Origin of the sequence: Kitasatospora cheerisanensis KCTC 2395 (genome assembly GCF_000696185.1) — a bacterium.
Classification (GTDB): Bacteria; Actinomycetota; Actinomycetes; order Streptomycetales; family Streptomycetaceae; genus Kitasatospora; species Kitasatospora cheerisanensis.
The window spans coordinates 1690841-1795342 of sequence record NZ_KK853997.1; the positions used below are offsets into that span (position 1 = coordinate 1690841).

The window sequence follows — 104502 nt, forward strand, 5'->3', positions numbered from 1 at the left end:
GCGTCGGCGGCGTGCAGGGCGGCGCGGGCCGGGTCGGGTTCGGCGCCGGAGTCGTCGATCCAGCCGGCTTCGACGGCGGCGGCGGTCTCCTGCTCGACCTCGGTGAGCCGCTGGCGGAGGTGTTCGGCCTCGGAGCGGGCCTTCTGCGCGGCGGTCGCGGCGGCGGTGGCCTCGGCCTGGGCGGCGGAGCCGTCCTGCTGCAACTCGCCTGCGCGCAGCTCTTCCTGGTCGGCGCGGGTCTCGGCGCTCAGCGCGGCGGATTCGAGGGCGCGGGCGAGCGCGCCGGCGGCCCGGTCGCGGGCGGCGAGGGCGGGGGCGGCGTCGAGTTCGGCCTCCCGGATGGCGGCGGCGACGCGGCTGGCCCGGTCGGCGGCGGCGCGGTGCCTGAGCACCGCCTCGGCGGCCTGCCAGGCGGCGAACTGGGCGCGGGCGTCGGCGAGTTCGCGGCGCAGTCGGGCGGCTTCGGTGGTCGCGGCGTCGAGTCCGAGGGTGGCGTGCCGGTAGGTCAGTTCGGAGACGATCCGGGAGTGCCGGGTGCGGTCGGTCTCGGCGGCGGTGACGGCGCTCGCCGCGGCGGCGACCTCGACGGCGAGGTCGTGGACCCGGTCGCGTTCGACGGCGGAGCGGGCGGACAGCGACAACGCGAGCCTGCGGGTGCGGCGTTCGGCGGCGCGGTGGCCCTCGCGGACGGTCTCCCGGCCGGCGGTGGCGTCGACGATGCGCTGCAGCAGGTCGACGGAGCCGGCGGTGAAGTCGCGTTCGGCGGTGAGTTCGGCGCGCCGGCCGAGCTTGGCGGCGAAGCCGTGGACCAGGTCGGCGAGGCCGTCGGTGTCGCGGGTGTCGGTGACGGCGCGCAGCAGCAGGTCGGTGAAGTCGGCGTCGTTGCGGACCGCGAACAGGCCGGCGGCCTCGCCCTCGTCGGCGTTCATCTCGCGCTGGTAGCGGAACAGTTCGGGGTCGAGGCCGAGCGCGCCGAGGTGCTCGTTCCAGCGGTCGTGGATCTCCTCGAAGGTGACGTCGAGGTAGGGGTGGGCCTTGGCGGCCTCGGTGAGGGCGTCGCGGAAGCCCTTCATGGTGCGGCGGCGGCCGCGGGCCTTCTGGTCGCCGGTCAGGGCGGGCCGTTCGGCGACCGGCAGGCCGTCCAGGGTGAGGCCGGGGCCGGGGCGGAAGGAGTACCAGAGTTCGGCGAACTTCCGCGGGTCGGAGGAGACCTGGCGGCCGCGCCACTCGCTGACCTTGCCGACCACGATGAGTTCGCCGGTGACGGTGTGCTGCCATTCGAGGGCGACGTGGCCGCAGTCGTCGGCCAGCAGGAACTTGCGCAGCACGCCGGAGGACGCGCCGCCGAGGGTGTTGCGGTGGCCGGGCAGCATCACCGAGAAGATCAGCTTGAGCAGGACGGACTTGCCGCCGCCGTTCTCCAGGAAGAGCACGCCGGCGGGCGCGGGGCGGCGCTGCGGGCCCTCGGGCTCCTCGCCGAACAGGCCGATCTGCTGGGGCTGCGGTTCGGGGACCGGCTCGCCGACGCCGCGCAGGTCGAGCACCGTGTCGGCGTAGCGGGCGCCCGCCGGTCCGATCGAGTACAGGCGGACCCGGTTCAGCTCGTACATGTGCGGTGGTTCTCCTGGAGCGGTCAGTTCAGAACGTGGTGACGGGGGGTCAGAGCGAGTGGAACGGGAGTCCGGCGTCGGCGACGAGTTCCTCGCTGTCGTCGGGCGGCAGCAGGGTGGCGGTGCCGTCGCTGACCGGGACGACGCCGAGGTCCAGCAGTTCGCCCATGGCGGCACTGCCGGCCAGGTCGCGGACCTGCAACTGGTAGCGGGCGGTGGTGCGGTAGGTGCCGCCGGCGTCGTCGGAGGTCTTCTGCAGGAAGCCGGAGTCCAGCAGGAAGGACACCGCCTTGGAGACGATGCCGGTGGTGGAGCCGGACAGCCGGCGGGCGTCCTTGGTGGCGCCGGTCGCGGAGCGGCGCGCCCACACCCGCCAGGCGGCCTCCAGGCCGGGGGCGGCGCTGGCCGGGTCGGTGTTGCTGCCCTCGGCGGCGGCGCGCTCCTCCAGGCGGCGGCAGGCCTGCCGGACGAAGGCGTCCACGCCGTTGACGGTGACCCGGCCGAGGTAGCCGTCGTCGGCGAGGTCCTCGGGGCGGGGGAAGGCGAGTGCGGCGACCGCGAGGTGGGCCAGGCCGTGCAGGAAGCGGTCGGTGGACTCGGAGGCGGCGCGGCGCGAGTAGTCGCCCATCCGGACGGCGAACACCGAGTCCTCGGCGGCGGCGACCGCCATGCCGGCGCGGGCCGAGACCTCCAGCACCACCAGGCCCATGCCGGTGGCGACGGCGTCGGCCAGCCGTCCGAACGGCGGGTCGTCGCGGTAGCGGCGGACCAGTTCGGCGTACTCGGCGTCACGGGACGGCAGCAGCTTGGCCTGCAGGCCGAAGGAGACCAGGCGGGCGGCCTCGGCGACGTCGGCCGGGCTGATCGGCGCGTGCGCGGCGGCCGGTTCGGCGTCCTGCGGCGCCCACGCCTCGGTGCTGGTGGTCATGCGGGTGCTCCTTCGGTGCGGGCGGTGCAGGTGCTGCCAGTGCTGCGGGCGGTGCGGGTGCCACGGGCGGTGAGGGCGGCGCGCGTGCCGCGGGCGGCGGGGCGGGCCGACGGGCCGTCAGGTGCGGGGCCGGTCACACCGCGTCCTTGCGGTCGGCGGCCATGCCGGCGGCGTCCAGCAGGGCGCTGCCGACGATCAGGTCCGCGCCGCCGAAGCCCGGGTCGTCCAGGCGGGTGCCGTCGTCGACGGCGAACAGCAGGCGTTCCTCGCCCTGCCGGTAGGCGGTGCCGACCGGCGGGCTGGCGGCGTGCACGGCCAGCAGGGCGACCAGGTAGGCGAGTTCCTCGCCGTCCTCGTCGAGGTCGGTGCCGCGGGCGCGGGCGTCGGCGAGCAGGCCGGACAGGCGGCGGGGCGCGTCGGCGGGCAGGTCCAGCAGGTCGAGGGCGGCTTCCAGTTGGGCTTCGGAGAACCGGCTGTCGTCGGGGGTGGCGACCAGGTCGGGTTCGGGGAGTTCGGCGCCGAGGTGCTCGCGTTCGACGGGCGGGGTGAGCAGCAGGTCGACCAGGTCGCTGACTCGGACCGAGACGGGGGTGCGCAGTCCGGTGCCGCGGGCGAAGAACGCGTCGGTGGGCCGGGTGGCGTCCGCGAGCGGGAGGGTGAGGACCGGTGCGAGGAGTTGACCGTACAGGTCGATGCCGGTGCGGGCGGTGGGTGCGGAGAACGCCTGCCGGTCCTGTTCGGCGCGGAACAGCGGGCCGGCTTCCAGCAGTCGGGTCTGCAGCTGGGTGTGGCGGCGGATGCAGTCCTTGACGATGTCGACGAGTTCGGCGGCGCGCCGCTTGTGCTCGGCGTCGACGCTCTCGTCGCGGGCCTTGCGGATGTTCGTGAGGATGGCGTTCTCGTGCCGGTACCGGTCGGCGATGTGGTCGAGCGCCTCGTCGATCAGGTCGGGGACGGTCTCCATCCAGTCGACCGCGCGGACGTTGCGGCGGGTCGCCTCCAGGGCGCGGCGCAGCGTCTCCGCGTACTGGACGGTGCGGTAGCGGGCCTGTTCGGCGGCGAGTTGGGCGTCGGCGAGGCGGCCGCGGCGGATCAGCACCTCCAGCTTGACCTCGGCGGCGATCTGAGCGCTCGTCACATCGGTGTCCAGCGCGCCGACCAGGACGTTGACCGCCTCGTCGGTGGTGCGCAGGTACACCCCGCCGTCCTGGCCGGGGACTTCCTCGATCAGTTTGAAGTCGTAGTCGCGGCGGGTGTATTCGCCGTCCGGGCCGAAGGTGCCGTAGACGGCGCGGAAGCCGCGGTCCACGCTGCCGACGTTGATCAGCGACTCCAGCACCCAGCGGGCCACCCGCTCGTGCTCGGTGGCGGCCCGCCCGGGGTTCTGGGCGGCGATCCGGGGCTGCAGCCGGCTCAGCACTATGTCGCGGTCGGCCCCGGTGTCGAAGTCCATGTTCAGGGTGACCAGGTCGATGGCGGCGAGGCCGATCTCGGCCATCGTGTAGGAGGCGTACTCGCCGGCCAGGTTGACCTTGCGGCTGTCCAGGTCGTGCAGCGGCGCGGTGCACGCCAGCGCCTTGAGCCGACGGGCGAGTCCCTCGTCGGCGGCCGGTCCGGGGGCGGGCCTGGTGGGCTGGTCTGCGATGGCGGTCACGGGGGACAAGATTAGGGCTTTCCGCGGACAGGTCCGAAACGTCCCCTTTGGGACAGCCTGTTCCAGCGTGTTGAACGCGTTCAAATTCAGGTCTAGAGTCCTTCTCGCGACACCGCGTGCCGTCTCCGGCACCCGCGCATGGAGGGGGAGTCCCCATGTCCGACATCGCCACCGCCCCGACCGGTTCCACCACCGCCGGCCCCGGCCCCGTATCCACCGCCGACACCGCGCTCGTCCGACGCCGGATCAGGCGCTGGCTGTGGCTGTTCATCGTCTGTCTCGCGCTCAGCGGGCTGACCGCGTTCCCCTTGCAGACCGAGACCGCCCTGCTGGTCCGGGCGATGAACCGGAGCGGCCTCGGCGACGCCCTCCCCGCGCTCGACGCCTGGGTGAGCCGGGTCGGCGACGGCGTCGCCGACGGCTACGGCCGCCACCCGTTCCTCGCCTACGGCACCGACTGGCTGGCCTTCGCGCACCTGGTCATCGCGGTCGCGTTCTGGGGCCCGCTGCGCGACCCGGTCCGCAACGTGTGGGTGATCCGCTGGGCGATGATCGCCTGCGGCGGCGTCATCCCGCTGGCGCTGATCTGCGGCCCGCTGCGCGGCATCCCGCTGTTCTGGCAATTCGTCGACATGTCGTTCGGCGTCTTCGGCGTCGTTCCGCTGCTGATCGTGCACCGGCTGATCCGCGCCCTGGAGTGGGACCAGGCCGTCCGCACCCACCACGACTTCGCCCGGGTCGTCCCCAGCCCCTGAGCCTCCGCCAGGTCACCGGCGGCGACCCCGACCGCCGGCGGCCCCGCGCCGTTCCGGCCGCGGCGGCGCTCCGCCGCCCGCCTTCGTGTACCGGTCAAATCCCTTGCCCCCCTTGGCGATCCGGGGTGAGCCTGCTCGTTCCTGCTCCGTCCCAACCCGGTTCGCGCAAAACCCTTCCCCTTCCTGCCCGACTCTGACAAAGTCGTCCGCTATCCGGTACAGGACGACCGGAACGGGGGGTTGGGACATCATGCTCGGCGCTGTCCTGCGCCGGCTGCGCGGCCGCCCGCCGCTGGCCGCCGCGGTGCTCTTCACGATGCCGCCAGGCGCCGGCCGCCCCACTGCCGCCCGGCTCCGGTTCGTGGAGGAGACATGAGCACCCCGGCCCCCTGGGTCCGCACCCGACTGCGCACCGCTCCGCTGGCCGCCCTGCTCACCGCGGTCCTCGCGCTGACCGTGGTGTTCCTGGCCGCCGCCCTGCCCCGCGCCCAGGACCGCAGCGCGGACCGCGCCCTGCGCAGCTACCTGAGCTCCCAGGGCCAGCTGGCCACCGGCGTGCGGGCCTACGCCTCCGACCCGGTGGCCGGCGACCCGGCGAAGGCCCTGGACGACACGGCGGCCCTGCTCGCCGACGCCGCGGGCACGGTCCTCCCGCTCGCCCCGGGCGGACCGGTCTACGGCAGCCGGGCCGTCAAGACCCGCTTCCTGAGCAACCCGTGGCTGTCCCGCCCGGAGGGCGTCTCCCCCGAGTTCGCGCTCAGCTACCTGCACGGCCTCCCCGAGCACGCCCGGCTGACGGCCGGTCAGTGGCCCGGCGCCTCGGCCGACGGGGAGCCGATCCCGGTCGCGCTGTCGGCGGACGCCGCCGCCGCCGTCAAGGCGGACGTCGGCTCGGTGGTCGACGCCACCGGCGGGGCGCCGCACCCGCAGCTCCGGGTGGTCGGCCTGTACACCGTCGACGACCGGTCGGCCCAGCTCTGGGCGGACCAGGTGTGCGCGGTCAAGGTGTGCCGGGCGATGACCGACCCCGGGCCCGGGGAGATCCCGAAGCTGTACTGGTACGCCACCGCACTGGCCGGCCCGGAGAGCATCTCCCGACTGGCCGCCTGGGGCGGCAGCCAGGAGGACTTCTGGCGGGTGCCCGTCCAGGTCGACGCCCTGCGGGCCGACCGGCTCCGGCAGACCTCCTTCGACCTGGCCACGGTCACCGACGGGCCGGTCTCGGTCCGGGTGATCGCGGGCAGCGGACGGCCCCGGATGACGATCGTCTCGGACCTGCGGCGGCTGATCGACGGCGCCCGGCAGCGGCAGAGCGCCATCGACTCTGTCACCGCGATCGGCCCCGCCGGGGCCGCCGGCGTCGGCGCCGTGGTGCTCTGCCTCGCCGCCGCGCTCACCGCCGAGCGGCGCACCACCGAACTGCGGCTGCTCCGCGCGCGCGGCGGCTCGATCGGCGGCAGCGGCGGAATCGTCCGACTGCTGCTCGGCGAGGGCGCGTTGACGGTGCTTCCGGCCGCCGCGCTCGGCGCGCTGCTCGCCTTCACCCTGCTGCCGACGCCGCGCTGGCAGCCCGCTGCCCTCGCCGCCGGCTCGGTCACCCTGCTCGCGCTGCTGGCCTTCCCGCTCCGGGCCGCGCTGCTGCTGCGCGACCGGGCCGGCCGGGGCTGGTACGGCCGCCGGCGCGTGATGGCCGAACTCGCCGTGCTGGCGGCCACGGTGGCCGCTGCCACCCAGGTGCTGCGGCGCGGCGTCGCCCCGCAGGGCGAGGGCGTCGACCCGCTGCTGGTCACCGCTCCGCTGCTGCTCGCCCTCACCGGCGCGCTGCTGCTGGCCCGCCTCCAGCCGTTCCTGATCGGGCTGTCGGCGCGCTGGGCCGGCGCCGCCCCGGAGCGATCGGCTTCCTCGGCCTGGCCCGCGCCGCCCGCGGCAGCGGCCGCGCTCCCGCCCTCGGTGCTGCCGCTGCTCGCCCTGGTCCTCGCCGTCGCCTGCGGCGCGATCGGCGCCGCCGTGCTCAGTTCGGTGAAGGCCGACCGGGGCGACGTCGCCCGCTACCTCATCGGCGGCGACGCCATGGTCCGCGCGAAGGCCCACGGCGCGCTGCCGGACGCCTTCGTCACCGCCGCCGAGAAGCTGCCCGGCGTGGACGTCTCGCTGCCGGTGTGGATCGACGACGACGTCAGCATGCCGCTCCCCAACGGCAGTTCGGTCCTGGTCAACGTGGTGCTGGTCGACCCCGTCAGGTACGCGAAGGTCGCCGAGGTCGCCGGACGCGGCCGGTTCGACCCGGCGCTGCTCACCGCCCGGCCGGGCGAGCCGCTACCCGCCCTGGTCACCAGCGACCTGCCGAACGGCGAGTTCACCCTCCGGCTGTCCACCGGCGAGGGGATCCCGATCCGGACCGTCGGCACCGCCGACGGCACCCCCGCCCGCAGCGAGACGGCGGGCATCACCGTGCTGCTCCCGGCCGGACCCGCCTCCGCACTGATGCCCCGGCTCGGCCGCCCGGTCGAGTGGCTCGCCACCGGCAACCTGGACGACGCCCAAGTGCACGCGCTCGCCCAGCAGTTCCTCGGACCGGCGGCCACCGACTCCGCCGCCGGCCACCTCGCGAAGACCCGCACCGGCGTGGTCGCGGTGCTCGGCAGCGACCCGCTGCAGACCGCCGCCGAGCGGATGTTCTGGGTCTCCGTCGGCATCACCGCGCTGTTCGCGGTGCTGTCCGTGCTGCTGACGCTCCTTCGGGCCGGGCCCGAGCGCGCCGCCACGCTGGCCCGGCTGCGCACCATGGGCCTGCGGCCCCGGCAGGGCCTGGCGCTGATCCTCGCCGAGGCGCTCCCCCAGGCGCTGGTGGCCGCGCTCGGCGGCGCACTGGCCGCGGCCGGCTGCGTGCTGCTGATCGGCCCGGCCGTCGACGTCGCGCCCCTGGTCGGCGCGGCGGACCGGGTCGGCCTGCGGCTCATCGCCCTGCCGATCGTCCAACAGGCTCTCGGGCTGGCCGTGTTGGCGGCCCTCGCGGTGGTGGCCGAGGCCGCCGTCAGCGCCCGTCGGCAGATCACCACCGAACTGCGAGCAGGAGACACCCGATGAGTACTCCGCCCCCGAGCCTGGACGAACTCCGCGCCCGGGCCCTGGCCGCCACCGCCCCCCGCGCCACCCGCACCGACCTCGCCATCAGTTGCGAACGCCTGGTCCGCATCTTCAGCACCGACGGCATCGAGGTCCAGGCCCTCCAAGGACTCGACCTCACCGTCGACCGCGGCGACCTCGTCGCCCTCGTCGGCGCCTCCGGCAGCGGCAAATCCACCCTCCTCAACATCCTCGCCGGCCTCGACACCCCCACCGCCGGCACCGCCACCGTCGCCGGCAGCGACCTCCTCACCATGACCCCCAAGGACCGCCTCCGCTACCGCCGCGACACCGTCGGCTTCATCCGGCAGCAGACCGCCCGCAACCTCCTCCCCTTCCTCACCGCCGCCCAGAACATCGCCCTGCCCATGCAACTGCGCTCCGGCCACCGCGCCGCCAGACACCGCCGCACCCGCGTCACCGAACTCCTCGACGCCCTCGACATCACCCCCCTCGCCGACCGCCGCCCCACCGAACTCTCCGGCGGACAACAGCAACGCGTCGCCATCGCCGTCGCCCTCGCCAACGACCCCGCCGTCCTCCTCGGCGACGAACCCACCGGCGAACTCGACTCCGACACCGCCACCGGCATCTTCGAAGCCTTCCGCACCGTCAACCGCGAACTCGGCACCACCGTCGTCCTCGTCACCCACGACCCCATGGTCGCCGGCGAAGTCCGCCGCACCGTCGCCATCCGCGACGGCCGCACCAGCAGCGAAGTCCTCCGCCGCACCGTCACCGACGAACACGGCCACGAAACCGTCACCGAACGCGAATACGTCATGCTCGACCGCACCGGCCGCATCCAACTCCCCGCCAAATTCCTCACCGCACTCGGCATGGAACACCGCGTCGCCGCCGACCTCGCCACCGACCACATCGCCCTCCACCCCGACAACACCGACTGAACACCCCAGCCGCTAAGTCCTGGGCCGGGCAGCGGAGTTCGGCGGCGCCAGCAGGCGGCGCAGCGCGCTCGGGGTGTGGCCGAGGTGGCGGCGGGCGGTGCGGGTCAGGTGGGCCTGGTCGGCGTAGCCGAGGTCGGCGGCGAGGGCGCCGAGGCTGCTCTCCCCCGCCTCCAGGCGGTCCAGCGCGCGGGCCAGCCGGACCCGGTGGCGGTAGTGGGTGACGGAGACGCCGAGTTCGCGCGGGAAGGCCCGGCTGAGCCGGTACGGGGACGCGCCGAGGAGTTCGGCCAGCGCGAGCAGGGTGCCGGAGGCCGGGTGGTCGGCGGCGATCGCCTCCCGGGCGGCGGCGACCAGTTGACGGTCCTTCACGGCGGACGGCCCGTCCGCGCACGGCGTCGGCCCGTCCGCCGTCCGGGCGACGGCCCTCGCCAGCAGGGTCAGCAGCTCTTCGGTGGCCGCGTAGTCGACGTCGCCGGCACCGGCGGCGCGCAGCAGGCGGCGGTGGGCGAGGTCGAGCGGCGGATCGACGTAGACGGCGGACGGGCGGTGCTTCGCCGCGTCCCCCGCGAGGGTCCGCCACAGCGCCGGCCCGACGGTGATCGCCGTGCAGTGGTCGCCGCCCGCCGGGTGCGCGAAGGACTCCTCCTCGCCGGGCACCGCGAGGTAGCCGAGGCTCGGGTCGAGATCCGCGGCCGTCCGGTCGGCGCGGCGGCGGAAGCGGCCCCGGCGGACCAGCACCACCCGGTGGAAGCCGTGGACTTCGAGCGGCGACCACCGGGTGTGGTCGCTGCGGCAGGCGACGGAGCTGATGTCGAAGTCGGGCCGGGCAGCGAGGCTTTGGACGGAGAGCACGGCCCGAACCGTATACGTCCGGTCGGACAGTGCCGGGCCCCCGCCTGCCCGCAAGGATGTTCAAGACCCGGGCGGCGCGTCCGGGCGAGGCTGCTCCCCGGAGCCGGTTCGGCTTCCGCCAACAGCCCTATCCCTTCGAGGAGTTCGCCCGTGTCCGCCCTCTCCAGGCTCACCGCCGTCCACGTCGACTGCGCCGATCCGATCAAGCTCGCCGCCTTCTACCAGCAGGCCACCGGCTGGCAACTGACCGACAGCGGCGAGGAGTTCGCCGCCCTCGACGCCGGCGCCGGCGGGCCCGCGCTGGGCTTCGTCCGCGTCCCGGACCACCGCGCCCCGCAGTGGCCGGACGGCGCCAAGCGCCTCCACCTCGACTTCGCCGTCGCCGACCTGGACCGCGCCGTCGCGGACCTGCTCCGACTCGGCGCCGTCAAGCCCGCGTTCCAGCCCGGCGCGGGCGCCTGGGTGGTCCTCCTCGACCCCGAGGGCCACCCGTTCTGCCTCGCGCCCGCCACCACCGACTGACCGCCCACCCCGACCTCCCGGAGCACCCGTTCATGGCAACGATCCACCGCGAGACCCTGATCGACACCGCACCCGACAGCGCCTGGGCCGCGATCCGCGACTGGGGCTCCGTCCACCGCCGGCTCGCGCCCGGCTTCGTCACCGACACCCGGGTCGACGGCGACGTCCGGGTGGTGACCTTCGAGGACGGCACGGTCGTCCACGAGCTCGTGGTCTCGCTGGACGACGAAACCCGCCGCATCGCCTACACGCTGGTCGGCGGCTCGTTCTCGACCGTCCACCACCACGCCTCGATGCAGGTGTTCGCCGAACCCGACGGCCGCGCCCGCTTCGCCTGGACCACCGACGTCCGGCCCGCCGACCTGGCGGGGCCCATCGCCGCGATGGTCGACCGGGGCATCGAGGTGATCCGCCGCACCCTGGCGGACGCGACCTGACGCGACGTCAACCAGTGGCACGGCAGCGCGGATCGGCGGACCGGGCCGGCCACTGGACGGCTCCGGGGGCGGCGCGGCGGCCCGCCCCCGGAGCCGGCCGCGCGTCGGCCGCGCGCCGGCCGTCAGCGCTCCGGGTCCCACTCCACCAGCTGGTCGAAGACGCTCCGGTCGCCGCCGAGCTCCAGGTCGTCCAGCGGGATGCGGCCGTAGAACGCGAGCACCAGGTCGCTCGCCGTGCCGTGCGCGGTGGCCACGGCGTCCGTCCGCTCGCCGGGCAGCACGACGAAACTCGCGCCGGCGGCGGAGAGTTCGTTGCGCCAGGACCGTCCCTCGGTGACGTGGTAGTCGACGGCGCCGGGCTCGTGCGGCCAGGCCTCCGTGGTGGTGCAGAAGGTGGACAGGAACTCCTCCACGCCGTCGATCGCCACCTCGACCGGCACCGGCTCGGCCGCGCCCGCGGCGAGCTGCGCGTCATAGGTGTGCACCGCGACCTCGTGCAGCTGCCGCCGGGCCACGCCGGCGGCCGTCAGCGGGGTCTGCGACTTGCCCCACCAGCCCCAGCAGGCGCGGTCCGGGCCGGCCTCGCGCAGCGCGTCGAGCAGCAGGCCCGTCGACTCGGCCAGCCAGCCGAGCAGCGCCTCGCGCTCCTCGGGCGCGACGGCCCCCTCCCCCGGGTCGGCCTTGGCGGTGGCCTCCGGACCGGCCGCGACGGTCGCCGCCCACGCCCGGCGGCCCTCGCCCACGTGCTGCGCCAGGTCGCGCAGCGTCCACTCCGGGCAGCTCGGCACCCGGACGTCCGGGCCGGGCGCGGCGGCGATCGCGGCGCGGAAGGCCGCCGAGCGGTCGTCGATCAGTCGCAGCAGGTCGGCGAACTCAAGATCCTTTTTCACGCGTGGATGTCTACCACCGCTGTCCGCCCACCGGACAGCGGTTTTCCGCGCCCGCCACCGCCGCAGCTCGCCCGCCCGTCGCCGCCGTAGGGCGAGAAGGCCGGCCTGCGGGGCTCACCAGCGCATCCGCACGTCCTCCGCCCAGCCCAACAGCCCGTCCACGGCGACCTTTTCGCCGTCGTCCGTGCGGATCGTGCCCCGGTAGTGGCCGAAGCACTGGTCGGTGCGGTTCGCGAGCAGGCCGGCCTCGGTGCGGGTGCGGCGGTCGTGGAAGGGGGTGAAGGTCAGGTCGACCTGGTCGTCGCCGGGGGTGGTGATCCGCCAGGGGGCGAGCGGGTCGGCGGGGTCGTAGTGCCAGTCGAGTTCGGCGCCGAGCTTGCTGAGGCGGCCGTCCACGCAGAGCGCGTTCTCGGTGGCGCCCGTCCCGGCCGTCCACTGGCCGCCGAACTGGAGGCCGACCACCCGGCCGTCGGTGCGGCCGGACGCGGCACCCCAGTTCCAGCCGAGCGAGCGCGGCCAGCGGCCCCGGCCGTGGTCGAGGACGCCCCACGCGTCGGCGCCGAACCCGTAGCTGCGGTCGCCGAGTCGGACGGTGCCGGTGGCGGGGAGGGCGGTGTGCTTGGAGGTGTACTGAAAGCGCTTTCCGTCCCAGGGGACGACCACCGACAGCGTCTCGTGGCCGGCGGGCCGGGCCACCAGCAGGTCGACTTCGAGCGGCCGAAGGTCGGCGGTGAGCGCGCGGGCCCGCAGCCGGGTGCCGGCGGGCTCCTGACGGATCGTCACCCGGACCTGCCGACGGCTGGGGCGCTCGGGCCCGACGGCGAGGTCCGCGCCGTGCGGGCCACCGGAGCCGGCGATGCCCTCGGGGAGGGCGGTGCGGCGGTGCGGCAGGCCGGGGGCGATCGCGGTCCGCTCGTGGTCCTCCAGGACGCCGTGCTCGTCCCAGGCGAGGAAGTACACGGCGTCGAGGGTGAGGAAGTCGAGGTCGCTGACGGTCAGCGCGAGCAGGTGGGTGGGCGTGGTGACGCACCAGTACTCCCACCGCTTGGTGCGTCCCCAGCCGCGCAGGTTGGCCCGGTGCAGCGGGGTGCGGGACCAGCCGACCGCGTCGGGGTTGAGCTGCCCGTCCGGGCCGCACAGGTCGACGGGTTCGGTGATCTCACGCTCATGGGTCGCCATTCGCGCACCCTACTGCCGCGGCCCGGGCGAAAGCCACGGGCCGTCCGCACCCCGGAGTGGAGTGCGGACGGCCCCTCGGAAAGCAGTGGCGGACGGCTACTTGACGGCCGCGCCCTCGGCCGCGCCCTTGCCGGCGGCGGTCCCGTCCCCGCCGTCCACGACGGTCAGCACGGGAGCCGCGGCGGCCTTCGCGGCGGCGGCCCGGCGGACGCCGGGGATCGCCAGCGTGACCAGGGCGGCCAGCACCGCCGCGCCCGCGCCGATCACGAAGGCGGTGCGGAAACCGCTTTCCGACGGCAGCGTGCGGCCGTGGAAGTCGATGGTCAGGTGCGCCAGCACGACGCCGATGACGGCGGAGGAGGTGGAGGTGCCGATGGACCGCATCAGGGCGTTCAGCCCGTTCGCGGCGGCCGTCTCGGAGGCCGGGACGGCGCCCATGATCAGCGCGGGCATGGCCGCGTAGGCGAACGCGATGCCGCCGCTGATCAGGCAGGAGAACACCAGGACGCCCCAGGCGTGGCCCATCAGGGCGAGGGCGGCGAGGTAGCCGCCGGTGATGATGACGGCGCCGACGAACAGCGAGACCTTGGGGCCCTTGGCCCGGGACAGCTTGGCGGAGATCGGCGAGAGCAGCATCATCACCAGGCCCGCGGGGGCCATCCACAGACCGGCCTGGACCATCGACTGGCCGAGGCCGTAGCCGGTGGAGGTGGGCATCTGGAGCAGCTGCGGGGAGACCAGGCTCATCGCGTACATCGCGAAGCCGACCACCACGGAGGCCGCGTTGGTCATCAGCACCTGGCGGCGGGCGCTGGTGCGCAGGTCGACCAGCGGCTGGTCGGTGCGCAGCTCCCACCAGCCCCAGATCGGGAACACGACCACCGCGACGGCGAACATGCCGAGCGTGGAGCCGGAGGCCCAGCCCCAGTCGCCGCCCTTGGAGACGGCGAGCAGCAGGGCGACCAGGCCGATGGTGAGGCCGACCGTGCCGACCACGTCGAAGCGTCCGCCGGAGCGGACCGGCGACTCGGGGACGAACGCGACGACGGCGCCGGCGATCAGCGCGCCGAGCGCGGCCGAGATCCAGAACAGGGCGTGCCAGCTGGTGTTCTCGGCGATGACGGCGGACAGCGGCAGGCCGAACGCGCCGCCGATGCCGAGCGAGGAGCTCATCAGCGCCATCGAGGAGCCGAGCTTCTGCGGCGGCAGCTCGTCGCGCATGATGCTGATGCCGAGCGGGATGACGCCGGCGCCGACGCCCTGAAGGGCGCGGCCGACCACCATCGGTGCCAGCGAGCTGCTGAAGCCGCAGATCAGCGAGCCGATGACGAGCAGGGCGAGGCTGATCAGCAGCACCTTGCGCTTGCCGTACATGTCGCCGAGCCGGCCGAGCACCGGGGTGGCGACCGCGCCGGCCAGCAGGGTGGCGGTGATCGCCCAGGACGCGTTGGCGGCGGAGGTGTGGAGCAGGTCCGGCAGTTGGGGGATCAGCGGGACGACCAGGGTCTGCATCAGCGAGACCACGATGCCCGCGCCGGCGAGCACTCCGACGACGGGGCCGGTGCGTGCCTGACTCATGGGGTTCTTCTCATCTCTCGACAGCCAGATCGGTAGCCGGGTTCGGCTCGGCTTGGCTCGGTGTACGACTCGTCATTGAATATGCATGATGCACATAATGTGTACCATACACATACCGCGCTCGCGGGATATGCTGCCGAAAAGTGACGCAAGGGACGGAGGAGCATGCGGCACCCCAAGGAACTCGCGCTGATCGAGCGGGAGATGATGCTGCTCAGCCGGCACCAGGTGCTCGCCACCACCCGCACCTCCGGCGGCGCCGACAGCCAGGAGCGGCTGGAGCGCAGCGCGTACACCCTGCTCAGCCGGATCGAGACCGAAGGCCCGCTCACCATCGGCCAGCTCGCCGAGGCCTTCGGCCTGGACACCTCCACCGTCAACCGGCAGACCGCCGCCATGCTGCGGGCCGGCCTGGTCGACCGGATCCCCGACCCGGACGGCGGGGTGGCCCGCAAGCTGCGCATCACCGACGAGGGCATGCGCCGCCTCCACCACGACCGCGAGTGGTCGATCCAGGGCCTGGCCAAGGTGGTCGGCGACTGGACGACCGAGGACCTCGCCGAGTTCGCCGACATACTGGAACGCTTCAACCGCGACATCGAGAAGCTCCAGGGCCGGCCCTGGCCGCGCGCCTGAGGCGCTGCCCCGCTTCCGACGGGCCGCTCCTGACGCTCCGTCCGGCCCCCTGCTCGCTGCCGGGGCCGCTCTTCCGACCCCGCGTCAATTCGCGCCGCCCGCCGCGCCGCACCCGAGCGGGTGGCCCCCGCGCCGGCGGTTCGGGAGCTGACGGGTAAAACCTGTCGCCCGGGGTCCGGCAGCCGCCCCCGGCGAAACGATCAGGCCCTACGATCACCCCCAGGAGCGGGCGCCCGGGCCCCGGGTCGGTCCGCGCGCGGAAGGGCGGACGAGACGAAGTGGCCGACACGGTGATCGACCTCAATGCGGATCTCGGCGAGGGCTTCGGCCGCTGGAGCCTCACCGACGACGAGGCCCTGCTGTCGGTGGTCACCAGCGCCAACGTCGCCTGCGGCTTCCACGCCGGCGACCCGTCCACCATGCGCCGGGTCTGCGCGCTGGCCGCCGAGCGCGGGGTGCGGATCGGCGCCCAGGTCTCCTACCGCGACCTCGCCGGGTTCGGCCGCCGCGCGATGGACGTCCCGCCGGACGAGCTCGCCGACGAGATCGCGTACCAGATCGGCGCCCTCCAGGTGTTCGCCCGCGCTGCCGGCTCCCGGGTCTCCTACGTCAAGCCGCACGGCGCGCTCTACAACCGGGTGGTGCACGACAACGAGCAGGCGGAGGCAGTGGTTTCGGGCGTCCTGCGGTCCGGCGCGATCTGCGACGGCCCGCTGCCGCTGCTCGGCCTGCCCGGCTCCCGCCTGCTGGCCGTCGCGGAGGGCGTCGGACTCCCCGTCGTCACCGAGGCGTTCGCCGACCGGGCCTACACCTGGGCCGGCACCCTCGTCCCGCGACGCGACCCGGACGCCGTCGTCCACGACCCCGAGGCGGTCATCGCGCGCGCCGTCGGGATCGCCCGCGACGCCACCGTCACCGCCGTCGGCGGCGAGCCGATCGCCGTCCACGCCCGCTCGCTCTGCGTCCACGGCGACACCCCCGGCGCCGCCCAACTCGCCTGGCGGGTCAGGGGCGCGCTCGCCTCCGCGGGCGTCCGGGTGGAGGCCTTCAGCTGACGGCTCGTCGGCACCCGGCGCCGGCCCGGAGAATTTCTCGGATTCGCGCCGCCGCAGCCGTCCGGAATCACCCCGTGCGGGCCCTCCGCGAGGCCCGCACGCCCCTCCCGCCCCCACCCGCGACCGTGGCAGCGGACCCCCTCCGAAACCCCCCGCCGCGCGCCCCACACAGCCTCGCCACACCGCCTCTGACCTGGTGTTTTCCCGAATTTCCCCTAGGGTTGGGCGCACTGCCGGAGACGTCGGAGGGGACAGTGCGGTGACGGAGTACGACGCCACCTCGATCGTGGTGCTGACGGGCGTGGAAGCGGTCCGGAAACGGCCCGGGATGTACATCGGATCGACCGGGGAGCGGGGCCTGCACCACCTGCTGTACGAGGTCATGGAGAAGGCGGCGGCCGAGGTCCTGCACGGGCGCGCCCGCACCGTGGAGGTGACCCTGCTGGCCGACGGGAGCGCCCGGGTCGCCCACGACGGCGTCCACCGGCACTGCCTGGCCGACGAGTTGACGACCATGCCGACCTCGTGGCGGACCGGGCGGCAGATCATTGGCTGGTACGCGCTCGGCCTGTTCGTGGTCAACGCGCTCACCGACCGGCTGGTCGCGGAGGAGCGACGCGACGGCGTCACGAGCCGTCAGGAGTACGCTCGCGGCGAGCCGGTGGGCCCCGGCGGCACCGGTCCTGATCCTGGTACCGGTACCGGTACCGGTACCGGTACCGGTACCGGCAGTGGCACTGGCACGACGATCACCTTCCGGCCCGACCCGGAGATCTTCCCGGCCGTGTCGTTCGACCGGAACGCCCTGGCCGCCCGGTTCCGCGAACTCGCCGTGCTGAACCGGACCTTGGACCTGACCCTGACCGACGAACGCGGCCCGGTCCCGTACTCCGAGCGCTTCCACGCGCCGGGCGGCGTCCGGGAGTACCTCGCCCTGCTCGGCGCCGACCCGGCCGGCGCGATCCTCGTCGAACGCGAGGACCCCCGGATGGGCGGCTCGATGGAGATCGCCGTCGACCCGTCGGGCCGGGGCGGCCCGCAGGTCGCGGAGTTCGCCAACTCCCTCCCCACCCGCGGTGGCAGCCACGTCGCGGGCTTCCAGGACGGCGTGACGGCGGCACTCGGCCCGGACACTCGGCTGACGGCGGTCGTCTCGGTGAAGCTGGACGACCCCGAGTTCGAGGGTTCCTGCCGCGACGTCCTCGGCAACGGCCCGGTCCGGGCCTGCGTCGCGGAAGCCGTCCAGCAGGCACTGGAGGCGTGGCGGGAGCGGACGCCGGTGAACTGAGGCAGCCTCAGACCTCGGCCCGGGGCCGCTCCGGGTCGAGGTACCGCACCGCGACCGCCGCACTGTGCGGACCCAGCAGGTCGGCCAACTCCCCTGCCGCCGCGACCAGCTGCTCCTCGTCCGGGCGCAGCGTCTCCAGCACGAACAGCGCGTCGGTCGAGTGCTCGGTGACCCTGGTGCGGTGCGCGTCGCGGTGGTTCCAGTGGCGGGTGAGCACTCCCGCCGCGTCCTGGTAGACCACCTCCCCGGCCTTGGGCTGCTCCACCACGTCCGGCTCCCCGAGCGGCGTGAACTCCTCGTCGCCGTCGGCGAACCGGATCACCACCTCGCCCCGCACCGCCGCCAGGTCGAACGCCCCGGCGGGCAGCCCGTGCCGGACCGAGACCGCGTTGTACGAGTCCACCGCCGGGTTGATCCGGGGCAACCCGCCCTGCTTGGCGAGACGCCGCCCGAGAGCGTCCACGCTCGGACGGATCCGGCGCGGATTGGTCCCGAACGCCCGGTACGCGGCGTGCCACACGGCGATCCGCTCATCCTGTTCGTCGGCCGGCTGCCAGTCCCCGCCCGCGAGTTGGCGCTCCAGCAGGTCCAGCGCGGCAGCGGTGGCGGGCCAGGGCTCGCTGCCGCGAACGCCGTGGGCGGTGACCAGGGCGATCCGGGCAGTCGGAAAGGCCTCGGCGACGGCGGGGTGCAGGTGCACGGACGTCATGGGGGTGGTGCTCCGTTCAACAGGCGTTCGGGGTACGGGGGTTGGGCCCGGGCCGGCAGGTCACGGGGCCAGCAGGTCGGGGGCGGCAGTCCGGACGGCGGCGAACGCCTGCCCGACGGCCGGGTGCTCGGAGGTCGTTGGCCGGGTGCTCCCTTCAACAAGCGCTCGCAAAACGGCGGTTGGGCCGGGAGGGCGGCGGGGTCAGGCGAGGGCCAGCAGTCCGACCGCGACGGCGGCTGCGCCCAGGCCGGCCAGTTGGCCGCGGTGGATGCGTTCGGCGAGGACGGCGCGGGCCAGCAGGACGGTGCCGGCCGGGTACAGGGCGGTGATCACGGCGACCACCGTGAGGTCACCGCTCCGGGCGGCCAGCAGGAACAGCACGCTGGCCATCGAATCCAGCACTCCCGCCGCGGCCGCCAGCCGGTACGCGGGGCGCTCGGGCCCGAGACGGCGGCGCAGCAGCGCGGCGGCGGTCAGGGTGAGCGCGGAGGTGACGGCGCGACCGACGATCAGCGGGGCGATGCCGCTGCCGGCCGGGGCCTGGTGCAGGCAGACCAGTTGCACGGCGATCGCGCCGCCCGCGCCGAAGGCCAGCAGCAGCGCGAGCCGCGTCACCCGGGCCCGGCCGTTCGCCGAGCCCGCGCTCACCAGCACCACGGCGAGCAACGCCAGCGGCAGGCCCACCAGCCCGGCGGCGCCCAGTTGTTCGCCCTGCAGCAGGCCGACGGCGACCGGCAGCGCGGCCGACACCAGTGCCGTCACCGGCGACAGCACGTTCATCGGACCGATCGCCAACGTCCGGTACAGCAGCGCGAACGCACCCGCGGAGGCGGCGCCGGACGCCGCACCCCAGCCGATCGCACCCGCACTGAACTCCGCGCCGAGCACCGGCCACATCACCAACTCGACCGCCAGGCTCGCCGGAGCGGCGATCAGCACCGTGCGCAGCACGTGCGCGCGGCGCGCGCCCAGGCCGCCGAGAAAGTCGGCGCAGCCGTAGGCGAGCGAACTGCCGAGGGCCAGTAGCAGAGCGATCATGACGCTTCCCCAACCATGGATCGGAACCACCCGAACGGTACAACAGGCTGAACGAAGCAGGCCAACACAGTGACCGCCGATTCTGTTCCCCGCGCACGCAGGACCACCTCCCGACCCGGCCGCTTCGGGCTCACCGCTCGCGGAACTCCATGTCGCGCGGCGCCCGTTGGGCGACCGGCACACGGTGCAGCGAGCGGAGCGCTTGCCCGGGCCGCCCGGAAGGCGCATGCCGCCCCCACCCGGAAAGCGCTTGCCGCGCGCCCCCGCCGAGTGTTCAGCTCACCCCATGGACGTCCGCCTGCGCACCGACCGGCTCACCTTGCGCCGCCTCTCCTCCGCCGACCTCCCTGCCGTCACCGAGCTGTGCGGCAGCCCCGAGGTGATGCGGTACCTGGACGACGGCCGCCCGATGACTCCGACCCGGGTCGCCGAGGAGGTGCTTCCGGCACTGCTGGGCGAGTACGACCGACTGCCGGAGGGGCTCGGCTGCTGGGCGCTCGCGACGGACGGGGCAGACTTCCTCGGCTGGGCCGCGCTGCGTCCGGCGCACTCGGTGGGCCTGGAGACCGGGCCGACCGCCGGCCTGGAGGTCGGCTACCGCCTGCTGCCCGCCGCCTGGGGCCGGGGGTACGCCACCGAGGCGGCGCTCGCCCTGGTGCGTGCCGCATTCGCCGAACTGCGGGCGGATCGGGTGGTGGCCACCACGATGGCGGTGAACTCCGGCTCCCGCCGAGTACTGGAGCGGGCCGGCCTGCGCCACGTCCGGACGTTCTTCGAGGACTGGCCGGACCCGATCCCCGGCAGCGAGCACGGCGACGTGGTGTACGAGCTGACCCGCTCCGAGTGGTCGGCAGGCCGCGCGAACTGACGGCTCATCGGCCACGCCGAGCGGGCGACTGCCAGGGGTCGACGTCGCTTTGATGACGATATGAGCGGCCATGCCCGATTACGACGTCCGCGACACCTGGAGCCCCTATCATGCGGCCACACCGGACCGCGCCCCGAGCCGCCGCCGGGCCACCCCACGAGCGAACAGGACCAACGCCATGCTGAACCACCGGGAGATATCCGCGGGGGTAGTCCGATGATCGACTGGCTCCACGGGGCCGTGCTCGGCCTGGTCCAGGGCCTGACCGAGTTCCTGCCGGTCTCCTCCAGCGCCCACCTGCGGGTGTTCTCCGCCCTCGCCGGCTGGGACGATCCGGGTGCGGCGTTCACGGCGGTGACGCAGCTCGGCACCGAGTCCGCGGTGCTGATCTACTTCCGGCGCGACATCGCCGCGATCATCAAGGCCTGGACGCTTTCGCTGTTCCGCGCGGAGTGGCGCCGCGACCAGAACGCCAAGCTCGGCTGGTACGTCATCGTCGGCACGCTGCCGATCGGCATCATCGGCAAGCTGTTCCAGGACACCATCGAGACCACGCTGCGCGACCTGCGGCTGATCGGCACCACGCTGATCGTGTTCGGCCTGATCCTCGCCGTCGCCGACCGCTCGCGCGCGGTCCGCAACGCCCGGCCGATCAGTTCGCTGACCTTCCCGCACGCGCTGATGTACGGCGCGGCGCAGTCGCTGGCGCTGATCCCGGGCGTCTCCCGCTCCGGCGGCACTATCAGCGCCGGCCTGTTCCTCGGCTACAGCCGCGAGGCGGCCGCCCGGTACTCGTTCCTGCTGGCCATCCCGGCGGTGCTCGCCTCCGGCACGCTCGAACTCTTCAAGATCGGCGAGGGTCCGGCGCCCGCCTGGGGTCCGACCGTCCTGGCCACCGTGATCGCCTTCGCGGTCGGGTACGCGGCCATCGCCTGGTTCCTGAAGTACATCTCGCACAACAGCTTCATGCCGTTCGTGATCTACCGCGTCCTGCTCGGCATCACCATCATCGCCCTGGTCACCGCGGGCACCCTCGCCCCGGACGCGGGCGCGGTGCACTGACGCTCCCCCAGGGGCGGGCACCGGGTGCTCCCGGCGGCCCGCCCCTTCTCGCGCGCCCACCGGAGCGGTGAACCCCGAGCGGCACACCCCGACCGACACACCCGAGCGTCACACCCGCGCGCCGCCGAACCTCGTTGCTTGTCGATCTCATGTGCGATTGGATGCGGTGCCATGACTCTCGCTTGGAAACTGGTCGTGGACAGCGCCGATGCCTCCGCCATCGCCGAGTTCTGGGGCGCCGCCCTCGAGTACGAGGTCGAGGACCCGACCGCGCTGATCGACTCCCTGCTCGCCGGCGGCCGCCTGCCCGCCGCCGCGGTCCGTGAACTCCCGGACGGGCGCAAGCAGTTCCGCGGCTACTCGGCCGTCCGCCACCCCGAGGACCCGTACGACCCCACGAGCGGCGTCGGCAAGGGTCGCCGCATCCTGTTCCAGGACGTGCCCGAACCCAAGTCCGGCAAGAACCGCCTGCACCTCGACGTCCACTCCGACGGCCGCCTCGAAGCCACGGTCGCCCGCCTGGAGTCCCTCGGCGCCACCCGCGTCAAGGAGCACGACCAGGGCCCCATCGGCCACTGGTGGGTCATGCTCGATCCCGAGGGCAACGAGTTCTGCGTCGCCTGACGGGCCGTCGACTGCCCCGGCGTGTCCGGGTGACGTCGCCTGACGGGCCGCCGACTGCCCCGGCATGTTCGGCTGACGTCGTCTCAGGCGCCCGGCCTGCCGTCGGCGAGGTGGTCGCCGAGAGGGGTGCGGTGGTAGAGGACCCGGCGGCCGAGCCGGGTGCGGTCAACCAGGCCGGCGTCGCGCAGGACGGCCAGGTGGCCGCCGACCGTGCCGACGGACTGGTCGAGCAGGGCGGCGAGTTCGCTGGTGGTGGCGGGGGTGTCGAGGTGGCGGAGGATCACCGCGCGGCCGGTGCCGATCAGCCGGGCGAGCGCCCGGTCGCCGTCCGGCGCGGCTTCCCGGGCACCCGTCCCGCGGGCGGGGTAGACCAGCGCGTACGGGCGGCCCGGAGCCTGGCAGAGCCAGGAGCTGCGGTGCGCGCTGATCGGGACGAACAGCATGCCGTCCGCCCCCACCGTCCGGTCGGGGCCGGGGCGGTCGCTGAACCGGATCGCGTCGCTGCCGACCCACGCGCTGCGACGGTTCATCAGGTGCAGGGCGCGCGGCCAGCCGTGCGCGGCCAGCAGCCCGGCCCGGTGGGTGACGTCGCGCAGCAGGACGGCCCGGCGGGCCGGCCAGTCGGCGGCGACGTGGGTGTCCCAGGCCACGCGGAACAGTTCGGCGGCCCGGGCACCGTGATCGCGGCCGGTGAACCAGTCCAGCTGCCGCTCCTCCCAGCTGTGCGCCAGCGACATCCGCACGCCTTCCGCCACCACCTCGTCCGGCACCCCTGCCACCTCGGCGAGTTCGGACTCGATGGTGGTGTCCATCCCGCCGCCCGGCGGCACCACCAGGTGGTCCGGCAGCCACTTGGTGGCGGAGATCAGCGCGACCAGCCCCCGCGCGTACGGGTCCGCCCGCAGCCGGGCGTGGAACTCCCCACGGTGCCGGGCGTGCCACTCCGGGTTCCACGACTCGGCGGCGGGACGGGCGAGTTGAACGATCGCGGCGAGGGTCTCGGCGAACGGCGACAGGGCGAACCGGGAGCGCGACAGCGCCAGCGAGTCCAGCCTCAGCATCACCATGGCGAGCTCTGCCCTTCCCCCAGGTTTCGGTGAACGGCGAAACAATAGAGGCCCGGCGGCCCGGCCTCGCACACTCTGCGGGTGCTTCCACCACTCCTTCACCACTCCGGCTTCCGCTGGTTCTTCACCGGCCGGGCGATCTCCCTGCTCGGCAGCGCGATGGCGCCGGTGGCCCTGGCGTTCGCGGTGCTCGACGGCTCCGGCCGGGCCGCCGACCTGGGCGTCGTGCTCGCCGTGCGCACGGTTCCCATGCTGGCCTTCCTGCTGCTCGGCGGCGCGGTCGCCGACCGCCTGCCGCGCCGCACCGTCCTGCTCGCCACCCACCTGGGCGCGGGCCTCACCCAGGGCCTGGTCGCGGCCCTGCTGCTGACCGGCCACTACGCGCTCGGGCCGATCGCCGCCCTCGAGTTCCTGAACGGCCTGCTGACGGCGTTCACCTCGCCCGCGCTGGTGGGCCTGCTGCCCGAACTCGTCCCGCGCGAGCAACTGCGCCCCGCGAACGCCCTGTTGGGCATCGCCTCGAACGGCAGCAAGGTGTTCGGCCCGGCGCTGGCCGGGCTGCTGGTGGCGAGCGCCGGCCCCGGCTGGGCGGTGGCGGGCGACGCGTTCAGCTACCTGCCCGCCGCGCTCTGCCTCGCCCGCCTCCCGGCCGGTCGGATCCACAGCCGACGCGCCTCGCTGCTACCGGAGTTGCGAGACGGCTGGGCGGCGTTCCGGCGCACCCGCTGGGTGTGGTGGACGACCTGGTCCTACTGCGCGACCAACCTGCTGCTCACCGGCCCCTGGCAGATCCTCGGCCCGCAGCTCTCCGGGCCCGCCCTCTGGGGCACCCTGCTCGCCACCCGCGGCGCCGGCCTGCTGCTGGCGGGCGCGGCCCTCTACCGACTGGCCCTCCCCCGCCTGCTCGCCGCCGGCCAACTCGCGGGCCTGACGCTGCCGTTGCCGCTGCTGGCGCTCGGCCTGCACGCCCCTGCGCCCTGGCTGCTGGCCGCCGCCCTCACCGCCGGCCTCGGCAGCGCCCTCGCCGCCACCGCCTGGGACACCTCGCTCCAGGAGCACCTGCCGACCGACGTCCTGTCCCGCGTCTCCTCGCACGCCGACGTGTTCTCCTACCTCGCCATCCCCCTGGGCCAGTTGGCCTGCGGCCCGCTCGCCGCCCAGTACGGCGCCCACTCCCTCGCCACCGCCGCCGCCCTTACCCAGGCCGCACTGACCCTGCTCCCGCTGCTCTCGGCCTCCGTCCGCACCCTCCCGCACGGGAGGCTCGCCTGACCTCCGGTCAGAATCCCCGGGCCGCGGCCACCCGGACGGCTACGACGAAGCCCGTGCCGCAGTCCGGGCACGCCGACTCCCCGAACAGCCGCCGCACCGCCCGCGCCACCGCCGGCCACCCGTCCGCCGTGGCCCGCCGGAACAACCGGGCTCCCACACCGTCGAGTTGACCGAGCGCGGCGGGCCGGATCGGCGCCCGCACCGGTTCGCCGGGCAGCGAGTACTCGGCGTCGACGCAGTGCGACCGCTCGGTGCCGAGCTCGACCTCCAGCAGCAGGCCGCACCAGGGGCAGCACGCCTCGAACTCGCCGGTGTGCAGGCCGTCCAGCGCGCGGTCCCAGCACACGGCGCCCTCGAAGGACAGCAGGCACTGGAGCAGCAGCACGTACTCCTCCCGGTCGGCCGCCCGCCGCAGCGCCCCGTCGGTGAGCCGGTGCAACTCGCCCACCGGGCCGGCGAGTTCCTGCAACGGTCCGTCGGTGTCGGGGGCGCAGGAGGCGATCGCGGCGGCGGCCGACAGCACCGGGGTGAGCCGGTCCGTCCCGTCGCAGGCGGCCGCGATCTCCGCCAGCCGGGGCAGCGCCGCCCAGCTCGCCGGGTGGACGGTGTCGAGCTGCGGGCACAGGTGGTCCATCAACTCCGGCCAGTGGCGCGCCGGTTCGGCGGCGAACCGGTCCAGCAGGGCCGACAGGTGGCCGGCCGGGCCGGCCGCGCCGGTGAGGGCCGACCGGGCTGCGGCCATCCCCTCCTGGTGCCCGCCGGTCATGCGTACCGCACCAGCAGGCCGTGCCGGTAGCGGGCGGTGCGGTCGAGGAAGGCGCGCAGGGCGGCGTACTCGGCGGCGAGGTGCTCGAAGGCGTGCGGGTCCGTCCACAGGGAGGCGGGGCCGAGGCCGGCGGCGGCCAGGTCGGCGGGGGTGCGGTCCGCCGCCAGCGCGTCGAACGGGAGGTCTGCCAACCGGCTTGCGACGGCAGCGACTTGCTCGGGGGTGAGCAGCCGGGGCGGCCCGTAGCCGCCGTCCTCGTCGTCGGGGAGCGGCCGCTCGCCGTGGACGAGGTCGGCGGGGAGGTCGTGGCGGGCGAGCAGGTGGGCCAGGCCGGGCCAGGCCGTCCCGGTGCGGTGGCAGCGCCGTTCGGCGGGCGCGCACCGTTCGTCCTGCTCGGCCCGGTCCGCGCCGAACCGGGCGGCCCAGCCGGGCTGTTGGAGGGCGCGGTCGATTTCGGCGGGCGAGAGCCGGAGGTAGCTGCCGAGGATGCTCATGCGCGGCATCCTGGCAGCCGTCGGCGACAGCGGGCCGAACGGCCCGGGCTCAGCGGCCCGGGCGGGAGGAGCGGCGGCGCACCGCGAGCACGATCAGCCCGCCGAGCACCACGACCGCGCCGAGACCGCCGAGGACGATCGCGGTGGTGCTCTCGCCGGAGTCGTCGGACTTCTCGCCGGTCGCGCCGGCCGCCGGCGACGGCGAGGGGGTGACCGTCACGGTGAGGGTGGCGGCGACGCTCGGCGTGGGCGCGGCGGAGGTGGCGGCGCCCGTCGGCGCCGCGGCGGGCAACGGGGTCGCGCCGGCCGCGGCGGGGCGCAGCGCGAGGACGGGGCGGGGTGCTCGGGCTTGCTGTCGCCCTGCGGGATCTCGATCCACCGGTCGGTGTGGCCGTCCGAGTAGTCGACCAGGGTCTTGAACACCACCGAGGTGGTGGCGGGGAGTTGACGGAGCTTCACGGAGTACTCGGCGGCGGCGCCGGGCGCGAGGGCCGGTCCGGCGACCGTCCAGCCGTCGGCGGTGGCGGTGTACGTCCAGCCGTCGGGGGTCTTCACCGGCGTGACGTCGGCGGGGGTGAGTCCGGTGGGCAGCGTGACCTTGACGTCCTTGATGCCCGCGGTGGAGGACTCGCCCTCGGCGGAGAAGGTGACGGTGGCATCGACGGCGAGCGCCTGCGCCGTCGAGGAGTTGACCTCGACGTGGGCGGCGGCGGTGCCGGCCGTCCGAGGGCCAGGCCCAGGGTGAGGAGGGCCGTCAGGACGTGGCGGGGCGCTCGCGGTCGCTGCATGGAGGGGACTCTACCGGTCTCGGGCGGTCAGGCGGCCTCGAACGGCGGCATGGACCTCGGCTTCCTCGGCGGGGTCGGCGGCCAGTCGGCGCAGGCGTTCCAGGACCCGGGCGTCGCCGGTGGTGGTGACGTGCGTGGCGGCGAGCTCCCGGGTGGTCTCCTCGCAGTCCCAGAGGCATTCGACGGCCGGGCCCTCCCCGAAGTACGGGTCGGTGACGGCGAGCGCCTGGGCGGCGCGGCCGCGCAGTTCGGAGGAGGCGGCTTCGCCGTAGACGTGCCGCAGGGCGGGCACGGCGGCGTGGGCGCGGAGCCGGCCGATGCCGTCGACGAGACTGCCGAGGGCGGTGCCGGTGACGCCGTTGAGGGAGATCCACTGGTGGAGTGCGGCAACCACGAGCGGGGCGTCGCAGGGTTCGCCGGCGTCCGCGAGGAGGCGGACGGCGGCCTGGCCGAGGGCGCTGTCGGCACTGCCGGTGGCCGGGTCGGCCCAGCGGCGGGCGTGCGCGAGCGCCTCGGGACCTCGCATCCGGCCGAGCAGTTCCAGCGCGGTGGCGACGATCCGGTGGTCCAGGTCGGCGGCGGCGGCCTCGATGTGCTCGGCGGCGGCCGGGTCGCGCTGCTCGACCAGGTGCCGGAGGGCGGCGCAGCGGGCGCCGGCCGGGCCGCCGGCGGCGGCGGCGCGCAGCAGCGGCGCGTCCTCGGGGCGGACCACGGCGGTGAGGCAGCGGGCGGCCGCGGCGGCGCGCCGGGCGAGGGCTCCGGGTTCGGCGCCTTCGCCCTGGTCGGCCCAGGCGAGGACGTCGGTGGTGGACCAGCCCGGGGTGACGCCGGGGCGGTTGAGCTGCCGCTGCCACAGGTCGAACGGCGACTGCTCGCTCGCGGTGGCGACCCGGGGGTGGTGGACGGCCCACAGCCGCCACACCCTGGGCTCGTACGCGGCGCGGATCGCCTCGCGCAGTTCGGCGTCGCCCTCCGGTCCGGTCGGGAAGCGGCTCAGGACGGCGGGAGCGAGGCCGAGCAGGGCGTCGTCGGTGTCGCGCAGGGCGAGTTCGTCGAGGGCCCAGGCCCAGTTGGTCCCGGTGGTGGTGTAGGCGCGCAGCAGGTCGAGGCGTCGCGGCGGCCGTAGCCGGCGAGGTGGCCGAGCACGGCCAGGGCGAGGCCGGTGCGGGCCTCGTCGGTGTCGGTGGCGTCCTCGGGAGCGGTGAGGTGGAGTTCGAGGCCGGTGAGGGGGGCCTCCAACTCCATGTAGAGCCGCGCGTAGTACAGGGAGCGGTTCTCGACCTGCCAGTCGGCGCGGGGGTCGTTGGTCACGCAGCTCTCGACGGCGGCGATCGCCTCGTCGCGGTCTGCGGCCAACGCATGCAGCTGCCCGTCTCCGCGGCCTCTCTGGAGGAGGCCGAGGAGGCTGGCGCTGGGCGCTATCACTGGCTCGAACATGAGGTCAGCATCCGTTGCGGCGGTCGTCGTGGCAACGGGATTTCCGTCGCCGGGGTCGGTTGGCACAGCTCAGGCGCCCGGGCGCCGGAATCACCGAAGGTTACCGCCTGGGGGGCCGATCCGCACACAGGGCAACGGATTTCCGCAGGTGCGGCCAGGTCGAGCCGGGTCCGTCCGTACCGGATCGACCGGTTCCGGACGTCGCGCGGGGCGCCGCGGCGGGCACCGGCCGGCCCACCGCGGCGGGCGCCCGCCGGGCGGCCTCAGATCGGCCGGGCCGCGCCGGGGGCGGGGAGCGCCTCGCGGATCCGGTCGCGCAGTTCGGCGACGGCGGGCAGGCCCTGGTGGCGGGCGGAGAGCCGGTGCATCTCGCGCAGCCGGTCCCAGGTGCGCTTGGAGGAGGTCTGGTGGATCGAGCCGAGCGCGCGCCCGGCCTGGGCGAGGGCGGCGTCGGGGTCGCCGGCGATCCAGTGGACGGAGGCGAGGGTGATCCGGTCGAGCAGCGCGGAGCGCTCCCGGCCGGTGCGCTGCCGGAGCCGGATCGCCTCCGTGGCGTGGTGCACGGCGGACGGGGCGGCGCGGGCGTCGTGTTCGGCGAGGGTGCGGTACACCAGCGCCTGCATGCCGTGCAGTTCGGCCTCGTTGAACAGCTGCATCCAGCTGGGGACGGGCCGGTCGGTGTCCTCGGCGAACAGTTCCTCGGCCTCGCCGAGGGCTCGGCGGGTGGCCTCGGAGCGGCCGAGCGAGGCCAGCGCCCAGGCTTCGACGGTGCTCAGCATGGCGCGGGTGCGGGGCAGCGCGCCGTCGGCGGGGCGGGTGCCGGCCCGGGCCAGCTGCATGAGTTCGAGGGCTTCGTCGGCGCGGCCGAGGTGGAGCATCTGGCGGGCGGCGCGGGAGACGGCCTCGCCGGCCCGGGGCGGTCGTCGGCCTCCCGGGCGGCCTGCGCGGCGATCACGAAGTAGCGCTGGGCGGTGGGTTCGAGGCCGACGTCGTGGGACATCCAGCCGGCCAGCACGGCGAGGTTGGCGGCGACCGTCCAGAGCCGGCGTTCCAGGGCGGCGGGGTGGTGGTGGGTGAGGAGGCCGCCGACCTCGTTGAGCTGGCCGACCACGGCCTTGCGCTGGAGCCCGCCGCCGCGGGAGGCGTCCCAGGCGCGGAACACCTCGACCGAGCGTTCGAGGGCGGCGACTTCGTCGGGTCCGACCGGGCCGGGGTCGTAGGCCTCGACCAGCGGGCGGGGGCCGCCGCGGGTGAGGACGTGGCGGGGCCGGGCCGGGCGGCGGCTTCGGCGACCGCGCCGCCGGTGAGCCAGTCGTGCAGGTTGTCGGCGATCATCGCGCCGGCCGCGAGGGCGGCGGAGGCGCCGACCAGTCCGCGTCTGTTCAGCATGAGGTCCATTCCCGTGAACTCGGTGAGGACCGCGGCCGTCCGATCCGGTGCCCCTGGCTCCGTCGGCGGTGCCGCCGTGCTGCCGGACCTGGTGGGCCGGTGTCGTTCGAGACCTAAGTCCTCGGTGGTGACGACACGGCCGAGCCGCTCGGTGAACACGGCGGCCAGCACCCTCGGCACCGGGTCGCGCGGGATTTCGCCCTGCTCGATCCAGCGCCGGACCCGGGAGGTGTCGGTGGACAGTTGCTGCTCGCCCAGTGCCGCTCCCCGCCGGTTGACCAGCCTCGCCAGCTCGCCCTTCGACCATCCGGTCAGGGCGAAGTGGTCGGCCAGTCTGGTGTTCGGCCCCCTGCTCAACTGAAGCCCCCAGGTTCCTCGGCTGGCAAAAACCCTAGTGGCTCTGTCACATGCCAGAAGCCCATTCGCCATGGTTCGCCAGGGTCCGCCAGATGGTGTGCCAGTGCCGATCGGGTGTCAGGTAGATATGCGCCACCCCGACTTCGCTTCGGGACGGCCCCCGACCGGCCCGGATGTCCACCCGACGGCCCGTCAGGAGCCGTTCCGGCAGGAGCGGTTCGGGGGGTGGCGCGACCGGGTGGCGCGGCGGCACCGGGCATGGCACGACGGTCGGATCGGACGCATTTCCCCAGGGTGCGGACGGTCCGGCGGTTCGGCTCCGTGCCCGGCGCCCGCGCTCCACCCGGCGGCCCGACCCCAGATCGTCCGGGCCCCGTGAAGCTTTGCCGCCGGTCAAGGAAGGACCCTCACCCGCCCATGTACTCCACAGCCAGCACCGGTACCCGCCCGACAGCCCCGACCGGGGTGGACGGCGCGGCCGCGCGCCCGTCACGCCCCGGTCTGCGCCCCCCGACCGCCGGCGCGGGACGGCCCGCTCCGCGCGGGACGGAGGTGCGCGACCCGCGCGGGCGCACCACTCTGGTGACCCGTCCGCTGCCGGAGCAGCTCGGCCGGCTCGGGCGTCCGATGCCGGGCCGGGGCGGGGAGGCGTTCGTGGACCGGGTGGATCCGGCCGCGCTGCAGACGCCGGCGGTGCGTGCGGTGCTCGCCAACGTCGCGCGGATATGTCCCGCGTTCCTGCCGCGCCAGGTGCTGCGGGAGGGCAGTCGGCACATCCTGGTCGCGGGCACCATCGGCCGGGCCCCGGTGGTGGCCAAGTGCCTGGCGCCGGGGGCGCTGCGCGGTCCGGGGGCGGAGCTGCTGGTGGAGCGGTTCCACCACGAGGTGGCGGTGTACCGGGCGTTCGTGCGGCACCGTCCGCCGGTGCGGCTGCCGCGGCTGGTGGCGGCGGACCACGACCGCTGCGTGCTGGTGCTGGAGCGGGTGCCGGGCCGTCCGGCGGCCCGGGAGCGGCACCCGGTGAACGCGCCGACGCCGGGCGAGGTGCGGGCGGTGCTCGGCGCGGTGCGCACGCTGAACCTGTGGCGGCCACCGACGGACGTGTTCGGCAAGCCGATGGACTACCAGACGGAGATCACCCGGTTCCACTCGCTGGGCCTGCTGACCGACCGGGACGCGGGCGACATGCGCGGCCTGCTGCACGGCCTGTCCTCGGTGCCGTGGCAGCTGTGCCACGGTGACGCGCTGCTGGGCAACATGCTGCTGGCGCCCTCGGGTCCGGTGCTGGTGGACTGGGAGCAGGCCGGCTGGTACCTGCCGGGCTACGACCTGGCGGTGCTGTGGAGCGTGCTGTCCGGCGACACCGCGGCCCGTCGGCAGATCAGCCAACTCGCCCAGTCCGGCGGCACCTTGGCGCGGGACGCGTTCCTGGTGAACCTGACCCTGGTGCTGATGCGCGAGCTGCGGCTGCACGACCTCCCGGGCGCGGGCGAGGAGCAGCGGATCATGATCCGCCGGCTGTTCGACGACGCGGCGCTGGCCCGCCGCGCGGTCCGCGCGGCGGTCGGCACCCGCTGACGGCCGGTCAGTCCCCCAGCAGTGCTTCGCCGAGGGCGTCCAGGACGGCGTCCTCGGCGGGCAGTTGGGCGCGCAGGCTGAGGGTGTCGCGCAGGTGGCGCTCCAGCGGGTGGCGGCGGTCGAGGCCGGCGCTGCCGGTGAGGGTGAGGGCCTGCTGGACGGTGTCGGCGGCGGTGCGGGCCGCCAGCAGCTGGACGGCGGGCGCGCGCTCGGCGGCGGCCGGGTCGGTGTCGGTCCGGGCGGCGAGGCCGTGCACGAGTTCCTCGGCACCGGTGAGCCGGACGTCCAGCTCGCCGATCGGCCGGCGGTGCGCGGTGCTGCCGCGCAGGCGGCCGGCGGACCAGTCGAGAGCGGCCCGGGCGGTGCCCAGCAGGACGGCGGTGAGGGCGAGTTGACGCCAGGCCGCGGCGAGCGGCCGGCCGGCCGGGGCGGTGCCGCGGGGCAGCAGGGCGGCGTCGGTGCCGACCCGGGCGGCGTCCAGCAGGACGTCGTGGCCGGCGGCGGCGCGCAGGCCGAGCTGGTCGGCGGCGGGGTCGATCTCGAGTCCGGGGCTGTCGGCGCGGACCAGGAACACGCCGGTGCGGGGCTGCTGTTCCTCGGTGCGGGCCTCGACGGCGAGCCAGGCGAGCGCCTCGGCGCCGGGACAGTGCGCGGCGCGGCCGGTGAGCCGCCAGGCGTCGCCGTGCCAGTGGGCGGTGACGGCGGGCGGGCGGCCGGGCTGGGCGCGCAGGGTGCCGACCAGGGCGGGTCCGCGGCGGGATTCGGTGAGCAGCCGCCGGTAGAGCGCGGCGGGCCAGGGCGCGGTCCTGGCCTGTTCCGCGTGGTGCAGCAGGGTGTGGGCGGTGAGCAGGGCGACGGAGGCGTCGCCGCGGCCGAGCCGGGCCAGCACCCGGACGGTGTCGGCAAGTCCGGCGCCGGGTCCGCCGTAGCGCTGACCGACCGTCAGGGTGAGCAGTCCGGCGTCGTGGACGGCTTCGACGCCCTGGTACGGGAAGGTGCCGTCGCGGTCGTGTTCGGCGGCGCGGGCGGCGAGCAGGTCGACCACGCGGGGCAGCCGGTCGAGGGCGGTCGCGACCCCCGGTCCGTCGGCGGCGGGCACGGTGGCGGTGGCGGGTTCGACGGCAGGGGTGTGCGCGGGGGTGCGGGGCATGGCGGCGGGCCTCCGGGCTGGCGTGGTGGTCGGGCGGTCCTGGTCTCCGGGGAAGTTCAGGACGCCGGACAGGCCGCGCCGGCGGTGCGCCGGAGGTCCACGTGCAGGCGGCGGGTGAGCAACAGCGGCCGGGGCATCGGGCGCCTAGTCCTGCTGGAACATCTCCGCCGGAAGCGGCTTGAGAAGCTGGTAGAGGTCGTCCGAAATCGGTCGGTCCCAGGAGGCGATGGTGACCTGGACGTCGTCGCTGCGCCCGAACTGGGAGCAGTACAGGCGGCCTTCGCTGACCTTGACCTTCCGGACGATCAGCAGGTCGTCGCCGAGCATGACCGGGAAGTCCTCGGCGGAGACGAACTCCACCGGCTCGTCGTTCTCCAGCGCGGCGAGCAGTTGGCGGACCTCGAACGGCACGCCGTCCTCGCTGTCGCGGGCGGGTGAGCCCTGCGGGACGTTGCCGATCAGCATGGCCGGGCCGCGGCCGCCGAGCAGGTCGTAGCGCAGGAAAATGCCTTGGCAGGAGCCGTCCGTGCCGGCCATGATCATGGCCCCGAACAGGCCGGGCCAGTCGCCCGGGTCCATCGCCAGGACGTCGAAGTCCGGGCCGGCGGGCTGTCCGGAGCGACGGCGGAGAAATGACATGGGCCCATCGTACGTGCCCGGTGGGCCGGGGCCGGTGAGCGGGTCCGCGATCAGGCCGGGATCTACGCTCAGGGACCAATGTTGACTCTGAGCAACCGTCCGGGCTACGTTCGGTTCAGCACGACGGCCGCTCCGGGCGAGATCCACGGGGTGCGGTTTGTCGCAGCGTGCCTTGCGCGCATTCCCTCACTGCGCACGCGGTCGTGTGAACTGTCGTGTGAACTCACGAGCACCATTTGCTGATTCAATGGGTCTTCGCCGTTGCGGGAGCCTGCGGTCGACGCGGCAGCGCCCGAGCGGTCGGAGTCCCGGTCGAAGCGGCACACAAAGCCATATGGAATACCGAGCCAGGTCCGCGGGGCCCTCATGCCGTCGCGTTCGCGGACCTTGCCCGGATCACCGCCGCGTGGGGGCGTGCGGAATCCGGGTCTCGGCCCTGTCGGGAGGTAGCTCTTCCCGGTCGGGCCCGCTCCCGTCGCGACGGCTGCCGCACTCCGTGCGGTCCAGGGTGGGAGGGCCCGTCATCGGCGCCGGTGACGGGCAGCACAAGCGGGCGCCGTGCCAGACCGCGTGGGGGCGGTCGGCACGGCGTCTGCCTGCTCTTACTCTCTGGCAGGCTTGTCGAGCAGTCAACAAGTTTCGGCCCATCAGAACTCTTTCGTAACCTCGGCGTATGCCCGCCCGTCACCTTCCCGAACGGTTTCGACGGGTGCGGACCAGGGCAGTCCGGGCGTACCGGTCACCTCGACAACGGCCGAAATCCGGCTCCGTGCGGCCGATTTCGGCACCGGGGGGGCCGATTCGGCCCGGGTGGTACCGATTTCGGCCCCCGCTGTGCGGGTTTCAGCCCGCCGGCTGCCGGTACGGGTCGAATTCGCCGTCGCGGGCGCCGAGGACGAAGGCCCGCCATTCGGCGGGGGTGAAGATCAGCGCCGGGCCGTCCGGCTCCGCGCCGTTGCGCATCGCGATGTACCCGTCGACGAAGGCGATCTGCACGCCGTCCGGGTCGTCGCCCGCGGACTGCCACTCGGCGCCGCTCACGTCCAGTTCGATCTTGCGCCGGTCCGCCGCCTGTGCCGCCATCCTGCCGCTCCGTCCGCTGCCGGTGTGTTTTTCCGAGTGGCCAGCGTAGCGACGGCGGGCGGCCGGGTCGGCGGTTCGCGGCGGGTCTGCCCCGCGGGTGGTGGAGATGGTCCGATCCGGCCGTGTCCGGCCGACACCTGTGCTAAAGGCAGGCCGCCGGGGCCCGTTCGGGGTAGGGATGGGTGACGAGCAGTCAGCCACGCACCGGGAGCAGCCGATGGACCAGCGGGACGGCAGCCGCGCCGACGTCATCCCGATCACCACCGCGCCGTCCGCCCCGCCGGTGGGCGCCGCCACGGGCACGCTTCCCGCGCCGACGGTGCCGCGGCCGTCCCGGCCGACCGGGCACGGGCGGGTGGGCGTGGTGCTGGTCTCGCACAGCCACGAGGTGGCGGACGCGGTGCGGGCGCTGGCCCTGGCGGTGGCGGAGTCGGACGATCCGGCTCCGGTCGCGTCGACCGGCGGCTCGATCGCGGACGGCCTGGGCACCAGCGCGGTGCTGGTGGCGACGGCCGCCCGCCGGGTCGACCAGGGCCACGGCGTGGTGGTGCTGTGCGACCTGAACGGCGCGGTCGAGACGGTGCTCGCGCTGCTGACCGACGCCGACGAGCACGGCCTGCCGTTCCCGGTGCGGTTCGCCGACGCCCCGTTCGTGGAGGGCGCGGCCGCGGCGGTGGCGACCGCGACGGCCGGCGGCGACCTGGCGGCGGTGCTGGACGCGGCGGAGGAGACCGCGCGTCGGCCGAAGCGCTGAGGCGCGCATCGACCGGTCGTCGTAGCGGAACCGGCCGATGGGCCGGTTCGGGGCCCGCCGGGCGGGTTTTCGGCCCGGCGGGGCGGGGCCGCGGCTAGAGTCTGGCCATCGGCCCGGTGGGGGGATCCCCGGCCCGGCGAAGGGGTGGTGGGCGGCGGTGCGAGTGGTGATCACCGGCGGGGCCGGGTTCATCGGGGCCAATCTGGCCCGGGAGTTGACGGCCCGTCCGGAGGTGGCGGAGGTCCGCGTGGTGGACGACCTGTCCACCGGCAGCAAGGCCAACCTCGCGGGGGTGGACGTCACCCTGTTCGAGGGCACGATCCTCGACCCGGCGCTGCTGGACGCGGCGTTCACGGGCGCGGACGCGGTGGTGCACCTCGCGGCGCTGCCGTCGGTGCCGCGCTCGGTGGCCGCGCCGCTGGCCAGCCACCACGCGAACGCCACCGGCACCCTGGAGGTCCTGGAGGCGGCCGCCGGGCCGGCGGCCTGTACGTGGCGGCGGCGTCCTCCTCCTCGGTGTACGGCGCCAACCGCGAGCTGCCGAAGCGGGAGTCGATGCGCACCGCGCCGATGAGCCCGTACGCGGTGTCCAAGCTCGCCACCGAGGCCTACCTCGGCGCGTACCACCACTGCTACGGCCTGGGCGTGCTCCCGCTGCGCTTCTTCAACGTCTTCGGCCCGCTCCAGCCGGCCGGCCACGCCTACGCCGCCGTGGTGCCGGCCTTCCTCGACGCGGCGCTGCACGGCCGGCCCGTGACGGTGCACGGGGACGGGCTGCAGAGCCGCGACTTCACCTATGTCGGGACGGTCGCGCAGGTGCTCGCCGAGGCCGTGCTCCGGCGGGTGGTCAGCGCCGAGCCGGTGAACCTGGCGTTCGGCACCCGCACCACGCTGCTGGAGCTGATCGCGCTGCTGGGCGAGGCGCTGGGCGAGCCGGTCGCCGCCGAGCACGTCGACCCGCGGCCGGGGGACGTCCGGGATTCGCAGGCCGACAACTCCCGCCTGCGCGAGCTGTTCCCGGAGGTCCGGCCGGTCCCGCTGGCGGAGGGGCTGCGGCGCACCGCGGCCTGGTTCCGCTCGCTCTGAGGCGCACCGCGGCCTGAATCGGCTCGCTCTGCGGCGCCCTGATGCGCTGTCGGCGCGAACTGCCGTTCCGGGGCGCGCCGTTGCGCGCCCCGGGGTCGCCGGTCACGGCCGGGGCGGCTCGAAGTACGTCGTGCTGCTTCCGGCCAGCGCCAGCTTGATCCGTTCCTGCACGGACGCGTCGACCTCCGGCAGCGCGTCCGGGTGGAACCAGCCGACCTCCAGCGACTCGTCGTCGTTCACCCGCGCCTCGCCCGCCAACGGGCGGCAGCGGAAGGTCAGTTCGAGGTACTGGGCGCGGTCGCCGTTCGGGTAGTCGATCACCGGCGAGACGGTCACCGCGGCCAGCGCCTCCGGCCGCACCGTCACCCCGGTCTCCTCCAGGCACTCCCGGACCGCCGCGTCGGCCGGCTGCTCGCCGGGATCGATGATGCCCCCGATCAGCGCCCACTTGCCGTTGTCCGCCCGCCGGCCGAGCAGCACCCGCCCGTCCTCGTCCACCACCACCAGGGTGACGGCGGACAGCCACAGCGGCCGATGGCCCACCAGCTCGCGCAACTCGGCGAGAAACACAGGAATACCCATGCCGCCGAGCCTATGCGGCCGGCCGCTCCCCCGGCGTCGGCGCATCGGGCCGGCGCATCGGGCGTCAGCGCATCGTCGGGCCTCAGCGCATCGGGCGGGCCTCAGCGCATCGGGCGGGCCGGGGCGCCGATGACGGTGGTGCGCGCCGGGACATCGCGGGTGACCACGGCGCCGGCGCCGACGAAGGCCGCGGGGCCGACGGTGCGGCCCTGGAGGACGACCGCGTTGGAGCCGACGGTGGCGTCGTCGTGCAGCAGCACCGCGCCGGAGACGTTCGCGCCGGGGTAGACGGTGACGCGGGCGCCGAGGCGCGCGTCGTGGCCGACGGTGGCGTTGTAGTGGACCTGGCTGTGCGGGCCGAGGGTGACGCTGCTGGAGAGGTGCGCGCCGCCCATCACCAGGCAGCCGGCGGCGAGTTCGGTCTCGGGCGCGACGATCGCCCGCGGATGGACCAGGGTGGCCGGCAGGCCACCGGCCGCATCCAGCACCCGGGCGAGCCGGGCCCGCACCGCCGGGTCCGCGATGCCGATCAAGTAGGGCGCGCCGTGGGGCAGTTCGGCCGGTGTGCGGACCGGCAGTCCGCGGACCTGCTCGCCGGCGAGCCGCTCGTCCAGGAACCCGGCGACCGGCACGCCCGCCGCGATCGCCACGTCCAGGGCCTCCCGGCCGACTCCCCCGGCGCCCGCGATCCACAGCATCCGTTCCGCTCCCGTTCGCTCGCCGACGCACCGTCAGGCGGCCGTCGTCGCCGCCCCGTTCCGGACCTTACGGCAGCCCGGGCGGCCGCGGGACGCCCCGCGCCGCCCGGGCGAATCGTTCCGTCAGCCGCGCAGCTCCTCCCGGGCCAGCCGGGGTGCGGTCGCGGTGGCCTGCCGGGGCAGCACGATCCGCGCGGCGGGCACGGCCGGAACCGCGGCCGGGGCCGGCGTCTCGGCGGGGGCCGGCGTCTCGGCGGGGACCGGGAAGCCGGGGTTCACCCCGCCCGCGGCGGTGATGCCGGTGGGGCGCAGCAGCATCCGGGCGGTGCCGACCAGGATCCGCAGGTCGAGCAGCAGGCTGCGGTGCTCGATGTACCAGAGGTCGAGTTCGATCCGTTCGGGCCAGGTGATGGAGTTGCGGCCGCGGATCTGCGCCCAGCCGGTGAGGCCGGGGCGCAGGGCGAGGCGGCCGCGCTGCCGGGGCGAGTAGTGGACGACCTGTTCGGGCAGTGTGGGGCGGGGGCCGATGACGGCCATCTCGCCGCGGACGACGTTCCACAACTGCGGGAGTTCGTCGAGGCTGGTGCGGCGCAGCAGCGCGCCGAGGCGGGTGATGCGCGGGGCGTCGGGTTCGTCCTCGTAGCGCTTGTCGCGCATGGTGCGGAACTTGAGGATGCTGAACTCCTGGCCGTGGCGGCCGGAGCGGGTCTGCCGGAAGATCACCGGTCCGCCCATGGTGGCGCGGATCAGCAGGGCGATCACCAGACCGAGCGGGACGGCGATGATCCCGGCCAGTGCGGCGACCGCGAGGTCCCCCCCTCGCTTCATTTCTCCCCCAACTGGATGTGCTGCGTCGTGGTGGTGTGGTGGGCCCCTGCCGGGGCGGGTGGCGGGCACGCCGGCGGGCCGGCGTGACGACCGTGCTGCTGCTGAGCGGTGCGGCGGTGCGGCGGTGCACGTGCTTCGGTGCAGGTGGCGCTGTGCCGTTGCTGCCGAGCGGTGACGGTGGCGCTGTGCCGTTGCTGCGGTGACGGTGGTGCTGCGGTGACGGTGGTGCGGGTGGCGCCGGGTCAGTCGGTGGTCCAGGGCAGTCCGCGTCGGCGGGCGACGGCGGCGTAGGTCTCCAGGGAGGTCCGGGCGACGGTGCGCTGGTCGAACCGGTCGAGGGCGCGGCGGCGGGCCGCCGCGCCCAGGCGTATCCGCAGGGGTGGTTCGGTGAGGAGCCGGTCGAGCGCGGCGGTCAGGGCCGCGGCGTCGGCGGCGGGGGCGAGCAGCAGGTCCCGGTCGTGGACGCCGATCTCGCGGCAGCCGCGGATGTCGCTGAGCACCATGGGCAGGCCGCTGGCGGCGGCCTCCATGCCGGAGCGGGAGAAGCCCTCCCGGTAGGAGGGCAGCACGAAGACGTCGAGCGCGGCGTACACGGCGGGCATGTCGTCGCGGCTGCCGAGGAATTCGAGTCCGGCCTCGGCGGCGCGCAGCGCGTCGGGCTTGTCGGGGTCGTCGGGTCCGATCCACACGAACCGGGCCTTGCCGGCCAGGGCGCGGGCGGCTTCGGCGTACTCGCGGATGCCCTTCTCGGCGACCCGTCGGCCGACTCCGCCGACCAGCAGTTCGCCGTCCCGCACGCCGAGCCGGTTCCGGAGCCGGGTGCGAAGCTCGTCCCGGGCGGGGCCGGGGGCGGGGAAGCGGTCGAGGTCGACACCGTTGCCGACGACCCGGGCGCGGTGCGCGGGGACGCCCCAGCGGGCGAGGGTGCGGTGGTCCTCGGCGTTCTGGTACAGCTCGGCGTGCGAGAACCGGGCGGCGAAGGCTTCGGCGCCGAGCACCAACAGGCGCTTGGCGAGCGGGTCGTGGGCCTGCGCCCAGAGTCCGTGGCAGGTGTTGACGACGACCGGGACGCGGGCGAGCCGACCGAGGATCCGGCCGAGGACGCCGGTCTTCGGGTTGTGGGTGTGCAGCACGTCGGGCCGGATCTCGCGCAGCGCGGCGAGCAGTTCGCGGGCGGCGGCGAGGTCGGCGGCGGGCTGCCAGGCCCGGGTGAGCGAGGGCAACGGCCGGTGCTGGACGCCGAGTTGCTCGATCCGCTGCCGGTACGGGCCGGGGGCGCTGAGACCGTACGTCTCCAGGCCGTGCTCGACGTCGACGGCGAGTTCGGTGGCCAGCAGCAGGTGCAGCGACATGTCGACGGTGGTGAGGTGGGCGACCCGCAGGGGGCGTCCGTCCTCGCCGCGCAGCCGCAGGGGCAGCCGGTCAGGCACGGGCGCCCACCGCCTTCGCACCGGCCACGATCCGGGCGTAGGCGCGTTCCGGGATCAGCCGGCCGTACAGCTTGGCGCGGAAGAAGTCGATCGGGTCGGTGCGGCGGACCGGGACGCGGTGGAACCGGACCCGGTCGAAGCCCGGCAGGTTGCGGCCGACCCGTCCGGTGGCGCTGGTGCGGAAGCGGGCCCGCAGCGCGGCGTCCATGTGCGGGACGGGCGTTCCCCAGGTGTAGGCGAAGTGGCGCGGCCGGGTGCCGAGGTGTTCCTCGACGTCGTCGCCACAGGCGTCGAGTTCGCTGGTGGTGAGCAGCGCGGGCCGGGCGTGGCTGCGCGTGTGGTTGGCGACGGTGCACAGCCCGGAGGCGGTCATCTCGCGCAGCTGGTCCCAGTCGAGCCCGGTGGCGGGGGCGCCCTTCGCGGTGGAGCCCTCCCAGCGCATCGGGCCGCCGACCATGCCGCTGGCCAGGTAGACGGTGAACGGCAGGCCGCGTTCGCGGAGGATCGGCCAGGCGGTGTCGTAGGTGTCGGCGAAGCCGTCGTCGAAGGTGAGGACGGTGCTGGGGGTGCGCAGGCCGGCTTCGAGCCGGTCGGTGGCGGTGTCCAGCGCGACGACGCGGCCGGGCGGGAGCTCGGCGAGCAGGTCGGCCTGGGCGGTGAAGTCCGCCGTGGCGAGGTCGAGTTCGTCGGCGGTCCCGCCGCCGACCCGGTGGTAGATGAGGACGGTCGCGCCCTCCCCGGGAACGCGGCCGGCCGCACGGGCCAACTGCTGTTTGACCTTCGTCCTGATGCCTGTGGCGGCGCCGGCAGTGGTCGCCATGACTCCCCCTCGCGGCGCCCCCGCACCGCACCTGATGACTCCCCGGCCCGCGGCTGCCGCGGGCGATGCGTTTCACAGTAGGGGGAAGTGTGCTTCCAGTGCCGTGGAAACGTGAAAGAAGTGCGGAGGTAGGCCGAAAATCAGCCGGTCTGACCGGAGCTGTCCGCCCGGGGCAGCGGGGCAGCGGCGTCAGGGGGTGGCGCGGCCGCCCGGGCGGAGCAGCGCCAGGCCGATCCGGACCAGCAGCAGCACGCCGGCGGCGAGGCACCCGACCACCGCCATCACCCAGGCCGGGCCGTCGCCCTCCGGGACCAGCACGGCCACCACGATGCCGAGCGCCACGCAGCCCAGGCCGACCAGGGACAGCAGCAACTGGTGGCGGCGCAGCGCGCAGCCGCCGAACACGGTGGACCAGCGCGTAGCGGCGCGGTCACGGGGGGTGTCTGCCATGCCTACCACGGTAACCCGGGGCCGGGCGCCGGACCACGGCCCTTGGACCCTGGCGCGGAGCCCCGCCGTGCGCCGTCCGGCCGTGCACCACCGCGGCCCCGGTCCGTGCATTCGCCGGCGCGCCGTGCCCACCGGCGAATGCGCGGACCGGGTCCGGACCACCGTTCGGACGCTTCCGGAACGCTCTCGTCCGGCCGTTCGGGCGCTTCCGGACGGCCGTTCGGAGCTGCCCGCGAAATCTCGCCGTCCGCCGTACAACCATCCCGGGGCCTCGGTGGTCTCCACTACATTGAGCGATCCAGGAGCCGTCCGACGAGCGGGATTGGGAGTACCCGCCGCGGGCTAGATCACTCGGGAGCGGAGCCGCCGCGCCCGGGGTCGGAGGCCGGGCTCCGCCTGCCGACGGTACCGCCACGCCGCATGCCGGCGACCGAGGGGGGAACCGTGTCGTACGCCACCACCGCCGCCGCCGTCTGCGCCCCGCCCCAGCCCGCTGCCGTACCCGCCGTCGCCGCCGGGCCGTCCCAGCCACGGGACCGGAGCAGCTGGCTGCGGTTCAGTCCGGCCCAGCCGCTGTTCCGGGCCCGGGCCGCGCAGCGGCTGGCCGTGCTCGCCTACCACGGCATCACCGACCCGCGGTCCTTCGGTGCCCAGCTCGACCGGCTGCGCCGGCTGGCCACCCCCGTGTCGGTGCAGGACGTGGAACGGTCGCTGGCCGAGGGCCGGCCGCTGCCGCCGCGCTCGGTCCTGGTGACCTTCGACGACCCCGACCGGACCGTGCTCCGCCACGCGCTCCCGGAACTGGTGGCGCGCCGGATCCCGGCGGCGGCGTTCGTGATCGCCGAGCTGGTCGGCACCGAGAAGCCGTTCTGGTGGCACGAGGCCGCGTTCCTGGCCCGGCACGGCGGCCGGGCCCGGCTGCTGCCGAGCGGCGGCGACCCGGCCCGGGTGCTGGCGCTGCTCAAGGCGCTGCCCGACCCGGACCGTCGGCGCAGCCTGGCCGAGCTGCGGGTCTCCTCGTCCCACCGCCCGCCGGCCCAGGAGCAGCTGCGCCCGGAGGACCTGCGGGCGCTGCGCGAGGCCGACGTCACGGTCGGCAACCACACGCTCGGGCACCCGTCGCTGCGCCGCTGCGACGAGGCGACGGTGCATGCGGAGATCGCCGGCGCCCACCTGGCGCTGACCCGCTGGCTGGGCGAGGCGCCGTCCGCGTTCGCCTACCCGGACGGCGGCTTCGACGAGCGCGCGGACGCGGTGCTGCGCCAGCTCGGCTACCGGCTGGGCTTCCTGTCCGACCACCGGCTCGGCCCCGGCTGCCCGCCCACCCGCTGCGGATCAGCCGCCTCCAGGTGGACTCCACCACCTCCACCCGCCGGTTCGACACCATCCTGTCGGGCCTGGAGCCGGCGGTTCAGCGCCTGCTGGGCGCGCAGGCGTAACGGTTCGCCTGTCCAACACCGGGGTCCGGGACGGGTCCGGCCGCCGGGCCGACCAGGCCCCGGTCGTGCTCCGGCCCTGGTCGACCGGACTCCGACGCTGGTTCGGCCGGGATCGGACGCTGATTCGACCGGCGTCGGACGCTGGTTGGGCCGCAGTCGGACGCGGGTTCGGCCGGGGTCCGGCCGGGCCTCGGCCCCTTCAGGCGGTGCTCGTGGGCCGGATGTTGCGCATCCGGCCCACCGCGTAGACGCAGCCGGCCAGCGCCAGGTCGGACAGCAGCATGAAGCCGATCGAGTAGCTGCCCTTGGCGCTGTAGATCGCGCCCATGACCAGCGGCGGGACGAAGCCGCCGAGGCCGCCCATCGCCCCGACGATGCCGGTCACGGAGCCGACCTGGGCGACCGGGGTGACCTGCGCGACCAGTGCGAACACCGAGCCGCTGGTGGTGCCGAGACCGGCCGCCATCAGCAGGAACGCGATCGTCCCGACCGGGCTGAGGTCCGGGTCGAACGCCTGGACCACGGCGAACACGGCGGTCAGCGCCAGCGCCCAGCCGGTGACCACCGCCGGGTGGATCCGGTCCGACAGCCAGCCGCCGAGCGGCCGGAACACCACGGTGACCAGCGCGAAGCCGGCCGCCTTGGTGCCGGCGTCGGTCGCCGACAGCTGGTACCAGGTCTTCAGGTACGTCGGCAGGTAGACGCCGAACGCGACGATCCCGCCGAAGCCGATCGCGTACAGCGCGGACAGCTCCCAGGTGACCCGCAGCCGCCCCGCGCGGCCCAACCGGGTGGCCAGCGAGGCGGTCGGCACCGCCCGGTCCGGGCGGTCGCGCAGCAGCAGTACGGCGATCACGGTGTAGCCGGCGAGCGCGACGGCCATCACCCAGAACGGCAGGTTGTGGCCGTGCTTCCACAGCCGCGGCGTGAAGTAGCCGGACAGCGCGACGCCGCCCATGCCCATGCCGAACACCCCGAGCCCCAGCCCCCGCTTGTGCGCCGGGAACCACGAGTTCACCAGCGGCACCCCGATCGCGAACGTCGTGCCGCCCAGCCCGAGGAAGAACCCGACCGCCAGCAGCGCCCCGTACGACTCCCGGGCCGGGATGATCAGCAGCACCGGCACGATGGTCAGCGCCGAGATCAGCGGGAACATCAGCCGCGCCCCGTACCGGTCGGTGAGCGCGCCGACCGGCACCCGGCCCAGCGAGCCGACGATCACCGGGACGGCGACCAGGAACGACTGCGCGAACGAGGACATGTGCAGCGTCTTGTCGAACTCGCCGGCCAGCGGGGCGATCAGGTTCCACGCCCAGAAGGTCAGCGCGAACCCCAGCGTCGCCACCACCAGGTTGGTGTACGCCGTCCCCGACACCCGCTCGCTCGCCGGCGCCCGCTCGTTCGAAGTCGTCAGCTGTCCCATGAGACCCAGCCTCGGCACCCGGCCCGGCCCGCCCCGGCCGACGCGGCCGGGCCGCCGACGCACCGTCAGTCGGACGGAGCAGACCCGGGTGCGGGCGGCGGCCGGGGCGCGGGCGGGGCTCAGACCGTGAGGACCTCGGCCTCTTCGGCCGGTGCGGCGGTCGCGCGGATCTGGGCGGCGTGCACGTGGATCTCGCCGGCGGCCAGCCCGTCCAGCAGTTCACGGACCGTCATCGCGCCCTCGAACACCGGCTCGCCGTGCGAGAGCAGCAGGGTCGGCAGCGGAGTCTCCAGTTCCTCTGCCGCGAGCGACGCCGCGAACGTGCACAGTGCCTCGCCCTGGGCGGCGACCCGGCGGAGCAGCTCCGGTCCGCCACCGGTCCGCTCGACCACCCGGCGGAGCGTCCAGCCGTCCTGGGAGACCCGGTTGTCGAACGTGGCGGGCGAGCCGGCCGCGACGGCGGCCACCGCCGCCAGTGCACCGGCCGTGACCAGCCCGACGTGGGCCAGCACCTCTTCGGCGTCCCACTCCCCCGCCGGGAGGGCGGCGGGCTCGGCGCCGGACACCTCCTCGGCGGCGGCGATCACGTCCAGGTAGGCGCGGTGGAGCGGGGCGGAGTCGTACATCCGTGGTGCCCTTCTGCGACGGCGGCGACCTCGATGACGCCGCTACGGGTGGCTCAGGTCGTGACTGGAACGTGGTTCGGGCCGTGGCGGAAGCGTGGGCCGGGTCGTGCCTGGAACGTGGCTCGCTTGGCGGCCGAAGGCGTGGGCCGGGCCACTGGACCGTGGTTCGGGTCGTGGCTGCGAATGGCGGCTCGGATGGTGGCTCAGCTGTCGGTGGGGGCCATCTCCCACGGCGCCTGCGGCAGTGTCTCGCCGGTCTCCAGCAGGGACTTCAGGTTCGCCAGGACGGCCGGCCAGCCGTGCGAGATCGCCTGCAGCGCGGTGCGGTCGCGCAGCTTCTCGTGGGTGACGGTCAGTCGGACGATGTCCTCGTACGGCTCGATCAGGAAGGTGACGGTGGCTGCCTCCTCCTGGGCGGACAGGTCCGGCCGGTCCTCGAAGGTGATCACCAGGCGGGTCGGCGGCTCGGCGGCCAGCACCCGGCCGGTGACGTCGACCTTGCCGGAACCGTCGGTGCGGCGGTGCTCCCAGGTCGAGCCGGCCTGCCAGTCGGAGACGTTGGCATGGCCCCAGTAGCGGGCCGTCAACTCGGCGTCGGTAAGCGCTTTCCACACCTGTTCCGGGGTGGCCCGGATGTAGGTCGCGTACACGTAGGTCGGGACGGTCGGGACAGTACCGGTCTCGGATGCGCTGTTCATGGCGTTCTCCTGCTCTGCCTGTCGTTTGATCCCGCCGAGGACGGCCAGCCGGGGGCGGTCGAAGTCGGCGATCCACCGCTGCTCGATCTCCTGGATCGGCCCGGGGTTGAGGTAGTGGAGCCGCTCCCGCCCCCGCCGGACCACGGTGACCAGCCGCGCGGCGACCAGCAGGTCCAGGTGCTGGGTCACGGACTGCCGCGCCATCGCCACCTCCTCGCACAGCTCCCGCAGCGTCTGCCCGTCGCGGACCCGCAGCCGGTCGAGCAGCGCCCGGCGGGTCGGATCGGCGAGGGCCTTGAACACCGCGTCCATCGGGGCGGCGGGGATCGGTTCCGGACTCACTCCTCCATCATGCAGGCGTTTACCTGCCTATCGCAACCGGATCGACCGGACGCCTCGATCCGGACCTCAGCCCCTCAGCCCCCGTGCGCACGGATCTCCACCAGCACCGTCCCGTCCCCCTGATCGGCAGCCCACAGGTCGAACTCCCCCGCCATGCCCGGCGGCCAGTCCACGTACGGCTCGAACGAGAGGGACAGGGCGACCCGGCACTTCTCCGCCGGCCGTGGCGAGACGTGCGGGAACGCGGCGCGCAGCTCGCCGACCCGCCCGCTCCGCAGGCGGAACGAGAGCTCGTACCAGCGCTCCTGGAAACCGCTGTCCACACAGCGGAAGTCCGCCGCACCCGCGGGGATCGAGCCGCCGAGGTAGGTGTCGAGGTTGCGGCAGGTGCGGTCGTCGGCGATCACCGCCTTCCCGACCTCGTACAGGACTCCCCCGCCCGCCGTGAGCACCGCCATCGCCAGCGGCACTGCCACCACCGGTCGTTGCCAGACCTTCATCGCACCCCTCCACCGTCGGGCCGCTCGGCCCGCCCCGGCGGCATCCCGGCAGAGGGTTTGAACACATTCAACTTTGGCGTTCGACTCTGGCTCGGGGTCGGGCGGGCGCCCCTGACCGGACCAGGGTCCGAGCCGGTCAGGAGGTAGAGTCGTTGCTCGTGAAGATCGCCCTCGTGGACTCCGGACTCGGACTGCTCGCCGCCACCGCCGCGCTGCGCCGCCTGCGCCCGGACGCGGACCTGGTCATCTCCTGCGACCCCGACGGCATGCCCTGGGGGCCCCGTACCCCCGAGGACATCACCGAGCACGCCCTCGCCTGCGCCCGCGCGGCCGCCGCGCACTCCCTGGACGCGATGGTCGTCGCCTGCAACACCGCCTCCGTGCACGCCCTGGAGCGGCTGCGCGCCGAGTTCGAGCCCGAGATCCCGGTGATCGGCACCGTTCCCGCGATCAAGCCCGCCGCCGCGGCGGGCGGCGTGGTCGCCATCTGGGCCACGCCCGCCACCACCGGCAGCGCCTACCAGCGCGGACTGATCGCCGAGTTCGGCGGCGCCGCCGAGGTTCACGAAGTCGCCTGCCCCGGCCTGGCCGAGGCCGTCGAGCACGCCGACGAGGACGCGATCGCCGCCGCCATCGCCTTCGCCGCCGCCCGCACGCCCGCCTCCACCACCGACCTGGTCCTCGGCTGCACCCACTACGAGCTGGTCGACGACCGCATCGCCGCGGCCCTGGCCGCGCCCGCCGCACGCTTCCACGGCTCCGCCGACGCCGTCGCCGCGCAGGCCCTCCGCCGCATCGCCGCCCCCACCACTCCCGGCGCCGGCACCCTCACCGTCCTCCACTCCGGCCGTCCCGCCGCCCTCCAGCCGGCCGCCCTCAACTACCCGCAGGGCGAGCTGCTTCTCGGCGCCACGGTCTGACGGTCGGCCTGCTCGGTCGTGCGGTCGTGCGGTCGTTCCAGCCTTACGCGGGCGGCGGGCGGGAAAGCGTTTTCCCATTGCTTTCGGGCCCAGTGGCAGGTGCAGCCGGTAAGCGCTTTCCCGTTGCTCCGGCGGTGACGGTAAACGCTTTCCCAGCGCGCCTCCCGCCGCAGTCATTCACGTGCAGCGGACGCGGTAAACGCTTTCCCGCCGCCGGAGACGCCAGCCGGTAAGCGCTTTCCCGTCCCGCCATCCGAACGGGAAAGCGCTTACCCCCGCGCGCCCACCAACCGGTAAGCGCTTTCCCGCCCGCCCCGCCACACCCGACCCGCGCCCGACCCACGCCCGCCGGGCGACCCCGTGTCGCGCCTCGGCGTCGCCGGTGGCCGGCTGGGGCAGACTGCGGGGGTGACCGTCCTGTGGTGGGTGTCGGTGGTGGCGCTGCTGGCGTGGGTGTGGCTGGCGGTGTGTCACGGCGGGTTCTGGCGGACCGATCAGCGGGTGCCGCGTGGGGGTGCGGAGCCGTCGCGGTGGCCGGAGGTGGTGGCGGTGGTGCCGGCGCGGGACGAGGCCGGGGTGCTGCCGCTGTCGCTGCCGAGTCTGCTGGCGCAGGAGTATCCGGGCCGGGCCAGGGTCGTGCTGGTGGACGATCACAGTACGGACGGGACGGCCGAGTTGGCGCGGGAGCTTGCCGCGGCGGCGCCGGGGCTGACGTTGGAGGTGACCACTCCCCCGCCGCTGCCGGAGGGCTGGACGGGCAAGTTGTGGGCGTTGCGGCACGGTGTCGAACGGGCGGCCGAGGCCGGCGACGCGGAGTGGCTGCTGCTGACGGACGCGGACATCGCGCACCGCCCGGGCTCGTTGCGGGCACTGGTCGCCGCGGGCGAGGCGCACCGGCTGGATCTGGTGTCGCAGATGGCGCGCCTGCGGGTGGAGTCCGGATGGGAGCGGCTGATCGTTCCGGCGTTCGTGTACTTCTTCGCCCAGCTGTACCCGTTCCGCCGTTCGAACCGTCCGGGTTCCCGGACCGCCGCCGCGGCCGGTGGCTGTTCGCTGGTGCGGCGGGAGGCGTTGGAGCGGGCGGGCGGGGTGGCGGCGATCCGGGGCGCGGTGATCGACGACGTGTCGCTCGCCCGCGCGGTGAAGCGCTCCGGTGGGCGGACCTGGCTGGGTCTCGCCGACCGGGTCGACTCGGTCCGGCCGTACCCGGGCCTGTCGCCGCTGTGGCGGATGGTGTCGCGCAGCGCGTACGCCCAACTCCGGTACTCGCCACTCCTGTTGCTCGGCACCGTCCTCGGCCTGGCGCTGGTCTACCTGGTGCCGCCGGTCGCCGCCGTCGCCGGTCTGCTGGCGGGCGAGTGGTGGACGGCCGCTGCCGGGCTGGCGGCCTGGGCGGTGATGGCGGGGACGTTCGCGCCGATGCTGCGGTACTACGGCCGGCCGGTGGCGGAGGCCCCGTTGCTGCCGTTCACCGCGCTGCTGTACCTGCTGATGACGGTCGACTCGGCCGTCCAGCACTGGCGCGGCCGCGGTTCGGCCTGGAAGGGGCGGACGTACCCGCACCCGCAGCGGGCCGAGTGAGCGAACGACCGGACAGGCATACTCGGATGATGGAACGTCAGGAGATCGGGCGGATCGCCCACCGCGACCATCCCGTGGCCGCCCCGCTGTCGGACGAGTCGGTGCACCGCCTGCTGGAACGGCAGCTGCGCCGCTGCCCGGAGGGGCGGGTGCTGGACCTCGGCTGCGGTGAAGGCACCTGGCTGGTACGGGCGTTGGCGTCCTACCCGGGGTTGCGCGCGGTCGGCGTGGACACCAATGCGGCCGCCCTGGAGGCCGGTCGGCAGACCGCCGAGCGGGCGGGCGTGGCGCGCCGGATCGGCCTGCACCACCTGGACGTAAGGGAGTTCACCTCCGCCGAGCGGTTCGACGCGGTGCTGTCGGTCGGCGCGACGTACGCGTTCGGCGGGCTGTCGCAGACCCTCGACGCGGTCCGTCCGTTGCTCGCGCCGGGTGGCACGCTGCTGCTCGGCGAGTCGTACTGGGACGGCCAACTCACGGACCGCTCGCGCGAGTTCTTCGGCGACGAGCTCACCGACCTGCCGGGCACCGTGGCCGCTGTCCGCGCCGCCGGCTGGTGGCCGGTCGCGGGGCACACCTCCACCCGCGACGAGCTCGACGCCTACGAGTGGGCCTGGACCGGCTCCCTCGCCGACTGGGCCCTCGACCGGCCGCCCGGCCCCGACCGCGACCAGGCACTGGAGGCCGCCGACCGCCACCGCGACGAGTGGCTGAACGAGTACCGCGAGGGCTTCGGCTTCGTCACCCTCCTGCTGCGGTACGAGGGTTGACCTGACCTCCACCGTGTCGGCCCGATCTCCTGCCCAGAACCGGGCCCACTGTCGCCGAACTGCCGGCCCCAGCACTTCGGGACGGCCCACCGGACGAAGCACCCCGATCCGGTCCACACCCGACGCGCTTCCGTGTACCCGCCCGTGTGCCTGCCCGTGCACCTGCTCTTCGCCGGCTGACTACGCCTGTTGGGCGACCTGCCGGGCGACCCCGCTGATCCCGGCGGCCAACGGCCAACGGCCGGCGGCCGAGACCGCGTCAGCGGCTGAGCAGCCGGCGGGCGGTGGGCTTGACGTATTCGTAGCGGGTCATCTGTTCGAGGTCGCGGAGCCAGGCGGTGCGGCCGGGGGGTTGACGGAGGAGTTCGCGGTAGATCTCCTCGAAGGCGGTGGAGACGTGGTCGAGGGAGAACCGGCCGACCACCCAGTCGCGGCCCCAACTGCCCAGTTCCGCGCGGCGGTCGGGCGAGTCGGCGAGGGCGCGGATCTGGGCGGCGAGGGCTTTCGCGTCGGCGGGGCCGTCGCCGTGGCCGTACATGCAGCGGGAGGCGTGCGGTTCGACCAGGGGGCCGGGCTCGTGGATGGCGGTGTAGCCGTTCGCGCCGTGGACGATGACGGGCTTGCCGAAGGCGAGGCCGCGGAGCGCGGAGCCGCCCATGCCGAGGACCAGGTCGGCAGCCTCGTAGGCGGGGCGCGGGTCGGCGCGCTGGCCGGTGAACACGACGGCCTCGCGGCCGAGTTCGGCGTTGAGGCGGGCCGCCTCGGCGCGCAGCGGCTCTTCGCTGGGGCCGCCGCCGACCACGGCGAGCACCAGGTCGGGGTCGTCGAGCAGGCGGACGGCGGCCATGGTGCGGCGGACGCCGGCGTCCTTCTCCAGGCCGGAGACCAGCCGGGTGACGATGCAGAGCAGCAACTGGGAGGGGGCGGCGCCGACTTCGGCGCGGAAGGTGAAGCCCGGGACGGAACCCGGCGCGTCCAGTTCGGTGTTGACGGGTGGTTCGATCAGCCGCAGGTCGCGGTGGCCGAAGGCCCGGCCGTCCGCCATCAGTGCGCCGAGGCCGAGGACCAGGGGCTGGTGGCGGGGCATGCCGCGGAGCATCCGGATGCCGTAGAAGGTGGTGACGATCGGGAGGCGGCCCTGTCGGCCGGGGCCGAAGTAGGCGTTGCGGGCGGCGCGGACCTCCCAGGCGTGGACGAGTTGGGAGCCGTGTTCGTCGGCGAGGCGGCTGAGTCGGGCGCGGATGACGGCGTGCGGGGTGTCGGGGTCGCCGGCGACGACGAGGTCGAGGTCGTGCGAGGCGGCGAGTTCGACGAGCGGGGCGGGGCCGTCGATGCCCTGGGCGAACAGCACGGGTTGGTGGCCCCGGTCGCGCAGGGTGCGGGCGATGTCGACGGCGTTGAGTTGGGCGCCGCCGAGCGCCAGGTTGTTGAGGTGGACCAGGACGCGGACCGAACGCACGCTCACTCCTCCCACTGGTGCGGTACGAAGACGGGCGCGGCGAGTACGACCGCGCGCGGCGGGGTGTCCAGCATCGGGCCGAACACGTCGAACTGGCCGGCGGAGTGCCAGCTCATCAGGGTGCCGCCGTCGGTCTTGCCGATGGAGTAGACCCCGGCCCACAGGGTGTAGCGGCCGCGGGGCAGCGGCAGGCGGGGGATGACGCAGGCCACCCGGTGGTCGCCGCCGGTCATCCGGATCTCGTGGCTGATCTGGAAGATCGGGCTGGAGGTGCCTTCGCTGACGCCGAGGTGGAGGGTGGCGTCGCCGCGGTAGTCGCCGCCGAGGGTGAGTTCGACGGTGACGGGTTCGTCGGTGTGCAGGGTCTCCTCGCCGGTCTCGCCGCGCACCTCGTACGTGAGCAGCGACAGCGGTTCGCCGACCCGGGCGGTGGCCTCGGACTGGGCTTCGATGGAGTCGCGGTAGCCGGCCAGGGCGTCCTTGATGCCGGCGTCGACCCGGACGGTGCCCTGTTCTAGCCAGACGCCGCGCCGGCAGATGGACTGGACGGCGGGCAGGTCGTGCGAGACGAAGACGATGGTGGTGCCCTGTTCGGCGACTTCGCGCATCCGGTCGAGGCAGCGCTGCTGGAAGACGGCGTCGCCGACGGCGAGGACTTCGTCGACCAGCAGGACGTGCGGCTCCAGGTAGGCGGCGACGGCGAAGCCGAGGCGCATCTGCATGCCGGAGGAGTAGAACTTGACCTGCCGGTCGATGGCGCCGCCGAGCCGGGCGAACTCGACGATGTCGTCGAAGCGTCCGGCGACCTCGCGGCGCTTGAGGCCGAGCAGCGCGCCGAACAGGTAGATGTTCTCGCGGCCCGTCAGGTCGGGGTGGATGCCGGCCCGGATCTCGATCAGGGCGCCGATCCGGCCGCGCACGTCGATGATGCCGGCGTACGGGTACATGACCCGGGTGAGCATCTTCAACAGGGTTGACTTTCCTGACCCGTTGGAGCCGATCAGGCCGACGGACTCGCCCGGTTCGATGTGCAGGTTGATGTCGCGCAGGGCCCAGCGCCAGTCCTCGCCGCGGTCGCCGCGCAGCCGGCGGGCGGCCTGTTCGACGCGGTCGCGCAGCAGCATCCGCTGCTGGTCGGCGCGGAAGCGCTTCCAGACCTGCTCGGTGCGGATGGTGCCCAGCGGGTAGTCACGCGACATCGGCGATCCCCGTTTCCAGCTTCTTGAAGAACAGGTAGCCGCCGACCAGGAAGACCAGCGAGCTGGCGGCCGCGATCAGGGTCATCCGCCCGTCGGGCGCCTCGCCGTACAGCAGTGCCTTGCGGTAGCCCTCGATGACCGCGCCGAGCGGGTTGAGGCCGACGTAGATCTCCTGCAGCCGGTGCGGGATCTTGGCCAGCGGGTAGGCGACGGGGGTGGCGAACACTCCCATCTGGGTGATGATCGGCAGCAGGTGGCGGACGTCGCGCAGGTAGACCACGGCGACCGAGAGGATCAGGGCGATGCCGTAGGTGAAGGCGAACTGGATCAGCAGCAGCGGCACCGCCCAGAGGAAGGTGGCGGCGGGCGCGGTCCAGAACACCAGGAACATCAGGCCGAGGACGCCGATGCCGATCGCCATGTCGACGGTGGCGACCAGCATGGTGGCCAGCGGGAAGACCTCGCGCGGGCAGTACACCTTGTTCAGCAGGCTGAGGTTGTTGGCGAGGCTGAGCGCACCCTGGTTCATGGTGTTGCTGAAGAACTGCCAGACGATCAGGCCGACGTAGGCGAACAGCGTGTACGGGGCGGCGCCGGTCTCGATCTTGACGGCGCGGTGGAAGACCAGGGTGAAGATGGCGCACAGCGCCAGCGGGGTGAGCACCGCCCAGGCGAAGCCGAGGACGGCCTGCTTGTACCGGGCGCGCAGGTCGCGCTCGGCCAGGGCGCGCACCAACTCCCGTGCGGCCCACAGCTCGTGGGCGACCTGGAGGGGGCGCAGCCGGCGTTTGAAGACCAGTTCGGGCGGTGGCCCGGCCGGGATCGCGACGCCCGGAGGGGCCGGCCGGCCCCCGCGTTCGTCGATGACCTGTGCGCGCTGTCCCCCCACGGACTCCCGCCCTCTCCGGGCGCGGTGCGGCCGCGTCCGGTGCCTGTGTCGACTGTGTCGGAGCCGGGCGGCCGGTGCTGTCCGGCGGCCCGGGCGACCACCATGACACAGAGTGTGGGGGCGGCGGGCGGGTTCCGTGAAGATTGCGCCAGCTCAGGCCGGTTGTCGACGGTTGCGGTCCGAACTTCCCAGCGGGGAAGAGCCGTTCGGTGCCGCACTGGTCTGAGTGCCGCCGCTGTCGATGCGGTGCGCGGCGAATGCGCGGCGGTCAGCCGGCGGGGTTCGCGGCCCGTTCGGTGACCATCCGGTCGAGGGCGCCGGGCATCTGCTCGACGCCGCCGGCCCGGGTGGGCGAGGTGCGGCCGGTGCCGTCCACGATCACGGTCGGCAGTTCGGTGACCCGGTTGTCGGCGAACAGCTTGGGTGCCTGGTCCACGGCCCGGTCGACCTCGGCGGAGTGGTAGGCGGCGCGGAACGCGGCGGCGTCCAGGCCCTGCGCGGCGGCCCAGTCGGCGGCGCCCTGTTCGGTGGTCAGGTCGAGGTGGTCCTCGCGGACGGCGTGGAACACGGCGGCCTGCCGGCGGTCGACCTCACCGAGCCGGTCGAGCGTGTAGAACAGCCGGGCGTGGGCGCGCTGTTCGGCCTCGCCGGGGCTGCCGGGCCACACGGCGGGGACGCGGCGCAGCGTCACCTCGCCCTGGTGCTGGGCGGCCCACCGGGTGAGCGGGGCCTCCAGCAGCGCGGAGTGCGAGCAGTTGTACCAGAAGAACTCGACGGCCTCGTGCATGCGGGTGGCCTGCGGCCCGTCGGCCGGCCGGTGCGGTGCGGCGGGCGGGTTCTGGGCGCCGGGCAGGTGCTGGGCGGCCGTTCCGGGCGCCGGCTTGGCGGTCAGGTACTGACCGGGTGCCGGCTTGGCGGCCAGGTACTGACCGGGCGTCAGCAGCGGGCTCCCGGCGAGGCCGTGCGGCGCGGTCGGCAGCACGGCGCGGCGGTGGCGGCGGCCGGGGCGGTGAGCAGGCCTCCGGCGACGGCGAGCAGGACGGTGGTTCGGAGCAGCGGCTTCACGGGGGCAGCGTCGCAGCACGGGCGGCCGGCGGGCCAGGCGATCGGGCTCCAGGCGGCGGAATTCGCCGGATCGGAGCAGTGCCATTCGAACGGGCGTCGGAGTGCGGCGGGTGCCCGCTGTCGGACGGCCGGCGGCACGGGCCTGGTGGGGCGTCAGGACGGCCGGTGGCTTCCGGTGGGCGGGCGCGCGCCCCCGCACGCCCGCCCACCGGGTGGGGTCACTTGCCGAGGTTGCGGAGCTGGGCCTTGGCGTCGGCCTCGGAGGCCTGCGGGACGCCGATCTGGACCTGGGCGGAGCCCTCCTCCTTCATCGGGCAGTACCGGGCGTCCTTGACCGGCATGGGGAGGGTGAGGATGCCCTCGTTGCGGACCAGCACCAGCAGCGAGCCGGTGGTGCAGGAGGCGTTCGGGGCGACCGGCGGCGAGGAGAGCCAGGTGACGGCCTGGTAGACCGGCACGTTGGGGTGCAGCACGGTGCCGTTGGCCTTGTCGGTGGCGAAGCTGCCGGTGCCGAGGACGCTGCTGGTGATCTTCTCGAACTGCGCGGTGTGGTCGGTCTTCAGCTCGGGCTTGCCGTAGACGACGCAGTCCTTGGCGGTGGTGTTGGTGAGCTTGATGACGCCGGTGATCCGCGGGTCGGCGCTCTTGTCGACGGTGAGCTCGGCCTTGACGTCGCTCTCCTTCTCGGAGCCGCCGCAGGCCGGGGTGTCGGCGGCGGGCTTGCTGCCGGCGGCGCCGCCGGGCGCGGCGGAGGAGCCTCCGGTGGCGCCGGCGGAGGCGGCGCCCGACGGGGCGGCGGCGGGCTTGCTCGCGGCGGAACTGGCGGCGGGCGCGGCGGAGTCGGAGCTGTCGGGGTCACAGGCCGTCAGGGCGAGGACGGAGCAGGCCAGGGCGGCGAGGACGGCGGGCTTGCGGAAGTTCATCGGATGCTCCTGGGGGCGGGTTCTGCGGCCCGCCGAGCGGCGGGCATGCGTCACCACGCGTCCGGTTGTCGGACGGTTCCTCGGGTTTCCGTCCGGTACGGCGCTGTTACACGGCGGAAGGTCCCCGCGGGAGCGAACTCCGTTCAGTGCACGGTCGGTTCGGGTGCAGATGGATTGGCGGCTGTGACAGTCTTCACCTCGACCCGGTTCAGTTCGACGCCCCAGCCTGCCGCGGCGGGCCCGATCTCGCGCAGCAGGGCGAGCCTCAGTTCCTCGCGGGCGGTGGCGAGTTCCTCGAAGGTGCGCTGCTCGGCCCCGGTCCGGAGCACCACCAGGCCGAGGTGACTGATCGCCAGTCCGTGGTTCTGCACGTTGACGGTGGCGGCGACCGGGTCGGCGACGTGGAAGGTCAGGGCGGCCTCGATCCGCACCCGGCGGCCGTCCTTGGTCCGGCCCAGGTGCGGCAGCGCGACGGTGGTCTCGGCGAGCGAGACGCGCTGCAACCGGTCGGCGAACGGCAGCAGCAGGGCGGTTCCGGGCCGCAGCGTGCGGTCGCGGACCTTGCCGAGCCGGAACACCACGCCGCGTTCCTCGGCCCCGACCCGTTTCACACTCGCCCGCGCCAGCAGCAGTACCACCAGCACCGCCACGATCAGCCCCGCAGCCATCGGGTCCTCCCCTGTCCTCGGCCTGGGGACAGTATGGGCGGCCGTACGTCAATCGTCAGCGGTGCCGGACGACTTGGCGCAGCAGCTGCTGCCAGCGGGTGGTGACGGCGTCGAGCTCGAAGTGGGCGAGGGCGTGCGTGCGGGCGGCCTCCCCGAAGCGGGCCCGGTCGGCGGCGAGCAGGGCGCGCAGGGCCTCGGCGGTCGCGGACGGGTCGCCGGGGGCCGTGAGCAGTCCGGTCTCGCCGTGCCGGACGACGTCGGAGACCCAGCCGACCTCGGTGGCGACGGCGGGCAGCGCGGCGAGAGCGGCCTCGATCAGGACGCCGGGCACGCCCTCGGAGTCGCTGGTGAGCAGCAGCAGATCGGCGGCCCGGTACAGCGGCGCGGGATCGGCGAGCGCACCGAGCAGGTGGGTGCGGGGCCCGGCGGCCTCCGCCACCTCCTGCCGCAGCGGGCCTTCGCCGGCGAGAGCGAGGCGGACGTCCCCGGGCAGCAGGGCATGGGCCTGGAGCGCCACGTCGGGACGCTTCTCCGGGCTGAGCGCGCCGATCCAGGCGATCAGCGGTCCGTCGGCGGGCAGCCCGAGAGCCGCCCGGGCGGCGGCCTTCGCGGCCCGGTCCCCGGGCGGCGAAAACCGGTCCGCCGAGCGGGCGTTGGGCAGCACGTGCAGGCGCCGGGCGGGCAGCCGGAACCGGGTACGGAGCAGGTCGACGGCGTGCGGGGAGATCGCGGCGACCGCGGCCGCCCGGTGCAGGAACGCCCCAACTCGTGCCCGCCGGAGCGGAGTTGCCGTCCAGTGGCGCGGATCGCCGATGTTCACGTAGACGAACGGGGTGCGGGCCCCGAACAGTCCGAGCGCACACGCCTGCAAGGTCGACGACCCGTGCGCCACCACCACCTCGGCCCCGGCGGCGGCCCGCCGCAGCGCCCGCAAGGTGGTCGGGTGGTGCCGCGACGGCCCCAACACCCGCACCCCGTCGCCCGTTCGGTCGTCCGGATGCGGATGCAGCGCGACCAGCTCGGACGCCTGGCCCCGCCGCACCAGTTCCCCATGCAGCTCCCGGGCCATCCGCTGCGCCCCCCGGGCCCGCGGATCCGTGATCACATGCAGTACCCGTGGCTCGGCCATGGCCCGACCCTACCGAGAGGCGTCCCCCGTTGGGCTCCCTTCGCCCAACTGCGGCCCCAACGCCCGTTCGCCCCAGGGTCACTGACCGGCCGGCCCGCCGACCGGGGAGCGGCCGGCGACCTCCGCCACCCCGCACGGAGTTTCCACCATGCCGGTGCTTGCCGTCCGCCGGGATGGCAGCAACGACCCTCCGAGCAGCAGCCCCGGCTACCTCGCAACGCTGCGGCCGGGCGACCACCCAGGCGGAACGGGTTGGGAGTTCGGGCCTGGAGTGGGCCGCCGGTCCCCCGCCCGGCACCGGCGGCCCGGCGAGCGCGCCTCGCTGAGGCTGCGGCGAATCTGCCGCCGCCCCGACGTGGACGACAATGGTGGGAAGCGGCACCGGCTCCGGCTCGAAGTCAGCTTCCGTGCCTCGGAGTTCGAACCGAAACCGGTGCCCACCGGGAAGCCCGCACCGATGCGCCCGAGGCCACCGCGCCTCGCCTCAGCCTGTCGCGGCCCCGACCTGGGCGCCCCAGACCGGGAAGGGCGGGATCTCCGGCTCGAAATCGGCCTCCTCGTCGCAGAGTTCGACCACGCCGGGGTTGGGGTCCGTCAGAAAGGGCTCGACGATCGGGCGGAGATCGTCCGTGGGGCGGTAGGTGCCACCGAAGGCCAGGCTTTCGGGGGGCACCGATCCGGTGGAGCAGCGGAGTTGGCCGGCGAGGTCGTCGTGCCAGACGTAGAACGTGGCGACCCCCGGGAAGCCGAGTTCGTCGCGGATGCGCACGCGCAGCGCCGCGGCCGTCCGTTCGAAGGCGGTTACGACGTCGGCGGTGGTGAGGGCCTGCCTGTCCTCGACCTCCGCGCTGAGCCACCAGGTGTTGGTCTCCCACTCGGCCGGCGGATCGGCGGGGTCCAGCAGCAGGGGCTCGTCGGCGAGTTCGGCGATGAAGGTGAGCAGCACCGGGCCATTGAACCTCAGGGCCGCCCGCCGTCCGCGAGCCGGCGCAGGGCGGGGAGGTTGGCGGCGAAGAATTCGTCGACGGTGCGGGCGGGACGGCCGAGCAGGTCGGGGACGGCGGTGGTGACTTCGGCGAGGGAGCCGGCGGCGGCCCCGCGGAGGAGGTCGGCGAGGTCGTTGGCGAAGGCGAGGGGTGCGCCCTGGCCGGCGAGGGCGGCGGCGAGGGCCTCGGGAGTGAGGACGGTGCGGTCGACGGGCCGGCCGAGTGCGAGGGCGAGGCGGTCGGCGAGCTGGGCGTCGGTGAGGGCTTCGGGGCCGGTGAGGACGAAGGTCTCGCCAGGCCGGGCGGGGCCGGTGAGCAGGGTGGCGGCGCAGGCGGCGATGTCGTGGCAGTCGATGTGCGAGATCGGGCCGTCGCCGTAGCGGCTGATCAGCCGGCCGTCGGGGGTGAAGGCGGCGGGTCCGAGCAGGTTCTGCAGGAAGCCGGACGGCTGGAGGACCGTCCAGGGCAGGCCGCTCGCGGCGAGGCGGCGGTCGAGCTCCCAGTGCGCGCCTTCGGAGAGGAGTCCGCCGGGGGCGGCGTGCCAGACCGAGATCTTGACGACCCGTTCGACCCCGGCGGCGGCGGCCGCGTCGATGGCGGCGCCGAGTTGGCGGACCATCGGCTGCTCGCCGTCGACGGCCTGCGCGCCGGGGCCGTTGAGGAACAGCCGGTCGACGCCCTCGAAGGCGGGGGCGAGCGAGGCGGGGTCGTCGAAGTCGCCGATCACGTAGTCGCAGCCCAGGTCACGGCCCTTGGCCCGGTCGCGCACCAGGGCGCGGAACTCGACCTCGGTGTGGGCGAGTTGGTCGATCAGGTGGCGTCCGATGGAGCCGGTGGCGCCGGTCACCAGAATCATGGCATGTCCCTTCCCCCGGGCGCCCCGCTAAACTGAGGCGTCCTCGACTTCTGCTTAACCCGAGGATTCCTCGACTTAAGTCCGAACACAAGCCCGAGCTCCATCCCGAGCTCCAACCCGACCTCCAGCCCGAGCACAAGCCCGAGCTCAAGCACCTCAAGGGAGTTGCCATGTCCGACCCACAGCCGGCCCCCGCCCGGCGACGCCCGCGCGCGGACGCGCTGCGCAACCGCCAGCGGCTGCTGGCGGAGGCCGACGCGGTGTTCCGGGAGGAGGGGACGGGAGCCTCGCTGGAGGGTGTCGCCCGCCGGGCGGGGGTCGCGATCGGCACCCTGTACGGGCACTTCCCGACCCGGGCCGCGCTGATCGCCGCGCTGCTGGAGGAGCGCAACCAGGCGCTGTTCGCGTACGGCGCGGAGCTCGCCGAGGGCCCCGACCCGGCGGCGGCGCTGGCCGAGTGGGTCCGCGCGGTGGTCCGGCACGCCGCCGCCTACCAGGGGCTGGCCGACCAACTCTCGGCGGGAAACGACGAGTTGAACGAGTCCTGCGCCGAGATGACCGCGCTCGGCGACCGGTTCACCGAGCGGGCCCGGGCGGCGGGCGTGCTGCGCGGCGACACCACCGGCGCGGACCTGTTCACGCTGATGAACGCCGCCGCGTGGAGCCGCGAGCACGACACCCCCGAACAGGCCGACCGGCTGCTCGACCTCGCACTGGCGGGCATGCTCACCACCACCCCGCCACCCGCCGCCGGCTGACCCGCCGTCACCGCCCCACCTCCCCGCAGCTCCACCGCCGACCGACCGCAGCCGCCCCCGGGCGCCGACCGGCCGGGTTTCCTCCGGTTTCGCGGACGCGGGCCCGGTCCGGCTGGGATGCTGAGCGGCGGTCAGGGGGTGGCCTGGGCAAGGGGGTTGCTGCGGTGCGCGTGGTGTACGTGATCGACAGTGTGAGCCGGGTGGGTGGCGCCGAGCAGGGCCTGGTGGCGATGGCGCCGCTGCTGGTGCGGGCGGGCGTCGAGCTGCAGGTGGCGTTCCTGAAGGAGTCCCCGGGCGGTTTCCAGGCCGAGTTGCGGGCGGCCGGCGCGGAGCCGGTGCCGGTGCTGCGCGGCTCCCGTCCGGCCCGACTGGCGGCGCTGCGCGGGGAATTCCGCCGCCGCCGGCCGGACCTGGTGCACACCACCCTGTTCGAGTCGGACGTGCTGGGCCGCTCCGCGGCGCTCGCCGCCGGGGTGCCGGTGGTGTCCAGCCTGGTCAACTCGGCGTACGGGCCCGAGCACCTGCGGGCCCGCGGCCTGAACCCGTGGAAGGTGCGGGCCGCGCAGACCGTGGACGCGCTGACCGCGCAGGGCGTGCGGCGCTTCCACGCGCTGACCGACCACGTCGCGGACGCGATGGCGGCCCGCCTGCACGTGCCGCGCCGCCGGATCGACGTGGTGCCGCGCGGCCGCGACCCGCAGCTGCTCGGGTCGGTGACCCCGCAGCGGCGGGCGGCGGTGCGGGCCGGATTGGGCCTCGCCGAGGACGTGCCGGTGGTGCTGGCGGCCGCCCGGCAGCAGTACCAGAAGGGCCTGGACGTGCTGCTCTCCGCCTGGCCCGCCGTCCGCGCGGCGCGGCCGGACGCGGTGCTGCTGCTGGCGGGCAGCCGGGGCGGCGAGACGGCCCGGTTGGAGGAACTGGCCGCCCGCACCGAGGGGGTGCGCTTCCTCGGGCCGCGCGACGACGTGTTCGACCTGATGGCGGCGGCCGAGGTGTGCGCGGTGCCCTCGCGCTGGGAGGGGCTGGGCAGCGCGGCGATGGAGGCGATGGGCGTCGGCGTGCCGCTGGTGTGCGCGGACGTCCCGGCGCTGCGCGAGACGGTCGGCTCGGAGGACTACGCGCTGCTCGTCCCGCCGCAGCGCCCGCAGGAGTTGGCCGGGGCGCTGCTGCGGACGCTGGACGGGCCCGGCGAGGCGCTGGTGCGCGCGAAGGCCGCCCGGGCGCGTTTCCTGACCAGGTACACGCTCCAGCAGGTGTCCGCGCGGATGGTCGGGTTCTACGAGCGCGCACTGGCCTGACGCCGGGCGGGCGGTTCGTCCGCCCACCGACCCCGGCCGTCCGGGGACGTGTGATCGGATCGTGTGCGCGCGTCCGGAATCCGTCCACGGCTCGGTACCGGAATCGCCAAAGTGCTTGCGCCGCAGGTCCGGGGCGGGAAGCATCGTTCGGCGGGGGGTCGGTCTGGGGGGACCGTCCGGTCTGTTGTGGCCGCAGCCGTGGAGCACCGTGCGCAGATCCTGTTCGGCGCCGCTTCCGGGGGGATTCGAGGCCGCGCCGGCGCGTGCCGCCCGACGGGCGGCGGCGGGGCGTGGGAACGAGGCGAGGGGAACCAACCGGTGGAACCGGCAAATCTGTTCACCGTCCTGCGGCGGTACTGGCGGCTGCTGGCCGGCTGTACGGCCGCCGCTCTGATCGTGGGGTTCGTGCTGACGCCGGCCGGTGACGCGGTGGACAACGGCAAGTGGCAGTGCAAGGTGGCGATCACGCCGGTCGCGGGCGCGGCCGACACCGTCCGGGCCGACCAGGTGCTGTCGTACGCGCAGGGTTCGGCGGTGACCACGGCCGCCGCGCAGAAGCTGCACATCACGGACGTCGCGGGACTGTCGGCGCGCCGCACGGTGGCGGCCGCGTCCACCCAGATGCTGGTGTTCACCACCACCGGCCCGACCCAGCAGTCCTGCGCGGACCTGGCGGCGGCGCTGTCGGAGGCCACCATCACCGGCTACAGCCAGGAGTCGAAGAAGAGCGCCGACGAGTCGATCAAGCGGCTGCGCGCGCAGGCCGACTCCCAGCAGCAGCAACTCGACGACCTGCAGAAGCAGTTCAGCCGGGCGGGCGCGACCGATCAGGCCAAGCTCCAGCCGCAGCTGTCCACCGCGACGGGCGCGCTGACCAAGACCCTCGGCGCGATCGCCGACCTGCAGAACTACAGCCAGACCGACGCGATCCAGCAGTGGGGGTCGATCGACACCAAGGAGGCCGGCGGCAACCTGCTGACCTCGCCCACCCGCACCGTCCGGCTGGCGCTGGCGGTGGTGCTGGGCCTGGCGCTGGGCGTGGTCGCCGCACTGATGCTGTCCCGGATGGACACCCGGCTGCGCACCCGCGACGGCGTCGAGGAGGCGTTCAACCTGCCGGTGATCGGCGAGATCCCGCACCTGTCGCGGCGCCTGCGCCGGCTGCGCGAACCGCTGGTGACGGCCCGTCCGGAGGACCCGGCGACCGAGGCCTACCGCTCGCTGCGCTCCACCCTGCTGCTGACCGGCCCGCGGTCGCTGTCGGCGCAGCTCGGCCAGGGCGGCCTGGACCCGGACGACCGGCGGGCCCGGCGGGCGGCCGAGCCGGCACCGGTGGTGCTGGTGATGTCGGGGCGCTCCGGCGACGGGCGGACCACCACGGTGGCGAACCTGGCGGCGACGCTCGCCGAGACGGGCCGTCAGGTGCTGCTGCTGGACTGCGACTTCCGGCAGCCGGACCTGCGCGGCCAGTTCGGGGTGGGCGACGGCCCGGGCATGGCGGAGCTGCTGTCGGGCGAGCAGCTGCCGGACCCGGTGGACCTGATCCGCCGCACCAACGTGCCGGGCGTCGCGCTGATCACCGGCGGCAACACCACGGCCTACCCGGCGGCGCTGGTGCTGCGCGCCGGGGAGGTGCTGACGCTGGCCCGCCGGCACGCGGACGTGGTGCTGATCGACTCCTCGCCGCTGCTGCACGCCAACGACGCCTACGACCTGGTGCAGCACGCGGACGCGGTGCTGGTGACGGTGATGGCGGGCAACGTCCGGCCGGAGGAGGCCGACCGGGTGTCCGAGCTGCTGGCCCGCACCGGCGTGCCGGTGGCGGGCGTGGCGCTGCTGGGCGCGGAGGGCACCACGGGGCGGCGCAAGCGCGTCCTGCGGCCGGGCCGCGGGGCGGCGAAGGGCGGGCCGGCCGCGCCGCCGGCTCCGTCGGGATCGTCGGCGCCGCGCCGGGCCGAGCCGTCCCGGTCGGAACCGCGCCGGGCCGAGCCGTCCCACCGGGCCGAGCCGCAGCACCGTCAGGAGCCGTCGCGCCGTCAGGACCCGTCGCACCGTCAGGAGGCGCAGCAGCGCGGCGAGCCGCCGCACCGGGTGGAGCCGCAGCGCCGGCCGGGCGAGCACCAGCGGCCCGCCGAGGCGCGCCCGCCGGTGTACGGCGAGGGCGCTGACCGCCGGGACGGGGCGGCGAGTTGGGGCCGCCGGCCGGCCGAGCTGCCGCCGGAGGAGCCGGTGGAGACCACGCTGCAGCTGCGCCTGGGCGAGGACCGGTGACCGGGCCGGCCCGGGTGCTCTGGCTGGCCAAGGGCCTGGGGCGGGGCGGCGCGGAGCAGCTGCTGGTCAACTGCGCCCGCCACGCGGACCGTTCGCGCTGGGCGATCGAGGTGGCGTACGTGCTGCCGTACAAGGACGCGCTGGTGCCCGCGCTGGAGGAGGCCGGGGTGGCCGTGCACTGCCTGGGCGGCGCGCCGGGCCGGCGCTGGCCGCTGCGGCTGCGGGCGCTGCTGGCGGAGCGCCGGTACGACCTGGTGCACACCCACATGCCGGTGCCGGCGGTCGCCGCCCGCCTGCTGACGGCCGGCCGGCGGGCCCCCCGCCTGGTGCACACCGAGCACAACCTGTGGGAGCGCTACCGGCTCCCGACCCGCTGGGCGAACGCGCTCACCTACGGCCGCAACGACGCGGTGATCGCGGTCTCGCACGCGGTGGCGGCGGGCATCGGGCGCCGCCGCCCCGGCGACTGGCTGACGGTGGTGCACCACGGACCGGACCTGGGCGACGCCCCGTCCGGCCCGGCCGCGCGCCGCGCCGCGCGCGCCGAACTGGGCCTGCCGGACGAGGCGTTGGTGATCGGGACGGTCGGCAACCTGACGGCGAAGAAGGACCAGGCCGCGCTGCTGGCCGCGTTCGCGCTGCTGCGCCGCCGGCGGCCGGACGCCCGGCTGGTGCTGGTCGGGGCGGGCCCGCTGGAGTCACGGCTGCGCGAACTCGCGGGCGAGGGCGTGCTGTTCGCGGGTTCCCGGGGGGACGTGCCGGCGCTGCTGCCGGGCTGGGACGTGTTCTGCCTGAGCTCGCGTCAGGAGGGCCTGCCGGTGGCGCTGATGGAGGCGATGACCTCCGGCCTGCCGTCGGTGGTGACCAGGGTCGGCGGCATGCCGGAGGTGCTGGACGACGGCGTCGAGGGCCGCCTGGTGGCACCCGGCGACCCGGCGCAACTGGCGGCCGCGCTGGACGGGTTGGCGGCCGACCGGGGGCTGCGGGAGCGGATGGGCGCGGCGGCCCGGGAGCGGTCGAAGTCCTTCGACGTGGCGGGCGCGCAGCGGGCGATCGAGCGGGTGTACGCACGGGTGCTGGCCCGCTGAGTCCGGAGGGGACGAGCACGACGTGAGCGCTGAACTGACGTACCGCGGGCTGGAGTCGGCGGACGTTCCGGCGGTCCTTGAGCTGTTGACGACGTCGCTGGCGGGCGGTCCGACGGGGCGGCGCAGCGCCGACTTCTTCGACTGGAAGCACCGGGCGAACCCGTTCGGGTCGAGCCCGGGGCTGGTGGCGGTCGCACCGGACGGGCGGATCGCGGGGGTGCGGCTGTTCCTGCGCTGGTCGTGGCGGGGCGCGGGCGGCCGCGAGGTGGCGGCGGTGCGGCCGGTGGACACCGCGACGCATCCGGACTTCCAGGGGCGCGGGATCTTCCGCCGGCTCACCCTGGCGCTGCTCGAACAGGTGGCGGGCGAGGCCGAGTTGGTGTTCAACACGCCGAACGGCAACAGCCTGCCGGGCTATCTGCGGATGGGCTGGCGGGAGCTCGGCCGGGTGCAGGTGGCGCTGCGGGTGGCCCGGCCGGTGTCCTTCGCCCGGGCGCGCGGGCCGCGCTGGCCCGCCGGCCCGGTCCTTCGGGGCCGCCGCGCTGCGAACTGACCACCGCCGCCGACTGGTTCGCGTTCCCGGATCCGCGGCTGCCGGAGCTGCTGGCGGAGCGGGCGCTGGCCGACGCCGCGGAGACGCGGCTGCACACGGTGCGCACCGCCGGGTACCTGGCCTGGCGGTACGGGGCCGCGCCGGGCCTGGACTACCGGGTGGTGACGGTCGAACGGGGCGGTGAGCTGGTCGGGCTGGCGTTCGGCCGGCCCCGGCGGCGCGGCCCGCTGGCGGAGTTCACGCTCGCCGAGCTGATCGTCCGCCCCGGCGACCGGGCGGCCGCGGCCGGGCTGCTGCGGGCCGCGGCGGCCTCCGGCTGCGACCACGCGGCCACGCATCTGGCGCCGGGCACCGAGGCCGCGGCGGCGGGCCTGCGGGCGGGCTGCGTGACCGCGCCGCGCACCGGGATGGTGCTGGCGGCCCGTACCCCGAGCGGCCCGCTGCCGGCCCAACGCACCCTCGCTGACTGGCGGTTCAGCCTCGGCGACCTGGAGGTCTTCTGATGGCGGCGGCGCGCCCGGCCGGCCTGCGGCTGCGCGAGGCGGTGCGGCGCGGCCGGCTGACGGCGCTGGCCTGGGCGCTGGTGATGGGCTACGTGACGGTGTTCGTGCTGGCGATGGTGCACACCACGTACGACACCTGGGGGGCGCTGCTGGTCGCGCCGGCGCTGATGGCGATCGGTACGCCGATCCTGGCCCGGGTGGCGGCGGGCAATCCGGAGCGGGGCGTGTTCAAGCTGCTGATCGTGGCGATGGGCGCCAAGCTGTTCTGCGCGTTCCCGCGCTACCTGATGGCGTTCGTGCTGTACGGCGGCGCGGCGGACGCCAAGATGTACGACCAGAAGGGCTCGGAGCTCGCCGAGTACCTGACCTCCACGGACCTGTTCGGCGGCCTGCACTACGACCTGGGCATGAAGGTCGCCGGGACGGGCTTCGTCATCATCGTCACCGGCGTGGTCTACGCGATCACCGGGCCGACCCTGGTCGGCGGGTTCCTGGTGTTCTCCTGGCTGGGCTTCTGGGGGCTGCTGTTCTTCTGGCGGGCGCTGCAGATCGCCTTCCCGGAGGCCGACTCGCGGCGCTACGCGAAGCTGGTGTTCTTCCTGCCCTCGCTGCTGTTCTGGCCGTCCAGCATCGGCAAGGACGCCTGGATGATGTTCTGCCTGGGCCTGACCACGTACGGCGTGGCGCGGCTGCTGGACCGGCGGTTCGGCGCGTTCGTGTGCATCGCGGCGGGCTCGCTGGGCACTGCGATGGTCCGCCCGCACGTCACGGTGCTGGCGGGCGCGGGGCTGACGGTGGCGTACGTGCTGCGCAAGCGGCCGCGGCAGGTGTCGGCGCTGGGCCGCTGCGGACGGTGCTGACGGTGGCGGTGCTGGGCGTCGGCGTGATGCTGATGCTGCAGCAGGTGTCGACCTTCTTCGGCACCAACGGGACGGGCGGGGACGCCGTCAACCAGGTGCTGTCGGAGACCTCGCGGCGCACCTCGCAGGGCTCCTCGGTGATCAACGCGGCGACGGCGGAGGATCCGGCGCCCGCGTTCAGCCTGAACCCGGCGCGGCTGCCGGTGTCGGTGATCAGCGTGCTGTTCCGGCCGTTCCCGTTCGAGGCGTCGAACGTGCAGAACCTGATCCAGTCGGTGGAGTGCTTCGCGCTGCTGGTGATGTTCGTCCGGGCCTGGCCCCAACTGGCCCGCATCCCGAAGCTGTTCGTCCAGCGCTCGTACGTGGCGTTCACCGTGGTGTACACGCTGCTGTTCTGCTGGGCGTTCTCCACCATCAACAACATGGGCATCCTGTCCCGCGAACGGGTGCAGGTGCTGCCGCTGGTCCTGGTGCTCCTGGCGATCCCCCGGCCGGCCGCCGCCGGCCCGGTGGCGCGCCGCCGGCGTCCGCCGGTGTGGCGGGTGCAGCCCGGCCAGTGGGGCGGCGGCCCAGGGCCCGAACCGCCGGTCGCCGTCGGCGCACCGGACACCGTGTCACGAACCCAGGGGGGATCGACCACATGACGACCGACCAGCTGCGCCCCGCCGTCCTCGACGGCGCGCCCGCCTTCCCCGACGGCCTGCCACTCACCCGGGTCCGGGTGCCGGACCGCGAACGGCTGCTCGGCCGGCTCGCCGAGGTGCTCGACTCCGGGATGCTCACCAACGGGCCCACCGTCCGCGAACTCGAGGAGCGGGCGGCCGAGTTGCTGGACGTGCCGCACGTGGTCGCGGTGTCCAACTGCACGGCCGGCCTGATGCTCGTCCTGCAGGCCGCCGGGGTGGACGGCCGCCGCCCGGTGCTGATGCCGGGCTTCACGTTCTCCGCGACCGCGCACGCCGCGCACTGGGCGGGCGGCGTCCCGCTGTTCGCGGAGGCCCGCGAGCAGGACATCACCCTCGACCCGGCGGACGCCGAGGCCCGGCTGAAGGCCGCCGACGCGCCCGCCGCGATGATGGCCACCCACGTGTACGGAACGCCCTGCCAGGTCGAGGAGTTGCAGCGGATCGCCGACACCGCCGGGGTGCCGCTGGTGTACGACGCCGCGCACGGCCTCGGCTCGGCCCGGCGCGGCGTCCCGGTGGGCGGCTTCGGCCTGGCCGAGGTGTTCTCGATGAGCCCGACCAAGGTCGCGGTGGCCGGCGAGGGCGGCCTGGTCGCCACCCGGGACGCGGCGCTGGCCGCCACCCTGCGCACCGCCCGCGACTACGGCAACCCCGGCGACTACGACACCCTGTTCCCCGGCCTGAACGCCCGGATGAGCGAACTGCACGCCGCGGTCGGCCTGACCTGGCTGGCCGGACTGCCCGAGCGGGTCGCCCACCGGGGCGCGCTGGTCGCCGAGTTCGCCCGCGCCACGGCCGGCCTGCCCGGGCTGCGCCTCGCCCTCCCGGAGGACGGCGACACCTCCACCTTCAAGGACCTGACGCTGATCCTGGACGCCGGCGCGTTCGGCCTGAGCAGCCGTCAGCTGGCGGTCGCGCTGAAGGCCGAGGGCGTCGACACCCGCCGCTACTTCCACCCGCCCGTCCACCGGCAGCGCGCCTACGCCCACCTCGGGCAGGCCGAGGAGCTGCCGCGCACCGACCGGCTCGCCGACGCGGTGCTGACCGTCCCGCTGTGGTCGCACATGAACGCGGCGACCGTTCGCCGGGTCGCCGACGCGGTGGTGCGTGTCCGGTCCTTCGCGCCGGAGGTGCGGGGCGTGCTGCGCGACGTCTGACCGAGCCTCGCAAGGCGGTTCGGCCGTTAGTCGGATCAGGTGAACTCGGCTGGACCGTAGGGAGGTTGGCCCGTCAGGATGGCGAGCATGTTCAAGGGATTCCGCAGCTTCCTGCTGCGCGGCAACGTGGTCGACCTCGCGGTCGGCATCGTCATCGGCGCCGCGTTCACCGCCGTCGTCACCGGTTTCGTCGCAGCCTTCCTGACCCCGCTGGTCGGCGTCGCCTCCGGCGCGGTCGGCGACTTCAGCAAGGAGGCGTTCACCGTCGCCGACGTCACCTTCCCCTACGGCGCCTTCCTGCAGGCGCTGATCAGCTTCGTGCTGGTCGCCGCCGTCATCTACTTCGCCGTCGTGATGCCGGTCGGCAAGCTGCAGAACCGCTTCAACCCGGTCAAGGACACCCCGGTGGCCAAGGCCGACTGCCCCGAGTGCCTCAGCACGGTGCCGGCCGCCGCGACCCGCTGCGCCCACTGCACCAGCGAACTGGCCGGCCGCCCGGGCTTCCCCGCCCAGGCCACCCCCGCCACCGTGGCCGCCGCGGAGGCAGCCGCTGCCGCCGCGACCGCCACCCGCTGAACCCCCGCCCCGCTCCACCCCGGCCCGGACGGCCCCAGGCCGCCCGGGCCGGCGCCTGTCCGGAACCCGACGCCCCGGATCGCCGCGGCTTGACGCTGCCGCCCGGATCCCGATAGTCGTCACGGTCGTCGCCCGGGCCGAAGGGGCGTCAACCACCGTGCGGGGAGGGCTCGATGGGCGTACTGGGCTGGGCGGCCGTGATCGCGGCGGCGCTGGCGGCGGCGGTCCTGTGGCGCTGGCTGCAGTACCCCGGGGCGTGGCGCTACGCCTTCGAGTCCCGGTACGCCGCCGACCGGCACCGCCTGGACGCCGACCGCAGCCACCTGTGCGAGGTCCTGCACGCCTCCCGGCGCGCCGTCTCCGCCGCCCGCGGCCACGCCGACCGGGCCGGCGAGGCGCACCGCCGCCGGATCGCCGCCGCGCAGGCCGAGGTCGACCGGCTGCGCGACCCCGGCCGGGCGCCGAGCGCGGCGCCCTCGGCGCGCTGCGCCTGTTCGGGCACAAGCTGGTGCTGACCGCCGACGGCCGCACCGCGGACCATCCGCTCGACGGGGTCTCGCTGCGCACCGAGGAGTCCGCCGGCGCCACCCACGTCCACCTGGTGCTCCCCGACGGCCGGCAGCGCGAACTGGAATTCCCGCGCGGCGAATTCACCTCGGCCGAGGTCCGGACCTTCGCGATCGCCGTGCACGACGGCGTGGCCGACGCCAAGCGCGACCGGCTGGAGCGCGAGGCGAAGCTCCCCGCCGCCGAGGCGGCGCTCGCGGAGGTCCGGGCGGACACCGAGGAGGTGGACCGGGCGCACCGGCGGCTGGAGGAGGTCCGCGCCGAGCAGGACGCCGACCCCGCGATCGCGGAGGCCGAAGCGGCCTGGGACGCGGCCTGCGAGCGCTGGCGCAAGCTCACCGGCGTCCGGCCCCACCGGCCGTTCACCGCCCGCTGACGACCCGCCTCAGCCTTAACGCGACCTTTACTGATCCTTTTCCTACGCCCAGTGGAACCTTTTGGATCACTCCGACCTGCGGATCGCCCACGGACCATACGTCGGGGATGGCCGAAATGGACCACCCGTTCGCCCAACTAGCTCCAGTATTGTCCGATTTGAGCGCGCGAAGAGTCTGTAAACAGTTGAACTCCAGGCCGTCCCGCTCTCCTCAGCGGGCATGCTGTGGGCTTACGGTATGCCCCATGACCTCGCCCCGCTCCTACGACGGAGTCGGCTACCCCTCTCCGTCCTTCTCCTCCGGCACGCCCATCTACGACAGCCTGGTCGCAGAGCGCGGCATCCCGCAGATCGCGCCGATCAACGTGCCCCCGGCCCTCCCGGCCACCTCCTGGTCCTCCGCCTACGGCAGCGGCCTGACCGACGGCTTCGGCGCCGGCGGTTTCGGCACCGGTTTCGACTCCCCCGGGTCGAACCTGCCGGCCCTGCCCCCGCCCGGCTCGCCCTCGGCCCCGGCCCGAGCAGCGCCCCGGCGCCCGCGCCGCACATCCCGGTGCAGCCCGGCTACGCGGCCGCGCCCGTGCCGCCGCAGCCGTTCCTGCCCGGCCAGCGCCCGGTCGCCCCGGCCTACCCGCAGCCGGCCCAGGCGTACCCGGCCGCGCCGTCGAACTCCTTCGCCTCCGCGCCGCAGAGCTTCGCCCCGAACCTGGCCCCGCAGCCGTTCGGCGCCCAGCAGTTCGGCGCCCAACCGGCCGGCCAGCAGCAGACGTTCGCCGACCAGTCCTTCGGCGGCAACACCCTGCGCCCGGCCCAGCCGAACCCGCCGCAGCAGTACCCGCAGTACCGCCAGTACCCCCAGGCGGGCTGATCCGGGAACAACGGCAGCACCCCTCCCCACAGGGGCAAGGTCTCATAGGTCCGACACGGAACCCCGCGTCCCACCAGGGCGCGGGGTTCCGTGCGTCCGGGCCCCCGTGGCCGGGGACGGACTCTGGCAGGATTGGCCGCATGCCGCACCTCGCCTCCCTCCACCTGTACCCGGTCAAGTCGATGTACCGCCTCAGCCCGCCGTCCGCCGACGTGCAGCCCTGGGGCCTGGCGGGCGACCGCCGCTGGATGCTGGTGGACGCGGAGGGCGTCGCGCTCACCCAGCGGGACGAGCCGTCGATCGGGCGGTTCCGCCCGCTGCCGTCCGCTGACGGGTCGTCACTCACCCTGACCGCGCCGGACGGCGCGACCCACACGCTCGCCGTGCCGACGCTGGCCGGCGGCGCCCCGGAGGCCACGGTCTCGGTCTTCGGCACCGTCTTCTCCGCCGCGACCGCCGCCGAGGACACCTCCGCGTGGCTGGCCGAGCGGCTCCCCGCGAAGCTCGGCGAGGTCCGGCTGGTGCACCTGGACCGGCCGGAGGTCAGCCGTCCGATCAACCCGGCGTACGCGGCCCCGGACGAGACGGTGTCGATGGCGGACGGCTACCCGCTGCTGGTGACCTCCCTCGCCTCGCTGGCCGAGCTGAACGCCCGGATCGCCGAGGACCACCCGGGCGACGAACGGAAGGGCGCGGCCCTGCCGATGGAGCGCTTCCGGCCGAACCTCGTGGTCGCGGGCACCGAGCCGTGGGCGGAGGACGGCTGGCGGCGGATCCGGGTCGGCGGCCTGGAGTTCCGGGTCGCGAAGCCGTGCGGGCGCTGCGTGGTGACCACCACCGACCAGGAGACCGGCGAGCGCCGCGGCCCGGAGCCGCTGCGCGCGCTGGGCCGGCACCACCGCTTCGGCCAGAAGCTGGTGTTCGGCCAGAACCTGATCCCGGTCCGGCCGGCCGCGGCGTCCGAGGTGCTGGGCACGCTGGCGGTCGGCGACGGGGTGGAGGTCCTGGAGGCCGTCGAGGCCCCGCTGCCGGACCGCCGCTGACCGGCCCGCACGCGCCCCGGGCGGGTACCCGGAACCACCCCCCGGCTCGTTCGTTGAACCGGGCGACGGTCCGGTCCGCCTCGCGCGCTACGGTGGGGGTGATCGCGCAGCGTCTCGACGCACGACGAAGGCGGGGATGACAGATCGTCATGGCTGAGCTCAGGGTCCGGGTCACGCAGGACAGCGCCTCCCGGTGGCGGCGGCGCAGCGGGGAGTACGCGACGCTCCGCGAGGCCCTGGAGGTGGCCGAGCCGGGTGACACCCTGACGGTCCGGGCCGGGCTGTTCCGCGAGGCCGTGGTGGTCGACAAGCCGGTGACGCTGCTCGCCGAGCAGGGCCCGGGCAGCGTGCGGATCTCGCCGCCGGAGAGCGCGGTGCGCGGCGGCACGGCGCTGACGGTGACGGCGGGCGCGACGATCCGCGGCCTGACCGTGGAGGGTTCGGACCGCAGCGCCCCGGCGGTGCTGGTGGCCGGGGCGGACGGCGCGGTGCTGGCCGACTGCCGGATCGAGACCTCGTCCGCGGTGGGCGTCGAACTCGCCGACGGCGCCCGGGCGCAGCTGGTCTCCTGCACGGTGGAGAACCCGTCCGGGCTGGGGGTGCGGCTGCGCGCGCAGTCGCAGGCCGAGCTGCTGGAGTGCGAGATCTCGGCGGCCGGGCAGAGCGGGCTGGCGGTGCTGTCCGGTTCGCGGGTGCGGGCGGAGCGGCTGCGGGTGCACCACACCGGCGGCGCGGGCGTGCTGCTGGCCGATCCCGGTTCGCTGGCGGAGCTGACCGGCTGCGAGGTGTACGAGGTGCGCGGCTCGGGCGTGCAGGCCGAGGCGCAGGCGGTGGGGCGGCTGGCGGACTGCACGGTGCACCGGGTGGCCGGCAACGGGCTGAGCCTGGACACCGGCGCGGAGCTGGAGTTGGCGTCCTGCCGGGTGCACGAGGTGCCGGAGAACGCGGCCGACCTGCGGGGCGGCGCGAAGCTGACGATCCGCCAGTCCACGGTGCACGCGTTCGGGCGGGGTGCGCTGTCGGTGTGGGACGGCGGGACGAAGGTGCTCGCGGAGGGCTGCCGGTTCCACTCCGCGCAGGGCGACTACCCGGCGCTGTGGGTGAGCGACGGCGCGGCGCTGGAGCTGGTGGACTGCGCGCTGGACGACCTGCCGGACGCGCTGTTCGTCCTCGACCAGGGCTCGTCGGCCTCGGCCCGGGACTGCTCGTTCACGGCGATCCGCTCCTCGGCGGTGTCGGTGTCGGGCGGGGCGAGCGCGGACCTGTCGGGGTGCCGGATCCAGGGGGCGGGCACCGGCCTGTGGTTCCGCGACCACGGCTCGGGCGGGCTGCTGACGGACTGTGAGATCGCCGAGGTGGCGACGGGTGTGATCGTCACCAAGGGCGCGGACCCGGTGCTGCGCGAGTGCACGGTGCGCGGCGCGAGCGAGGCCGGGGTGTACGTGTCGGCGCAGGGCCGCGGCGAGTTCGACGCGGTGCGGGTGTCGCAGGGCGGCGGTTTCGGCTTCCACGTGATCGACGGCTGCCGGACGAAGCTGGTGCGCTGCCGGGCGGAGCGCAACGCCCGGTCCGGGTTCGAGTTCTCCGAGCCGGGCCCGGTCGCCGAGGGCTGCACCTCCGACGACGTGGCGCCCGCGCCGGCCCGGCCGCCGTCCCCGCGCCGCGCAGCACCGACCCGGTGCCGCCGCCGCTGGCGACGCTCGCCCCGGCCGTGCTGACCTCCTCCTCCGCGACCGCGCCGCCCGTGGCGGTGATCGCGCCGATTCCGGACTGCCGTCCGGCGGAGGTGGCGCTGGCCGAGCTGGACTCGCTGGTGGGCCTGGCGACGGTCAAGCAGGAGGTGCGGACGCTGATCGACATGATCTCGGTCGGCCGGGCCCGGCAGCGGGCCGGGCTGAAGGCCCCGTCGCCGCGCCGGCACCTGGTCTTCACGGGCTCCCCGGGCACCGGCAAGACCACGGTCGCCCGCCTGTACGGGGAGATCCTGGCCTCGCTGGGCGTCCTGCAGCGCGGGCACCTGGTGGAGGTGGCGCGCCTGGACCTGGTCGGCGAGCACATCGGCTCGACCGCGATCCGCACGGCCGCGGCGTTCGACAAGGCGCGCGGCGGGGTGCTGTTCATCGACGAGGCGTACGCGCTGGCCCCGGAGGACGGCGGGCGGGACTTCGGCCGGGAGGCGATCGACACCCTGGTGAAGCTGATGGAGGACCACCGCGACGAGGTGGTGATCATCGTGGCGGGCTACACCGCCGAGATGGAGCGCTTCCTCGCCGCCAACCCCGGCCTGTCCTCGCGTTTCTCCCGGACCGTCACCTTCCCCGACTACTCCGCCGACGAGCTGCTCGACATCGCCCGGGCGCAGGCCGCCGAGCACGAGTACCACCTGGACGAGGCCACCGCGGCGGCGCTGCACGCCCACTTCGCCGGCCTGGACCGGGGTGCGGGCTTCGGCAACGGCCGCACCGCCCGGCAGGTCTTCGAGAGCATGATCGAGCGGCACGCCTCCCGGGTCGCCCAGCTCACCGACCCGACCACGGAGGACCTCCAGCTCCTGGTCCCCGCCGACCTGCCGGGCTGAGGGATCCGACGCTCCGTCAGGCGTGCGGCGCGAGCGCGGCGGCGAGGCGCTCGCGCAGCGCGGTCTGGGCGGCGATCCGGCGGTCCAGCACGGCGAGGCGCTCCCGGGCGACGGCCAGCGCCCGGGCGGACGGCGGGCCGCTGGTCAGGTCGCCGTCCAGGCACGGCAGGAACACCCGCACGTCGTCGAGGGTGAGCCCGGCGGCCAGCAGGGCGCGGATGTTGCGGACCCGGACGGCCGTGCCCGCCGCGTACTGCCGGTAGCCGTTGGCGGCCCGCTCCGAGTCGATCAGCCCCGCCTGCTCGTAGTGGCGCAGCGCCCGGGCGGTGGTGCCGGTCGCGGCGGCCAGTTCACCGATCCGCATCCGCCGATCATGCCACCACCGCCCCGCCGTCCACGGCCAGCACCGCTCCGGTGACGAACGACGCCGCGGGGTCGGCGAGTTGCGTGATCGCCCAGGCCACCTCCGCCGGGCGGCCGATCCGCCCGGCCGGGGTGTGCGCCAGCTGCCAGGCCCGCAGCGCGGCCAGCCGCTCCGGCGGCAGGCCGCGGACGATCGGGGTGTCGACCGCACCCGGGGCGACGGCCACCACCCTTACCTGCGGGGCGAGTTCGACGGCCCAGCTGCGGGTGAGCGCCTCCAGGCCGCCCTTGGTCGCGGCGTACACCGAGTTGCCGGGCCAGCCGCGCTGCCCGACCGAGGTGCTGACGTTGACCACGACGCCGCGGGCGGCGGTCAGCAGCGGCAGCACGGACCGGGTGAGCAGCGCGGGCGCGACCAGGTTGGTCGCCACCTGCTCGTGCACGGCCTCCCGGCGCAGTTCGCCGAGCGGGGCGCTGCGCACCACGCCCGCGTTGTTGACCAGCACGTCGAGGCGCCCGTACCGGTCGGCGACCGCGGCGGCGATCCGCTCCGGGCCGCCGTCCGCCGCGAGGTCGCCCGCCAGTACGTCGACCGCCGGGTGCCCGGCGGCCGTCGACTCCAGCGCCGGCCTTCCGCGGCCGACCGCGACCACCCGTGCGCCCTGCGCGGCGAAGGCCCGTGCCGTCGCCCGTCCGATCCCGCTGCCCGCCCCGGTGACCAGGACGATCCGTTCCTCGTTCGTCATGCCGCCGATCGTCCGACCCTGCCGCCAACGGCAGGGTCAAGCGCGGGCGTCCGGGCCGGTTCAGGCCAGCCGGCCGCCGCCGTCCACGTGCAGGACGGTGCCGGTGACGTACGGGTTGTCGATGGCGTACAGCACGGCCTTGACCAGGTCCTCCGGGGCGCCGACCCGGCGGGCCGGGTTGCGGGCGGCGACCTGCCGGAGGAACTCGTCCTTCCCGGCGCCGAGGCCGTCCCAGGAGCCGGTGTCGACGATGCCCGGGGAGACGGCGTTGACCCGCAGCGGGGCGAGTTCCACCGCGAGGGCCTGCACCAGGAACGCCAGCGCGCCGTTGGTGGTGGCCATCACGGTGCGGGCGGGCGCGGGGCGCCAGGCGGCGACGCCGGAGAAGAAGGTCATCGAGCCGCCGTCGGCGAACTGCCCGGCGAGGTGCTTGGCGAGCAGCAGCGGGCCGATCACCTTGGCGTCGAACGCCCGGCGGACGTCGGCGAGTTCGAGGTCCTTCAGCGGGCCGTTGGCGGGCATCCCCGCCGTGGACACCAGGTGGTCGAGCCGTCCGGCGCCCGCCGCCAGCGCCTCGATGGACGCCTCGTCGGTCAGGTCGACGGGCAGCACGGCGGACGGGCCGGCCAGTTCGCCGGCGGTCCACTCCAGCTTTCGCGGGTCGGGGCCGGCCAGCACCAGTTCGGCGCCGGCGGCGGACGCGGCGTGCGCGACCGCCCGGCCGGTGCGCGAACCTGCGCCGACCACGAGGACGCGGCGGCCTGCGAGGGTCTCGGACATGGGGGAACTCCTTCTCTCGGGTACCCCTCCACCCTCGCCGGGGCCGTTCCATGCGTCCAAGGCTTGTTCTTCACCGTTCCCATAAACTGCGTGCATACTGCCTGCATGGCAACGCTCCGACAGCTCGAGTACCTGGTCACCGTGGTCGACACCGGCTCCTTCACCCGGGCCGCGGAGCAGCTGCACGTCACCCAGCCCGCGCTGTCGCACCAGGTCCGGGCCCTCGAATCCGCGCTCGGCGGCCCGCTGCTGGAGCGACTGCCGCGCGCCGTCCGCCCCACCCCGCTCGGCCGGGCCGTCCTGCCGCACGCCCGCGCCGTCCTCGCCGACGCCCGACGCCTGCACGCGGCGGCCCGCCGCACCGCCGGCCTGGAGGACGGCGAACTCGAGGTCGCCACCATCCACTCGATCGCCCTCGGCATCCTCCCGCCCGTCCTGCGGGCCTGGCGCCGCGAGCACCCCGAGGTCCGGATCCGGCTGCGCGAGTACCCGCACGCCGAGCAGTTGCGCGCCGCGATGGCCGCCGGCGGCGCGGACCTCGCCGTCGGACCGGTCCCCGCCGACTGGGACGGACCCGTCCGCGAGCTCGGCATCGAGGAGTTCGCCCTCGTCCTGCCCGCCGACGACCCGCTCGCCGGCTCCCCCGGCGGCACCCTCCCGCTCGCCGCCCTCGCCGACCGCGACTGGGTCCACTACGCCCCCGGGCACGGCCTCGCCGAACTCCTCGACCAGGCCTGCGCCCGCGCCGGCTTCCACCCCCGCGCCGCCGTCCGCACCGAACAGACCTCCGCCGCCCCCATGCTCGCCGCCGCCGGCCTCGGCCCCGCCCTCGTCCCCACCACCGTCCTCCCCCCGACCCTCGACGCCGCCGTCCTCCGCCCCCACCCCCCGATCCACCGCCCCTTCGCCGCCTACACCCGCACCCGCCCCGACCGCCTCACCACCACCTTCACCAACACCCTCGCCACCCACACCGGCCTCTCCCGCTGACGGCCGGTCAGGAGGTGAGGCTGCGCTCGATCCGGTCGCGCTGCCGCACCGCCCGCGGATCGCTCCGGTCGGCCAGCAGGGCGAGTGCGGCGGCCCAGTGGCGGCGGGCGGCTTCCGCGTCCCGGCCGTGCAGGGCCCGGGCCAGGCCGTCGAGGTCGAGGGCTTCGTACCAGCCGTCGCCGAGTTCGCGGTGGTTTCCGGCGGCGCGGCGGAAGAAGCCGGCCGCGTCCTCCGGCCGGTCGAGCCGCAGGTAGGTCTCTCCGGCGCCGTGCCAGGCGAGCGCCTCCCGGCTGCGGTCGCCGAGGCGGCGGTGCAGGACGGCGGAGCGGTGGTAGGCGTCGAGCGCTTCGGCGTACTCGCCGACGTCCCGCCGGCTGTCGCCGAGCGCGAGCAGCCAGAACGCCTCCAGCCGGTGGTTGCGCAGGTTCAGCGCGATCTCCACGGCGGCCTGGGCCAGCGTCAGGGCCTGCTCGGTCTCGCCCTGTTCGCGCAGGATGTCGCTCAGCATCCGCAGGACGTTCCCCTCGCCGCGCCGGTCGCCCGAGGCGCGGTACGCGGCGAGCGCCCGTTCGGCGGCGGCCCTGGCCTCCGCGGTCCGCCCGGCGTGCTGGTGGGCGCCGGCCAGGTTGGCAAGGGCCGTGGTCTCCCAGTGGGCCTCTCCGAGCCGCCGGAACGCGGCCATGGCTCGCTCGAAGTACGGTGCGGCTTCGTCCAGTTGACGGCCGCGCAGGTGAGTGACGCCGAGCAGGTTGAGCGCGTGGGCCTCGTTGACGGGGTCGCCGAGTTCGCGCCAGAGCGCGAGCGCGCCCCGGTGGTGGTCCAGCGCGGCGTCCAGGCGGTTGACCTGGGTGTGCGCCATGCCGAGGTCGGTGAGCAGCAGGGCCTGCGCGGCCCGGTCGCGCAGTCGCTCGGCCGCCGCCAGGCCGAGGCGGCCCGCCGGGATCCAGTCCCCTCCCGGCGCGGTGGCGGCGGGGGCGTTCCAGAGCGCGGCGGCCAACTGCCAGGTGTGGCGGTCCTTCCCGGCCCCGTCGGCGCTGCGCACGGTGTGCAGGAGGTTGGCGCGGTCGCGCTCCGCCCAGTCCGCGGCGGCGTTGCGGTCGGCGAAGGCGAGGGGCTGGACGCCGTCGGCCGGCGGATCCAGCGGGAGGCGGGCCTCGGCCGGGCTCAGCCACTGCTGCGCGGCGTCGGCGGTGTGCAGGTACCAGTCGAGCACCCGGCGGAGTGCGGCCTGCCGGGCCTCGGGCGATTCCTCGTGCCGGGCCTGGTCGGTGGCGTAGGCGCGCAGCAGGTCGTGGAACTGGAAGCGGTCGGGGGCGGTCTGTTCGACCAGGTGCGCGCCGACCAGGGTGTCCAGGAGTTGCCTGGTCCGGCCGGTGGTCGACTCGGCCAGCGCGGCTGCGGCGTGCAGTCCGAACTCGGGCCCCGGGTGCAGGCCCAACCGGCGGAACAGCCGGGCCGCCGGCTCGGGCAGGGCGCGGTAGGACCAGGCGAACACGGTGCGCACGGCGTCGCTCTCCTCCTCGTCCCCGACGCTCAGGACGTCCCACAGCGCGGACTCGTCCCGCAGGTCGGCGATCAGCTCGCCCAGTGCGAGGTGCGGCAGGCTCGCGGCCCGTTCGGCGGCGATCCGCAGGGCGAGCGGGAGCAGGGCGCACAGTCGGGCCAGCTCGGTCAGGTCGGCGGGGTCGTCGTCCGGCCGGTGGTCGGCGGTGACGGTGCGCAGCAGGGCGACCGCCTCGGGTTCCGGGAGGGTTCCGACGGTGAGGCGGCGCGCGCCGTCGCGGACGGCGAGTCCGGACAGCCGGCTCCGGCTGGTGACGAGGGCCAGCGAGCCCGCGCCGCCGGGCAGCAGCGGACGGACCTGGCCGACGGACGCGGCGTTGTCCAGCACCACCAGCACCCGGCGGTCGGCCAGCAGCGAGCGGTAGAGCGCCGCCGCCGCGTCCTGGTCCGCCGGGACGGACGCGGCGGGCACGCCGAGCGAGACCAGGAACCGGCCCAGTGCCTCCCGGGCAGTGACGGGCTGCCCCGGGTCGTACCCGCGCAGGTTGACGTAGAGCTGCCCGTCCGGAAAGCGCGCCCGGGCCCGGTGGGCCCAGCGCAGCGCGAGCGAGGTCTTGCCGGCCCCTGCGGTACCCGCGATGACGTACACCGGAGCGTGCTCGGCGCCGTCCGGGACGGCATCCAGCACTCGCAGCTCGTCGGTGCGGTTGACGAAATCCCGGACGCCCGACGGGAGCTGACGGGGCGTGGGGAAACCGGCCTCGGGCTCCGTCCGGCCGTGCAGATGGATGCCACCGCTCACCGACCCGACCTGGACCGCCTGGTGTGCCGTCCCCGACAGCTCGTTGCGCGTCCCGCCGCCGCTGCTCCCGTTGATCGCCTACTCCGTTTCCGCACCGGGCGGTGCGAGGGGTGCCACTTCCCGCGCGAACCAGGACGCCACGTCCTCCCCCAGCCGGTAGAGCGACCCGATGAACTCCTCCCAGGCGCCGACGAGTTCCGGGTCGACATGGCGGACGGCGCCGTCCGGGACTCCGGTCGGCGTGTACTGGACGTGGTACAGGGTCCGGCCGCCGAGCACCACGACCTCCGGCAGCGGGTCGAGGCCGTCCGCCAGGTCCTCCGCGGGGACGATGCGGACCCGCTCCCCGCATTCGGCGCGCATCCGCAGCGAGTGCAGCTCCCATTGCAGGTAGCCGGTCAGCGGGCGCTCGACCACGCGGACCCGGTGGAAGTGCGATCCGCGTTCCTCGTCCTCCCGTCCGATCGCCTCCAGCGTGCCGCGCCGTTCCTCCAGCAGCCGCAGCGCACCCTCCCAGTCGCCGCGGCGGAGCGCGTCCCGGCTCGGGCTGTTCTGCTCCTCGAAGTACTGGAGGCGCTCGAGTTTCCAGGAGTCCCGTCCACGGATCCGCGCGTCCCGCTCCCGGAAGTCGCGCCGGTACGCCTCCCGATCGAGCCGGCAGCCCCACTCCGGCTTCAGCGCCGGGGCGCGCAGCTCAGGCATCCGGGATGTCCGGCTTCGCGGCGGTGAGCATGGCGCCCGGGATGACGACCAGGCGTTCGTGGGGGGCGAGTCGGACGTCCGGGGGGAGGCGGTGGCGGTAGGCGTCGGTCAGGTCGGTGCCGATGACGGCGATGTCGCCGTTGGCGAGTTGCCAGAGGTCGGGGCATTCGTCGCGGCCGTCGGAGGCGTGCAGGGCGGCGGCGGGGCGGCCGAGGCGGCGGGTGAAGGGGCGGACGGGTCGGGTTGCCAGGTGGGGGGCATGGGGGCCTCATCCGTCGGCGCGGCAGTGGCCGGCCAGCCTACACCTGACGGGTCGTCAGGGGCAGCGGGCCGGGGCGAGGACCGCCGGCGGGGTGGTTCGGGATCGAAGTTATGCTGGTCGCCGTCACCGTTCAGCGCTCGGGGGATGTCGTGCCGCCCTACTACGCCAGCATCGCGGGGCCGCGGCCGCGGCGCCGCCGCCGGGTGTTCCTGGCTGCGGCGGCGGGGGTGCTGCTGCTGGCGCTGGTGCCCGCGGTGCGGCACGGGGCGGAGTCGCTGGTGGGGGCGGGCCGGCCGGACGGTCCCCGGCTGACGGTGGCGACCTGGAACATGTGCGGGGTGAACGCCTGGGGCTGCGGCGAGTACGGCGGCGGGGAGCAGAAGGCGAAGGCGCTGCGGTCGCTGGCGCAGGACCACGGGGCGCGGGTGGTGCTGGTGCAGGAGGCCTGCCGGGGCGACCTGGACCGGGCGCGGACCGGCCTCGGCGCGGACTGGCAGCTGGCGTTCGAGCCCTACCGGCAGGTGGACGCGGCGGGCACGGCCACGCCGGTGGACTGCGGCGACGGCCGGGGCGAGGCCGGTTTCGGCATCCTCGCGGCCGCCCCGCTCACGGACGTCACCCCGGTGCGGTCGCCGCAGCCGGCGCAGGGCCTGCACCGCGGCATCCTCTGCGCGACCGCGACCCCGACCCCGAGCGCCGCCGGCCCGAATCCGGCGGCGGCCCCGCTGCGGCTCTGCGTCGCGCACCTCTCGCTGCCGCCCTCCGACCGCTCGGACCGCCCCGCGGAGCTGCGGGACGACCAGCTGGCGGCGCTGCGGGCGGCGGCCGGCCCGGGAGACTCGGTGTTCGGCGGCGACTTCAACTCCTCGCCGCCGGGCCCGCGCAACAAGGACGCCTGGATCTGGCCGGCGGGCTACTTCGACTCGGTGCAGGAGTGCGACCAGGAGTCGGCGGACCAGCGTTCGGGTTTCGCGGCCACCCACGAGAACGGTCTGAAACTGGACTACCTGTTCACGGCGCTGCCCCGGCACGGCTGTTCGCAGGTGGACACCGGGTTCTCCGACCACCGGGCGGAGCTGCTCACCGTCGCCGCCGCGCTCTGAGCCGGTCCCGCGCAGCAGGACCCGCACAGCAGGACCGCCCACAGCAGGCCCCCACAGCAGGACCCCGCGCGGGCTCCCCGGTCAGTCCCCGTACCGCTCCTGGAGCTTGGGGTTGCGCGCGAGCGCCCCGGCCACCACGAAGGTGACCTGCCCGGGCGGCGAGACCCGCCCGTCGGGGGCGACGGCGCGGACGTCGACGGTGTGGCCGCCGCCGCGCCACTCCCAGGCGGGCTGCCAGGTCCACCTGCCGTCCTCGACCGGGGCGGCGCCCAACGCATGGTCGCCGATGGCGAGTTCGACCCGTTCGGCGTCGATCGCGTGGCCGCTGAGGCGGACCGCCGGGCCGGGCACGTAGCTGTTGTCGGCGGGGTCGGTGACCACGGGCGGGTCGAGCGGCGGGGCGGGTTCGGTGACGGCGAGGGTGTGCCGGGTGCGGGGGCTCTGCTCGCCGTCGGCGGCGACGCCGAACAGCTTGAGGGTGTACTCGCCGGCTTCCCAGGGGCGGCTGAACCGGCGCTCCCAGCGGCCTTCGGCGTCGGTCGGCGCGGAGCCCATGTACTTGCCGTTCAGCCAGATGCTGACCCGGGCCGCGCCGGGGCGAGGCCGCCGAGGGCGACGGCGTGCCCGGGGACGGTGGTGCCGGGCGCGGGGAAGTCGACCCGGGGGCGGGGGAAGCGTTCGGTCGCGGCGAGCAGCGCGTCGATGGGCGCGGTGTCCCGGCCGGGCTGTTCGCCGCCGGTGCGGACCTGGCCGAGGCGCGGGGCGATCCCGGCGACGAGCAGGTTGAGCAGGCCCATGATGGGCGGCAGGGTCCGGGCGGTGACGGTGTCGTGGCCGGTGATCAGCGGGGAGTCGTTGAACACCAGGTTGAAGTTCGGGTAGTCGCGGAACAGGTCGACGAACGGCGCGACCTGCCGGCCGTAGTGCTCGTCCTGCGGCGAGGTGACGAGGTAGACGTTGGTGTGCCGGTGCGGGGTGCCGGCGACCAGTTCGGGCATCACCGTGTCGAGGGCGGCGATCTTCTCGGGCGTGACCTGACCCATCATCAGGGCGGCGGCCGCGGGCCGGCGTTCGTGCAGGGCAGTGCCGATCCGGAACTGCGGGACGACGGCGAGGGCGTTGCCCCAGCCGTGCCGGAGCGCGAACTGGAGCGCGGCGGTGCCGCCCTTGGAGCCGCCGAACATGGTGACCTGGTCGGCGGTGAGGCCGAGGGCGTGCGCGAACCTGGCGATCAGCGCGGCGACGGAGCGTTCGACGCCGAAGTCCATGTCCTTGCACAGGTAGTAGGTGTTGCCGCCGTCGAACAGGTCGCGGATCCACAGGATGTTGGCGCGGACCTGGTCGAGGACCCCGTTGGAGAAGCCGTACTCGTCGCGGGCGGAGAAGTTGGCGAACACCACGACGAGGTGCCGGGTGCCGTTGCGGGCGTGGCTGAAGCGGTACTCGACGGGGACGGGTCCGCTGTCGTCCCGGCCCTCGACCACGGGGCGGCTGGGGCGGGTCTGGTCAGACACGGTGGGATTCCGTTCCTCTGCGCATGCTCTGCAGGTCGCGGAGCCGGGCGGCGGCTCCCTCGGGGTCGGGTTCGGCGGTGAGGTGGGCCGGCAGCGGCCAGGGGACGCCCTCGAAGCTGTCGGGCACGGCCGGCCGCGCGGCCGCGGCCGGGGCGGGCGCGGGCGGCGCGTCGAGGTCGCCGCCGGCGACCAGCAGGCGGTCGGCGAGCCGGGCGGCGGCGTGTCCGTCGTCGAGGTCGCAGTAGTCCCGCTGGAAGCGCCGGTAGCGCTCGCCGTAGCGGGCGCGGACCTCGTCGGCGTGCCGGATCGCGGTGATCAGCTCGGCGGAGCCGGCGAGCAGCGGCCCGGGTGCGCTGGCCTCGAAGTCGAAGTAGAAGCCGCGCAGAGTGTCGCGGTAGTGCTCCAGGTCGTAGGTGAAGAACAGGATCGGCCGGCCGGTGTTGACGAAGTCGAACATCAGCGAGGAGTAGTCGGTGATCATCACGTCGGTGATCAGCGACAGGTCGGCCATGTCGGGGTAGTCGGAGACGTCGTGGACGAATCCGTCGCCGGCGCCCGGCACGGGGTCGACGACGTTGGGGTGGCGGCGGACCAGCAGCACGTGGTCGTCGCCGAGCCGGGCCCGGGCGTCGTCGAGGTCGATCCGGAAGTCGAACTTGTACCGGCCAGGCGCGTAGTACTGGTCGTCGCGCCAGGTGGGGGCGTACAGCACGACCCGCTTGCCGTCGGGGATGCCGATCCTGCGGCGGACGGCGGCGGCGCGCCGCGCGCCGTCGGGGCTGCGCAGCACGTCGTTGCGGGGGTAGCCGGATTCGACGATCTCGCCGGGGAAGCCGAAGGCGCGGCGCAGGATGGGCGTGGAGAAGGTGTTCGGGGAGACCAGCAGGTCCCAGTTCTCTACCTCGACGGCGAGCCGTTCGAGGTAGCGCTTGTCGGCGAAGTGGACGGCCTCGATGTCGTGGCCGATCTTCTTCAGCGGGGTGCCGTGCCAGGTCTGGACGACGACCTGGCCGGGGCGCTTGCGGAACCAGTCGGGCAGGTGGTTGTTGGCGACGATGTAGCGGCTGGTGGCGAGGGCGTCGTACCACTCGGGCGACCACATGCGGACGGCGCGGGCGGTGTCGGGGACGTCGACCTGGTCGTCCTTGACCACCCACAGGTGGTCGAGCGGGACCTGACGGCGGATCAGTTCCTCGTGGACGGCGCGCGGGCTGTCGGAGTACTGGGTGCCCTTGAAGGCGTCGAACAGGACGGCGGGCTTCACGGGCTGCTGGCGGGCGGCGGGGTAGGCCTTGGTGCGCAGCAGCTTCTGCCGGTAGGGGCCGCGGGCGTGGTCGGGCATCGCGGAGTGGACCTGGAGGGAGAGCCGGTCGTAGCTCTCGGCCTGGAGGTCGTAGCCGCGGCCGTCGTCCTCGACGGCCTGCGGGAGGCCGGGGATGGCGTCCTGGTCGAGCTTGAGCATCAGGTCGGGCAGCCGGTCCTCGGGCGCGGTACGGGCCGGGTCCTGGCGGCGCAGGTAGAGGTCCCAGCGTCCGGCGGCGAGCGGGACGGTGCCGGCCAGGGTGCGGATCCGGGCGGGGGCGAAGCGGGCCCGGAAGTGTTCGCCGGAGAGTTCCAGCGGGACGGCGCGCTCGGTGCCCTGGGCCCGGGAGCGCAGCACCAGGTGGACTTCCGGCCGGCGGTCGGCGGGCACCAGGTGCAGGGCGTGGTAGCGGCCGACGATCTCCAGGGTGCCGTCCTCCTCCCAGCCGTAGCGGGTGGTGAGCGGCAGGGTGGCCCGTTCGAACAGGACGAGGTAGCCGGCGCCGTTGCGGTGGACGACGAGTTCGCGGTCGCGCTCGGGGGTCTGCAGGCTGTCGGGGAGGCGGTGGTGGCCGTCGGGGGTCTCCTCGGCCATCACCGGATACATCGTCAGTTTCCGTCCGGCGACGTGGAAGGTGGTCTTCCAGCCGTTGGCGCCGAGGTCCCAGGACTGCGGGACGGCCTCGCCGGCGTCCTCGCTGCGGTGCGCGGGCACCAGGCTGCGCAGCGGGACGCGGACGGTGAAGGTGCACCAGCCGTCGCCGCCGGGGGTGAACCGGACGGGCGCCTGGGTGCGGCCGGCGCCGCCGAGGCTGACCAGCCGGAGCTGGCCGCTCTCGGGGACGGTGGGGCCGAGGTGGACGCCGCGCAGTTCGAGGTGCTCGCCGGTGATGCGGTGGGCGGTGATCCGGCAGCGGACGATCTCGACCCGGAGCTTGAGCCGGTTCTGGACGAACAGCGGCAGCACCCGGGTGTTCTTGTCGACGTACCGGTAGGGCGGGTTGGCGGCGCTGCCGACGGTGCCGCGGTCGAGGCCGCGGTAGCGGAACAGGCCGCGGCTGAGCACGCCGGCGGCGACGTCCCAGGTGCCTTCGGCCCACTGGCCCTTCTGCTTGAGCCGGCCGGTGTCGAAGGTCGCGGTGAAGCCGGACCAGTCGTAGCAGTACCGGTTCTGGTTGGAGTGCTCGGTGGCCTGCGGGGCGTACACCGTGCGGGCGGGGACCAGCAGCATCCGGCCCTGCTTCTTGTTGCGCAGGGCGAGCGCCTTGACCGACATGTGCCGCTTGTGGACGTTGACGAAGCGGATGTAGCTGCTGCCGGAGAGCTCCAGCCGGTCGCCGTCCCAGCGGACTTCGCCGATCGAGCCGTGCAGCGAGAGCTCCTTGCCGAGCCGGTACGCCTTGCGGCCGATGCCGACCCGGCGGTCGCCGAGGTGCGGGTACTTGAGGTAGCGGTGGAAGCGCCGCTGGACCGGCATCGGGCCGCCGCGGCGTTCGAACTCGACGACGTCCAGGAGTTCCTGGAGCTTGCGGCGGCGCACCAGCCACCACTTGACCCGGGCCTCGGCGGGGAGTTCGTCGATCAGGTCCTCGCCGGCCTCGTCGAGGAACTCGTTGGCCCACTGGACGAAGGAGTGCCGGTACTCCTCGTCGCCGTCGGGCAGCGCCTTCAGATGGAGCATCAGGTCGGAGGTGAGGCAGGCCAGGTCGTACTTGCGCTTGGACTCGGCGAAGCTGCGGGAGCGGTGGCCGCCGAGGAAGCGGCTGACGGACAGCACGGCGGAGACCCGGTCGCGCAGGTTGTCGAGTTCGTGGTGGCGCTGGGTGATGGAGGGGGCGGCGTTGCCCTCGCGGCGGCGCCAGTAGTAGACGACGTCGGTGATGGTGTCGACCTTGGCGGCCCGGAAGTGGGCGAACATGTTGACCCAGGAGTCCTCGTAGAGGACGCCTTCGGGGAACTCGATGAAGTAGTAGTCCCAGAAGCTGCGCCGGAACAGCTTGTTCCACACCGTGCGGTCGTAGATGAGCTTGTCGAACCTGGTGATGTGGGTGCCGCGCCGGTTGGCCGCCATCGGGCCCTTGTGCAGCGGGGACTGCCACTTCTTGGTGGAGTTCATCATCTGCACGTTGCCGGAGACGAAGTCCGAGCCGGACTCCTCCAGGGTGCGCAGCAGCACCTCGTAGGCGTGCTCGGGCACCACGTCGTCGCCGTCGGCGAAGACCAGGAACTCGGCGTCGGGGTGCAGCGCGCGCAGGCCGGTGTTGCGGGCGTGGCCGGGGCCGTGCGGGTCCTGCCGGATCAGTTTGAAGCGCGGGTCGCGGGCGCACATCGCGCGGGCGATCGCGGTGGACCCGTCGGTCGAGCCGTCGTCGACGAGGATCACCTCGAAGTCGCGGAACGACTGCCGGGCGATGGACTCCAGGCATTCGGCGAGGTACGTCTCGACGTCCTGGAAGGGCACGACGACGCTCAGCCTGGGGCGGTGGGCAAGCATGGTCCGTTCCTCCGTCAGCCGGCGACGGCGGCCGGGACCGGCTTGTCCTCGCGCAGGGCCTGCCAGAGCTTCTGCGCGCGGGCCTCGTCGGCGACCACCCGGTTGTGGTCGATCCGGTCGGCGACGACGGGGAGCATCACGGTCTTCATCCGCTCGGGCTGGAGGCCCTTCATGCTCTGCGCGAAGTCGAGCAGGCCGTTGAGCGAGCCGAGGTCGGTGTCGGTGGTGAGGGCCTTGGTGGCCGCGTTCGCCACGCCGTACGCCTTGGTCGGGCTGGAGAGAGTGCCCTTGCGCTGGAGCTGGGAGAGGACGGAGAGCAGGAACTTCTGCTGGAGGCCGATCCGGCCGAGGTCGCTGCCGTCGCCTATGCCGTGCCGGGTGCGGACGAACGCCAGCGCCTGGGTGCCGTCCAGGGTGTGGGTGCCGGCCGGCAGGTGCAGGCCGCTGTACTTGTCGTCGATCGGGGCGTCGGTGGTGACCTCCACCCCGCCCATGGCGTCGACGAGTTCCTTGAACCCGGCGAAGTCGATCTCCACGTAGTGGTTCATCCGCAGGCCGGTCATGCTCTCGACGGTCTTCACCACGCAGGCCGGACCGGCCGTGGTGTAGATCGAGTTGAACATCACCCGGGGCGAGGCGGGGACCTGCTTGCCGGCGGCGGTGGTGCAGGCGGGGCGGGCGACCATGGTGTCGCGCGGGATGCTGACCACGGTGGCGTTGGCCCGGCCCTGCGGGATGTGCACCAGCATCGCGGTGTCGGAGCGGGCGGTGCCGCCGACGTCGCCGCCGGCCAGTTCGCCGTTGTCGCCGCTGCGGGAGTCGGAGCCGAGCACCAGGATGTCCTGGGCGCCGGTGGGCAGCACGGCCGGCCGGTCCTCGCCGAGGGCCTTGTCGATGTCGACGGTGTCGAGGTTGCCCTCCAGGTGCCGGTACATCCACAGCCCGGTGCCGCCGGCGGCCAGGGCGAGCGTGAGCACGACGCCGCCGCCGATCAGCAGGATCCGCCGGCCGCGGCGGCGCCGCTTCGGGGCCCGGCCCGATGCGGCCGCAGCGGTCTCCGGTGCGGCCGACATCCCGTCAGTCTGCGCCATGGGTCGAGCGTCCTCCCAGCCCCCGGGCTCGGTGCGTACCCGGACTGACTGGTCATGCTCTCATGCGATCTTCATGACTTGTTTACTTCTTTGATCACGGACCCATACCGTCTCTTTGCGTTTCCGTTGCCTGACGCTCCGTGACCCGCCGGCCGGCTACGGGACCGGGCAGGCGGACGGGTCGGCGGAGCCGCCGAGCAGCAGCACCAGGGCGAAGGCGGTGAGCAGGATGCCGACCGCGACGCCCAGCAGGCGGACGACCTCGGGGTCGTCGGCGCGCTCGCGCAGCCCGGTCCAGCCGGTGGCCGAGCCGAGGAACGCGCCACCGGCCGCCACCAGGACGAACAGGAACGGGAAGAGGGCCGCCAGGGCGCCGCGCGACCCGGGTTCGAGGTGGGTGTCGCAGCCCGTCCAGTCGCGGGCCAGGACCGAGACGATGGCGTACGTGGCGAGGCCGGCCCGGCCGCACCCATGGCCGCGGTGGCCGGACGTCCGATCAGGTTCATGCTGTCGCTCCCCCCGGGGCGGCGCCGGGTGCGCCCGCCCGTCCTCCTGCTCGGACGGGCGCGGGGCCGCGGCGGTTGCGGGCGACGGCCCGTCAGAAGACGGCGGAAAAGGCCTCCATGCGGCTGTCGTCGAGGTCCGGTCGGAGCCGGCCGCCGCGGGTGAGGGTGGCCATGCCGTGCAGGGCGGACCAGGCGAGTTCGGTGTAGCCGGCCGGGTCGAGGCCCGCGGCGGCGGCGCTCGCGGTGGCCGGGTCGGCGATCGCGGCGAACGCCTCGTGCAGGGCGGCGGGGCCTCGGGCGTGCCGTAGGGCAGCGGGTTGGCCATGGTGAAGATGGCGTCGTACAGCGCGGGGTTGGCGGCGGCGAACGCCAGGTAGGCGCGGGCGACGGCGGCGAACGCGGCCCGCGGTTCGGCGGATCCGGCGGCGGCGGCGCGCAGCTGGACGGCGAGTTCGGCGCAGCCCTCGACGGCGACGGCGGCGACGATCGCGTCCTTGCCGGCGAAGTGGCTGTACAGGACGGGCTGGCTGTACTCGATGCGTTCGGCGAGCCGGCGGGTGGTGACGGCGTCCCAGCCCTCGGTCTCGGCGAGTTCGCGGGCGGCCCGGACGATCAGCTGTTCCCGTTCGGCGCGTTCGCGCGCCCTGCGCTCCTTGATAGCCATGCCCGGAATCCTAGCACCGCTAGACAACTGACGGCCCGTCGGTCTAGCGTTGTTCACATCGCTAGCGCCGCTAACCGAAAGGGCGGCGCGGCCCACGTCGCATTGGGGGAACCACCATGTCCGTCGCCGTCGAAGCACCCGCCGTCGAAGCACCCGCCGCCACCACGACCCGCCGCCTGCGGATCCACCTGGCCACCGCCGGCACCGTCCTGCTCGGCCTGTTCCCGCTCTGGTTCGGCCTGAGCTACGTCCTCGCCCCGGAGTCCACCGCCCCGAGCTTCGGCCTCCCGGCCTGGCCGCACGGCGACGCGGCGACGTTCCTCATCACCAAGGGCATCCGCGACGTGGTCTCCGGCCTCGTCCCGCTGGCCCTGCTGCTGCTCGGGCACCGCCGCGCCTCGGGCTGGGCGATGCTCGTCATCGCGGCCGTCCCGGTCGGCGACGCGACCACCATCCTGGTCCACCACGGCAGCACCGCCATGGCGTTCGGCGTCCACTACGCGACGGCCGCGGTCATGGTCCTGGTGGCCGGCCTGGTGCTCACCGAGAAGCCGGCGAGCCGGAGCTGACGCCGCCTCAGCCGTCCGACCAGTCGCCGCCCGCGAGGAACGCCTCCAGGGCGGCGCGGTGCGGCGCCGGGTCGATCCGCTGCGCGGCGAGCCACTCGGCCGAGTAGTACTTGTCGAGGTAGCGGTCGCCGGGGTCGCAGATCAGCGTGACGACGCTGCCGGTGCGGCCGGCGGCCCGCATCTCGGCGACGATCCTCAGCGCGCTGTACAGGCCGGTGCCGGTGGAGGCGCCGGCCTTCCGGCCGAGGACGCCCTCCAGCAGGTGGACGGCGGCGATGGACGCCGCGTCGGGGACGCGCATCATCCGGTCGATCGCGCCGGCCACGAAGGACGGCTCCATCCGGGGCCGGCCGATGCCCTCGATCCGGGAGCCGGTGGGACAGGTGGCGTCGGGGTCGCGGTTCACCCAGCCGTCGAAGAAGCAGGAGTTCTCCGGGTCGGCGACGCAGATCCGGGTGTCGTACTGCATGTAGTGCACGTACCGGGCGATGGTCGCGGAGGTGCCGCCGGTGCCGGCGGTGGCGACGATCCAGGCCGGCTCGGGGTGCGGCTCCAACCGCAGCTGCGCGAACACCGACTCGGCGATGTTGTTGTTGCCGCGCCAGTCGGTGGCCCGCTCGGCGTAGGTGAACTGGTCCATGTAGTGGCCGCCGGTGTCGGCCGCCAGCGCGGTGGCGGTCTCGTACACCTCGCACGGGTCGTCGACCAGGTGGCACCGGCCGCCGTGGAACTCGATCAGCTCGATCTTGGCGCGGCTGGTGGAGCGGGCCATCACCGCGACGAAGGGGACGCCGATCAGCTGCGCGAAGTACGCCTCGGAGACGGCGGTGGAGCCGCTGGACGCCTCGATGACGGGCTTGCCGGGGCGGATCCAGCCGTTGCACAGGCCGTACAGGAACAGCGAGCGCGCCAGCCGGTGCTTGAGGCTGCCGGTGGGGTGGGTGGACTCGTCCTTCAGGTACAGGTCGATGCCCCACGCGGCGGGCAGCGGGTAGCGCAGCAGGTGCGTGTCGGCGGAGCGGTTGGCGTCGGCCTGCACGCGCCGCACCGACTCCTTCAGCCAGGCCCGGTACTCGGGGTCGGAACGGTCCACGTCCAGGGTCGGAACGGTCATCGCGCACTCTCCTCGCACCCGCCGAATACCCACCCACTGTAACAGGTGATCACGATAAGTGACGGTTACGGAGACCCCAGCTTCCGCTTATGGGAAGCCGGGGCCCCGCGCGACGCAGTGCCTGACGATCCGTCAGTCCGCCGCCACCGCCCGCAGGATGTCCAGCCGCGCCGCCCGCGCCGCGGGCCGCAGACCGGCCAGCGCCCCCGCCGCCACGCCCACCAGGGCGACGACCGCCAGCCGCCCGGCGGGCAGCGCGAACGAACCCGTGCCGGCGCTGTCCGCGGCCCGGGTCAGCGCCCAGCCGAGCAGCACGCCCAGCGCCAGCCCGCCGGCCGTGCCGAAGGCGGCGACCAGCACCGACTCCCAGCGCACCATCGCCCGCAGCTGCGCCCGGGTCTGGCCGACGGCGCGCAGCAGCCCGAGCTCCCGCAGCCGCTCGTGGACGGCCAGGGTCAGCGTGTTGGCGATGCCGAGCAGCGCGATCAGCACGGCGAGCGCCAGCAGCGCGTAGACCACCGACAGCATCATGTCGACGCCGGACGCGGAGCTCTCGGCGTACTCGGCGCGGGTCTGCACCTGCGGACCGCCGAAGCCGGCGGCGGCCCTGGTGAGCGCGGCCTTGCCCGCGGCGAGGCCGACGCCGGGCTTCAGGGCGACGGCGACCAGCGTGTCGGCGTCCTGGACGCGGTGCGGCTCCCAGGCCCGGCGGCTGATCAGGTAGTCGCCGGTGACGCCGCCGCCGCGGTACAGCGCGCGGACGGTGAAGACGGCCGGGCCGTCGGTGAACCGCATCGGGACGACGCTGCCGAGCTGCCAGCCGCGGGCGGCGGCCTCGGTGCGGGAGACCGCGAGGCCGTCGGCGCCGAGGTCCGCCAGCGAGCCGTCGATCCGCCCGAGGTCGGTGACCTGGGCCAGCTGCTCCGGGTCGGCGACGTCCAACTGCTTTCCGCGGCCGTCCACCTGGGCCACGCCCCGGCCGAGGCCGGCGGCGGCGCGGACCTCCGGCAGGGCGGCCAGGGCGGGGGCGAGCCTCGGGGAGACGCCGCTGCCGCCGGCCCCGGCGGCGGGCGCGGTGACGGCGAGGTCGCCGGCGAAGGAGCGCGCGACGGTGTCGTCCAGGGTGGCCTTCACGGACGCCCCGAACACGGTGAACAGGGTGACCACGGCGACGCCGACCATCAGCGCGCTCGCGGTGGCCGCGGTCCGCTTCGGGTTGCGGGCCGCGTTGCGGCGGGCCAGCGCGCCGGTGACGCCGCGCAGCCGGACCAGCGGCGCGCCCAGCACCCGGACGGCGGTGGCGGCGGCGACCGGGCCGAGCACCACGGTGCCCAGCAGCAGCGCCAGCGCCCCGCCGACGGTCAGCGCCAGCGAGGGCCCGCGGGTCGCGCCGACCACCACGGCGGGCAGGCCGCCGGCCGTCAGCAGCGCGCCGAGGACCGTGCGCAGCACGGCGGCCCGGCCGGTGGCGGCGTCGTCCACGGCGGTGTCGCGCAGGGCCGCGAGCGGCGCGGTGCGGGCGGCGCGCAGCGCGGGGCGAGGGCGGAGCCGGCCGCGACCAGGGTGCCGACCAGCAGCGGCAGGAGGACGGTGGCGGTCTTGACCACGGTGCCGCCGGTGGGCAGCGTGAAGCCGAGGGCGGCGAACAGCGCCTTGAGTCCGGCGGCGACGCCGAAGCCGCCGAGCAGGCCGAGCGCGGAGGCCAGCAGGCCGAGCGCGAGGGCCTCGCCGAGGGTGGTGCCGAGGATCTGCCGGCGGCTCGCGCCGAGGGCGCGCAGCAGGGCGTTCTCCCGGGTGCGCTGCGCGGTGACGATGGCGAAGGTGTTGTGGATGGTGAAGGTGGCGACCAGCAGCGCGATGCCGGCGAACACCAGCAGCAGGGTGGTGAACAGGCCGAGGAAGCGCCCGGAGACGTCGGCGGTGGACTCCGCGGTGGCGTCCGCGCCGGTCAGCGCCTCCACCCCGGCGGGCAGCAGCGGCCGTACCCGGTCGACGAGTTGACGCTGGCTCAGGCTGTCGGAGCGCAGCCGGACGGTGGACAGCTGGCCGCTGCCGCGGGGGGTCAGGTGGGCCTGCGCGTCGGCGAGGGTGAGCGCGGTGAAGGTGCTGGGGCCCATGCCGTCGGCGTCGGCGCCGAAGGTGGCGATGCCGACCACGGTGATCCGCACCGGGTCGGGGGTGCGCAGCACGGTGCTGTCGCCGAGGTGCAGGTTCCCGGCCTCGGCCGCGCCGCGGTTGATCACGGCCTCGCCGGGGGCGGCGGGGGCGCGGCCCTCGGCGAGCCGGTACGGGTTGAGCTGCGGGTCGGCGATCCAGTTGCCGGCCCAGGTGGGCGGGCCCTGGCCGCCGACGGGTTCGCCGTTCCGGCCGAGGAGTTGGCCGGCGCCCTGGACGGCGCCTTCGGCGGCGCTCACCCCGGGCACGGCGCGCAGCTTCTCGGCGAGCGCGGCGTCGAGCGGGGCGCGGACGCCGCCGGGGACGGCGGGGTCGGCGAGGGCGTCGGCGCTGCGGACCACCGCGTCGGTGCCGGCGTTGGCGTCGGCGAACAGGGTGTCGAAGTTGGCGCGCAGGGTGTCGCCGAGCACCATGGTGCCGGTCAGGAAGGCGACGCCGAGGACGATCGACAGCACGGTGCCGGCCAGGCGGCGGCGGTGCGCGATCAGCGAGCGCGCCCCGAGGCGGACGCTCGCGTTCACCGGGCGCCCGCCGGGGCGCGGCGGCCGTCGAAGGCCTTCATCCGGTCCAGGACCCGTGCGGCGGTGGGCTGTTGCATGGTGTCGACGAGCCGGCCGTCGGCGAGGAACAGCACGGTGTCGGCGTACGCGGCGGCGGCCGGATCGTGGGTGACCATCACCACCGACCGGTGCATGGTGTCGACGGCGGAGCGCAGCAGTCCGAGGACCTCGCCGCCGCTGCGGGAGTCCAGGTTGCCGGTGGGCTCGTCGGCGAACACCACCTGGGGGCGGCCGGCGAGGGCCCGGGCGACGGCGACGCGCTGCTGCTGGCCGCCGGAGAGCTGGCCGGGCCGGTGGTGCAGGCGGTCGCCGAGGCCGACCACGTCGATCAGGGCGTCCAGCCAGTCGTGGTCGGGGGCGGTGCCGCCGAGGTCGAGCGGCAGGGTGATGTTCTCCCGGACCGTCAGGGTCGGCACCAGGTTGAACGCCTGGAACACGAAGCCGAGCCGTTCGCGGCGCAGCAGCGTCAGTTCGCGGTCGCCGAGTGCGGAGAGTTCGGTGTCGCCGAGCCAGGCCCGGCCGCCGCTGAGCGTGTCGAGCCCGGCGGCGCAGTGCATGAGCGTCGACTTGCCGGAGCCGGAGGGCCCCATGACGGCGGTGAACCGGGCCGCGGCGAACTCGACGCTCACGCCGTCCAGGGCCCGCACCCGGGTCTCCCCCGCGCCGTACTCCTTCACGGCGTCCTCGACCCGGGCCGCGGCGCTCATCGCTCCACCCCCGGCGCGTCCTGAGCCTCCGTCAGGACGGCGCGGCGCTCCCGGTACTCCTCGGCGTCGATCTCGCCGTGCGCGTAGCGCCGCCCGAGCACCGCCAGCGGGGCGTGCTCGGAGCCGCCGCCGCACCGGCCGCGGCGCCGCCACGCCACCCGGCGCAGCACCAGCACCGCGACCGCCGCGACCAGCAGCCAGAAGAACGGGAACACCAGCACCCAGGGGCCCGGCCAGGGCCCGTCGGCCAGCGAAGCGACCATCGGAACTCATCTCCTCGGAAGGGGGCGGGAGCTCTCTCCTGCCCGCCCCTCCACCGTCCCGCCGGCCCGGCCCCCGGCGCGTCCCCCACCGGGAGGCAGCGCGGCTGCTCCCCCGGGACTACCCGAGCCAGCCGGGGCGGACCAGGCCGGATTCGTAGGCGGCGACGACGAGTTGGGCGCGGTCGCGGACGCCGAGTTTGACCATGGTGCGGCTGACGTGGGTCTTGGCGGTGAGCGGGCTGACCACCAGGCGGCGGGCGATGTCCTCGTTGCCGAGGCCGAGGCCGACCAGGGCGAGGACTTCGCGTTCGCGGTCGGTGAGGACGTCCAGGCGGGCGGTGGACGGCTCCTTGGAGCGGGCCGCGAACTCGCCGATCAGGCGGCGGGTGACGCCCGGGGAGAGCAGCGCGTCACCGGCGGCGGCGACCCGGACGGCGCGCAGCAGGTCGCCGGGCTCGGTGTCCTTGACGAGGAAGCCGGCGGCGCCGGCCCGCAGCGCCTCGAAGACGTACTCGTCGAGTTCGAAGGTGGTCAGCACCACGACCCGGACGTCGGCGAGCGCGGGGTCGGCGCAGATCCGGCGGGTGGCGGCGAGGCCGTCCACGCGGGGCATCCGGATGTCCATCAGGACGACGTCGGGGCGCAGTTCGGCGGCGCGGGCGACGGCCTGTTCGCCGTCGTCGGCCTCGCCGACCACCTCCAGGTCGGCCTGGGCGTCCAGCAGGGCCCGGAAGCCGGCCCGGACGAGCTTCTGGTCGTCGGCCAGCAGCACCCTGATCATGCGTGGTCCTCCTCGCGGGTGAGCGGCAGCCGGGCCCGGACCTGCCAGCCGCCGGTGCCGTCGGGTCCGGCGTCCACGGTGCCGCCGAACGCGGCGGCGCGTTCGCGCATGCCGACCAGTCCGGTGCCGCTGCCGCCGGCGTCGCCGCCGCCGGGCGGGCCGGGGTCGGTGACGGTCAGCTCCAGGCGGTCGGCGTGCCAGGCGAGTTCGACGGCGGCGGCGCGGGCGGTGGAGTGCCGCAGGACGTTGGTCAGCGCCTCCTGGACGATCCGGAACGCGGCGAGTCCGAGGCCGGCGCCGAGCCGCGGGGCGCGGCCCTCGGTGCGGACGGTGACGGCCAGTCCGGCGTGGCCGGCCTGCGCGACGAGTTCGTCCAGCCGTTCCAGGCCGGGCGCGGGGGTGCGGGGTGCGGCGGCGCCGGGGGTGCGCAGCGTGCCGAGCACCTGGCGGACCTCGCCGAGCGCCTCCTTGCTGGTGGCCTTGATGGTGACCAGGGCGTCCCGGGCCTGTTCGGGCCGGGCGTCCAGCAGTTCCAGGGCGACCCCGGCCTGGAGGTGGATCAGCGAGATCGAGTGCGCCAGGATGTCGTGCAACTCCCGTGCCATCCGCAGCCGTTCCTCGTCGCTGCGGCGGGCCCGGGCCTCCTCCTCGGCGGCCCGCACGGCGGCGATCTGCTCGCGCCGGAACCGGGCCAGTTCGGCGCCGGCGACCACCAGCAGCAGCCAGGCCGTGATGCCGAGCTCCTGCCAGCCGGCCACCCGGTGGCCGGGCGAGCGCAGCCAGTCGGCCGGCACCGCGTAGTTGACCAGCAGGTGCAGCAGGTAGAAGCCGCCGGCGCTGAGCCAGGCGGCCCGCCGGTGCCCGCGCTGCACGGCCGAGAAGAACGCCACCACCAGTGCCACGAAGACCGGCCCGTACGGGTATCCGGCCCACAGGTAGGCGGCCGTCACCGCGGTCGTCGCGGCGACGGTGAACGCCGGCCACCGCACCCGCAGCACCAGCAGCGCCGGGCCGAGCACCAGCAGCAGGTACCCCCAGGCGTCCAGCGGCGCCCGCCCGGTCTGGTGCCGGGCCGCCGCGGACGTCCCGACCAGCTGGACGACCGTCACCACGACGGCCGCCGCGACCGGCCACCCGGCCTTGCCGGCCCGTACCCACACCGGCACCCACGGCCGCCGCGCATCTCCCATACCCGGAAGGCTAGCCGCGCCTCCCGCCTGCACCATCGGCCGCGCGGAGCAGACCCGCGCACTCCCCCGGAAGTAGCCGCCGCGACGCGGAGTGATCATCCGCTCACCCCTGGTACGGTCGGTGCCGACCGGCACCGCGTCCCGTCCAGGAACAGGAAGAGGCCCATGCGCGCCACCCTCCGCCGAGCCGTCATCCCCGCCGCGGGCCTGGGCTCCCGGCTGCTGCCGCTGACCAAGGCGATCCCGAAGGAGATGCTGCCGGTCGGCGACCGGCCGGTGATCGAGCACACGGTGCGGGAGCTGATCGACTCCGGCATCACCGACATCACCGTCGTGGTGTCCGGCGACAAGTCGCTGATCCAGGACCACTTCCGCCCCAACCCGGCGCTGGTCGCGCAGCTGCGCGCGGACGGCAAGGACGCGTACGCGGACGCGGTGGAGGACGTCGCCGACCTGTCCCGGCGCGGGCACCTCACCTACCTGTTCCAGCACGGCCCGTACGGCAACGGGACGCCGGTGCTGAACGCGGCCCGGGACTTCGGCGACGAGCCGTTCCTGGTGCTGTGGCCGGACGACGTGTTCGTGGCGGAGGTGCCGCGGGCCCGCCAGCTGATCACGGCGCACGAGAAGACCGGCGCCCCGGTGCTCGCGCTGATGCCGATGGACCCGGCGCAGTCGCACCGCTACGGCGTCCCGGTGGTCAAGGAGGACCTGGGGGACGGCGCGCTGCGCATCACCGGCCTGGTGGAGAAGCCCGATCCGGCGGTCGCCCCGTCGCACTACGCGGCGATCGGCGGCTACGTGCTGACGCCCGGCGTGGTGGACGAACTGCGCGAGCAGCACCGGCGGTTCCGGGCGAACCCGGTCGGCGAGCTGTACCTCACCGACGCGCTGAACGCGTACGCGGCCCGCCGCGCCGTCTACGGGCAGGTCATCGAGGGCCACTGGTACGACACCGGCAACCCGCAGGCGTACCTGGTGGCGCAGTTCGCGCACGCCCTCGCGCACCCCGAGTACGGCCCGGCGCTGCTCGACCTGGCCCGCGCCCGGCTGGACGCGGGCCGGCCGTAGCGGCGGACGGTCCGTCAGGGGATGCGCACGGCCCGGCCGGTGACCCGGACCCGGGGGTCGCCGGCGGTGAGGCCGACCGTCAGCAGGCCGGGCCGGCCGAGGTCCTCGCCCTGGTGCAGCGTCAGCCGGGCGTCGTCCAGGCCGCGCAGCTCCCGCAGGTAGGCGCCGAACGCGGCGGCGGCCGCGCCGGTGGCCGGGTCCTCCACGACGCCGCCGACCGGGAACGGGTCGCGGACGTGGAAGGTGGTGGCGTCCTGCTCCCAGACCAGTTGGAGGGTCACCAGGTCGAGGCGGCGCATCAGGGCGGCGAGCGCGTCGAAGTCGTAGTCGAGGTCGGCGAGGCGGGCCCGGGTGGCGGCGGCGATCACCAGGTGCCGGGCGCCGGCGTAGGCGATCACCGGCGGCAGCTCCGGGTCGAGTTCGGCGGCCTTCCAGCGGAGCGCGTCCAGCGCCTGCGCGAGGTCCTCGGCGGCGACGGGCTCGACGTGCGGCGGAACACTCGTCAACGTGGCCGTGAATTCTCCGGCCGCGCTGCGCTCCACGGTGACCGGCACCGGACCGGCCTTGGTCTCGAACAGCAGCTCGCCGGGGCCGATCGCCTCGCCGAGCGCGACGGCGGCGGCGATGGTGGCGTGGCCGCAGAACGGCACCTCGGCGAGCGGGCTGAAGTAGCGGACGGTGCGGGTGCGCGGCTGGCCCGGCACCGGGCCGAGGAAGGCGGTCTCGGAGTAGCCGAGCCGGGCCGCGACGGCGAGTTGCTGCTCGCCGCTCAGCGCGGTGGCGTCCAGCACCACGCCCGCCGGATTGCCCCCGGCGGGGTCGGCGGTGAAGGCGGCGTAGCGGAGCGGTTCGGCGGAGCCGGCCGGTGTGTTGTCGGTCATGCCGGGGCAACGGACGGCGGGTCGCGGCGATTCCCGCGGGCCCCGCGGGGGCCGGACCCCCGGAACGTACGTGCGGGGATCAACGCTAGACTGCCGCATCCGGCTCTCATAACCGTATCGAGGACAGAAGAAACATGGCTGAGGCCCACCCGAAGGTTGTTGTGGTTGTTCCGACGTACAACGAGCGGGAGAACCTCCCGATCCTCGTTGGCCGGCTGGGCGAGCTCGGCATGCCGAACCTGCACGTACTGGTGGTGGACGACAACTCCCCCGACGGCACGGGCGACGTCGCGGACAAGCTCGGCGCCGAGTCGGGCGGCACGCTCACGGTGCTGCACCGCACCGACAAGGACGGCCTGGGCCGGGCCTACATCGCGGGCATGACGCAGGCGCTGGAGAACGGCGCCGACATCGTGATCCAGATGGACGCCGACCTGTCGCACCCGCACACCGCGATCCCGGCGATGGTGGAGAAGCTCACCACCACCGACGCCTCGGTGGTGCTCGGCTCGCGCTACGTGCCGGGCGGCTCGACCGCGTCCGAGTGGCCGTGGCACCGCAAGGCGCTGTCGGCGTGGGCGAACTTCTACGTCAACGCGATCCTGCGGCTGAAGGTCAAGGACGCCACCGCGGGCTTCAAGGCCTGGGAGGCGCAGGCGCTGCGCAAGGTCGACCTGCAGTCGGTCCGTTCCAACGGCTACTCGTTCCAGGTCGAGATGAACTACCGCGTGGTCAAGCACGGCATGCGCATCGCCGAGGTGCCGATCCGCTTCGAGGAGCGCGTCGAGGGCATGTCGAAGATGAGCCTGGGCGTGCAGCTCGAGTCGGCCGTCGCTCCGTGGAAGCTCCGCTTCGGCAAGTGACGCACCGCCAGTAGGGCGCCGCACGGCGCGGGTCGACGGATCGTCGACCCGCGCCGTTCGCGTTCCTGGGGAGCCGTTTCCCGGGGAGCCGTTTCCCGGGGAGCCGTGTCTCAGGGGGCCATGGCAGCCTGCGGGTCGTCCAGGCAGGGCTCCCAGGCGAGTTCGGCGGCGCCGACCAGTCCGGCGTGCGCGACCTGCGCGGGGACGATCGGGACGCGTCCGCTGCGGCCCCACAGGCAGCGTTCGGCGACCACGGCGGCGAGCCGGTCGGGGGCGGCGGCCAGCAGGTCGAGGTGCAGGCCGCTGAGCACGATCCGGTCCGGGTTGAGGATGTTGACCAGCCCGGCGAGGCCCAGGCCGAGGCGGTCGACGACGTGCTCGACGGCGTCGGCGGCCGCCGGGTCGCGGGCCAGTTCGCGGGCCTGCGGGAGCAGCGGCCGTCCGGGGTCGGGGCGGTGCTTCGCGGCGGCGAACAGCGCCTCGGGGTCGGTCTCGGCGTTCAGGCAGCCGCGGTTGCCGCAGGCGCAGGGCCGGCCGAGCGGGTCGACGGTGAGGTGGCCGACCTCCAGGGCGAGGCCCGAACTGCCGGTGTGCAGGCGGCCGTCGACGACCAGGGCGCCGCCGACGCCGCGGTGGCCGGAGGTGACCAGCAGCAGGTGGCGGGCGTCCCGGCCGGCGCCGTGCCGGTGTTCGGCGAGCGCGGCCAGGTTGGCGTCGTTGGCGACGGCGGTCGGGAGCGCGCCGCGGGCGCGCGGCCCGAGGTCCGCGCGGGCCACCTGCGCGGCGAACAGTTCGGCGACGGGGGCGCCGGGCGGCCAGTCGAAGTGCAGGGCGGCGAGCGCGGTGCCGTCGGGTTCGGTGACGGGGTTGGGCAGGGCGAGCGCGAAGCCGAGGATCCGGCGGCGGCTCGCCCGGGCGAGGCCGGCGCCGGCCTCGGCGACCGCGGCGAGCAGCCGCTCGGGGGCGGTGTCGGCGGGCAGCGGCAGGTGGACGGTGTCGTGCAGCCGGCCGCCGAGTCCGGCGAGCGCGGCGGAGACGCCGTCGGCGTGCAGTTGGGCGGCGAGCACGGCGGGGCCGGGGTCGGCGAGGGTGAGGCGGTGCGAGGGGCGGCCGCGGCCGCCGCCGGCCGGGCGGGCGTCGACGCTGATCAGGCCGAGCGCCTCCAGTTCGCCGGTGACGGCGCCGGCGGTGGCGCGGGTGACGTCGAGGGCGCCGGTGAGCGCGGAGCGGGTGGGGCCCGTCCGGTGTGGATCAGGCGCAGCGCCGGTCCGAGCAGGGCGCGGCCGCGGTCGGGGCGGTGCGGCGCGGGGTGCTCACGGCGGGGCTCCGATTCGGGCTTGAAGGTGTGTGCGGCACTCCCCTATTCTGACTTTGTGCCGCTACTGAACAAAACAGAAGCCCGCCTCCCTTCCTCCACCGCCCCGTCCGGCCGCAGCTCCTCCTGGTCGGCGGCACGCCTCGCCCTCACCGCCTTCTTCGCCGTCGACGGCTTCCTGTTCGCCTCCTGGGTGGTCCGCATCCCGGACGTCCGCGCCCAGGTCGCCGCCTCGCACAGCGCGCTGGGCCTGGCCCTGCTGTGCATCTCGGCCGGCGCGGTCGCCACCATGGCGCTGGTCGGCCGGCTCTGCCTGCGCTTCGGCTCCCGCCGGGTCACCGTCGCCGCCGTCGGCGTCCTCTCGCTGGCCGTGGCGCTGCCCGCGCACACCCGCTCGGTGCTCGGCCTCGGCGCCGTGCTGCTGCTGTTCGGCGCCGGCTACGGCGCGGCCAACGTGGCGATGAACAGCGCCGCCGTCGACCTGGTCGCCGAACTCCGACGGCCCGTCATGCCGAGCTTCCACGCCGGGTACAGCCTCGGCGGCCTGCTCGGCGCGGCGGCCGGCGGCCTGCTCGCCGCCCGGATCGACGCCGCCTGGGCGCTGGCCCTCGCCGCCGCCCTCGGACTGACCGTCACCCTCACCGCCGGCGCCGCCCTGCTGCGCGCCCCCGCCGCCCGCCCGCGGACCGCCGACCCGGCCGCGGAGAAGGCCCGTTCGGGCCGCTCGGCGGGCCTCCTGGTGGTGCTGCTCGGCCTGGTCGCGCTGTGCACCGCGTACGGGGAGGGCGCGCTCGCCGACTGGGCGACCCTGCACCTGACCGACGACGTGCACGCGAGCGCCGCGGTGGCCGCCGCCGGGTACGCGGCCTTCGCCTTCGCGATGACGGCGGGCCGGCTGTCCGGCACCTGGCTCTCCGAACGCCTGGGCCAGACCCGGCTGATGCTGTTCGGCGGCCTGGCCGCCTGCGCGGGCATGACCACCGCCGCGCTCGCCCCGTCCGTCCCCGCCGCGCTGGCCGGCTTCGTGCTGGTCGGCCTCGGCCTGGCGAACGTCTTCCCGCTGGCCATCGCCCGGGCCGGCGCGGCGGGCGGCCCGCAGGGCGTGGCGACCGCCTCCACCCTCGGCTACGCGGGCATGCTGATCGGCCCGCCGGTGATCGGCTTCCTCGCCGACGCGCTCTCGCTGCCGGCCGCGCTGCTCACCGTCGCCGCGACCTCGGCCCTGGCGGGCCTGCTGGCCGTCACCGTCGGCCGCCACCGGGCCGCCTGACGGCCCGTCGCCCGGATGCGCCGAACGGCGTTCCGGTCGCCCCCACGGCGTCCGGACCGCCGTTCGGCCGGTGATGCCCCGTCAGGGCCGGTACAGCTGCGTGACGCTGAGCAACGCGCCCTTGGAGTCGAGCTTCACCGCGTACTGGCTGCCGAAGCAGCGGTACGGCGCGGCGGGCTGCTTGCCCTGCAGGCAGGCCTCCTGGGTCTTCATGAACACGAACACGTCGACCTCCTTGGCCTTCAGGTTCTCGTCCAGCAGCAGGGTCTTCGTCTCGTTGGCGACGTTGTAGACCTTCGGCTCGCCGACCGCCTCGAAGTGGCCGTCGTTCGGGACGTCCGGGCCGCAGACGAACTTGGTCGACTTGGCCTTGAACCAGATGTGCGTCTGGTAGCCGTTCTCGGTGGCCTCCACCACGGGGCCGACGCCGGCGGCGTTCGCGGTGCAGTCAGCGGCCGGCTTGGACGCCTTTGCGCCGCCCTCGCCGGGCTTTCCCGAACTCGTCCCGGGCTTCGCGCCGTTGCTCGCCGCGGGGCTGCCGGCCGCCGGGGCGGCGCCGCTCGGCGCGGCGGAGGCGGGCGCGGGCGCGGCCGAGCCGGTGGAGCCGTCCGGATCGCAGGCGGTGAGTGCGAGGGCGGAGGCGGCCACCAGGGTGGCGACGGTGATTCGGCTGAGACGCATGTTCTTCATTCCCAAGGCAGTCGGGGCAGTTGACTCGGACTTCGGTCACGGCCTGCCGGCGCCCCCGCGGCCCGACCCGGTCATTTCCAAGATCCACGAGGGAGCATCCTGCCCCGCTCGACAGCCCTCACCACGCCGATCCGGCCATCCCGGTTTCGGCTGTTGCCCAGCTGTGACACTTGTTGCACTCCGTGCCACCCCTCCGACCTGCGCAAACGCCCGCCGTCCTGGGCGGACGTCCGCCGCTCAGGCCTCCGGCGCGGGCTCGCCGGGCAGCCGGAGGTCCCAGCCGACCAGGGCGCGCAGCTGCTCCGCGGTGACGCCGTCGGGGACCGGCCGGGGCGCCTCGTGCCGGATCGGCGGCTGCCAGCCGTCCTCGGGATCCCAGCCGCGGACCTGGCGGGCGGGTGCGCCGGCCACCACCGCGAAGTCCGGAACCTCCCCGGAGACCACGGAGTTGGCGGCGACCACCACGTTGCGGCCGAGCCGGGCGCCGGGGAGGATCACCGCCCCGGTGCCGATCCACGAGCCGGCGCCGATCGAGACCGGCTCGTTGCGCGGCCACTGCTTGCCGATGGGCAGTTCGGTGTCCCGGTACTCATGGGCCTGGTCGGTGATGTAGACGTTCGGGCCGGTCCACACGTCGTCGCCGAGGACGATCTGCTGGTGCCCGACGATGTGGCTGCCGCGGCCGATCACGCAGCCGCCGCCGATCCGGACGATCGGCTCGGGGCCGAGGTCGAGGCCGGGCAGGAAGCCCGCCGAGATGGTGACGCGCTCGCCGATGATGGAGAACGGGCCGATGGTGATCCACTGCTCGTTGAACACCGTGCCGAGCGGGAACGCCAGCTTGGTGCCGTCGCCGAGCTCCCCGAACCGGTACGGCCCGGGGTTGCGGTTGCTGACGGCGCCGGCCTCCTGCACCCACCGCCAGCCGCGGTGCACCGCCCGCCCCGCGGCCCGCCGCGACCTCTCGCGGACGGATCCCAGCAGCGCACGGACGATCGACATGCGCTCACCGTATCGGCCGGTGCGCTCCCGCGGCGGGCAACGGGACCAAACTCACACCGGCCGGTAACTTCCGTTGAACGGCGAGGTCAGCGCACCCAGCGGGCGGGCCGCTTCGCCAGGAACGCGCGCATGCCCTCCTGCGCCTCCTCGGAGCCGAACAGCCGCGCGGACTGGGCGACCAGCTCCTCGGTGTGCCGGTCGAAGGACTCCCGGACGGCGGCGTTGGCGAGCTGCTTGGACTCCGCGAGGCCCTGCGGCGAGCACAGCCGCAGCGCGTCCAGGATCGTCTTCAGCGCGGCGCCGGTGTCGTCCGCGGCCTCGGTGACCAGGCCGATCCGGGCGGCCTCGGCGGAGTCGAAGGTCTCGCCGGTGAGGTAGTAGCGGGCGGCGGCGCGCGGCTCCAGCTTGGGGCGCAGCGGCAGCGAGATGACGGCGGGGGCGAGGCCGAGCCGGGCCTCGGTGAAGGCGAAGGTGCAGTCGGGTCCGGCGACGGCGAGGTCGCAGGCGCCGACCAGGCCGAGGCCGCCGGCCCGGACGTGGCCGTCGAGGCGCGCGATGACGGGCTTGGGGCAGTCGACGATGGCGCGCTGGAGGGCGACCAGGCCGCGCGGTCCGACGGTGGGGTCGTCGCCGGTGGCCTCGGACAGGTCGGCGCCGGCGCAGAACACCCGGCCGGTGTGGCCGAGGACGATCGCCCGGACGTCGGGGTCGGCGGCGGCGTCGGCCAGCGCGCGGGTGAGTTCGGCCATCAGCCGGGTGGAGAGGGCGTTGCGGTTGTGCGGGGAGTCGAGCTCCAGGGTGGTGACGGCGTCGGCGGTGCTGCGGCGCAGGAGGGGCGCTTCGCTGGTCATCTGGGGTGGCCTGCCTTCGGGCTGAGGGTGGGTCGGGCGGTCTCCGCCTGCACCCTGACACGCCACCGCCTCCACTGGCCAGACCCGACACGTCGTACACGTCCTCAATTCCCTTAAGGTCTAGACCTATTGACAGTTAACGGCCAACCTCGCTTGAGTGCATGACACACCGCTCGTTCCCCCCACAAGGAGTGGCCGATGTCCCCCAACCGCACGCTCTCCCACCGCCGTTCACCGTCCCGCCGGGGCCGGGTCGCCGCCCTGCTGGCCGGCGCGCTGGCCGCCACCGGCCTGGCCGTCATGGTGCCGTCCTCCTCGAACGCCGCCACCGCCTGCGCCACCCCGTACGCGGCCTCGCAGGTGTACACCGGCGGCATGACCGCCTCGTACAACGGCCACAACTGGAACGCCAAGTGGTGGACCCAGGGCGAGACCCCGAGCACTGGCGGCACCGGCGTCTGGGCCGACCAGGGCGCCTGCGGCACCGGCGGCGGCACCACGCCCACCCCGAGCCAGACCCCGACCGGCACGGTCTGCGCCTTCCAGATCTGGGTGGCCGGCACCCAGTACGCCACCGGCACCGTGGTCAAGTACGTGCCCAACGGCAAGTTCTACGTCGCCACCCACGACAACCCGGGCTACGACCCGACGATCTCCACCTGGTACTGGAGCCCGTCCAACTGCGCCGACGACCAGCCGTCGCCCAGCCCGAGCACCACCACCCCCAACCCGGGCGGGTTCGTGGTCTCCGAGGCGCAGTTCAACCAGATGTTCCCGAGCCGGAACCCGTTCTACACGTACAGCGGCCTGGTCGCGGCGCTGAACGCCTACCCGGCGTTCGCGGGCACCGGCTCCGACACGGTGAAGAAGCAGGAGGCCGCGGCCTTCCTCGCCAACATCAACCACGAGACCGGCGGCCTGGTCTACGTCGTCGAGCAGAACACCGCCAACTACCCGCACTACTGCGACACCACCCAGCCGTACGGCTGCCCGGCCGGCCAGTCCGCCTACTACGGGCGCGGCCCGATCCAGCTCAGCTGGAACTTCAACTACAAGGCGGCCGGCGACGCGCTCGGCATCGACCTGCTGAACAACCCGAACCTGGTGCAGACCGACGCGGCCGTGGCCTGGAAGACCGGCATCTGGTACTGGATGACGCAGAACGGCCCGGGCACCATGACCGCGCACAACGCGATGGTCAACGGCAAGGGCTTCGGCGAGACCATCCGCTCCATCAACGGCGCCCTGGAGTGCAACGGCGGCAACCCCGCCCAGGTGCAGAGCCGGATCAACGCCTACACCAGCTTCACGGCGATCCTCGGCGTCCCGACCGGCT

General features: G+C 74.7%; 99 protein-coding genes and 7 pseudogenes. 44 read left to right on the forward strand and 62 right to left on the reverse strand.

Features of this window, described 5'->3' with window-relative positions; all coding sequences use genetic code 11:
• From KCH_RS07600 to KCH_RS07610, 3 genes and pseudogenes are all read right to left on the reverse strand, one after another.
• Positions 1–1610, reverse strand: a pseudogene (locus tag KCH_RS07600) (hypothetical protein); the annotation flags it as partial.
• A 49-nt stretch (positions 1611–1659) separates the two neighbouring features.
• A complete protein-coding gene (locus KCH_RS07605) occupies positions 1660–2538 on the reverse strand; it encodes a hypothetical protein (protein ID WP_035860515.1) in 879 nt (292 codons plus the stop codon).
• Positions 2539–2671: 133 nt separating this feature from the next.
• Positions 2672–4192, reverse strand: coding sequence for a hypothetical protein (locus tag KCH_RS07610; RefSeq protein ID WP_035860517.1), 1521 nt, complete (start codon positions 4190–4192; stop codon positions 2672–2674).
• A gap of 155 nt (positions 4193–4347) precedes the next feature.
• Between KCH_RS07610 and KCH_RS07615 the strand changes: the two genes are divergently transcribed.
• The 4 genes from KCH_RS07615 to KCH_RS07625 all read left to right on the forward strand — a co-directional run bounded on the left by KCH_RS07615 (position 4348) and on the right by KCH_RS07625 (position 8981).
• On the forward strand, positions 4348–4947 hold the full coding sequence (locus KCH_RS07615) for a hypothetical protein (RefSeq protein ID WP_244305227.1): 600 nt from the start codon (positions 4348–4350) through the stop codon (positions 4945–4947).
• 250 nt (positions 4948–5197) lie between these two features.
• Positions 5198–5323 (forward strand): hypothetical protein, encoded by a 126-nt coding sequence (locus KCH_RS45880; protein ID WP_279635837.1) that lies wholly within the window; start codon positions 5198–5200, stop codon positions 5321–5323.
• On the forward strand, positions 5320–8034 hold the full coding sequence (locus KCH_RS07620; protein WP_035860519.1) for a hypothetical protein: 2715 nt from the start codon (positions 5320–5322) through the stop codon (positions 8032–8034). Before KCH_RS45880 ends, KCH_RS07620 begins: the two co-directional genes overlap by 4 nt.
• Complete coding sequence (locus tag KCH_RS07625) at positions 8031–8981, forward strand: ABC transporter ATP-binding protein (protein ID WP_035860522.1); 951 nt, start codon at positions 8031–8033, stop codon at positions 8979–8981. The genes KCH_RS07620 and KCH_RS07625 overlap by 4 nt, the downstream gene beginning before the upstream one ends.
• A gap of 12 nt (positions 8982–8993) precedes the next feature.
• On the opposite strand, the gene KCH_RS07630 is transcribed toward KCH_RS07625, so the two are convergent.
• The gene (locus tag KCH_RS07630) at positions 8994–9833 is read right to left on the reverse strand and encodes a helix-turn-helix transcriptional regulator (protein WP_157031942.1); all 840 of its coding nucleotides are present in this window, start codon (positions 9831–9833) and stop codon (positions 8994–8996) included.
• Positions 9834–9983: 150 nt separating this feature from the next.
• Here KCH_RS07630 and KCH_RS07635 point away from each other — a divergent pair, with 150 nt between their 5' ends.
• Positions 9984–10355: a VOC family protein gene (locus tag KCH_RS07635; protein WP_035860524.1), complete on the forward strand. Its 372-nt coding sequence runs from the start codon at positions 9984–9986 to the stop codon at positions 10353–10355.
• A 32-nt stretch (positions 10356–10387) separates the two neighbouring features.
• Entirely contained in the window at positions 10388–10792 is a 405-nt protein-coding gene (locus tag KCH_RS07640; RefSeq protein ID WP_035860527.1) for an SRPBCC family protein, read from the forward strand.
• A gap of 122 nt (positions 10793–10914) precedes the next feature.
• Here KCH_RS07640 and KCH_RS07645 read toward each other — a convergent pair whose 3' ends face one another.
• From KCH_RS07645 to KCH_RS07655, 3 genes are all read right to left on the reverse strand, one after another.
• Complete coding sequence (locus KCH_RS07645) at positions 10915–11682, reverse strand: maleylpyruvate isomerase family mycothiol-dependent enzyme (RefSeq protein ID WP_035860530.1); 768 nt, start codon at positions 11680–11682, stop codon at positions 10915–10917.
• Positions 11683–11796: 114 nt separating this feature from the next.
• The gene (locus KCH_RS07650; RefSeq protein WP_035860533.1) at positions 11797–12861 is read right to left on the reverse strand and encodes a DUF2804 domain-containing protein; all 1065 of its coding nucleotides are present in this window, start codon (positions 12859–12861) and stop codon (positions 11797–11799) included.
• A gap of 96 nt (positions 12862–12957) precedes the next feature.
• On the reverse strand, positions 12958–14439 hold the full coding sequence (locus KCH_RS07655; protein ID WP_084223355.1) for an MFS transporter: 1482 nt from the start codon (positions 14437–14439) through the stop codon (positions 12958–12960).
• 165 nt (positions 14440–14604) lie between these two features.
• Here KCH_RS07655 and KCH_RS07660 point away from each other — a divergent pair, with 165 nt between their 5' ends.
• From KCH_RS07660 to KCH_RS07670, 3 genes are all read left to right on the forward strand, one after another.
• The gene (locus tag KCH_RS07660) at positions 14605–15075 is read left to right on the forward strand and encodes a MarR family winged helix-turn-helix transcriptional regulator (protein ID WP_035860535.1); all 471 of its coding nucleotides are present in this window, start codon (positions 14605–14607) and stop codon (positions 15073–15075) included.
• Between the two features lie 278 nt (positions 15076–15353).
• Complete coding sequence (locus KCH_RS07665; RefSeq protein ID WP_244305229.1) at positions 15354–16130, forward strand: LamB/YcsF family protein; 777 nt, start codon at positions 15354–15356, stop codon at positions 16128–16130.
• Between the two features lie 259 nt (positions 16131–16389).
• Entirely contained in the window at positions 16390–17418 is a 1029-nt protein-coding gene (locus KCH_RS07670) for a DNA topoisomerase subunit B (RefSeq protein ID WP_051652856.1), read from the forward strand.
• A gap of 7 nt (positions 17419–17425) precedes the next feature.
• Here KCH_RS07670 and KCH_RS07675 read toward each other — a convergent pair whose 3' ends face one another.
• A complete protein-coding gene (locus tag KCH_RS07675; protein ID WP_035860538.1) occupies positions 17426–18127 on the reverse strand; it encodes a B3/B4 domain-containing protein in 702 nt (233 codons plus the stop codon).
• Between the two features lie 201 nt (positions 18128–18328).
• Entirely contained in the window at positions 18329–19165 is an 837-nt protein-coding gene (locus KCH_RS07680) for an EamA family transporter (RefSeq protein ID WP_035860540.1), read from the reverse strand.
• Between the two features lie 286 nt (positions 19166–19451).
• Here KCH_RS07680 and KCH_RS07685 point away from each other — a divergent pair, with 286 nt between their 5' ends.
• The 3 genes from KCH_RS07685 (at position 19452) to KCH_RS07695 (ending at position 21719) form a co-directional block, all read left to right on the forward strand.
• Positions 19452–20033: a GNAT family N-acetyltransferase gene (locus KCH_RS07685; protein ID WP_035860553.1), complete on the forward strand. Its 582-nt coding sequence runs from the start codon at positions 19452–19454 to the stop codon at positions 20031–20033.
• A gap of 219 nt (positions 20034–20252) precedes the next feature.
• Entirely contained in the window at positions 20253–21095 is an 843-nt protein-coding gene (locus KCH_RS07690; protein WP_425268888.1) for an undecaprenyl-diphosphate phosphatase, read from the forward strand.
• A 171-nt stretch (positions 21096–21266) separates the two neighbouring features.
• Positions 21267–21719 (forward strand): VOC family protein, encoded by a 453-nt coding sequence (locus KCH_RS07695; protein WP_035860561.1) that lies wholly within the window; start codon positions 21267–21269, stop codon positions 21717–21719.
• Between the two features lie 83 nt (positions 21720–21802).
• On the opposite strand, the gene KCH_RS07700 is transcribed toward KCH_RS07695, so the two are convergent.
• Entirely contained in the window at positions 21803–22786 is a 984-nt protein-coding gene (locus tag KCH_RS07700) for an ArsR/SmtB family transcription factor (protein ID WP_035860564.1), read from the reverse strand.
• Positions 22787–22867: 81 nt separating this feature from the next.
• Between KCH_RS07700 and KCH_RS07705 the strand changes: the two genes are divergently transcribed.
• Complete coding sequence (locus KCH_RS07705) at positions 22868–24058, forward strand: MFS transporter (protein ID WP_035860566.1); 1191 nt, start codon at positions 22868–22870, stop codon at positions 24056–24058.
• A 7-nt stretch (positions 24059–24065) separates the two neighbouring features.
• Here the strand turns inward: KCH_RS07705 and KCH_RS07710 are convergent, their stop codons facing one another.
• The 6 genes and pseudogenes from KCH_RS07710 to KCH_RS07730 all read right to left on the reverse strand — a co-directional run bounded on the left by KCH_RS07710 (position 24066) and on the right by KCH_RS07730 (position 29289).
• On the reverse strand, positions 24066–24800 hold the full coding sequence (locus KCH_RS07710) for a hypothetical protein (protein ID WP_035860570.1): 735 nt from the start codon (positions 24798–24800) through the stop codon (positions 24066–24068).
• A 20-nt stretch (positions 24801–24820) separates the two neighbouring features.
• The gene (locus KCH_RS07715) at positions 24821–25318 is read right to left on the reverse strand and encodes a YfbM family protein (protein ID WP_035860573.1); all 498 of its coding nucleotides are present in this window, start codon (positions 25316–25318) and stop codon (positions 24821–24823) included.
• A 49-nt stretch (positions 25319–25367) separates the two neighbouring features.
• Complete coding sequence (locus tag KCH_RS41095; RefSeq protein ID WP_157031943.1) at positions 25368–25538, reverse strand: hypothetical protein; 171 nt, start codon at positions 25536–25538, stop codon at positions 25368–25370.
• The gene (locus KCH_RS37045; RefSeq protein WP_051652857.1) at positions 25535–25873 is read right to left on the reverse strand and encodes a DUF1775 domain-containing protein; all 339 of its coding nucleotides are present in this window, start codon (positions 25871–25873) and stop codon (positions 25535–25537) included. The genes KCH_RS41095 and KCH_RS37045 overlap by 4 nt, the downstream gene beginning before the upstream one ends.
• Before the next feature lie 243 nt (positions 25874–26116).
• A pseudogene (locus KCH_RS07725) lies at positions 26117–27543 on the reverse strand (HEAT repeat domain-containing protein).
• Positions 27544–27806: 263 nt separating this feature from the next.
• Positions 27807–29289 (reverse strand): annotated as a pseudogene (locus tag KCH_RS07730) (DNA-binding protein NsdB).
• A 417-nt stretch (positions 29290–29706) separates the two neighbouring features.
• Here KCH_RS07730 and KCH_RS07735 point away from each other — a divergent pair.
• Positions 29707–30867 (forward strand): aminoglycoside phosphotransferase family protein, encoded by a 1161-nt coding sequence (locus KCH_RS07735; RefSeq protein ID WP_425268741.1) that lies wholly within the window; start codon positions 29707–29709, stop codon positions 30865–30867.
• 7 nt (positions 30868–30874) lie between these two features.
• On the opposite strand, the gene KCH_RS07740 is transcribed toward KCH_RS07735, so the two are convergent.
• The 4 genes from KCH_RS07740 to KCH_RS07750 form a co-directional block, all read right to left on the reverse strand.
• On the reverse strand, positions 30875–32017 hold the full coding sequence (locus KCH_RS07740; protein WP_084223361.1) for an acyl-CoA dehydrogenase family protein: 1143 nt from the start codon (positions 32015–32017) through the stop codon (positions 30875–30877).
• Between the two features lie 56 nt (positions 32018–32073).
• On the reverse strand, positions 32074–32154 hold the full coding sequence (locus tag KCH_RS47095) for a putative leader peptide (protein WP_341869173.1): 81 nt from the start codon (positions 32152–32154) through the stop codon (positions 32074–32076).
• A 7-nt stretch (positions 32155–32161) separates the two neighbouring features.
• Positions 32162–32656 carry a hypothetical protein gene (locus KCH_RS07745; RefSeq protein ID WP_035860576.1) on the reverse strand — a complete coding sequence of 165 codons (495 nt, stop codon included), beginning with the start codon at positions 32654–32656 and terminating at the stop codon, positions 32162–32164.
• An 843-nt stretch (positions 32657–33499) separates the two neighbouring features.
• Positions 33500–33739, reverse strand: a complete 240-nt coding sequence (locus KCH_RS07750; protein ID WP_035860578.1) for a DUF397 domain-containing protein — start codon at positions 33737–33739, stop codon at positions 33500–33502.
• Between the two features lie 217 nt (positions 33740–33956).
• On the opposite strand from KCH_RS07750, the gene KCH_RS07755 reads away from it, so the two are divergent.
• The 3 genes from KCH_RS07755 (at position 33957) to KCH_RS45890 (ending at position 35579) form a co-directional block, all read left to right on the forward strand.
• Positions 33957–34493, forward strand: coding sequence for a PTS-dependent dihydroxyacetone kinase phosphotransferase subunit DhaM (locus tag KCH_RS07755; protein ID WP_084223363.1), 537 nt, complete (start codon positions 33957–33959; stop codon positions 34491–34493).
• 157 nt (positions 34494–34650) lie between these two features.
• Positions 34651–35067 carry an NAD-dependent epimerase/dehydratase family protein gene (locus tag KCH_RS45885; protein WP_279635839.1) on the forward strand — a complete coding sequence of 139 codons (417 nt, stop codon included), beginning with the start codon at positions 34651–34653 and terminating at the stop codon, positions 35065–35067.
• Entirely contained in the window at positions 34986–35579 is a 594-nt protein-coding gene (locus tag KCH_RS45890) for an NAD-dependent epimerase/dehydratase family protein (RefSeq protein ID WP_279635840.1), read from the forward strand. The genes KCH_RS45885 and KCH_RS45890 overlap by 82 nt, the downstream gene beginning before the upstream one ends.
• Before the next feature lie 102 nt (positions 35580–35681).
• On the opposite strand, the gene KCH_RS07765 is transcribed toward KCH_RS45890, so the two are convergent.
• From KCH_RS07765 to KCH_RS07790, 6 genes are all read right to left on the reverse strand, one after another.
• A complete protein-coding gene (locus tag KCH_RS07765; protein WP_035860581.1) occupies positions 35682–36161 on the reverse strand; it encodes an NUDIX hydrolase in 480 nt (159 codons plus the stop codon).
• Positions 36162–36262: 101 nt separating this feature from the next.
• Complete coding sequence (locus KCH_RS07770; protein WP_035860584.1) at positions 36263–36859, reverse strand: NeuD/PglB/VioB family sugar acetyltransferase; 597 nt, start codon at positions 36857–36859, stop codon at positions 36263–36265.
• Between the two features lie 123 nt (positions 36860–36982).
• A complete protein-coding gene (locus tag KCH_RS07775; protein ID WP_035860587.1) occupies positions 36983–37687 on the reverse strand; it encodes a sugar transferase in 705 nt (234 codons plus the stop codon).
• A 242-nt stretch (positions 37688–37929) separates the two neighbouring features.
• Positions 37930–39117, reverse strand: coding sequence for a glycosyltransferase (locus KCH_RS07780; RefSeq protein WP_051652859.1), 1188 nt, complete (start codon positions 39115–39117; stop codon positions 37930–37932).
• On the reverse strand, positions 39110–39937 hold the full coding sequence (locus KCH_RS07785) for a polysaccharide deacetylase family protein (RefSeq protein WP_035860591.1): 828 nt from the start codon (positions 39935–39937) through the stop codon (positions 39110–39112). Before KCH_RS07785 ends, KCH_RS07780 begins: the two co-directional genes overlap by 8 nt.
• A gap of 189 nt (positions 39938–40126) precedes the next feature.
• Positions 40127–40387 (reverse strand): hypothetical protein, encoded by a 261-nt coding sequence (locus KCH_RS07790; RefSeq protein WP_157031944.1) that lies wholly within the window; start codon positions 40385–40387, stop codon positions 40127–40129.
• 420 nt (positions 40388–40807) lie between these two features.
• Between KCH_RS07790 and KCH_RS39320 the strand changes: the two are divergent.
• Positions 40808–41608: pseudogene (locus KCH_RS39320) on the forward strand (polysaccharide deacetylase family protein); the annotation flags it as partial.
• A gap of 417 nt (positions 41609–42025) precedes the next feature.
• Here KCH_RS39320 and KCH_RS07800 read toward each other — a convergent pair.
• The 4 genes from KCH_RS07800 to KCH_RS07815 all read right to left on the reverse strand — a co-directional run bounded on the left by KCH_RS07800 (position 42026) and on the right by KCH_RS07815 (position 45415).
• Positions 42026–43249, reverse strand: coding sequence for an MFS transporter (locus KCH_RS07800; RefSeq protein WP_051652861.1), 1224 nt, complete (start codon positions 43247–43249; stop codon positions 42026–42028).
• A gap of 119 nt (positions 43250–43368) precedes the next feature.
• A complete protein-coding gene (locus KCH_RS07805) occupies positions 43369–43875 on the reverse strand; it encodes a DinB family protein (RefSeq protein ID WP_051652862.1) in 507 nt (168 codons plus the stop codon).
• A 203-nt stretch (positions 43876–44078) separates the two neighbouring features.
• The gene (locus KCH_RS07810) at positions 44079–44885 is read right to left on the reverse strand and encodes an ArsR/SmtB family transcription factor (protein ID WP_035871059.1); all 807 of its coding nucleotides are present in this window, start codon (positions 44883–44885) and stop codon (positions 44079–44081) included.
• 104 nt (positions 44886–44989) lie between these two features.
• Positions 44990–45415, reverse strand: coding sequence for a hypothetical protein (locus tag KCH_RS07815; RefSeq protein ID WP_035860599.1), 426 nt, complete (start codon positions 45413–45415; stop codon positions 44990–44992).
• A gap of 158 nt (positions 45416–45573) precedes the next feature.
• Between KCH_RS07815 and KCH_RS07820 the strand changes: the two genes are divergently transcribed.
• The 3 genes from KCH_RS07820 to KCH_RS07830 all read left to right on the forward strand — a co-directional run bounded on the left by KCH_RS07820 (position 45574) and on the right by KCH_RS07830 (position 48686).
• Positions 45574–46335, forward strand: coding sequence for a glutamate racemase (locus tag KCH_RS07820; protein WP_035860601.1), 762 nt, complete (start codon positions 45574–45576; stop codon positions 46333–46335).
• Between the two features lie 408 nt (positions 46336–46743).
• Entirely contained in the window at positions 46744–47916 is a 1173-nt protein-coding gene (locus tag KCH_RS07825) for a glycosyltransferase (protein ID WP_035860615.1), read from the forward strand.
• A 26-nt stretch (positions 47917–47942) separates the two neighbouring features.
• Positions 47943–48686 (forward strand): SAM-dependent methyltransferase, encoded by a 744-nt coding sequence (locus KCH_RS07830; RefSeq protein WP_341865354.1) that lies wholly within the window; start codon positions 47943–47945, stop codon positions 48684–48686.
• Between the two features lie 259 nt (positions 48687–48945).
• On the opposite strand, the gene KCH_RS07835 is transcribed toward KCH_RS07830, so the two are convergent.
• The 10 genes from KCH_RS07835 to KCH_RS07880 all read right to left on the reverse strand — a co-directional run bounded on the left by KCH_RS07835 (position 48946) and on the right by KCH_RS07880 (position 57860).
• Complete coding sequence (locus tag KCH_RS07835) at positions 48946–50145, reverse strand: glycosyltransferase family 4 protein (RefSeq protein ID WP_035860618.1); 1200 nt, start codon at positions 50143–50145, stop codon at positions 48946–48948.
• Positions 50146–50147: 2 nt separating this feature from the next.
• Positions 50148–51344, reverse strand: coding sequence for an ABC transporter ATP-binding protein (locus KCH_RS07840; protein ID WP_035860621.1), 1197 nt, complete (start codon positions 51342–51344; stop codon positions 50148–50150).
• A complete protein-coding gene (locus KCH_RS07845; protein WP_035860624.1) occupies positions 51334–52233 on the reverse strand; it encodes an ABC transporter permease in 900 nt (299 codons plus the stop codon). The genes KCH_RS07840 and KCH_RS07845 overlap by 11 nt, the downstream gene beginning before the upstream one ends.
• Positions 52234–52501: 268 nt before the next feature.
• Complete coding sequence (locus KCH_RS07850) at positions 52502–53215, reverse strand: DsbA family protein (RefSeq protein ID WP_035860627.1); 714 nt, start codon at positions 53213–53215, stop codon at positions 52502–52504.
• On the reverse strand, positions 53170–53298 hold the full coding sequence (locus KCH_RS45895) for a hypothetical protein (protein ID WP_279635841.1): 129 nt from the start codon (positions 53296–53298) through the stop codon (positions 53170–53172). The genes KCH_RS07850 and KCH_RS45895 overlap by 46 nt, the downstream gene beginning before the upstream one ends.
• A 218-nt stretch (positions 53299–53516) precedes the next feature.
• Positions 53517–54221 carry a hypothetical protein gene (locus tag KCH_RS43260; RefSeq protein ID WP_035860632.1) on the reverse strand — a complete coding sequence of 235 codons (705 nt, stop codon included), beginning with the start codon at positions 54219–54221 and terminating at the stop codon, positions 53517–53519.
• 143 nt (positions 54222–54364) lie between these two features.
• Positions 54365–54889, reverse strand: coding sequence for an SPFH domain-containing protein (locus KCH_RS07865; RefSeq protein ID WP_051652863.1), 525 nt, complete (start codon positions 54887–54889; stop codon positions 54365–54367).
• Between the two features lie 55 nt (positions 54890–54944).
• Positions 54945–56018: a glycosyltransferase gene (locus tag KCH_RS37055; protein WP_084223365.1), complete on the reverse strand. Its 1074-nt coding sequence runs from the start codon at positions 56016–56018 to the stop codon at positions 54945–54947.
• A gap of 484 nt (positions 56019–56502) precedes the next feature.
• Positions 56503–56964 carry a hypothetical protein gene (locus tag KCH_RS07875; RefSeq protein ID WP_035860634.1) on the reverse strand — a complete coding sequence of 154 codons (462 nt, stop codon included), beginning with the start codon at positions 56962–56964 and terminating at the stop codon, positions 56503–56505.
• Positions 56965–56978: 14 nt separating this feature from the next.
• Positions 56979–57860 (reverse strand): NAD(P)H-binding protein, encoded by an 882-nt coding sequence (locus KCH_RS07880; protein WP_035860635.1) that lies wholly within the window; start codon positions 57858–57860, stop codon positions 56979–56981.
• A 170-nt stretch (positions 57861–58030) separates the two neighbouring features.
• On the opposite strand from KCH_RS07880, the gene KCH_RS07885 reads away from it, so the two are divergent.
• From KCH_RS07885 to KCH_RS47105, 16 genes are all read left to right on the forward strand, one after another.
• Positions 58031–58618, forward strand: a complete 588-nt coding sequence (locus KCH_RS07885; protein ID WP_035860637.1) for a TetR/AcrR family transcriptional regulator — start codon at positions 58031–58033, stop codon at positions 58616–58618.
• 164 nt (positions 58619–58782) lie between these two features.
• The gene (locus KCH_RS07890; RefSeq protein WP_035860640.1) at positions 58783–59916 is read left to right on the forward strand and encodes a glycosyltransferase family 4 protein; all 1134 of its coding nucleotides are present in this window, start codon (positions 58783–58785) and stop codon (positions 59914–59916) included.
• A 318-nt stretch (positions 59917–60234) separates the two neighbouring features.
• Positions 60235–62187 (forward strand): CpsD/CapB family tyrosine-protein kinase, encoded by a 1953-nt coding sequence (locus KCH_RS37060; RefSeq protein ID WP_051652865.1) that lies wholly within the window; start codon positions 60235–60237, stop codon positions 62185–62187.
• Entirely contained in the window at positions 62184–63275 is a 1092-nt protein-coding gene (locus KCH_RS07900; protein WP_035860645.1) for a glycosyltransferase, read from the forward strand. The genes KCH_RS37060 and KCH_RS07900 overlap by 4 nt, the downstream gene beginning before the upstream one ends.
• Positions 63276–63297: 22 nt before the next feature.
• Complete coding sequence (locus KCH_RS07905; RefSeq protein WP_051652866.1) at positions 63298–63828, forward strand: GNAT family N-acetyltransferase; 531 nt, start codon at positions 63298–63300, stop codon at positions 63826–63828.
• Between the two features lie 98 nt (positions 63829–63926).
• The gene (locus KCH_RS07910) at positions 63927–64331 is read left to right on the forward strand and encodes a hypothetical protein (protein WP_035860648.1); all 405 of its coding nucleotides are present in this window, start codon (positions 63927–63929) and stop codon (positions 64329–64331) included.
• Positions 64331–65191 carry a hypothetical protein gene (locus KCH_RS07915; RefSeq protein WP_035860651.1) on the forward strand — a complete coding sequence of 287 codons (861 nt, stop codon included), beginning with the start codon at positions 64331–64333 and terminating at the stop codon, positions 65189–65191. The genes KCH_RS07910 and KCH_RS07915 overlap by 1 nt, the downstream gene beginning before the upstream one ends.
• The gene (locus KCH_RS07920; protein WP_208865928.1) at positions 65185–65835 is read left to right on the forward strand and encodes a hypothetical protein; all 651 of its coding nucleotides are present in this window, start codon (positions 65185–65187) and stop codon (positions 65833–65835) included. The genes KCH_RS07915 and KCH_RS07920 overlap by 7 nt, the downstream gene beginning before the upstream one ends.
• Entirely contained in the window at positions 65832–67034 is a 1203-nt protein-coding gene (locus KCH_RS07925) for a DegT/DnrJ/EryC1/StrS family aminotransferase (RefSeq protein ID WP_035860657.1), read from the forward strand. The genes KCH_RS07920 and KCH_RS07925 overlap by 4 nt, the downstream gene beginning before the upstream one ends.
• A gap of 87 nt (positions 67035–67121) precedes the next feature.
• Positions 67122–67610, forward strand: a complete 489-nt coding sequence (gene mscL, locus KCH_RS07930) for a large conductance mechanosensitive channel protein MscL (RefSeq protein WP_051652867.1) — start codon at positions 67122–67124, stop codon at positions 67608–67610.
• Positions 67611–67783: 173 nt separating this feature from the next.
• On the forward strand, positions 67784–68125 hold the full coding sequence (locus KCH_RS07935; RefSeq protein WP_035860660.1) for a hypothetical protein: 342 nt from the start codon (positions 67784–67786) through the stop codon (positions 68123–68125).
• Positions 68119–68553, forward strand: coding sequence for a hypothetical protein (locus KCH_RS07940; RefSeq protein ID WP_035860663.1), 435 nt, complete (start codon positions 68119–68121; stop codon positions 68551–68553). Before KCH_RS07935 ends, KCH_RS07940 begins: the two co-directional genes overlap by 7 nt.
• Before the next feature lie 553 nt (positions 68554–69106).
• Entirely contained in the window at positions 69107–69421 is a 315-nt protein-coding gene (locus tag KCH_RS07945; RefSeq protein WP_051652868.1) for a hypothetical protein, read from the forward strand.
• 140 nt (positions 69422–69561) lie between these two features.
• Positions 69562–70464, forward strand: coding sequence for an MOSC domain-containing protein (locus KCH_RS07950; RefSeq protein ID WP_035860666.1), 903 nt, complete (start codon positions 69562–69564; stop codon positions 70462–70464).
• 149 nt (positions 70465–70613) lie between these two features.
• Positions 70614–72182 (forward strand): right-handed parallel beta-helix repeat-containing protein, encoded by a 1569-nt coding sequence (locus KCH_RS47100; protein WP_425268742.1) that lies wholly within the window; start codon positions 70614–70616, stop codon positions 72180–72182.
• The gene (locus tag KCH_RS47105; protein ID WP_425268743.1) at positions 72143–73042 is read left to right on the forward strand and encodes an AAA family ATPase; all 900 of its coding nucleotides are present in this window, start codon (positions 72143–72145) and stop codon (positions 73040–73042) included. Before KCH_RS47100 ends, KCH_RS47105 begins: the two co-directional genes overlap by 40 nt.
• Positions 73043–73058: 16 nt before the next feature.
• Here KCH_RS47105 and KCH_RS07960 read toward each other — a convergent pair whose 3' ends face one another.
• Genes KCH_RS07960 through KCH_RS07970 form a run of 3 tightly spaced genes read right to left on the reverse strand, consistent with a single transcriptional unit; the run spans position 73059 to position 74931 of the window.
• A complete protein-coding gene (locus tag KCH_RS07960; RefSeq protein ID WP_035860668.1) occupies positions 73059–73406 on the reverse strand; it encodes a MerR family transcriptional regulator in 348 nt (115 codons plus the stop codon).
• 7 nt (positions 73407–73413) lie between these two features.
• Positions 73414–74151, reverse strand: coding sequence for an SDR family NAD(P)-dependent oxidoreductase (locus tag KCH_RS07965; protein ID WP_035860670.1), 738 nt, complete (start codon positions 74149–74151; stop codon positions 73414–73416).
• 60 nt (positions 74152–74211) lie between these two features.
• Positions 74212–74931 carry an SDR family oxidoreductase gene (locus tag KCH_RS07970; protein ID WP_035860671.1) on the reverse strand — a complete coding sequence of 240 codons (720 nt, stop codon included), beginning with the start codon at positions 74929–74931 and terminating at the stop codon, positions 74212–74214.
• Between the two features lie 105 nt (positions 74932–75036).
• On the opposite strand from KCH_RS07970, the gene KCH_RS07975 reads away from it, so the two are divergent.
• Positions 75037–75921 carry a LysR family transcriptional regulator gene (locus KCH_RS07975; RefSeq protein WP_035860672.1) on the forward strand — a complete coding sequence of 295 codons (885 nt, stop codon included), beginning with the start codon at positions 75037–75039 and terminating at the stop codon, positions 75919–75921.
• Positions 75922–75928: 7 nt separating this feature from the next.
• Here the strand turns inward: KCH_RS07975 and KCH_RS07980 are convergent, their stop codons facing one another.
• Together KCH_RS07980 and KCH_RS07985 are read right to left on the reverse strand one after the other, a co-directional pair.
• Positions 75929–78226: an ATP-binding protein gene (locus tag KCH_RS07980; RefSeq protein WP_084223367.1), complete on the reverse strand. Its 2298-nt coding sequence runs from the start codon at positions 78224–78226 to the stop codon at positions 75929–75931.
• A 78-nt stretch (positions 78227–78304) separates the two neighbouring features.
• Complete coding sequence (locus KCH_RS07985) at positions 78305–78928, reverse strand: DUF6879 family protein (RefSeq protein WP_035860674.1); 624 nt, start codon at positions 78926–78928, stop codon at positions 78305–78307.
• Positions 78929–79300: 372 nt separating this feature from the next.
• On the opposite strand from KCH_RS07985, the gene KCH_RS07990 reads away from it, so the two are divergent.
• Complete coding sequence (locus KCH_RS07990; protein ID WP_051652869.1) at positions 79301–80293, forward strand: endonuclease/exonuclease/phosphatase family protein; 993 nt, start codon at positions 79301–79303, stop codon at positions 80291–80293.
• 81 nt (positions 80294–80374) lie between these two features.
• Here the strand turns inward: KCH_RS07990 and KCH_RS41100 are convergent, their stop codons facing one another.
• The 6 genes and pseudogenes from KCH_RS41100 to KCH_RS08015 form a co-directional block, all read right to left on the reverse strand.
• Positions 80375–80848 carry an Ig-like domain-containing protein gene (locus KCH_RS41100; RefSeq protein ID WP_051652870.1) on the reverse strand — a complete coding sequence of 158 codons (474 nt, stop codon included), beginning with the start codon at positions 80846–80848 and terminating at the stop codon, positions 80375–80377.
• 11 nt (positions 80849–80859) lie between these two features.
• Positions 80860–81807 (reverse strand): hypothetical protein, encoded by a 948-nt coding sequence (locus tag KCH_RS07995; RefSeq protein WP_051652871.1) that lies wholly within the window; start codon positions 81805–81807, stop codon positions 80860–80862.
• The gene (locus KCH_RS08000) at positions 81800–85603 is read right to left on the reverse strand and encodes a bifunctional glycosyltransferase/CDP-glycerol:glycerophosphate glycerophosphotransferase (RefSeq protein WP_035860677.1); all 3804 of its coding nucleotides are present in this window, start codon (positions 85601–85603) and stop codon (positions 81800–81802) included. Before KCH_RS08000 ends, KCH_RS07995 begins: the two co-directional genes overlap by 8 nt.
• A gap of 14 nt (positions 85604–85617) precedes the next feature.
• On the reverse strand, positions 85618–86694 hold the full coding sequence (locus KCH_RS08005) for an LCP family protein (protein WP_084223369.1): 1077 nt from the start codon (positions 86692–86694) through the stop codon (positions 85618–85620).
• Positions 86695–86850: 156 nt separating this feature from the next.
• The gene (locus tag KCH_RS08010) at positions 86851–87030 is read right to left on the reverse strand and encodes a hypothetical protein (protein WP_035860682.1); all 180 of its coding nucleotides are present in this window, start codon (positions 87028–87030) and stop codon (positions 86851–86853) included.
• 262 nt (positions 87031–87292) lie between these two features.
• Positions 87293–87864, reverse strand: a pseudogene (locus KCH_RS08015) (TetR/AcrR family transcriptional regulator).
• A gap of 116 nt (positions 87865–87980) precedes the next feature.
• Here KCH_RS08015 and KCH_RS08020 point away from each other — a divergent pair.
• Complete coding sequence (locus KCH_RS08020) at positions 87981–88433, forward strand: DUF4267 domain-containing protein (protein WP_084223371.1); 453 nt, start codon at positions 87981–87983, stop codon at positions 88431–88433.
• A 7-nt stretch (positions 88434–88440) separates the two neighbouring features.
• Here the strand turns inward: KCH_RS08020 and KCH_RS08025 are convergent, their stop codons facing one another.
• The 6 genes and pseudogenes from KCH_RS08025 to KCH_RS08050 all read right to left on the reverse strand — a co-directional run bounded on the left by KCH_RS08025 (position 88441) and on the right by KCH_RS08050 (position 95223).
• Positions 88441–89547, reverse strand: coding sequence for a PLP-dependent cysteine synthase family protein (locus KCH_RS08025; RefSeq protein WP_035860685.1), 1107 nt, complete (start codon positions 89545–89547; stop codon positions 88441–88443).
• Between the two features lie 132 nt (positions 89548–89679).
• Positions 89680–92243: pseudogene (locus tag KCH_RS08030) on the reverse strand (FtsX-like permease family protein).
• Complete coding sequence (locus KCH_RS08035; protein WP_035860689.1) at positions 92240–92989, reverse strand: ABC transporter ATP-binding protein; 750 nt, start codon at positions 92987–92989, stop codon at positions 92240–92242. Before KCH_RS08035 ends, KCH_RS08030 begins: the two are co-directional and overlap by 4 nt.
• Positions 92986–93252 carry an SHOCT domain-containing protein gene (locus tag KCH_RS43265; protein ID WP_035860692.1) on the reverse strand — a complete coding sequence of 89 codons (267 nt, stop codon included), beginning with the start codon at positions 93250–93252 and terminating at the stop codon, positions 92986–92988. The genes KCH_RS08035 and KCH_RS43265 overlap by 4 nt, the downstream gene beginning before the upstream one ends.
• Before the next feature lie 118 nt (positions 93253–93370).
• A complete protein-coding gene (locus KCH_RS08045) occupies positions 93371–94033 on the reverse strand; it encodes a response regulator (RefSeq protein ID WP_035860695.1) in 663 nt (220 codons plus the stop codon).
• Positions 94030–95223: a sensor histidine kinase gene (locus tag KCH_RS08050; RefSeq protein WP_035860698.1), complete on the reverse strand. Its 1194-nt coding sequence runs from the start codon at positions 95221–95223 to the stop codon at positions 94030–94032. The genes KCH_RS08045 and KCH_RS08050 overlap by 4 nt, the downstream gene beginning before the upstream one ends.
• A gap of 165 nt (positions 95224–95388) precedes the next feature.
• Here KCH_RS08050 and KCH_RS08055 point away from each other — a divergent pair, with 165 nt between their 5' ends.
• The gene (locus KCH_RS08055; RefSeq protein WP_035860701.1) at positions 95389–96294 is read left to right on the forward strand and encodes a UTP--glucose-1-phosphate uridylyltransferase; all 906 of its coding nucleotides are present in this window, start codon (positions 95389–95391) and stop codon (positions 96292–96294) included.
• A 14-nt stretch (positions 96295–96308) separates the two neighbouring features.
• Here the strand turns inward: KCH_RS08055 and KCH_RS08060 are convergent, their stop codons facing one another.
• Positions 96309–97175, reverse strand: a complete 867-nt coding sequence (locus KCH_RS08060) for a PhzF family phenazine biosynthesis protein (protein ID WP_035860704.1) — start codon at positions 97173–97175, stop codon at positions 96309–96311.
• A 134-nt stretch (positions 97176–97309) separates the two neighbouring features.
• Between KCH_RS08060 and KCH_RS08065 the strand changes: the two genes are divergently transcribed.
• Positions 97310–98038, forward strand: coding sequence for a polyprenol monophosphomannose synthase (locus tag KCH_RS08065; RefSeq protein WP_035860707.1), 729 nt, complete (start codon positions 97310–97312; stop codon positions 98036–98038).
• Between the two features lie 110 nt (positions 98039–98148).
• Here KCH_RS08065 and KCH_RS08070 read toward each other — a convergent pair.
• Positions 98149–99314 (reverse strand): annotated as a pseudogene (locus KCH_RS08070) (ROK family protein).
• A 97-nt stretch (positions 99315–99411) separates the two neighbouring features.
• Between KCH_RS08070 and KCH_RS08075 the strand changes: the two are divergent.
• Entirely contained in the window at positions 99412–100623 is a 1212-nt protein-coding gene (locus KCH_RS08075; RefSeq protein WP_035860710.1) for an MFS transporter, read from the forward strand.
• Between the two features lie 81 nt (positions 100624–100704).
• Here KCH_RS08075 and KCH_RS08080 read toward each other — a convergent pair whose 3' ends face one another.
• The 3 genes from KCH_RS08080 to KCH_RS08090 all read right to left on the reverse strand — a co-directional run bounded on the left by KCH_RS08080 (position 100705) and on the right by KCH_RS08090 (position 103166).
• The gene (locus KCH_RS08080) at positions 100705–101304 is read right to left on the reverse strand and encodes a hypothetical protein (protein ID WP_157031947.1); all 600 of its coding nucleotides are present in this window, start codon (positions 101302–101304) and stop codon (positions 100705–100707) included.
• A gap of 246 nt (positions 101305–101550) precedes the next feature.
• Positions 101551–102315, reverse strand: coding sequence for an acyltransferase (locus KCH_RS08085; protein ID WP_035860729.1), 765 nt, complete (start codon positions 102313–102315; stop codon positions 101551–101553).
• An 86-nt stretch (positions 102316–102401) separates the two neighbouring features.
• On the reverse strand, positions 102402–103166 hold the full coding sequence (locus KCH_RS08090) for an enoyl-CoA hydratase family protein (RefSeq protein ID WP_035860732.1): 765 nt from the start codon (positions 103164–103166) through the stop codon (positions 102402–102404).
• A gap of 198 nt (positions 103167–103364) precedes the next feature.
• On the opposite strand from KCH_RS08090, the gene KCH_RS08095 reads away from it, so the two are divergent.
• Positions 103365–104502, forward strand: a 1138-nt coding sequence (locus tag KCH_RS08095; RefSeq protein WP_051652872.1) for a glycoside hydrolase family 19 protein, incomplete at its 3' end; no start/stop codon positions are given.

Excerpts from the sequence above, each read along its gene's own strand:
- KCH_RS07605 (WP_035860515.1), bottom strand. The coding sequence starts at position 2,538 with ATGACCACCAGCACCGAGGCGTGGGCGCCGCAGGACGCCGAACCGGCC.
- KCH_RS07615 (WP_244305227.1), top strand. The coding sequence starts at position 4,348 with ATGTCCGACATCGCCACCGCCCCGACCGGTTCCACCACCGCCGGCCCC.
- KCH_RS45880 (WP_279635837.1), top strand. The coding sequence starts at position 5,198 with ATGCTCGGCGCTGTCCTGCGCCGGCTGCGCGGCCGCCCGCCGCTGGCC.
- KCH_RS07620 (WP_035860519.1), top strand. The coding sequence starts at position 5,320 with ATGAGCACCCCGGCCCCCTGGGTCCGCACCCGACTGCGCACCGCTCCG.
- KCH_RS07625 (WP_035860522.1), top strand. The coding sequence starts at position 8,031 with ATGAGTACTCCGCCCCCGAGCCTGGACGAACTCCGCGCCCGGGCCCTG.
- KCH_RS07640 (WP_035860527.1), top strand. The coding sequence starts at position 10,388 with ATGGCAACGATCCACCGCGAGACCCTGATCGACACCGCACCCGACAGC.
- KCH_RS07650 (WP_035860533.1), bottom strand. The coding sequence starts at position 12,861 with ATGGCGACCCATGAGCGTGAGATCACCGAACCCGTCGACCTGTGCGGC.
- KCH_RS07655 (WP_084223355.1), bottom strand. The coding sequence starts at position 14,439 with ATGAGTCAGGCACGCACCGGCCCCGTCGTCGGAGTGCTCGCCGGCGCG.
- KCH_RS07660 (WP_035860535.1), top strand. The coding sequence starts at position 14,605 with ATGCGGCACCCCAAGGAACTCGCGCTGATCGAGCGGGAGATGATGCTG.
- KCH_RS07675 (WP_035860538.1), bottom strand. The coding sequence starts at position 18,127 with ATGACGTCCGTGCACCTGCACCCCGCCGTCGCCGAGGCCTTTCCGACT.
- KCH_RS07680 (WP_035860540.1), bottom strand. The coding sequence starts at position 19,165 with ATGATCGCTCTGCTACTGGCCCTCGGCAGTTCGCTCGCCTACGGCTGC.
- KCH_RS07685 (WP_035860553.1), top strand. The coding sequence starts at position 19,452 with ATGGACGTCCGCCTGCGCACCGACCGGCTCACCTTGCGCCGCCTCTCC.
- KCH_RS07695 (WP_035860561.1), top strand. The coding sequence starts at position 21,267 with ATGACTCTCGCTTGGAAACTGGTCGTGGACAGCGCCGATGCCTCCGCC.
- KCH_RS07700 (WP_035860564.1), bottom strand. The coding sequence starts at position 22,786 with ATGGTGATGCTGAGGCTGGACTCGCTGGCGCTGTCGCGCTCCCGGTTC.
- KCH_RS07710 (WP_035860570.1), bottom strand. The coding sequence starts at position 24,800 with ATGGCCGCAGCCCGGTCGGCCCTCACCGGCGCGGCCGGCCCGGCCGGC.
- KCH_RS07715 (WP_035860573.1), bottom strand. The coding sequence starts at position 25,318 with ATGAGCATCCTCGGCAGCTACCTCCGGCTCTCGCCCGCCGAAATCGAC.
- KCH_RS07735 (WP_425268741.1), top strand. The coding sequence starts at position 29,707 with ATGTACTCCACAGCCAGCACCGGTACCCGCCCGACAGCCCCGACCGGG.
- KCH_RS07740 (WP_084223361.1), bottom strand. The coding sequence starts at position 32,017 with ATGCCCCGCACCCCCGCGCACACCCCTGCCGTCGAACCCGCCACCGCC.
- KCH_RS47095 (WP_341869173.1), bottom strand. The coding sequence starts at position 32,154 with ATGCCCCGGCCGCTGTTGCTCACCCGCCGCCTGCACGTGGACCTCCGG.
- KCH_RS07745 (WP_035860576.1), bottom strand. The coding sequence starts at position 32,656 with ATGTCATTTCTCCGCCGTCGCTCCGGACAGCCCGCCGGCCCGGACTTC.
- KCH_RS07750 (WP_035860578.1), bottom strand. The coding sequence starts at position 33,739 with ATGGCGGCACAGGCGGCGGACCGGCGCAAGATCGAACTGGACGTGAGC.
- KCH_RS07755 (WP_084223363.1), top strand. The coding sequence starts at position 33,957 with ATGGACCAGCGGGACGGCAGCCGCGCCGACGTCATCCCGATCACCACC.
- KCH_RS07765 (WP_035860581.1), bottom strand. The coding sequence starts at position 36,161 with ATGGGTATTCCTGTGTTTCTCGCCGAGTTGCGCGAGCTGGTGGGCCAT.
- KCH_RS07770 (WP_035860584.1), bottom strand. The coding sequence starts at position 36,859 with ATGCTGTGGATCGCGGGCGCCGGGGGAGTCGGCCGGGAGGCCCTGGAC.
- KCH_RS07775 (WP_035860587.1), bottom strand. The coding sequence starts at position 37,687 with ATGAAGCGAGGGGGGGACCTCGCGGTCGCCGCACTGGCCGGGATCATC.
- KCH_RS07785 (WP_035860591.1), bottom strand. The coding sequence starts at position 39,937 with ATGGCGACCACTGCCGGCGCCGCCACAGGCATCAGGACGAAGGTCAAA.
- KCH_RS07790 (WP_157031944.1), bottom strand. The coding sequence starts at position 40,387 with ATGGCAGACACCCCCCGTGACCGCGCCGCTACGCGCTGGTCCACCGTG.
- KCH_RS07800 (WP_051652861.1), bottom strand. The coding sequence starts at position 43,249 with ATGGGACAGCTGACGACTTCGAACGAGCGGGCGCCGGCGAGCGAGCGG.
- KCH_RS07805 (WP_051652862.1), bottom strand. The coding sequence starts at position 43,875 with ATGTACGACTCCGCCCCGCTCCACCGCGCCTACCTGGACGTGATCGCC.
- KCH_RS07810 (WP_035871059.1), bottom strand. The coding sequence starts at position 44,885 with ATGGACGCGGTGTTCAAGGCCCTCGCCGATCCGACCCGCCGGGCGCTG.
- KCH_RS07815 (WP_035860599.1), bottom strand. The coding sequence starts at position 45,415 with ATGAAGGTCTGGCAACGACCGGTGGTGGCAGTGCCGCTGGCGATGGCG.
- KCH_RS07830 (WP_341865354.1), top strand. The coding sequence starts at position 47,943 with ATGATGGAACGTCAGGAGATCGGGCGGATCGCCCACCGCGACCATCCC.
- KCH_RS07840 (WP_035860621.1), bottom strand. The coding sequence starts at position 51,344 with ATGTCGCGTGACTACCCGCTGGGCACCATCCGCACCGAGCAGGTCTGG.
- KCH_RS43260 (WP_035860632.1), bottom strand. The coding sequence starts at position 54,221 with ATGAACTTCCGCAAGCCCGCCGTCCTCGCCGCCCTGGCCTGCTCCGTC.
- KCH_RS07865 (WP_051652863.1), bottom strand. The coding sequence starts at position 54,889 with ATGGCTGCGGGGCTGATCGTGGCGGTGCTGGTGGTACTGCTGCTGGCG.
- KCH_RS37055 (WP_084223365.1), bottom strand. The coding sequence starts at position 56,018 with ATGGCCGAGCCACGGGTACTGCATGTGATCACGGATCCGCGGGCCCGG.
- KCH_RS07880 (WP_035860635.1), bottom strand. The coding sequence starts at position 57,860 with ATGATTCTGGTGACCGGCGCCACCGGCTCCATCGGACGCCACCTGATC.
- KCH_RS07885 (WP_035860637.1), top strand. The coding sequence starts at position 58,031 with ATGTCCGACCCACAGCCGGCCCCCGCCCGGCGACGCCCGCGCGCGGAC.
- KCH_RS07915 (WP_035860651.1), top strand. The coding sequence starts at position 64,331 with ATGGCGGCGGCGCGCCCGGCCGGCCTGCGGCTGCGCGAGGCGGTGCGG.
- KCH_RS07925 (WP_035860657.1), top strand. The coding sequence starts at position 65,832 with ATGACGACCGACCAGCTGCGCCCCGCCGTCCTCGACGGCGCGCCCGCC.
- mscL (WP_051652867.1), top strand. The coding sequence starts at position 67,122 with ATGTTCAAGGGATTCCGCAGCTTCCTGCTGCGCGGCAACGTGGTCGAC.
- KCH_RS07935 (WP_035860660.1), top strand. The coding sequence starts at position 67,784 with ATGGGCGTACTGGGCTGGGCGGCCGTGATCGCGGCGGCGCTGGCGGCG.
- KCH_RS07950 (WP_035860666.1), top strand. The coding sequence starts at position 69,562 with ATGCCGCACCTCGCCTCCCTCCACCTGTACCCGGTCAAGTCGATGTAC.
- KCH_RS47100 (WP_425268742.1), top strand. The coding sequence starts at position 70,614 with ATGGCTGAGCTCAGGGTCCGGGTCACGCAGGACAGCGCCTCCCGGTGG.
- KCH_RS07960 (WP_035860668.1), bottom strand. The coding sequence starts at position 73,406 with ATGCGGATCGGTGAACTGGCCGCCGCGACCGGCACCACCGCCCGGGCG.
- KCH_RS07965 (WP_035860670.1), bottom strand. The coding sequence starts at position 74,151 with ATGACGAACGAGGAACGGATCGTCCTGGTCACCGGGGCGGGCAGCGGG.
- KCH_RS07970 (WP_035860671.1), bottom strand. The coding sequence starts at position 74,931 with ATGTCCGAGACCCTCGCAGGCCGCCGCGTCCTCGTGGTCGGCGCAGGT.
- KCH_RS07975 (WP_035860672.1), top strand. The coding sequence starts at position 75,037 with ATGGCAACGCTCCGACAGCTCGAGTACCTGGTCACCGTGGTCGACACC.
- KCH_RS07985 (WP_035860674.1), bottom strand. The coding sequence starts at position 78,928 with ATGCCTGAGCTGCGCGCCCCGGCGCTGAAGCCGGAGTGGGGCTGCCGG.
- KCH_RS07990 (WP_051652869.1), top strand. The coding sequence starts at position 79,301 with ATGCTGGTCGCCGTCACCGTTCAGCGCTCGGGGGATGTCGTGCCGCCC.
- KCH_RS41100 (WP_051652870.1), bottom strand. The coding sequence starts at position 80,848 with ATGGGCTCCGCGCCGACCGACGCCGAAGGCCGCTGGGAGCGCCGGTTC.
- KCH_RS08000 (WP_035860677.1), bottom strand. The coding sequence starts at position 85,603 with ATGCTTGCCCACCGCCCCAGGCTGAGCGTCGTCGTGCCCTTCCAGGAC.
- KCH_RS08005 (WP_084223369.1), bottom strand. The coding sequence starts at position 86,694 with ATGGCGCAGACTGACGGGATGTCGGCCGCACCGGAGACCGCTGCGGCC.
- KCH_RS08020 (WP_084223371.1), top strand. The coding sequence starts at position 87,981 with ATGTCCGTCGCCGTCGAAGCACCCGCCGTCGAAGCACCCGCCGCCACC.
- KCH_RS08025 (WP_035860685.1), bottom strand. The coding sequence starts at position 89,547 with ATGACCGTTCCGACCCTGGACGTGGACCGTTCCGACCCCGAGTACCGG.
- KCH_RS08035 (WP_035860689.1), bottom strand. The coding sequence starts at position 92,989 with ATGAGCGCCGCGGCCCGGGTCGAGGACGCCGTGAAGGAGTACGGCGCG.
- KCH_RS43265 (WP_035860692.1), bottom strand. The coding sequence starts at position 93,252 with ATGGTCGCTTCGCTGGCCGACGGGCCCTGGCCGGGCCCCTGGGTGCTG.
- KCH_RS08045 (WP_035860695.1), bottom strand. The coding sequence starts at position 94,033 with ATGATCAGGGTGCTGCTGGCCGACGACCAGAAGCTCGTCCGGGCCGGC.
- KCH_RS08050 (WP_035860698.1), bottom strand. The coding sequence starts at position 95,223 with ATGGGAGATGCGCGGCGGCCGTGGGTGCCGGTGTGGGTACGGGCCGGC.
- KCH_RS08055 (WP_035860701.1), top strand. The coding sequence starts at position 95,389 with ATGCGCGCCACCCTCCGCCGAGCCGTCATCCCCGCCGCGGGCCTGGGC.
- KCH_RS08060 (WP_035860704.1), bottom strand. The coding sequence starts at position 97,175 with ATGACCGACAACACACCGGCCGGCTCCGCCGAACCGCTCCGCTACGCC.
- KCH_RS08065 (WP_035860707.1), top strand. The coding sequence starts at position 97,310 with ATGGCTGAGGCCCACCCGAAGGTTGTTGTGGTTGTTCCGACGTACAAC.
- KCH_RS08080 (WP_157031947.1), bottom strand. The coding sequence starts at position 101,304 with ATGCGTCTCAGCCGAATCACCGTCGCCACCCTGGTGGCCGCCTCCGCC.
- KCH_RS08085 (WP_035860729.1), bottom strand. The coding sequence starts at position 102,315 with ATGTCGATCGTCCGTGCGCTGCTGGGATCCGTCCGCGAGAGGTCGCGG.
- KCH_RS08090 (WP_035860732.1), bottom strand. The coding sequence starts at position 103,166 with ATGACCAGCGAAGCGCCCCTCCTGCGCCGCAGCACCGCCGACGCCGTC.